This window comes from Candidatus Aquicultor sp. (assembly GCA_036504445.1).
GTDB lineage: Bacteria > Actinomycetota > Aquicultoria > Aquicultorales > Aquicultoraceae > DASXVE01.
Window position 1 is genome coordinate 1 of record DASXVE010000024.1, and the last position, 115,343, is coordinate 115,343.

Consider the following 115,343-nt stretch of genomic DNA (forward strand, 5'->3'; position numbering starts at 1 on the left):
GTGCCGACGCTTTTCATTATAGTACGAGAGCGCTTTGTTGATAAGCTTAATCACCTCACTTTCGCTCTGAGCGGCGGCAAACACGTCCGCCCACTCATCCTTTAACCTGCCAAAGAAGCTCTCCATATCGGGGTTGTCAGAAGAATACTTAAGCTTATATTTGCTTGCGAGCTAACAGAGAACATTGTGATGAGATAACGGGCAACAGATAAAGATCTACCTTCGAAAAGCCATAATCTAACATGTTGTTCCGCAGACCGAGTCACATATGATAGTTACAAACCACAAAATTATAAGACCAAAGGCCCTAGTCATGAATAAACGGCGCCCCAAGAATAGTTAGTCATCAATTCTGACCCATTTTTGACCCATCGAGACGCAAGTTCTTCCATATAATAACAAAATAGCGAACCTCTCTAGGCTCGCTACCTGCTGTTTTAATCTGTGGACCTAATAGGACGTAATTGGAACTACGAATTAATCAGAAAAGCAGCAAAATATATCTCTGAGCTGCGGTAATATTATATCATGCTTTTAGAAAGTTGACAGAATTTTAATTGTTCGAAGCATCGTTATGGCCGCTAAGGCAAAATACCATCCAAGGGAAGTCGCAAGTTTTAACCAAACGCCAGCTTCCAGCGCTTAGCGGGATCGTCAAATTCGACCTCTTCGATTGAGAAGTGTTCGGAGTCAAGCTCTCCATCAAGCCATTCGATAATGTCTTCGTATTCCTTATGATTCGGGTCCCGGATGATCTCCAGTAAATCTTCATATCCCCAAACACCGCCGCAATCTTCTGGCGGGCATGCTCGTTCACCAGTAAGGCATCTAGGATAGGTAAAGTCCTTTCCCCTTGACAAAATCTTTTCCAACCTAACATCGTGAACCCAGTCATCGCCAAAATCATAGGTATACTTGGCAGTAGTATTTGTTTTTGAGAACCAGTCGGCAATCTTCTGATTTCTCTCTGGTAACACTTTATGTTCATAAGGAAATAGGTCAAAATCGTCAACAGGTATGCCTATCTTACTCTTTATTCCGTGCAAGGGATCTTTCATTTCAAACTCATGAAGATGGCTATCTGACCACCCCATAGCATCCTGTATGGCAACATGTAGATCCCAGAAATTATAGGTCTCAGGAACCTGAATACTTCGCCAGATTAATGGCTTGATCCCTTTTAATGCAATCTTAAACTGGTAAACATTGTCGAACTTCTTTTTCATATCTACTATTTTTACACCACACATAATATCTGCGCCAGTTCATGGAAGCCCCGGTGGCCACGATAATGGCTTCGTATTCGGCCCGTCTTAGTATATTGCCATCCATACATTAATTGCCGCAATTTCTTATAAGGATAATGGGTTATGGGTCGGTTAATCACTTTCAGGTTCAACTAACCGACAGACTTCATGCCCGCAGATTTTGCACGTTCCTCTTAGTATTAAATCGCGTTTTTGCATTTTCGCAGTTTCCAGGACAATGGAGACTGTACTTCTACACATTACGCAATAAACATTATCCAGGATTTTAGCCTGGGCCCATTTGGGTATCTTATTCCACCTCATCCTAGCATCCTTTGTGAAAGGATCGATAGGGTGAACGGGCAAGTCAAACGGCTCATTATCTTGATCATCATATGTATCTAAATAAACTTGCAGCTTATCGCTGAGGTGATCGAGCTCTTTCTGGAGTTTGAGATCTTCCGCGTGATTAGCCGCTGAAGCGACGTAGCCTTGAATATCTTCTATCTCATCAAGCGACAGATCAATTTTAATACCTTTGCCATCAACCACTGCAAGCTTAACATAACTGGGATCGCAGAATGTCTCATCACAAATGATATCCCGTTCGCGTAGGGTTAGCTTGACCGGTAATTTTGTCCCGAATGGTATCTTCTTTCTTTTCATCGTTTATCCGACATCGGCATGTCTCTTAACTTCTCGCTCCAACCTCTCTCCCAGCGCTTCTGCTGTAACGTCAAGATCATACTGTGCCTGCAAGCCGAGCCAGAACTCAGCAGAGGTGCCAAAGAATCTTGCGAGCCTCAAAGCAGTGTCCGCGGTGATGCTTCGCTTGCCAAGGACGATCTCGTTTATCCTTCTTGCCGGCACCCCGATATTTATAGCAAGCCTGTTCTGGCTTATTCCCATAGGCCTGAGGAACTCTTCTAAGAGGACCTCACCGGGATGTACTGGATGTAATTTTTTCTCCATGGTGTTCCCTTCCTACTTTCTAATGGTAATCTGTTATTTCAATTTCGTAGGCATCCTCGCCCTGCCAAAGAAAACAGATACGCCATTGGTCATTAATTCTGATGCTTAACTGTCCTTCACGGCTTCTTTTAAGCTTCTCTAATCTGTTGGCTGGAGGAATTCGCAAATCGTTAAGACTCTTGGCGTTATTTATCATCCGTAGTTTTCGCAAGGCAACCTGCTGAATATCACGGGGTAACTTACTAGAACCTTCGCGGTTATAGACTTTTTCTGTTCCTTTGTCCCCGAATGATTTTATCATCGGTCTCATGCTATAACGTATCGCGTTAAACGTCAATCGTTAAGTTTGAAATGTTATGTCTTCGCTTCGTCGTCACAGCATAAGCGGCAATGCTGATATTGTCAGCAGTAAAAAGGGTTCAGAGGAAACGAGGGGTTCTTAGAGTACGGTTTCTCGGTGCCACAACCATACCCCATAACCATAGGCAGAAATTGAAAAATGGCTTGCTAAAGCCATTTTTGAGGAGCGTTGTGGACCTCATAGGACATAAATGGAACTACGAATTAATCAAAAAGGTTTCTAAATACGTCCCTGAGCTGCGGTAATATTATATCACGTTATTCATTTTAGTCGAGAGTTTTATGTAGGCCTGTCTTCTTGGGAAATGCTTAATGCATCCTGTTTGGCGGTAACAAGAAACTCAATTAGTCTATCAACATCATCCGGGTGAGCCACGATCATGTCGTCCCGCTCCGCTCCTCGAATAGTCATTTACCCCAACTTTCGTCTGAAATTGCCAGTTTGGTTATCTAAATATGGCAAGGTAAGAATATTTCAAGTTTCAAGATGCGAACCATAGGCCTTAGGCAATAGCTCATTTCGTAATCGCAATTAATGCAGCTCGTCTAGCAGAAAGCCTTGCTGCGATTTTGGCATGCTTTGCCTGCAAGAAGGCCCCTCTATTCCTTTTCATCGGGCAGAACGGCTTATGATTAATCTAACTAACGTCTCTGGCATCTTCCTTAAGACAACCCTGCCATTCTTGGCCCTCATCGCAGTACTTCCCTCATAATAGTTGGAGCCATTCTGATTAAAGACATAGGAAACAGATCTGCCTTCTCGCCATAGGACTAAGGTGAAGAACTTGATGTTATGAGAATCAAATTCATTAGCGTCATACTGTTGTGGCGCGATAGCTTTTAGCTTATCGAATTCGCGAACAATTTCAATTAACTGTGCCTTATCGCGGATTGTGTTCACGATTTGCGGTTGTTGATTTCTTTCTGAGCAAGCCAGTCTTGCATAAAGCAGCTCGTTTTTAAGCTGGGCATACGGTCTCTTGTAAGTCGAGGAGACATCTGGGTCATAGGCAGCAGTCATACTATCAGCATCCTCTGTGATGCCTAGCGGCACCCCTTTATTCTTATCAGTGTTTAGTTGTTGTTTCAGGGGTGCTGCTTTAGATCTATTCTCAGCCTCAGTGAGCTTGTCGTGATTACCTTTTACTATAATCGCTACCGCCATATACACCAGGCAAACAATCACCAACGTAATGAAAGCACCACTAAACGCTCTTTTTACGTTTATCTTTTGCATACGATCTCCTTCAGCCAATATCTAGATATTAGAACATGCATCGCGATCCGGCAAAACATTTCGCCAAGCATTATGGATTAGACCACGATAGGCATATTTTGGCTCCATCCAAAATATGCCTCCTCCTATTTACTTTCTAGTTACAAAACAAGATATATGGTACACATATTTTAGGCTTCCAGAAACCTGAATATACAGTTCTCAAAGAAGCCTAAAATATGCTGATGCCTAATGGAGACTATTGGCTCTGATCTGCGCAATTATCACTATCACTAAATTGACTTAGCATTTTTTCACACTTAGCGAGCATTTCTTCAAGTGTGTAGACATCCATGTTCTTTATCCCTAGCAGATCCGGCCTAGCGGTCACTGGAATTACGTACTCTTGGCCACTAGTTTTGACATAAATCCCATCAAAATATAGATTGGTTATCCTGCGTATTTTGCTGATTCCGGTATCGCCAAACTTGTTTTCTACAAGTTCCCTAACCGCTGTGTCGTCGGAATATACGGTCAATAATTCAGGACTGAATCGCAAACCTATATGAACGATCTGCCACTTGCTCTTTACTTTATCGACGATAATGGCATTCGTTATATTTCCATTATCATCCTTAAGCGGAATTTCCCAGAAGTAGGAAGGCATTTTTGTAAGATTATACACCTTATACGGTGTTCCTAGGTTCTTGGGCACATCGTCAGAGGACTTAAACCCGAAGGTTTCAGGTTCTTTTGTTAGTGAAGACGGTCCCGTTTTCTACACAGACTTCGATGTATCAAAAGCAATCGAGAACGATTCTTTTGCAAACGGGCTCGGTCCTGCTTCTCCCGATGACATTGAACTCTTCGAGGAAAAAGTAGGGTCAGGTCCCGGCACGATCGTCACTTTGAAGGGCCGCGATCGTCTTACCTATAAATCCATCGATACCTATGTCGATCGGCTGAAGCGTGAATTCGGGAGAATATATCGACACTTTCTCAAAAGCAACCTTCGCATTATGATAAACGGCGAAGCCGTCAAGCCCATTGATCCCCTGTATTGGGACCATCCCGATACCGAGCAGGTGATGGATAAGACGATAACCTATGCACCGTACAAAGGCGCTTCTGCAGAGCATATCAGAATTAAAATCGCCAAGTTGCCAGATTTTGGTGCAGGCATGAACAGGGAGCTAAAAATCAACCAGGCCAACCAAGGCATCTATATTTCGCGCAACATGCGAGAAATCGCCAAGGGTCTAACGCTCAACATGTGGACCAAGCACAACTCATATAACCGCATCAGAGCCGAGCTCGAAGTATCTGGAAGGCTCGATGAGCAACTAGGCGTCAACTTCATGAAAAGGGACATCAAGATTGAGCAAGGCCTCGAGCAGAAGCTGCAAAGCGTCATGGCCAGCGTCATCGAGACGGCCCACGATCAGCTGATAAGACGCGAGTCAAAAACTAAGGCTAAGGAACTTAAGCATGAAGGCAGCGAGAAGCTGATCGAGAGCAAATCAAGGGTACTGATCAAGCCTGAGCAGGTGACCAAATCGGAACCAAACGAGCCAAAAATCGCTTACCCGCATACGACTCTTAGGACCAAGTTTGACCACGAGGGCCTTAGAAGCGAGGGGCCGATTTACTCTGTTGAGGTTCTGGCGGACCATATGAAAGTAATCTACAATGCGGACCACCCGTTCTTCAAGAGATTCCTCCTCGACAACAGCGACAATCAGAGTCTCGTAGAAGCGGTAGATGCCCTGATGACCTGTTTAGCCGCGGTCGAGGTCTCATACCCTCAAGGTTCTTCACAGCGCCAAATGTTCGACACGTTTAAAGCCATGCTCAACAACAACGTGCGTGTACTGTTGGGCTAACGATAAAAACGGAGCGGGCTACGCTAGCCCGCTCCGTTCATCTTTGGGAGGACGATATGAAACATGAGCTGGTGTTACCGGATAGAAACGGTAACGGCTTAACTGAAACGATACAATGCGACGGTCCCGTCGTCGTTATCGGGGCGAACGGCTCCGGCAAGAGTCGACTCGGTGCTTGGATTGAGATGGGCATGCCGAGCCCTAAGGTTGCCCATCGCATAGCAGCACAACGCTCGCTCGTAGTGCCAAAGTATGCTTCGCCGAAAAATCTCGAGCAAGCACTCAACGAATTGATCTACGGTAACAGCGAAAACACGAATAATAAGGGTGCATATCGGTGGAACAACAACCAACTAACGACGAGTCTACTTAGCGACTATGACCAGGTCTTATCAACGCTTTTTGCAGAGGAGCATAAGCGAGACAACGACTTTGTAAAGGCTTGCAGAGATAGGGATGCCGCTGGCATGGATAGACAGATACCAATTCCTGATTCACCTATCGACATCCTCATCAGTATCTGGAACGATATCATGCCCCAGCGGAAGCTAGCTCTTAACGATGGAAAAGTGATGGTCGAGAATCCTGCTGGGGGCGAATACCATGGCCGTGAGATGAGCGACGGTGAACGGGTCGCTCTATACCTTATGGGGCAGTGTCTCTGCGCGCCCGGAGGCGCAGTATTGATAATCGATGAGCCCGAGATACACCTTCATAGATCACTTATGAGCCGCCTGTGGACGAAAATCGAGGAGGTGAAACAAGATTGCTTGTTTATATACATAACGCATGATATAGATTTCGCGGCATCACGCGTTGGCGCCTTCAAGATATGGGTTAGAAGCTTCGGCGGCGGCAATTGGGTATGGGATGAAGTGCCAGATGTCGATGACTTGCCGGAGCCGTTATTGCTCGAGATTGTCGGCAGCAGAAAACGCGTTCTCTTTACCGAGGGTGAGAGAGGATGTCTCGATTACTCGATATATCAGGCCTTATACCCAGATTGTCTCGTAATTCCGCGCGGTGGCTGCACCAAGGTGATCGAGTCGACAAAAGCTATGAGGGACAACCCCGCCCTGCATCATGTGGAAGCTTACGGAATAATCGATAGGGATTTCAGGACGCAGGCAGAGATGGATGCTCTGACAGCTAACGGTGTTCATACAATCGATGTCGCAGAAGTCGAAAACCTGCTATGCGTAGAAGGTGTCGTGAGAGAGGTTGCTTCCTCCTTAGGGCTTGACCCGGACGACATATGCCACAAGGTTACCGATTTCGTCATCGACTGCTTGAAGGGTGAACTCGACGTTCAGGTCTCAAGTAGGGCGGCGGCAGAAATCCAGTTCAAACTGAACATGTTCGACGCAAAAGCTGTTGGTAAGGTGAATCTTAACACAGCCTTAACGGGGCTAACCAATGCGATAGATGTGGACGGGGTTTATGACCAGAGCGAAGCCGTTTACCGGACAATAATCAGTAACAACGATCTAGATAGCGCTCTTCGCATATATAACAGAAAGAGCCTGCAAAGACGGATTGCCCCAATATTCGGCCTAAATGAGGGCGAGTTCGGAAAGCTGGTCATGAGATTACTGAAGTCCGACCATAAAGCGAACATCGTGTCTGCGTTAAGAATACATGCACCTACTATCTAGGTATGCTGCATTAATAACAATTCGTAAGGTATGCGATGTCTCACCAGCCCTCTACTCTTAAGGGAGCTATCCGTTATGTTCGCCTCACTACCACATAACAAAGCGCTGATATTTAAGCCGCTAACACATCGTTCTCATAGCGGTGCGGATGTATTATTTTCGCAATTCCCTCGTTCTCCATTATCTTTGCCGCATGGCGTCCGCTCAAGCGATCGCGAAAGCGAATCTCGATGAAGCAGACATATTCTGCTGGTAGCGGTCTAAGAGCTTCTTTGGCGTCTCGCATTCATGCCGCTAAGTCGAACGCCTTCGCTGTCGCATCTTTGACCTTAAACTGGCATGTCTTCCCGACGAATACACCGATCAGGCTTGTCTGTAACTATAATGGCGTCTTTTTCACCTTGACCTGTCCGTCCTGTGTCCGTACAATGTACATATAGAGACAAGGAGCGATGCATGCGAATCGATGACTTTGAGTGGGACGAAGGAAATATCGAGAAGAACCTTCTTAAGCACAACGTGACTCCCGAAGAGGCGGAAGAGGCGTTCTATAGTTACCCGCGCAAAGTCTTCAAAGCTAAGTATGGTCGCTACCATCTCTATGGCCAAACGGAGGCCGGGCGCTTGCTCTTCGTGGTTTTCGAACTCAAAGGGACGGTCGCTCGTGTCATCAGCACGCGCGATATGGATAAGAAAGAGCGCAAATTATTCAAAAGCTAGTGAGGAGTGAAAAGATGGAAGAACAGATGGGGCATATACCCGAGTTCAAGAGCGAAGAGGAGGAACAAGAATTTTGGGCGACGCACAGCGGCGCGGATTACGTCGACGAGCTGGAAGACGTCACGGAGTCGGTCGTCATCACACCTCCGAAAAGAAAAACCACCGTTCGCTTAGACGATGCGGCGATAGAGCGTATCAAAGCCTTAGCGGAACGCAAAGGTATGCCGTGGCAGACCCTAATGAGATCATGGGTGTATGAGCGCCTTGAGGATGAGGAAAAACGGGCAGGATAATCACCTAAAACGGTTATACCTATCATCCCCTCAGAGTTTTTCACCTAACCACCACATACCCAAGCGCCGATATATAAGCCGCTAACACATCGTTCTCATAACGGTGTGGGTGCGTTATCCTTGCAATCCTCTCGTCTTCCATGATCTTCGCCGCATGACGCCCGCTTAATCGATCCCTAAAGCGAACCTCAATAAAGCGGACATATTCCGGCGGCAGCGCCTCCAGTGCTTCTTTCGTGTCCTCTATGCGCGCCATCAAATCGAACACCTTTGCGGTAGTGCCCTCTACTTGCGAAGCGGAATGCCGATCTCCTGAATTTAGAACGATAATGATCCCGGTCGACTGCAACCCGACATCTTGAGCGAATTCGAAGTCCTCAAAATAGCGTTCGAGCTTTTTTCTCGCTTCTTTGTAATTCATCTGCTGTTTCAATTGCTGCCTCCTGTTACGGTTATAGATAGTCCTCTAGCTCAAAAAGCTGCGGTGCGCCGAATGTGTACTCGGCGGCGTTCTCCAGTGCCTGGCGCCGCTTTCTGATCTCGAGCTCGCGAGAGTAGAGCGATTTGATACCAGCATTGGCTTCCTCGCGGGTCTTGGGTATATATACACGCCGGCCGCCGCAGTAGTACAAATACACTTGAAATGATCCGTGACAAGAGCTGTTAATCGTGCCTGAATGGTTCGCACGTTAATCCCAAACTTTGAGGCGAGCTCCTGCTGGGTTTTACCGTGTTTCATCCCGTAAGCATCTATGCGCAGATAGTTATAGAGTGACTGAAGATCTGTAGGTATTTTTGTGGTTTCTGCTATTTGACTCATGATCGCTTCAGCCTCCGGTCAGCTTCCTTGTAGGAGATCACTCTACACATACTTGCAAGACGAGAAGAAATGCGCGCATCGAACTTATCCTTGAGCTCGGCGAAGTTTAAGTTGCTCGTCGCGAAGATCGGCAACTCCCGCCTATAGCGCCTATCAATTATGCGATATAGCGCATCGATGGCATAATCCGTCGTGCGCTCTACCCCAAAGTCGTCCAAGAACAATACGTCGATAGAGGCGAGCTCCTCGATGGCCTCCTCTTCGGTGATTGTGCTTGCATCCCGGAAACAGGAGCGAAGGTACCCCAGCATATCGGTGACCTTGTAGAAGGCGACGCTTTTGCCGTGGGCCTTTAAGACTTTGAGCGTCGAAGCGGCCAGGTGTGTCTTGCCGATGCCGGGAGTGCCGATTAAGAATACGCCCCTGCTACCCGCTCCAGCGCTGAGGTCTCTCGCGAAATCGAATGCGGCCGTATGCGCTTTGCTGTTAGCATCCGTTCTCTCGTAATTACCAAAACGGCACTTAAGCTCAAGCTTCTCTAGACCAGCAACCCTAAGCTCTTGTTCAAAGCGCCGGCATTTCTCTTCTCTTCTGGCCGCATGGTGCGCTCGTGCTTTCACTTTAAGTTCGGCTTCGCTTAGGTGCTCGACCATAATGGGTGCCGGCTCGTAGTGCTCTTCGCAGAAGCGGTGGTAGACCCCAAAGGCCGCACGGCCGGGGATGAAGGGGTGTGCTATTCTTGGTTTGCACGGGTTTTCGCAACCGTGTATGTTACAGATCGGCGGCTCACTCGTAGACGCCTGCGGCTGTGTATTCGTCAGGCTCTGGTCCATTAGCACATCGCTTAGCTTTTGCATGTGTTTCACCTACCTTGTGTTTTCTATAGTTGCTGAAGGGGTCATTGATGGTTAGGAATTTATCGAGATTGTCCGGCTTAAGGAAATCGTCGAGTCCCCATTTGTATGACCAGAAGTATTCCTCGCCGGTTAGGACTGCGTGGTAGTTATCCATCGCCTCGGTCAGCTCTTGCTCTATATAATCGCTAAGCCGTGCGGTGAGGGATGGTAAGAACTTATCCGCTTTGCGATGAACCATTATCTTTAGACTGTTCCAATGCTCAAATAAATGGTTAGCGGTTATATGTATTTCTTTTGTATTCTTATGATTTCTTTTATCTTCTTCTGACTTCTTAGCGGTTTGTTTACCCTGCTTAGGCCCTTGTGCCTCAGTACCCGGCTCGCTACTTACTACGGTACTTGGTGCTGTAGGTGCTTCGGTAGTTGGTGCTGTATTATTTACAGGGGCATATTTGATTATTTTTATATGTGAGTCGTGCCACTGATTCTTGGCCGGTTTGTAGGTGATGTATTTCATCGCAGCAAGTCGCAGGAGTGCTGAGTTAACCACCTTATTCGAGAGGTCGCACGTCTGGCAAATAGCTGCTATTGTGGTGCGCACCTCGCCCGTCTTAAAATCGGCACCCGTGAGCAGATCAATGTACACTTTAAGTTCTGTTGCGCTCATGATTTTAAGGTGCTCGCGGATGCCCCGACGCAGCTTTACATAGCTTTGGAATTTAGCCATTGGCTGCCCCCTGAAGGAAGTCCATTACTTCTTTGCCGCAGCGTGGCAAATCACGGTAGAGTTCGCTTCCTGTGAAATGAAATACGGTGTAGCCTTGAGCTTGAAGAAAGCGGTCGCGCTGCTTGTCGCGACGCGCTTGCTCTTTTGTGCGCTCGTGATAGTTGTGCCCGTCGCACTCTATGATGCAGGACCTGTGGTGATGGTCCTCTCGCCAAAACTCGATGAAGAAATCAACCCGGTACGTCCCTATGGCATGCTGCGGTATTATCTTTAGCCGCTCGTTGTAGCCCGCAACGCGAATAAGGAGTTTAACGTAGATTAGCGGCAAAAGCATTAAGCGCTCAATAGGAGAGTCTATGTTGTAGTCCGAGACTAGCTGCGCCAGCTCTTGTAGAAACTCCTTTTCAATGCGCCTATTTAAAGCCATCAAAGCGTGTGGCAGTTCGCGTTCGTACATTTCGATATTATTCACTACAACCCCTAATCTAAACTAAACGGCCACATCTGCATTCGCCAAGCAGCCACATCATTACAATCTCCCCGACAGAAACGCAGAAGCCGCCTCGACGGCGATAATTAACCCGGTGACGATAATGAACGGGATGAGGATGCGCTCCACGAATACGCCGAGCAGGCGCATAAAAGAATCTAGCATGCGATCCATACTCTCATAAGGATCGACCGGTAACGGCTCGTCATAGTGCTCTTCTGCGATGCGAACTGCCATGTCTGCTGCTTCTCCTTCTAAAAAACGACATCTTCGAGATCATCGGAAATTTCAAAATCCGGTTCCGGTTCCTGTTTTTGAGATCGACTTTGCTGAACGCTTCTTGCTGGAAGTACCGTCGAGATATTGGTCCAGACACCTTGCTCGTTCTCGCTGTTTTCAACAAGCACCCGGCATTTGCGTCCGATAAACCACTCGGCGTCGAAACCACCATCCATGGGCGGCTCTTTGCGAAATGCTGCTTTTACGATCCCGAAGAGTTTGGATTTTTTCGAGAGCACATTGTTAACGCGCATAAAGAGCTCGACATCATCAACGGCGAAGACGATTCTTAGCTTGTCGGTCACACCCCACGGTGTCTCCTGGTTTTTCAGGAGCTCGACCGCCGTGATCTTCGCGTCGTATATGCCATCTTCAAGCTTCGCTTCATTGCTGATTACTTTCGGTTTGATTGACATTTACTCACCTCCCTTGTAGCTGCCTTTTCACATTCCGCGGTCGCATGTACCTCCTGCCAACGAGCGCGGCTTCGCGCATTAAGTCGCTCGAGCTCGGATATAAGCTCGGCAAACCCTGCGATCGGCGGGCCCTCCCATTTGGCCATGAGCTCTTCGATATAAGCTTGGGCCTCGTCCGGCCAATCAAAGTCACGGGGCTTGGCGGCGCCGGCGTACTCGATTGCCACGCATGTCTTTCCGGAGAGGTGTACGTGTGTGGTAACCGAGAGTGTGAGCTCCTCTTTTCCAGCCGGTAAGCGTAAAAGAAATCGTCTCTTTAAGCATGAAATCCACGCCTCCCGTTGCCTGTTAGCATCAAGCCCCGAAGCTCCGCATCTGCCTTCGCTCGAGCATCGAGCCAGGTGTCGATGTCTGTCGGGCGAAAGCGCACCGAACGGCCGACTTTCACGCACGGGATACGCCCCTCGCTTGCAAGCCGATACACATAGCGCTCACTCACGTCGAGAAGCTCCGCGGCCTTGGCGGCTCGCAATAGTTGCTCCATAGAATGCCTCCTTCATTGCTATTGATAAACGTTAATCTTTGGTGATTAAAAAACAGCGCTCGAACGGCCAGCCGGTAAGCTCCATGACGCTTATCATCATCTTATTCGGCACTGGCAGATTCATGCCGCCATAGCGTCGAAGGTTCCAGTAAAGCGTCCAGCTGATGCCGATTGCTACTGCGAAGTCGCGCTCGTTCATGCCGGTTACATCCAAGTACTTGTCTATCTCATCCCAGTTCGGCACGATGCGTTTGCAGGCTTTGTTCCGCTCGATTGTTCTACTCATACTCGCCCTCCAATTTATCTTCGTAAATACCCTATCACACAAATTTATCTAAATAAACCCTTTATTTATCAATATTTATTTAGTATCATAAATTGGAGGTGAAATAAACGATGGCAATGGAAGTTAACGATTCCAACTTTAGAAAAACGCTTTTGCGGCTCATAGACGAGCGCAGCATCGGCAACAACCAGATCGAGGCCAAAACCGAGGAACTCGCAAAGGCCACGCCCGAGCGCTACCAGAAAGTATGGGCGTCCGAAATCTCACAACTTCGAAACGAGGCTCGATCGGGGATGAATCCAAGAAAAGTCCGCGCACTCGAGCGCGTGCTCAATGTGCGAGAAGGTACGCTAGGTGTGCTTCTCGGTTACGGGCCGCACGCCGCGGAAACCGAGAGGGCGTCCGAGGATATGGTCCTCGCCGAAGCGCTAAACGTTCCCCTTGAGGACTGGGAGTCGCTATCCGATGACGAGCGTGAATTTATCCTTAAAGACGCCAGGGACAAATTAGCATTCTTCCTGAAACACCGAGGAGGCAAATAGGTGTCGAAAAAGCACGATACGCAGTACGATCCCTACCAAGACGCTGAAGACCGAAACATCCTTATATTCGAAACGCCGATCAGCCAGATCAAAGGCTATTATCAGCGAACCGGTACCTACGCGGCGATTTTAGTGGACTCAGGCCTCTCGACCGCCGAGAAGCGTAGCGTTGTCGCGCACGAGCTCGCCCACGACCGCTCCCATAGAAAAGCCGAAAACCCTGCGTGAGCGCCTCTACTACCAACAACACGAGAAGTTCATCGACAAAAAGGCGGCGGAAAGCCTCATGCCGGTGCACACGATGCGCTCTTTCTTGGCGAAAAATCCCGAAGCTTGCATTTATGACCTTGCAGAATTCTTCAATGTGAGCGAACATCTAGCACACGTAAGAATCGAGGCATTGATTAACGAGGGATTGCTGTAAGGAGGAGAAATCGGTGGCAAGCGCATGGGTATGCCCACCCGTAACTAACCGGGACGGCTCGAAAAGCTACAAGGTGTGCTGGCGTGATCATTCAGGAAGGCGATGCTCAAAAAACTTCCATAAGTCCCGTGAGGCAAGCATCTTCTGCACAGAAATGAACAGCAAACTCAATCGCCATGAGTTTACCCCGGCCGAGACCATTGCCTTCGCTAAACTCTGCGAGGAGTGGCTCGAGATTAAAGAGCCGGGTCTTCGTCCCGAGACAATGCGCAACTATCGCGACCAGATTCGACTGCGTCTTATTCCCGAGTTCGGCCCTTATCTTGTGACGGGAATTGCCCCAAGAGATGTTGAGCGCTATGCCGCACGCCTTTCAAAAAGCGGTCTTGCGCCAGAGACGCAGCGCAAGACGCTGATGACATTAAAAGCAGTTTTGGATAAAGCGGTCCAGTGGGGATATCTCGGTAAGAATCCAGCTGTCTTTGCAAAAGCACCAAAACGCACGAAAAAAGACATTGAGGTACTCTCACCCGCTGAGATGGCGCTTCTCATAGAGCACGCCGACCTGCGCTACCGGGCGATTATTGCGACCGGCTGTCATACGGGACTTCGTATATCGGAGCTCTTCGGGCTTAAATGGTGTGACATCAACCTCGCTAAGGGAATTTTGCACGTGCGGCAGAACCTACAGAAAGGCACATTCTTTGAGCCAAAGAGCAGAAGCAGTCGGCGCAGCGTGCCGATGCCCTCGTTTCTCGTTGATATACTGCTAAAGCACCTCGCTTGGCAGCGGGAGTGGATCGAGCACAACGAGCACGATCTTGCGTTCACCAATTTGCACGGTAGACATCTAAACTACCAGAACTTCACCAAGCGATACTTTGAGCCGGCGCTCGAGAAAGCCGGGCTTCGTCGCATAACCCCACATGCGATGCGCCACTCCTATGCATCGGCCTTATTAACGGCCAGCGAGCCGATACAAAACGTCTCACGGCTCTTAGGCCACGCCGACGCAAGTATAACGCTTCGGGTCTACGCCCACGTACTGCCAGAATCAGCGTCGGATACTGCGAAACGCCTCGACGTGATCTTTACCCCCTGTGGGGCAAGCTCGTTACGGTAAACGCAGCTACCAAGCTCAACAAAGTAAGAAGGCTGAGGCCTTCCGGTAAAACATTAAGATACCATTCTCTTGCCCGCTTACAAAAAGCCGAGCCCATAATGCTTATGGAATTATAAGCAATTAGATGATCCTGACGATATGGCGGTGACCAAGGACAACATCGCTGCCCTCTTCGGAAACCTGAAAAGTGGGTAAAAAAAGCGGCAGAAACCTTAGCCTCAAGATTTACCAAAGAGAAAATTGGCCGTTAGCGCTATGCACACGAACATAACCTCTATGCTTTGTAAGGAATGGTGTTAACCGTGAAATGGGTAATACCTGCGGCAATTATTTTAATTGTTATCCGCCTAGTCGGAGTCGTACTCTTTATGCTCCTTACACCGGCATCCCAACAGCCGGCGACACAAAGCACACAGGTTAACCCCAGTAGTTCAACAACCAGCACGATGATGCCAAGAGGGCCGAACGACCGGGGACCGATGATGCCCAACCAAGGCACCGGCACCACCGGCAGCCCAATGATGCCGAGACGATGAACAGGATTTAACGAAACAAATAGCGGGCTCAAAAGAGCCCGCTATAGTTATGTCGCGATATAGGCAATTCTAGCTTGCCAGCGCGCGTTTTTTCTCTTCATACTCCGCTGCGTCGATCTCGCCCTTCGCATAGCGCTCCTGCAAAACCTCAAGAGCCCTGTTGTGATTGTCTTGACGAGGACCGCCGACGTTAAAACCGGCTCCGCCCGCGCCTCTTACGAGATAGACGACTCCGAATATGATCAAGGCCCAGAAGAAGACCATTCCGAACATCATGAGAATTCCTCCCATTCCAAAAATTCCTCCGCCCCACATCATCTTGGCTCACCTCTGTCTGTGATAGTCGGTGGGTATCCAACCGCTTAGATTATATATTCCATCTCATATTTAAGTTTAAACCCGTCCCGTACCGAGTTCAACGGCGTGCGACCCCTCTTACCACAAGTAACCCCTCGGGGCACGTTTAATTAAGTCGCTGATGGGTACAAACTCTTAAAAGTTGGGAGGTTAAAAATGAAGTGGCTTTTGCCCACCGCAATTATCTTGATCATTGTAGGAATTGTCGGCCTGGTCTTCTTTAACTACTACTCGTTCTCCTCGAGTCAGCCGGGAGTGGTGCGAGCGCCGCTTCGCGGCCCCGGCACCCCGTATAGCTCCGGGAGCTTTCGCAGTAATGGTGAGCAGATCTTTTTTACCGGCACGAGCGCCAAAGATACGGTTACGGTAACCGGTGGTCCCTTTTGGTTTCAGATGATGGGCGGCGGCTGTGCTAACTGTCACGGCCCGGACGGTCACGGCGGCAGAGTTACGATGATGGGAAGCAGCTTCGTCTCAGCCAACATTACGTACAACCGGCTCAAGAAAGAGGGCTTTACCGATGCCCTCATTAAGCGGGCGGTAACGCGCGGCATCGATGAGAAAGGCGGCCGTCTGAGTAGCAATATGCCAAATTGGCATATGTCCAACGATGATCTAAACGATGTAATTAACTATCTTAAAACTCTCGATTAATCACTAAAAGGAGGAAATTCTATGTGCCCATTCTGAGGCGGTGGATTCTATGGCGGAGGCGGCGCCCTCGGCATCATTATTAGCCTCATCTTCTCCCTTATTCTCCTTGTCGGACTAGGACTTTTAATCTGGTGGATCGTGCGCCAAGCAGGTGGGCCTCGAGCGGTGCCGCCTGGCCAAGGACCCTCAAGTCGCGCCCTCGACATCCTAAACGAGCGCTACGCTAAGGGTGAAATCAGCAAGGAAGAGTACGAGCAAAGAAAGCGCGAACTAACATCAGGATAAATTTGAGAAGGCAAGGGTGTAAATACAGTGCTCTCAATCGGAAAAATTAGGGGCTTTGAACAAATAGCAGATAGCGCTGGGATAATTCGAATCGCTGCGATGGACCAGCGCGGCTCCCTGCAAAAAATGCTCAATGTCGGCAAGCCGGAATCGGTTAGCTACGAAGAATTGAGGGATGCAAAGCTCATGCTTTGTAAGGTGTTGGCACCACACGCAAGCGCGGTGCTTATAGACCCCGAATACGGAGCGGCGCAGGCAATTGCGGCACATGTGTTGCTGGGTGATACCGGCCTCTTGGTGAGTTTGGAAAAAAGCGGCTATGCCGGCGATATCCATGCACGGCAGGCTGAAGTAATACCTGGCTGGACTATCGAGAAGATTAAGCGCATGGGAGCAAATGCCGTTAAAATTCTTGTGTATTACAATCCTGATGCTATGACCGCCAGGCAAATAAGGGATTTTGTAGCACGAGCGGCGGATGATTGCGCGCGCTATGATATCCCCTGCATCGTTGAAACCCTCGTGTACCCGTTGGAAGGCGATGAGCATTCACCGGAGTTTGCCGTTACAAAGCCGGGCCTCGTTTTACGAACCGCGCGGGATATAACCGCGTTGGGCATCGACCTCTACAAAGCGGAGTTTCCGGTGGTGCCAAGCCTCGATATGGACGAGAATGAGGCTTTGCAGTACTGCCTTGAGCTCACGAAGGTAAGTCGGGTACCCTGGGTGGTACTGAGCGCAGGAATGGACTTTCACTTGTTTACTCGAGTCGTTGCAATCGCCTGTAACGGCGGCGCATCCGGCTTTATAGCGGGCCGCGCCATCTGGAAAGACGCGTTTACATACACCTCCGAAGAAGAGCGGCTTAGTTATTTGGAAACCACCGGTGTCGCACACCTTCAGGAAATAAACGACAACGCGTCAAAACTCGCTACGCCCTGGTTTAAGCGGTACGATATCGACCTCGAACTTGAATCGGGCGTGGGGTCGGACTGGCACACACTGTATCAAGGCTTTACCGGACCCGGGCCCGGGCCCCAGGTTGTTGGTTTTTAATAACGCGAAGACCTATCCCAAATTCCTCGCCTGACGGCTTAAAAGCAGTGAGTTTAGAGTGACCGTGATAGTGCTCGCCGACATAGCGATAGCGGCAATCTGTGGGCTCAAAAGCAAGCCGGTAAACGGATAAAGTATCCCGGCGGCAATCGGCAGGGCAACTGCGTTGTAGCCGATTGCCCAAGCAATGTTTTGTCTGATTTTACCCAGCACCAAGTGCCCAAGATGTATGGCCTTTACGACGTCTCGCGGATCGTTGCGCATGAGCACTATCGCGCCGGACTCTATCGCCACATCGGTCCCCGCCCCGATTGCGATGCCGAGGTCCGCCTGAACTAACGCGGGCGCGTCATTGATGCCGTCGCCCACCATCGCCACAAGCCTACCCTGCTGTTGCAGCTCCTTAACCTTCCGAGCTTTATCTGCTGGCAGTACCTCGGCAAACACCTTATCGATCCCCAACTCTTGTGCGACCGCATCGGCTGTCGCTTTGTTATCTCCGGTAACCATAGCGACTTCAATGCCCATGTTGTGAAGTTCTCTTACAGCTTCTTTCGATTCGGGCTTTACGCGATCGGCAAGCCCCAATACACCTTCGATAGCTCCATTTACCGCCACAAAAATCATGGTTTTATGCTCATCCTCAAGTTTGCGAGACCGCGCTTCGATTTTAGAAAGATCGATGTTTTCCTCCTTCATAAAGGCGATGTTGCCGACCATGGCCTCATTCGCTTCAATTGTTCCGACAGCTCCGCGACCGGGAACCGCCCGGTAATCCGAAACCTGCGGAATATCAGTGATGCCACGCTCCTTGGCGGCGTTTACGACGGATCGGGCGATGGTGTGCTCAGAGCCTACTTCGAGCCCGGCAACCAGGCGCAGGAGCTCATCGTGGCCATACCTGCCGACGGAGATAATGTCCTTTACCTCGGGGCGACCTTCGGTAAGGGTTCCGGTCTTATCGAACAAAACGGTATTGATGCGGGCCGAGTGCTCCAATGCCAAAGCGTTTTTCTCCAAAATGCCGTTTCTTGCCCCAACACCTGTGCCTACCACGATGGCTATCGGGGTTGCGAGCGCCAAAGCGTCCGGGCAGGCGATAACGATTGTCGATATTCCCGCTGTTAAGGCAAACAACACGCCTTGCGTGCTAAAGCCAAGCCATAGCAAGAATGCGGCCAAGCCCCCGCCAAGGGCGACCGGCACCAAGTATGACGCCACCCGGTCGATAATGCGCTGAACCGGGGCGCGGGTCCGCTGTGCCGCTTCGACCAACGCGATGATTTGGCTAAGCGTGGTGTCTTCGCCGACTTTGGTCGCCCGCATCCGAAACGAGCCCTCTTGGTTGATCGTGGCGCCGATTACGTCGTCACCGGCTTTCTTTGAATCGGGGAGCGACTCGCCGGTTATGGCGGATTCGTCGATTGAGGTCTGCCCTTCGATTATCATCCCGTCGACCGGGACCTTCTCGCCTGGCCGAACCAAGAGCAAGTCACCCTGCCTTACTTCATCCACCGGCACTTGCTTAACCTGGCTATCAACAACAAGATTGGCCGTCGGTGGTATGAGATCCAAGAGCGATCTTATCGCTTCGTTGGTGCGGCCCCTGGCAGCCATCTCGAGCCAGTGCCCGAGAAGTACAAAGGTTAAAAGCATGGTCGCCGCTTCATAAAATGTCGGCCCGCCAAAGATGAAGGTAGCGGCAACACTGTAGAGATAAGCAGCTAAGACGGCGACGGAAACGAGGGTCGCCATGTTGGTCGTGCGAAGCTTTAAGGCCCGCCAGGCGCCGGTAAAGAAGAACCATCCGCCATAGAGAACCGCCGGTGTGGCGACGATAAAGTGGAATAGGTTGATATCAATCGGCAGCGTTATTGTGCGGCCGATAATAGTCTCACCAATCGGCGAGGTGGCGACGACAATGGCGGTTAGAACCGCCGTTACAATAAAAGCGTTTCGAAGCTGCTTGACCATTTCCGGGCCATGTCCGGCATGCTCGGTTTCGATGCCGTATTCGGACTGCCAGGCCGGTGCAACATGCTCATGCGCTTCATGGTTAACATGCTCGGGCTTTACTTGCGGCTCAATCTTGGTGCTGCCCAAGTGAATGTGACCGTGAACTTCATGACGTACTTCCTCATCGGCTGCATCGATTATCTGCTGCAGTTCTTCTTCAGTTATACCAGCCGGAGTATATGTGATGGTTGCAAGACTGTTTTCAAGGTCAACGCGCACACCGGTAACGCTCGGCTGGCTCAAAATCCGTTTTTCGAGAAAAGCGGCATACTCAGGATAATCAGGCAGCGGCTTGATTTTGAGTTGAACGGTTCGTTCTTCTTCATGTGGATGGGCTGCGTGCTGATGCATGTTGGTACTTTATCACCTCACATTTGTATACCCATCAGTTAAGGTGCCAAACCCTAAGCGCTGCGTTGTTCCCTCGTCGGCTCGGCCTTCGTTGGCTCTTCGGCTCCCTTAAAGCCTTCTTCCATGAACCGTTCCCGGGCTTCTATGAGCGCCTTGCCTATCTCGAAATGAATGATCTCTTCGGGCATTGTCTTGGGAAGGAAGCTTTTCGTAATACCGAGCGATAGATTTGTTTTCTCTATAGATTCCATTCCATTCTGCATGATACCGGTTAAGGCGCGAATGCAATCAACGCTCTCGGGTATGGTGATCGCTTCATTGTGAACCTGAAATGCCAAGTAAACTTCACGGTCATCTGCAGCTAAAGCATCTTCCCAAACAGCGACCTCCCACATATCGTTTCTCGAGCGTTCCAGATCTCGCATGAGTTCGATTACTGAATTAAGTGCCACTAAGCCGTTGCTTGAGTGCACAAACGCAATTCGAGGTTCTTCCCATAATGCATGGCGCAGCTCATCTAGTTTAACCGGGCGATTTGTCTCGACCATCGCAAAGTGCAAGTGGCTTAAGTTATACGGGCCGGCTCCGGCAATGGTTGTGATGTCTAGATCATGCATGACCGTCTGAGCATCAGGCCCCTGGTGGCTTGGTACTTTTGTCTCGGGTATCGCAGTATTGATCATGCCATCCTTATGACTTTCCCACGGGTCGGTACCCCGGCGCATCAAAACAGCGCGCGCCCGCTTTATCCAGCCATTCTTATTAAGCGCATTGAGTACACGACACAAACCCGTTGTATTGCACGAAACTACGCGTGCAAATTGTTTATTGAGCGCTTGATGGTAGTTGACTTGTGCGGTAAAAGACACACCGGTGAGTCCGTGTTCCTCCCCACCCTGGAAGATAGCCTTAACCCCCACATCCTCATAGATTGGTTTGTTTTTTAAGCCAATTCCTTTAGGCGTACAATCGACGACAATGTCGACTTGCCGCAATAGATCGTTGAGTGTACCGGCAACCGGGATATTGGCTTCCTCCATAGTTGATACTCTTTCGGGAACAGAAGCGTAAATCTGATATCCTCGCTCAGCCGCAACCCTAATTCGATAATCGTAGACGACATCCGAAACGCCGATGAGCTCCATATCGTCTTGCTTCGCTACAGCGTCGGCTACCCTTTTACCAATAACACCGTAGCCGTTTACGCCAACTCGCACCTTTTCGGCCATGAGAATTCTCTCCTTTGAGCAGATTTGATGTTAAATATTCCCTTTAGGCATACTTTTTAAAGATCGAAGAAAAGCGGGTAAGATAATCGCATCAACTCACCAAGAAAGGCTATCTATGACTTTCAACCAAATAATCAAGTTGCTTGCGCTTCGCCGAAAATTACATAGACGCGATACATGGGCAAGAGAGAAACTCGTTGAATATAAAGCAAACGCGTTGCTGGATTTACGCAGCTATGCCTATAAGTTCTCACCTTATTACCAGAAGTTGCACAATGGCCTTTTTAAAGCACCGTTGCAAGAGCTCCCAGTATTAACAAAACGAATGCTTATGGAGAATTGGGATGAGCTTATTACCGACAGATCAATCAAACTTGCGGATGTCCAGAGTTTCCTTACCGATTTAAAAGACGTAAAGTTATTCAGGAACAAGTATTATGTTGCCTCTACCGCCGGCACAACCGGCATGAGGGGTATCTTCATCTACAACCCTAAGGAGTGGCTATCAGTGTTAGCCTCTTATACAAGAGGCAATGATTGGGCGGGAGTAAAGGCAGGCCTGACAAGAAGAACAAAGATAGCTATTGTAAGCACGACGACTCCCTGGCACCAATCGGCTGCAGTGGGTGCAACGTTAAAAAGCTGGTTCGTCCCTACTCTAAGAATTGATTCCACCGATACGATGGAGCACATCGTTTCTGCCCTTAACGATTTTCAACCAAGATCACTTGTTGCGTATGCAAATATGGCAAGATTACTCGCAAATGAACAACTTGCTGGCAACCTCAATATCTCACCTGAGGCCGTTTTTTGCGCATCAGAAGTTTTAACGCAAGATTCCAGAGAGCTAATAAAGAACGCGTGGGGTAAAGAACCGTTTAATCAATATGCTGCAACTGAGACGGCCGGAATAGCCTCTGATTGCGAGTATCATGACCTTCACCTCTATGAGGACCTAGTCATAACTGAAATTGTTAACGAGAAAAACGCCCACGTACAGCCTGGAGAATACGGAACAAAGATATTGGTTACAGTTTTATTTAGCCGTACACTCCCTTTGATACGCTACGAAATGAGTGATAGCGTAAGGCCGTCTACTCGCCTTTCTCCATGCGGGCGCCCCTTTGCTTTAATAGAGGACATTCAAGGCAGAGCGGAGGATACGCTTTTTCTGTTTGATAATAAGGGAGACGAGGTTGCCATCCACCCAAATGTCTTTCATAACATAATGGAACAAGAGCCCGTTGCTGGCTGGCAGATTATCCAGGAGAACGACAATAACTTAAATGTGCGCATCCTCAGTCCTGGGGCTGGCTTTCGCGAACAGCAGTTAGTAAATGCAGTTTCTTCTCAACTTGAAATGCAAGGCATTCACGAACCCAAGATAAAAGTGGAGCGCGTTACATCGTTGCTCAGAGGTTCTTTAGGAAAAATATTTCTAATAAGAGCTAAGAAGAACACTTAAGCTTATATTTGCTTGCGAGCCAACAGAGAACATTGTTATGAGGTAACGAGCAACAGATAAATATCTACTTTCGAAAAGCCATAATCTAACATGTTGTTCCACAGACCGAGTCACATTATGATAGCTACACACCACAAAATTATAAGACCAAAGGCCCTAGTCACGAATAAACGGCGCCCCAAGAATAGCCAGTCATCAATTCTGACCCATTTTTGACCCATCGAGCCGCACTTTCTTCCATAAAATAACAAAATAGCGAACCTCTCTAGGCTCGCTACCTGCTTTTTTATTCTGTGGGCCCTGTAGGATTCGAACCTACGACCAAGGGATTATGAGTGGCAACATGGCCTCAGAATAGCCTGCATGCTGTGTCTTATAGTGCCCTGGCCTGCACATTTGCAATGCCCACTCTGCACTGGTTGTCGCCAAGTGAATGGCATGATGTGGGTTCTGACCCTTTTTTGACCCCTCGAGCCGATATCTTGTTAAGCAATGTAAGACTATCTTGGCAGAAAGCAACGCGCCTATCTCATTAAAGTTCCTGCTCGGCTTCATACCTTACTCTAAGCCCCGCCTCCTCAATTCTGAACATTTGCCGAAACCGTTTGTTGTAGGGGTTTGGTAAATGCTTCACCGTCGGACTTTCCGATAGGGCGTTCATGACATGAAAAATCGAAAATATTTCGTTTCGCTTGTCTGCCAATCTTACAGCAAGCTGGACTTCGGAGGAACCGAGTTCAAAGACCCCGTCTTCTCCTGTGCTAGCCTTCACTTCAATGAAATGAATCTTGCCGTCCACTAAAACTTTAAAATCGTAACCATAACCATCATCCGTTCTATTCTTTGGAAACTTATGTTTGCTATTTTCCGAAACCCAACAATCTGGGGTGATAATATCGGTACCGTAAGTCTGCTGCAATAGACGATATACATATATCTCGCCAGTTAACCCTACAAGGTTTTTCATCGCCTGAGTCATCCTTGGGGGCACTCCGCTTCTTTTACGGCCGTTTATCCCCGATCCATTACCAACACGTTTCTTTCTTTTAGACTTTAGCTGTTTTAGGTCGGTCCAATTTCTTATATCGAAACCCGAGACTTCTTCAATGTGCAAATTCTGTTCCAGGTGGTCCCAGAGATTTGTAAGATTATCAGAGGTGTTCTCAAAAGGCTGGCCGCAAACTTGCACCATTCGCTTCTCCTTCTCCAACTTGAGTCGCTGCCTCTGCAAGCTTTCATCTGCCTGGTGCAAATCTTCCTCGAGGACCTTTAGTGAACTTATAACTCCTGACACATCGTACTCAGTATCGATAACATCCCAAAGCTCTATATGGTCGTCTTCCCTTGGAAGGCTCCGAATAGCATTTAGGCATGAAGATTCGCCCCAAAAATTGAGAAAGGCATGCTCATCCAAATATTCTTCTAGCTGGTTCATTAGGCTGTTTACACCATCAGCCCACATTCCCGGAAGAGCTTTGTTTCTCTCACACCAAACGATGACTGCCTTCTGAAGCTTTACAAGCTCCTTTTTTACGTTTTCGTAATTCGCCGAATGAATCTCAATAGGATCAATTTTCGGCTCAAGTCCGCACTCGGAAAGCCTAACAAACAAATCATCTAGAGACTCCGCCTGTGTCACAGCATCAAGTTCTTCAGTCGATGCTCCGATCGCTTCGAGAGCTGGTGTTACTACCTCCATCACCATTCTAAACTTAATATTCCAAAAACGTCTCGGCCAATCGTCAGGGCAACCAAATTCATGGATGCAATCCTCTAATTCCAAGAAGCGACCTGCCGCGTCGTTATCGTTAAGAATACGCCGAATAATGGCACGAAGCGGTTTCCGTGCAGAATCAAGGTACAGTTTAAATTGTTCCTCTATACCAGATATCTCGATCGGACTCTCGCCAAATGGAGCAAGAACGGCATTCCACCGCTCAAGCTGAGCGCTCTCGCCTAGGATTTCAAAAAGGTATTCGCCGGTCTGCTGAAGTCCCCGCGAGGCTCGCGCAATCTCTAGGACCTTTTCCCACCCAAGAGATCTCAATTCAAGAGCTTTGAGATACGATTCCACTTGGTCATCAGTATTAAGCTCTACAAGAGCAGCTGTATCAACTCCAGGTTCTAGGAGGTGTATGATTGGACGCAATACTTTTATGGTCCAAGAAAGATTACCAAGCCAACGTTGCTGCACCTCGGCATAGCGGTCCTGAGAAATTCCAACTTCCTGAAGAGCCTCGCATATTTCTTTCTGGCTAGGTTCAGCATTGTCAACAAGATTTCCTAGCACTAATTTAAGAGGGATAGGAAGATCAGCCCTTTCCACTACGGTAGATAGGGCTTCGCTAAAGAGGCTAATCTTTTGCCGCCCTATCTCTTCTGCTATCAGGGTATTCTCCCGAACATGCCAAAATGCCCTCACTGGCATGTTGGCAACCAAATAATCATCACGCCAGAGGCCAATCTCAACAGTATCGACCCATTGTACTCGCGCACTCCGAAGGCTATCCATAGCCTTTTGAAATGCTTTAGTCCCAGTTCCCCGATTCTGCTGTCCGGCATAGGCAAACACCGAGAGAACAACCGGCGGCAGCCATTCCAAACCATTCGAGGCAAATGGTTGATCCGTGCCTTCGTTCCATGCTTTGCCATTAACTAGCGGTTGCATTTTGAGTTCAGATGCCAATTGCACTGCATTCCCGTAAGAATCTAAGAAAAAATCTTTCAAACGTTTTGCATCTCTGAATTCAATGGCGATAATCGGCTTCGAATGCAATTCAAGGCTATCATGCAGAGCTTCAGTCGCATCAGGCAAGAATACCGGATCATCATCTGACGGCGCCGTAGCCTCTAATGTGTTAGACCCCCTGCGGACCACCAAAGTTTCTGGTAAACTGTTACCTTCCTTCGGATAAAGCTGTGTCCATGCGTTTCGCACCATTCCCAAGAACACATCCAGATTCGCAATGTCGACTGCCGGGTCGGCTAATGCATGCGCAAGGTCATCCAAGAGCCGGGCGTCAGGGGTCTGTATTTCAAGGTCAAATAGAGGCATACCAAGCTCTCGCATTGTACTAACAAGGGCTGGGTTCTTTTCCATGATTGTTATAATGGCAGAGGGAAGGGGCTTCAGGCAGTCATAATGATGTGAGCGTCCTGCAAGAACCGTAGAGGGCACAAGCCATCTCTCTCTAGGACAAAAGAAATCGATGCTATCTTCCTGTGCGTCAGCTATCCATGCAGTTTCCTCGAAGAAAAACTTAAGGGGCGACTTTATCGTAAATCTATGCCTTTCGCCATCTAGTTTTTCGATTGCTAATTCCTCCCAGTCCTCATGGAGTTGTTGGAAAGGAATTGAATCTAGCAGAATCCTCATTAAGACCACTCGGAGACTGCCATCAAAGTCTCCGTAGCGATCAAGACCGGGCAGAGAATATAGATGCTTGACAACATAGCGGAAATTCCCCGAGTAAGGCGATGCTATCTCTTTGGAAACATATCTGCGATATCTTTTCCAGCAATCTTCCCAAAAGGTCTGAGGCCCCTTTTCAGGAATCATAACTTCTCGATACCCGCCGACCCAGAACACCGATGTCCAACCAGTGCTTTGTATTCTCTCGGGTCGAAGTCCTCTAAAAACACCTGCTTTCTTCAAAAGATCATAAGCCCTATCGGCTAATCCGCCCCAGTACTTGCTGTCTGGTGGCAATAAAAGCCTTTTCGATGCTTCTTGGCATTCAGAAGTATTAACCTTGCTCAGATATAGATCGAGATCTTTACCAAGGGTGCCATTGGATTGATCATCCCAACCGGTGCCAAAGGTAGTCTCATCCATTTGGTACCAACCACTCCGACATGGAGCTGGCAAACGAGCAAGTAATTTTGTAGCATTTTCTCCTCTATCTCTTGCGACAAGGCTAAAGATAAGCTTTAGGCCCCACTGCAAAATGTCGCGACAGAGTTTGCCATTCTCAGATCGGAGAGAAACAGGAAGATCTGGAATTATAGGAATCAGAACACTTCGGAAAATATGTTCAACACCGAATTGCTTCACTAAGTCCGAGGAGAGAAAGGTGTGAATCGGCGTTGAAGCGTAGCCGCCGCGCTCGCGCGCTGTATGAGTAGTTATAGATTCGTTCAAGAAAGAGATGAACGGCCTTAAACTCACCGGAATTTCCTCAATCGCCTCCTCAGACTGGATCTCGTCATCCAATCCAAGCTTCATCGGACGGAAGAAAACCGCGCTCCTTTCCCCAACAGAATGTAGCTGACCATCTGTCCCCAAGAGCACCTTTTTGCCCTTCAGTAAAGAAGCCCTACCCTCAAGAATACTTTCAACGTCATGCCAGAATCCATTCCAATCTACCCTTCCGTCTGAGGCATGAAGAATAGTAGCTGCCTTTTCGATGGTGTCTGCAAGCTGTTGATCTGTAGCATAAGAACCGATACTGATCTTTCTGTAGATTTGTTTCACCAAGCCCATACGAGAAGAGAGCGCCTCAATGAAAGCGGGATAACAGGCGGATTCACGGAGAAGGCTGGGGGATAGAACCTCCGCGTCCTCAACAACACTGAGAATACTGGCTGTTTTTAGGGCTGCCCACCCTTTATCCGTCAAGCAGATATTCTGGTCTGCGATGTTAATGCCTTCTTCCTTCCAGAGCGTCGAGATTGTGGACCACCATCTTTCCCCAGCCGCTCCGTCAGCGTATGAGACCAAATCAATAATTGCAGCTGCCTCGTCCTCGCCCCGACCAACCAAACTATTAAATATCACGCCCGTTACTTTCCTGGCGATAGACCTTAAAAGTAGCATGTTAAGTGGTTGGCTAAAGTCTACATCGGTTCTACTCATATCTCCATAAAACGGTGCACTGAAATGGGCTGAGCAACCACTAGACAAACCAGTAGGAAGGTAAATATTCAGGATTCCGTCTTCGGGGCTTTCCTCCAGGCGCACAGCAACTGAAATCCTTGCACTCGCAAGCTCTGGCCATTTCCCTGGAAGTTCTACGACAGCAGCAGCTAAAGCCTCAGCGTTCGCTGACTTGTCGTCATCCCCAATACGCTCCTCCCACAACCAGAATCTTCTCTCGGTTTTTACGGCTTCATTATCGTAAGCTGATTCCTCACGAATAGAGACTTCCGAGCCATTTTCAGGATCATTTTCTCTCGAGGCCTCCAATCGGAGAAACTTGCGGTTATATTGATTTGTAACCAGCTGAAAAGCTCTAACTCTATCAAGAAAAAGCACCGTATTCTCATTGAGGTTTTTTAATTCAGTAAGCGCAAGTTCTCTTGCTTTTTCATTGATAAAAGGCAGTCTGATAACCGATGCATATCCCTGCTTCTCATATTCCAATACTTTTTGTGGTACCGCTTTGTCCCTAATTGGCTCAGGAAGGAGATACGGAGATAGATGCTTAAGTTCTTTACGCAGCCACCCCTTGCCAGACTTCTTGCACCGTCCCCGAAAAGCTATGTATTTCTCATTGGACCACGACACTAATGGAATGTCGCGGTCAAGAGGGCAGCTAGGAGCGTTATTTCCTTCCAGCAAGGTGTCTATGGAGGTCTCAAATTCTTGCACTATGAAGGGGTTAAACCGGAAGCAAAATCCATCAAATAGAAGGCTTTCCTTCCTGCGCCTCGAATAGATTTCAGGTGATTTCGATATTTCAAGAACACTCCGGAAACCTATGCCCTTATTGCCTATTGATTTTTCAGGATCTTTGTCGCTTTGGCCGAGATTAGATAGACTCTCAAAATTTGAGGCTGAGAAAGGTTTGCCGTCATTAGCAACATAAAGAGCGCCAAAAGGCGCCTCATTTTCCATAATACTGAGTTCTATTCTGCGCTCATCTTCCCCCTCTCCTCTCTCAAGAAGAGCATCATGTGCATTTTGTATCAATTCGATAAGGAACCGCCCGTGATATTGGTGTTCGACCTGTTCAGTCAAGTTGTGAAGGCTTTTGTAGTTGGACGTTCCATTAGCGATCTCATCTAGGAAAGTGTGAATCTGACCAAGCGTCTTATGAAGAATTATCTCTTGAAATTCTTCATTCTTGGATGTCTTAATCTGATTCGTCACATTCTTCATTAAATACGCTCCTCAACCTGAAGGCGATACTCAGAGGCTGCCCAGACGATTTCGTAATCTTTCTTTTCTGTTGTGGCGGTCAAACAGCACTTCATAGGTAATAGCTCGTTCGGTGGAACTGCTGAGCATTGTGTCGTCAATGCTGGCACGAAAGACTCTGCTTGACTTCATGCTCCTAATATCCCCCGGTTAACCGGCTCTTCTTTGCTATCCCTCGACAGGCGTCTAACGAATTTGGCATCGTTCTTTCATAGTCTCCCACTCACTTGATAATTCCTCGTTAAGTGAATTGTAGATATCAGTATTGAGCAAAATGCCAGACCAGGATAAGGTTGCTTCATATTCGATAACATTGATGAGTATCTCCGGGGTTTTGCTGAACTCCTTGTCTGGGGTGTTTTTTAGGTCTTGAAACAGACGTCGGTAGTTTTCATAAATCCTTTTTACTCGGCCAACAAACAATGTTTGGTTTACCGCTTGTGTAAATAGGATGATTGGAAGCACTAATTTTAATAGCATAATGAATGCATTGTTTTGGCCAGTAAATGCAAAGAGGATAAAAAGTACACCTATTAAGGCATTTTGTATCCATAGAGGCTTTAGCATGCGCTTAGAAACATTGTAAGTGAACAAAGCGTTTTCAAACCCGTTGACCGCCATCTTATAAATTCCCTGTTCAACTTCATCATTTGAAAAATAGCCCTTAGAGCTTTCCTCCGAGTAAGTGGTTGCAAACGAGTTGTCTATAAAATCCATTCTTTTTTGAACGCTTGCTTCATAAATAATGTAGTTGGTGATAATTACCAACAGACCGTAAGCAACGATAAAGATGGAATTTATGGAGTCGATAAGGTCGCTTACGGGTCTCCGGGCCTCATTATCCAGCTGAAAAAAGAACGCGATGATTGCTAAAGCGGTAGCGATATACAGCACATACCTAGCAGCCTTATCAAAGGATCTCGCTTGCTCGAATGTGCGGCTAAATGGAACCACCATGTTATCATTATCCGTATTCTGGGAATTCATCGCCGAAAACTTCTCTCCATTTATTTATCGCTTTTTCCTGATCTGAATCTCGGGTTTCAAACTGATACGCTTCAAAACCTTTTTGGTTAGCCTCTGTGGCCTTAGCTGATATTTTCAGCTTATCCTCAACGGATAAATCATTTAGCTCTCCCTGAAAGCCTTTGGGATCGAGCACCGAACCGAAAATCGCCGTGCTCAAGTGGGCCCAAAACTCTATGAGGTTTGCATCAATCCAGTCACTAATGCTACTTCGAGTTGCGTAATAATTCAAAATTATGTTTTCGAATAGATACGAAGGTATCGTGGGCATGATTGGCCTTCTGTTCCAATACTTTAACGTGCGAATTATCTGTAGAATCGCCCCACTGTGCTGCTGGTTGATTTCGGTGACACGCGTTTGATCAACTCTTGGATCGGTAGCCTTCCAGCCGCCGCTGCCATCAGGGATGAGATAATAGCCTGTATCTGTGTAGAATGCCGGCACAATGTCAAAAACCCACTCGTAAGAAGTGAGCTGCAGCGTGGCGGCCTCTTGTCGTCTATGTAACTCCGCTTTCTTATAATGCTCTATTTGAGCCAGGGAGCTAACTAGCTTATTTACCAACCGTATGGAGTTAAGCCTTCCATTGTCATCGCACAGCTTTCTTAAGTTGGTTGCTGTTTCCGGCACATCAATCAAATAGCTCTTGCCGTAAGACTGCATATTGTAAGTCGACCCCTGGGCCGCAAACGTAAGGATCATATCGATGTCATCAAGCGGCCTAATTTTGGTATTTCGGGCAAACGAGCCGAACCTAATATGCATGCCATCGTATAACACCGGAAAATCCGATATCTTATTTGGGAGATTTTCTAATTGACCAAATAGCCAATCACGGCTTGCTCTCGCAACCTTCGTTTTGTCAGATACAAGGTTTACAACGTCTTTATTGAACTCAGAAAATGCAGCATTTACACTTGTCGCCATAGTCCACCTTCTTGGTCAAGGCTATGCTTATCTAACGCTTGGAGTGTAGAGCTAATTACTATTAAATACCAAGTACGACCACGGCGCAATTAGGGGTGATGTTTGCTTGGGGCTTAACCGTCGTTCTATGCCCGCGCACCAGTGTAAATACCCTTGAGAACGTAAGCGATTCAGCACACTAGGCGATCTCCAGGAACTTAAGTACTTTATTCAAATCCTGGATAGCTTGAGCGCTGATCGTGAGAAGTTGTTCTTTGTCGGCCAAGATGGGATTGCCCCGCGAGATCGATTTGCCAACATTAATACCTGGAAAATCGATCTCCTCGAGCGCTATTATAAGGTAGTCAATCACCGCATCGATCGCAACATCTAAAGAAAGTATGCTCTTTAAATGCCAGTATTCATCACCTTGCCGAGGATACTCTCCACTGGCAGATGTGCGCTCATAAATTCGCAGCTCATAGTCAGGCGCCAACATTTTTAGAAGGGATGTAAACTCACCTCGATTAGCTTTGATGCCACTATAAAACCTTCCGATCGCCTTGTTCTTATCGGTATGCCGTCCATTTCGAATTACCGCACTAAGTCGCAGACCATCCTTGCCAAGAACAGCATTGAAGTTACACTGTTTAAAAATATCCGTATTCTCCTGCGGTTTGCGAAGCGCTACCCAGGCGTCCCGGTCATCGCCCGGTATGAGGCGCCCTACGTGTTGATCAGGGTAAGCTTTTGTGATTTCTGCCGGCAGTCTCGCACACAACTCCTCGGCAAACGCGCTAAGCTTTCCTTTAATGATGCGCTTGTAATCCTCATCGCGCATGATAAAGAAATCAAAATCGTCGCTCGTAAAACCTGTAAACGGTGCCAAGCCAATCAACTCCAAATAATCGATAAAGTGCCTTAACAGAAACCAGTCGGTGTTGTTCTCGGGCTTTATGCTTGAGAAAAGCAAGTACAATTCGGCCCACATCATAACCCTTATATCTTGCTCAGTTGCGCCAATTGATGCCGCGTGCCTTTGTAGCTGTGCACAATTTAAGCGGGAGAACGTCTTGTTCTCAATAAGTACCACAAACGATGGCGAATAAAGCCACGCATCCGGTCTTCCCCTGCCGTTACTTGCATTACCTTCTTCGATGTCAGCCGTTGGCGCTAGAGCAAGAATAACCTTATGTTGCGCCCCTAAATCAGGCACATGGCTTCGCTGCAGCGCAAAATGCGTTCCGCCAGAGCTCAACCTTGTAATCCCAAGATAGTTAAGGAATTGCCGAAGGACCGCCTCGGATGCGCCCTCCAGTACGTTAATAAGAGCCTTTGTCGTATTGTCCTCTATTTGCACGCGGTCGGCCGCCGTATACTCTTCGCTGGACGACTTATGCCTCGGACCGCGATAATAGTAAAAGATATTCTTGTGTGGATCCATATTTCTATCTTAAGCCATTAATAAGCGCTAAGATACGGATAATTTGGACGCCATTCATATAGAGTTTGATGAAATCGGTAAGGATGCTGATGACTGTAAATTCTTATCTAACTAATTTAGCGAATAAGTTAATCCTGTCACCCACGGAAGTATCCAGCATTAATACTTCCATAGAGACGTTGGCCTCTCGTCTTGACCTCTACTTCGGCAATAACATCAACACCCACTATGAGTTTGGATCCAGCACCCGTGGCACCATCCTTCCCAGAAAGGCAGATGAGAATTCGGATATAGATTATATGATCATCTTTGGCACGGCAAGCGGATATATGAAGCCGCAAACGTATCTCGACCGCTTGCGGCGTTTTACTAATGATAGATACCCCATGTCAGAGATTTATCAGTCACACCCGACCCTAGTGTTGTCGCTTAACCATATAAAGTTTGAACTCGTTCCCGCGATCAATCATTTTTGGTATGGCCTACAGATTCCTTCGCCAGTGTCACAATGGTCTGATTGGATGGCTACAAATCCAAAAGGTTTAAACCAAAAGCTAACATCCGCCAACACCAATAACAAATCTCTTATTAAGCCGCTTATTCGCCTGATCAAATACTGGAATGCTTGCAACGATTACCCTCTTAACTCTTACGAGCTTGAGAACTTTGTTATCTCCGCGAACCTTTATGACGATATAGCGTTGTGGCTTAACTTTATACTCTGCAATTCGCTCGCAGACTATTTTTACGCTTTCTGGAATGCGTTTTCTTATCCCAGCAACAAGGCGCAGTATCTAAGGGATAAAGTTGCTAAAACCAAGCAGCGTGTTAAGTATATTAAATCATGTGAGCGGAGCGGGAACACTCCTCAAGCGATTATAGAGCTGCAAGGCCTTTTGCCAAACCTTTAGTAAGCCATGCGTAATCTATTCATATCAATTAACAACGCGAACGTTTTACTTAATTAGCGATAGTTAATAAGCACATGAGAAAAACCGAGTCTCCCCATGAGAATCTTGAGTCGAAAACAGCTACCCCGGCAAGCTGATTCTTAGACATCGGCAGATTTGCCTCGGGCACCTTTGTAAATCAACCGATATGAATACTATCGTTTAGTGTTTGTGGGAGATTGGAAACAAGTTTTGGCTCGACTTTTAAAGCAAGACCCTGTCCTACGCAGAGAATTCAAAGAGCGAATCAATAAAAAGGTTCAAAACAAGAAAGAGCAGATGAAGCGCGAGATGGATGAAGAATTGCCGGCTGTTGCTGCATGGGTTGCAAAACCACTCGCCGGCCTCTTTTTCGACCGAATTAACGCAAAGAACATGGAAAAAGGTGACGCTGGGGAGTTTAACGTCTTTCTCCAGGCCAAGATGCGCTTATCGGACGAGTGGTTTGTCTTTAACGACGTAGTTGTTGAGCCGGAACCGGGCAGACTCACCCAGATCGATCACATTATCATCGGCCCACCTGGTCTCTTTATAATTGAGACGAAAGCATGGAAAGGCTCATATTCCGCATACAAGGATAATTGGAAATATCGCAACGGCACAGAATGGATTAAGTGCAAGAGCAGCCCTACAAAGCAAAATACTTACCATGTAAAGGCCATCGCTGAGTGGCTTAAGGGAACAAAGATTTTGAGCATTGATGCTCCAGCAGAAAAATGGATAGTACCTATTGTGGTTTTCACTCGAGCACAGTGGCTTAAAACAACGGATTGCTCAATGCCGGTATTTAACGGAATTTCAGAATTCATTGCTTATCTTAAAGCAAAGGCAGAGCGATACTTAGGCCAAGACGATATTGAGAGATTAACAGCGCTAATCCAGTATCCAACACTCAGTAAAGCGTTAAGGCAGGATCAAATCAAATGGTTTGGCGCGAGCGAAGCGTTGCTGCTTTCTGATGCAACCGAAAACAACCAAGACACTAGTGCTTTAGAAGTCGAAGAACGCATACAGACCAAGGTTTCTAGTGTGCCGGAATACACCGAAGGTGTTACTAAAAACGGCAAGCGATATGTGAGGATTGTCGGTACGATGGAACAAGCAACTATGGTGTATGAGCACTTTAGGACACAGCATCCCGATCTTAAACCACCGCGAAAAGATCGATTCAAGGAAGGAATGTTCTTCTTTTACATATCTTAAGGTGCCTCTCCGCCTGCTCGGTTCGCAATCACTTTAATCGCATGCTGGAGGCGAGAATCTCAGAGGGTTTGTGATTTGTAGTCTTACTTTCGATGAGCTTTATCATGACAAACAGTACATAGCGAAACTAAGTTTTCCTTAGTATTCCCGCCGCCTTTTGCGTGGTGCTCAATATGATGTATTTCCAAGTGCCTTGCATCCGAAGGGTTCCACTCCTTATGAGACCAATCACACTCTTGACACGCATAACCGTCGCGACGAAGGACGTCTCTCCGGACATCGTCTGGAATATGCCGGTCATGCTCGGGGCTTTGCCGATCGGCCTGAAGCACGTATTCCCCGACACTAAGGTCCGGGCGCCCCGTCGATTGCGTCGCGACCGGCCAACCATACTCCGTCCGTAACTCTCGCACCCGCCGAGCCCACTCCGTTTTGTCGCCTGCGACGTAGCGCAACTCCTCATTCGTAATCGGTTTGCCGACATTTGCTCGCAGATATTTAAGAATTTTATCCCGCACCGAGTCTTCGCCTTTACGAATCGTATTTGCAACATTCCAGCGGTGTGCGGCATCGCGATCCTGCTGCGTATTAAGCAAGACATAATCGCTTGTCTTCATAGCCGTCAATTCGTGCGGAACTTCTACGTCTTGATCCTCACTCATCTCTTTGACGGTTACGCCGCTGGCAATAGACCAGCCGAATTGAACCCTCAACTCACGCACGCGTCGCGCGTATTCTTGAATCCCCGAGACGACAAGGAGTTCGTCGCCGTCTATGACGATCCCCGGATGCTTGCGAAAGTAGTAGAGAATCCGCTCCCTTGCGGACGATGCATATTCCGAAGGAATTAGCGCCGCACCCAGATCGCGCAAGGTATTAAAAACCGGTACGAGCGCGAGCACTTTAGGCCGAAGCTCTTCGGTTTGAAGCTCGGCTTTGAAGTTTGCTATCAGCTCCTCGACTCGGCGCCGCGCCGCTTCGGGATCAATATGTTTTGATTTTTCATTATTCGCCATGTAGGAACCTCTCCAACTTTCGCATGAGTTCTTCAGGATTCTTGGTCTCGCACTCCCAAACAACTAATACATTCCAGCCCAAGGCCTTTAATTCCTCTTCTACCTTTATATCACGTCTCATCGTTTTGTCGATTTTCTCGTTCCAGAATTGTGTGTTGGAAGAAGGTCGTTTTGAGCGTTTACATCCTTCGTGCCCGTGCCAAAAGCAACCATGCACAAAGACGATCTTCTTATGGCGAGTCAATACGAGGTCGGGATGACCGGGCAGGTTTTTGCCGTGCAGGCGATAGCGATACCCAAGACCGTGAACGGCTCTTCGCACGACCATCTCGGGCTTGGTATCTTTGCCGGTGACACGAGACATTATCCAACTGCGTTTTTCTTTATCGAAAACATCGGGCATGCCTAGAGTCTGGCACACAGGAGCGCATAAACGCAATCAGCGATGCGAGCGGCGAGCATCGGAGGGACCGCATTGCCGATTTGCTTCGCAATCTCCGTCTTTGATCCAGTAAATCTGAACTCATCAGGAAACGACTGCAAGCGCGCGGCCTCACGGTGCGTGATGGGCCGGTGCTGCTGTGGATGCAGGTAGCGACCTTTTTCCGGTTTGAAGAATTCGGTCCGTATTGTAAAGGAGGGCTTATCCCACCACAGGCGACCAAAAAGGTCCGTGCCGCCGGAAGTTTTGCGAATCCAGCAATCCGGTGTGATCTCCGGTGCTCGCTCCTGCAGATCGAAGCGATTCATGCCCTCTTCGGGTATCGCCATATAGCGGGCTATACTTTTCGGGGTCGGTTTGCGGCCGAAATGAAGATCTAGCGGACCTGGTTCGATACGAATCTCGGTTCCGACCGGTATCGGTAGATCGCTTATTGCGTCTCTAACGGTTCGCCACGGCTTGGCATCGCTGATGTATTCGTCGAAATCTTGCGCAAACATTTTGCGGTAGCCGTTGCCGCTTGGAACAACATGGGTCTTCTTCGGCGGAAATATCTCCTTTGGATCGGCAAACTTGCATCCGAGGATAAAGGCGCGCCAGCGAGTTTGCGGCACACCGTAGTCTGCAGCGCACAGGCGCTCCCATGCCAACTGAAAGCCCATCGATTCCGCTTTTTCAATGATTTGTTGGTGCTCGTCGGAGCCGATAAGCTGCGGCACGTTCTCCATGACGAATATGTCAGCATTTGAACGCTCTACGACCTCCATATAAGGAAGCCATAAGTGCTTTCTTGGATCGTTGTCTCGGTTCTTGTTTAGCAAGCTAAAGCCTTGACAGGGAGGACCGCCTACAACAACATCGGCTTTCGGAATTTTGTTATGAGGATTATCTAGAATATCAATTATATCGCCATAGACACAGTGATTACCGAAGTTCATGTTGTAGGTATTGGCAGCATATTTATTAATATCGTTAGCCCAGGCCGGCTCGAAGAAGTGCCCGAGAAGCTCCGTAAAGCCAAGCGTCATACCGCCCGCTCCCGCGAAGAGGTCGATGAGCTTCGGTCGCGGAGTAAACGGCGCGAGCTGATTATTTATCCTCGCGTTAAAAATCGTCTCGTTATCGATAATTGCTCGGTCCGCTGCTTTTGCCTGTGCCATGCTTTCATTTCTCCGGGTTGGTTACCATTTTAGTCGTTTTAGTGCGCCGAGCCAACGACTTAAGAGTCTATATGTCACCTTACTTCATTATTCCCATGGAGGCGTCCTATAGCAACACGAACATCCCCTCTTCTAAGTTTCTAGCATGTTTATATCGTTTTGTCCATAAGAGCATTTGCATATATTAAATCGTTTTTGACTGCAATTAGACTGGCGCTTAACTCGCATAAGAAAATAATGATTAGCAGCGAGACACTTTTCACCGTAGTTTGCCGCATATTTAATTGCAAACCGCTCAGGCAACCGATATGTCAATTACGCTTCAGATTAAGATGTACTTCGGGATATCACGTCTAGTGTTGGATTACTACGCTCGCTTGTGGACTAACTCCTGAGGATTATGCCGATCTATCTTCCGTTGCGTTGTGTTGTTATCGGAACGATTAAGCCGACCTGTTGAGCAACAGGAGTGTAAACATCTATTTCTTGTTCCGGAGTTCTTATTGTTACGACTAAGGCGTAACGCGTTCTGTTGTCAAACTTGCCGAGGTGTTTCCGCTCTCGCCACCAACCGATTCTCGGAGATACTGCGATAAAGTGAGATTCCGCAAGCTCTGCCGCCGACCCTCTCCAAATATCGGAATGAATTGAGCCTTTATCACGGGCCTGCCCAATAACCCAATGATCCGACGCACTGGCTGTTCCGGGATGCCCTTCATCCTCATCGCGTGCAGCGGCATTAATTCTCTGGACGAACTGGTCTTCCGTTTCATACGGTGAGTTGATGTCGAATCGTAAGGCGTGCGAAGCATACCGATACCTGTCTTTCCAACCGATTTCGCCGGGGCCCGGTTCTATAAAGTAGGAGAGTGTTATGCGCATTTCAACCTGCGTATCATGCAATCCCAACAGCACCTCACGCGGCCAAGGTAAATCGTAGAGATGCATATCGCACGTCTTCCCCCTGCCTCCTTGAACTTCAAACGGTTTGATTTCCGCCTGTGCTATCAGCGTCAGCGAGTTTGATGCGCTATACAGCGCGGCCTCTTCGTTCGGAACACCGTATCCGCAAATACGCAGCAAGTTCTTGAGTTCGGTTTTCGTATCGTTCTGCACGAATTGCCTTTTGAGTTCATCCGGCCATTCGGCGGAATGCACCATAAGCGCGCGAATCGTCTCCGGCCAATAATCGGGATAGCGGGCTTGAATCTTGGCGGCGAGGTGGGCGGCTTGCGCCGTCGCCGCACTCGTCATATTAAAGCAATCGAGTAGCCGAGATTGCGGCTGGTAATGTGTGGACAGCAAAGAAAGATCCGCACATTCCGTCGCGAAGTTGCCGTCATCGACCGCCATGTTGCCGCCCTCCATGACAATCTCCGGCTTGATAGGCCATCTATCATTCCATGTTAGAGACGTTGTTGTAAAAGGCGAAAGCTGGTTTCTTCGGGCTATTACAGTATAACCATTTAATGTAGGATCAGTAATCGTATCTAATTGCGTGTAGGCACCAACAGTAAGCACGTTCCATGATTGGGCCGGATCATGGATGGAATCGGTAATTTGGTTTTCGGGGTAATTCGCTACTTGATTAAAATCGGTGATGTTGCCGGCGCTTACTACCATTAGCCGTTTTACGCCATCGTCTACACCTGATGTGAGTTGATCCAACTCGCCCGACCACGAAGACGGCCTCCCCCGATCACGTGTATCTTCAGCAGTGATTGCCATACAATTGATGCGTTTGCGTTCTGGGGCCCTGATTTCAGCTAAATATACGCACTGAGCATTAATATCGCCCCAAAGCTTCGGCTCATTCTGTCCTTGCGGCGGGAGCATCTTCACGGACTCAAGCACATGGTTAACGATAATGGGTTCACTGCCGGAAAGAAGTTCCGCAATGTTGCCGTAACCGGAAATGCCTGCCATCAGAGTGCCGTGACCCTCGTGATCATGTGTACCCCATGCCGAATCATAGCAATGACAATCATTACCATCGAGCAGAGGCGATAGCATAGGATGGCCTGTATTAACGCCTGTATCGATCATGCAAACAGAAGTATTGGCTTCACCGTCTACATGCAGACGCTCGCTAAAATCTTCGACCCACTCTGCTTGCTCCAGATTCGGTAGCTCATCCCAGAAAGCCGCGGTGTCCTTTGCCTTGCGATACTCGGCTATCTCATCCGAGTATCGTGTCAAGTCCTCAAGCTGGCGGCGGTTCACATGCACGAGTTTAACCGCACGTTCCGGGAACTTTATAGAACCTGTTTTTGAATTTACCTGCTGTTGCACGAGCAATTCTTCGAACCGTCGAATGGCTTCATCGCTATCGCTGCTAAGCCAGACTTCACACCACTCCGGCTCTTCACCGGGCATTAAATCATTATCGTCTTGCCAGAACGATTCGACGAGCAAGGCCTTACGCAGATCTTCTATACTGTTAACGAGATCGGCATTCCGCGGTTTACCCGATTTGCTCTCCTCGTTTGCATATTGCTCGAGCTTTTTGAAGAAATCCTGTCGCTTATCGTTTGCTATAAAAACGGTTGCATAGATTACGCGCAAATACTCGTCTTCACCGGTCTCGTCATTTCTTACTAGTTCTTCCTCGATTCTGACGTTGCATAGCCTGGCTTTCTTCGACCGCATGTCCTCAAGGCTTTTGGTCACCAAATCATATCCGGGTGCACCCCGAAATTCAAGGTAAATCCCCTCTCGATCCGCATGAGTGACGACGAACTCGTTTTCCGCCTCTTCCCAAGCTTGACTAAGGCGCTCCCGTAAAAAGTCGGCGTGCCCTTGTCGATTGCCGCGCCCAGGTATGCGTTTTTTCGCACCCATTTGCGTTACACTCGTAAACCCCAACCGTGACGGCGGATCTTCAAGTTTGATATGCGAAAGATTTGTCTGCGGCATTAGGAGCTACCTCGCAATCCCCTTCGCGCGATTTGTCTATTTTGTAAAGCCTTGAGCAGTATCGCCGAGCTTACTTTATCGACATCTCCCAAAATTGCTTGCTTAATGGCATCGCGACAGGCCAGATCGATTTCTGCGTGACTTAAACCCTCGCTGCTTTCGATAACCGGCTTCCAAGCGAACCGGCTCTCCTTAAAGGTTCCGAGCACATTTTTGATCAACCGCTTTCGCGCATCCTTATCAGGAGCCTCATAATAGAGAACATCGTCGAAACGACGAAACAAAGCCTGATCCAACAATCCCGGATTATTCGTGGCTGCAATTATTATACTCTCGGACGTATCTTGCTCAATAAATTGCAGAAATGAGTTCAGCACTCGACGCATCTCGCCGACGTCGTTGTCCATCGAACGTTCGCCGCCGATGGCATCGAATTCATCAAATAGATAGATGCCGTGCGCTTGCTCTATAAGATGAAAGATTTGGCGCAGCTTTGCGCTGGTCTCACCCATGAATTTCGTCACAAGTCGGTCTACCTGGATGGTATTTAAGGTTAAGTGCAGTTCATTCGCCAAAACGCGCGCAGTCATGGTTTTCCCTGTTCCGGGAGGGCCGATCAACAATAACTTGCGCCGGTGTGAGAGCCCGTGGTGCTTGAGCTTTTCTTGTTGGCGATACTCATGAATCACTTGTTGAATCCGTTCCTGCAGCACAGCAGGAATTACAAGCTCGCTTTTAGAGACCTGCGGCCTGTCGATAAGCACTAAGCCTTTTAAGTCTTGCGGAAAAGGAACAACGCGAGAACTGCTTTTTTTCCGCTCACTGTCTACGATTTCTCGAATATCATTAGCAAGGGCTGAATGCCCCTGCTTAGCCTCATGAGCAGCAACTTGCAGAGCGACCGTATAAAACCTTTCAGGTTGATCGCTGAAATGCGATCTAATTAATGTCTTTAATTGTTCTGCGGTTGCCATACTGCTCCTTCTTTGGTCGATGAACGAGTTCGAATAATCACCACCATCGGTTTGGAAACAGACCTAAGGTGCAAGCTGAAACCTATCCTCGTCTGTATCAATAATATATGAAGATGCATGGTTAGGGAACGAGAAGAAAGCTCGCAATTTCTTTGCACACGATACTTTCTACGAAATATTACGAAGTCAGCCAATTCCTCGATGAGCTCCATCATATCAGCTCGACTTCAACAAATCCTTAATAGGCTTTACGATAGCATCCTGACTAAACTTGGCGCCAAATAGAGCAACTATCATATCTAAGACCGACTTAAAATCCATCGTAAGATAACCACTTGCCATAGCGACAGGTGTTAATACGATGGCGACACATAACGCCAAAAATGATGAGTCGGTTCTCTTAAGTACGCTATTCTTAAGAACTGCAGTAATTAAGAAAATTGTGAGTGCCATATACGTTACATTTGCAGATAGCGTTAACATGCGATCATTTCCTTTATTTGCGGTTTGATTAACAAGAATGATTCATCTAATGAGAAGCGTTGTTTCCATACTACGCGCCAGGCGTTTGCAAGCGCCCAGTAGGTGGCTTTGAGCATCGCCTCCGGCTTGTCCTCGGTGTGTGCCAGGATGAGCCTTTCGCCAAAGAGAGTGGTCCGAACAGTCTCGGTGCTCATGAGCGAGATCTCGTAGCCAGCCGCTTTGCGAGAAAACCCTCGAAGAGCCGGGGCTGGCACTTTTATTTCGAACATATGCCTATCTCCTAAACGCGCTTTTCTAGTTTGAGTAGGTTGTGAATCACAATAGCGAGGTCTTTGCGCTTGATGGGGTCATCCGGGTGAACATTACCCTTTGCGTCTCCGTGAAAGATACCTAAGTTCTTAAGCGTCTTGAATGCCTCGGCACTGTAATCGTTATCATCGAGGTCCTTGAAAATCGTTCCCAACTTCGTCACCACCTTTTGTATTGGAGTCTGTTTCGAGCGCTCTACCCGTAGACTCGACATCGTGCGCGAGACCGCCCCGACGAAGTTAGCCCATGTATGCCCGTACTTTACGAAGTAGCCGATGGGATCCGTATGGTTGGTTTCGTGCCACTTCTTGGAGACCGCATCGTGGCTTAAGATGTGGTCTGCTCCCCATCCGTAGCGCAGGCAGCAATCGGCTACAAACCAGACCGCTCGGCCCCACACCAGGGCGAACTTCACAGGGTCGTAACCCGACGGTTCGCACATCTCTATTGAGAGGAACTTGGCGTTAGCCGTGGGGCCGGCGTGCCAGGCGCGCTCGTTTTCAGGAATACAGCGCGTAATTGAGTCCCAGTCGGCGAAGTAGTGCGCCGAAGCACCGCGCTCCGCTTTGTCGAAATACAGTTGCTCTGCCTCATCGGTCGCTCCGGGTGTTACCGTCGAGTGGACGACCAATCCGACTGGCTTTAACGGCTTATGGCCGCGGTTGTGGTGGATGAGACGCTCCGTGACTGCGTATTTCACGTTATCACCTCCAAATAAAAAAACCGCTGGCTAAGCGGTTAATTAATGCCTATTTATGAAGCTATGAGAGCCTTTTTAAGCCACTTTTTAGCACGTGGTAATGGTTTCCTATGGCCTAATGCGTCACGATATAGACTATCAAAGCGCTGCACAGCGAGCAGAGCGCCGCCCATGTGATCGTCGTAATGGGTGAGTACCTCTTCAGCGTCACATTTGTGATCTCATCAAGCTTTGTCCATATCTTATCCAGGCTCCCATTGAGTTTTACGTGATAATTCTTATTTTGTTCCGATTCTGCTTCGAGCGTTGCGATCCGCTCTGCCATTTCTGCCATACCGCCTCCCTTAAAATAAAAACATCCGTTATAGCCGCGTAGGTTTATTTTTTCTCAATCCCTTGCGACGCTTTCACTTTTTCCACGTCGGCTTTAACCCCGCTGATTTTCTTGCGAAGCTCGCCTATAGCAAGCCTCTCTTGGCTCGTGTTGTGCGGCGCAGGGACAAGCTCATGGATGGGCTTTGCAAACCGTTTCACAGTAACCCCCTTTACCCGATGCGCGGCTGGCGCGTCACCGGAGGCTTGAGTAGATGAATAATGTTTTGTTCCTTCTTTTCGAATATCGCGTAGATATCGTTTGCAAGCGTGCGGTAGTCCGGTGGTTTAACCGCCATGTCGTCGGCAACCTCAGGGAAACCGGAATCGGCGATTCTTTTGTACCTGGCGCCGCTTGCGCAGGAGTACGCCGCAGAAAGCGCGAGCACTTCGATAGCCGCTGGTTCCGTCGGGAAAGCGGTGCTAAGTGTGCTCGATGCCGTGGTAAGCCCGGACGTTGAGAAAGCTACCGTGTGTTTGATGCGAAGCGGTATAGCGCTTGCAAATTTGTACTTAAAGAAGAGCGTTCGCGGGTTGTGCGCCGTATCTGGTTTCCACCACCTAGCGGGTTTCCATACCGGTTCCGTTGCTGTTCCGACGTTAAACTCGACGAACGTAATCCTAAGCGCCCCGAGGGTAGATACGCCCACGCTGTCGGCGCCGGACGTAGCCGACAGAGTTTTATCGATAGTTTCATAATAGTAGGGAGATAGGGCGTTTTTGATGCCGCGAAGCATCGCCGCGTGAGAAAAACGAAGCGTTGAGCAATCGCACGTTATGGCTTGTCCGTTGGTCGGGACATTACCCGTCGTAAAAGTTATCTCTCCGGTCGTGTCGTCAATCGTATATTGCGTGCCCCTGGTTTTCGTAACCGTCGCTACTTTGACCACATCGGATGATGGCACGATAGGCGTTAAGAGCCCGTAGACCGTTTTAACGCCGTCTGCCGTCCAGCTTCCTTGCCCGTAGCGCGGGTAGTTGTCGAGCTGGTCTGCCATAATGTCGAATATATCTTGCGCGGTAATCGTCATGTTCGCATCTCCTTAATTAAGCTTGCGAGGGTTCGCACGTCTGAGCCCCGTACTTTTTGGCTGGCTCTGCTTCGGTGCGGAATCATCCAGGGCGGCTCTACTGGTATCCATGCTGCCGGGTATGGCGCGAATCATGCCGCCCGGTGCCCCTATTACGCCCGGCAATGCTGCGCGATTTAGCGAAATACCGATAGGTATCTCTGCGGCCTCCGCTCTTTTCATCGCTGTTTCTGCGGCATCTATTTCCTGTCCTGCTGCTGCGACAGAGGGTTTGATAGAATAAAGCCCGCCCTGGTAGAGCGCCTCAGGGATTTCAAAAGCGGTTGAGTATGCCGATAGCCGCGCACTCGCACCCACGCTCACCGTCCCGCTGAATGGCAACGAGTGAGCGGACGCATAGCCGGTTTCGCCATGCGTGATATTTGAGGAAAACGTTAGTGCGTGTACGTTCGCTTCGCCTGCACCGCCAAAAGTGATGTTCGGGGCAAGCCCTACTATGCTCGGAACAATTACATTACCGACCGTTCCAACCGGATACACGGCTACTTTAGACTCATACGAAGTAGCCCCACGTGTTGCCCGCGCCTTAAAGCTCACATCATCGACCGCCACTGCGTAGGGCACACTTGATCGGTATGTTCTGCCGCTTACGAGTTGCGCTGTCGCCATCGGCAGCCATGCCCCCGCACCCACCTTATACTGAAATACCATAGTGTCGGTGAGGCTGATGAAATTTGCGATATCACAGTCGAATTGCAGGGTTTCGCCGACTTTGGTGACGGTTGGTGCGGTGAACCCAAGCGCTAACGGTTGGTTGAACCATTCCTCGTAATCGGCAAAGCCTAAATAGTGACCTGCCTGATTACGGTGCAAACTATCATACATAATGCCGCTTGCGGTAAGCGTTGACGTGTAGGTATCAAGAAGCCCTATCCCTTGTACCGCAAATTCATCCGCAACCACGTCGTATTCCGCGATATAGTCGGCGTAGGACTTCCCATCAGCGGTTCCCATAGTTACGTTGCCCTCTTTAACGAGAACCGGAACCATGCCATTATCTAAGCATTGCTGTACCATGGTTCGCGTATTAGCACAATACATAGTCCAATTGATGTGCCCCGCTCCAAGACCGATGCGATGGTTTAGGTCGTTGATGTTGAGAGCGATAAAAACAATATCGGGTTTGGGGTTCATGGCGGCAAGCGCCGTTATAGTGGGGATGCCTTCTATGACTCCATGCGTACCCCTGCCTAAATGGTCCTCAGTACACCACCCATCACCAGAGAGGTTGTAGAGGTCGCTTTGGGCGTTTTTCGCTTTAAGCATTGCCCTCAGCTGTATCGCCATGCTCTGCACTCGCGTATCAATCCTGCTTGCCGTTGTAAGCTGCATATTGAGCTTTTCAACAAGATAGTCCCAATTATTTGCATAGTATCCACAGCCTACCGAATTACCAACAAAACCGGCAATAACCCGCTCATTATTCTGGTATTTCTCTAGTATGCCAAGATAGGTAGACATGGTGTTATCCCTTGTTGTACATATGCTATAATCGTTCTATGAACAAGCTATTGTGTATCGTCACCTCTGGCCTTACCGCCTTACTGAACACTTTTTTTGGTGATTACGAGGTTGACGTGTGCTCGCACTATATCGAACACGACTATGGCCCCGAATCTCCGGGCGTTCCTGCTTGCACGTATCCACAAGATAGCCCTCACTTCTCAGCAGTGGTCAATCACGGCCTTTGCGACGCCTCTTGCCCTGGCCACAATCCAACAATTAAGATGTATTACCGCGAAGTGCTCAAGCGATAGTATTGCTTCATGCTAACCCGTAACATAGGTTTTAAAGAGCAAGGGGTCTTGTGCCGCATCCTCTGCCCACGATCCATTGGTTGTTGTGCGGGTATAGTTCACCCCCACTGCGGTGCCAATGTTGTTCACCCACCCATAAAACGTGTCACCGCTTGGCACCCGCAGCGACACCCAATACACTTGTCCGTTGGTAACGCTGGCCCCCGAGATAACGGCGGTTCGCGGTGAAGATATCCCGCCAGCTTCGTCTATGGGGCTGGTAAATGAGGGTATAGTCGTTCCGCTACCGATAACCGGTCCGGGAGTGCCGGAGCTATCAGCGCGTATCTCTGCTACCAAATTAGCGGCGGTTCCCTGGTAGTAGTAAACAGGAATGTCAACCTTGCTTAGTTTCCCGGTCTTACCACAGGTGAATTTTACCGCACGCTCTCTGTAGCCGCTGCCGCTAGTCGGGCCTATTACTCCGTTGGCCCCACGCGTTCCCGCCGCCCAATAGTTAGCATCCAGCGTTTCAACGCCGGGGGTCGCAACAACTGCGGTGCTCTTAGCACTTATAGCACTATAATTATCAACCGCCTCACAGCACAGGTCATAACTCGCTCCATTGGTAAGGCCGCTAAACGTATGCGGAGCAGATCCAGTTCCATCTGATACCCAGATACTTTGCCCGGTTTCGCGCTTATACCAGTTATATGCCGAGAGCGTCGCACTATCTGAGAGCGTCGTAGCCGTTGTTACGGCGACTTGTAGCGTTGTTGAGCCTACTGTCGGCGTACCTAAAACCGGGGCGGTCGGTGCGGTGTGGGCAAAGGTGATCGGCGTTGGTGTCCACGCTCCATAACCTGCAATAGTATCGAGCCCATCCACCCACGCCTTATACTGGTTGACTCCTGATATCGTCAACCCGGTCGCCTGGATGGTAAAACTTCCACCGTTAGCGATATTAAGGCCGGTAAATTCCTGTTGGATGCAGCCTATGTTAGTCGGGTCGTTATCTGCTATCGTAGCAGCACCAATAGATGACTTTAACTTGGTTACGTTCGGGCCGTCCGGGTTGCTGATTGTGCCCTGGATAGTTACTGCGGTCGGCGAGTTAACCATGACACTTGCCAACGTCTCTGTCGGAGATATGTAAGCGATAGTTGCAGCAGCCGGTACCCAATTTCCCCACTGTGTTCCTCCTTCGGATTTCGTTTCCTCAATCTTGGCGCTTGGCGTATAGGTCGTATCGTGGATGAGCCCAAGAGCGGTCTTAGTGTAGCCGGAGCCACCTTGAATCGCAGTAATTGCCGCATCGCCAACGCCGACAACAAGCTCAAATGCTCTGCCCTCGGATAGCGCAGTCGCGTAAGCCGCGTCTTTGTCTAACAGTTCAGTATTCTTAAAGAACCCGATACGGATTGTCTTTAGAATATCGGCGTTCGATATCGCTCCTATTTTGATATTGACGCTATCGACCGTGCCCGGCGTCGTAGCGGATGCCGATGCAATCAAGATATTTGCCGGGACAACACTAGGGGGCATATTGGTTGGGAAATTAATAACTAAAACAGCTGACTTTACGCTCTCATTGTCAGTATCATCAACTGCAGTAACCCAGAAATATACAGTGGAGCCTGGCGTTTGAGCAGATACGTTAAATACGGTCGACGGCGGCGAGCCTAGCGTCCCCCCGGTGTTTGCAAGGTATTGCGTAGCCGTGCTCGCGTCATTAACCGAATTGCTGTAAAGCCGATACGTTCTGACATAGCCGTCGATATCGCTTGAGCCGGTAAAACCAATCGCGCAGCTGTTGATAGTCTTATTGTAATCATACAGACCGGTGGGAACGGTCGGCGGCTGGTTGGCGGGGATGGTGATGGTTTTCGTTATATACGCACCCGCGCCGGATTCAGCGGATATGGCGCGTAAAGATACCGTTACCTGCCCCGCGCTGTTCGCTTTGACGATGAATACACCGCTACCGGTCGAATTAATTTCAGTACCGGTAAAGAGCGTGGTTCCTGCTCCGTCGCCGACAATATTAGCCGGGTTGGAGGTACTACCCTGGCACATCTCAAAATAGATGCTGGCCCCGGCATTGTCGGGATCGGTTACGCTTGCCGCGCCGACGTATTTAGCAAGGTAGCCACCCTGGGTAATACCGGTGATTGAGAAATTAGCAAGAGAAAGCGTGGGCTTTCTGTCTGTTGAGGCGCTCACGCCTAAATTGTAGTAACCGTCGCTGCTAAAGACAACGCCCCAGGCAAGCCCGCTATCAGCTTTTTTCTCCTGGTAGTCGAGTATACCATGAACAATCGACAAACCAGGGTCGTAAGGAAATCCGCCCGTTGCGACGCCTCGCGCCTCGACGACTACGATATAGCGCATGTTGCTAAACGTGGCGTTATTAAACGCAAAAGCGGGCAGCACGGCTCGGACTCGATTGTTGTATTTGTCAACGGTCATGTTTGAGAGCAGCATCCCGCCCTTGGTGTACCAGTTGCCCACGACTGCCGGGTCAAGCTCATTGCCCGATATGCTGGAGACGGTGCCGTTTGCCGTTGTGCTCTTGCCGTAAGCGGAGCTAAGCATCATAGCGTAGAAGTGTCTGCTTGCACCCTCGTAGTAGGCTTTGACCATCTCGTATTGGCCTTCAAGATGATGCTCAATTGTAAAGTCTGCCATGTGCCCCTCCAAATAAAAACGCACCCAATAGGTGCTGGTTAATCATCAAGATATGTATGCTGCTATATCTCTTTGAGTTCAAGATAGATAAACTTCTGCTTGCCTTTGTCGGATACGATTTCGCGGTAGAGCTTCTTGGTCAGGCGAACCGTACTTGCAGTATTGGAATAATTACTATCCCTATACGTAAAGGTAGGGTAGACTAATACCGCCTCTAGCGCCGCTATTATCTGCCCCCCGGTTCGGGTGTCCTTCTGCCCTTTAATAAGCGTATCCGCGTAATCATGCGAGGCAAGCGCCACTTTAAATGTGTGCTTAAGCGGCAGTTTCGGCGCGAAGAAATACCCCAAAGAGGTCACTATCGGGGAAACGGTAGTGTCTGTGGCTCGGTACAGTTCCACCTTAAATTCAATGCCTTTGCCTATTAAATAATCCCCGCTTCCGCCAACGAGGTTGTAGGTTTTCGAAGTCGCATTGGTATCGTCGTGCCGATCAACGGCGGAAAGCTCGGTAAAAGACAAATCAGAATCAAGCCGGTAGTAAACGCGGACAGAAGAACCGACGGGCAGCGGCTCGGTCAAAAGCTTTGCGGTGGTGTACACCTTGTCTTGCGTCGGCATGTCGTAGTAGTCCATACCGGATGTGAGATAGCCCGAGGCTACCTTATTAGTGCTCTCACCGTAAATGCCGCTATCAACTATAACGACATGCTTTACTCCGTTCTTTACCAGCACTGCGCTGACATAACCGGCGGACTGTCCTGATACTGTAGTTTCTTTACTTATGCCGCCGTAGCCCTGTATCGCAAAATATACGTTATCTAAATAGCCGTCGCATCTGCGAACAAAACCGCTTATATCGTCATCATAGAACAGCTGCGTAGGCCCGATAGCGGCGACAAACGCCAGTACGCACGGGTGCCCCCCGATGCTGCCGCACACATACAACACACCCATATAGCCGGTGATGCTCCGCCCGACAAAACCTTTTGGGAGCCGTGCGAACAGTGACGTAGTGGAGCCGTCATATGCGTACAATAAACATTCGTCGTCAGAATACGTGCTTGCCAGCACAATAGGTTGGTTCTGGTGCAGGGTGATATCGATAAAATAGTAGCCGGTCATATTTGTTTTTAGGCTGGTAGCGGTGCCGCTGGTCGTAACTTTAGTAAACTCTGGGGAACTACTTACAAGGTATAAGTCGCCCTCCCACGCGACCATGCGATACCCCCCTGTCGTGTTATTTACAATCGTGTAGCTTGAAATATTAAAGTTGATCGCACCTTTATATACTCCTGCGTCTGTGGTTATATACGGCACCGACCCGATAAAGCAAATATCTGTCGCGTTGTAACCCCCGTTCTCCGGTGCGAGCGCTTCGGAATACGTCCCGGCGCTTGTATCGTATTTTCCGATATACCACTTACTATCACTTGATTTCTTATAACAAATCCAGATAGTGTCCCTGTGGATACGGGCTACGCTTATATGCGACCAGAAAGGATTATCGGACGTGGTAACTCCAGTTATCGCTTGCTTTAGCGTATTGTCGGCGATTAAGCTGATTTTCCCCGCATCACTGATATTGATACCGCTTGAGGTGTTGAACCTGTTCGGGCTAAATGGGGCATCGGTTCTATATATATCCTGACCCATGCCCTCTTGCCATGCGGAATAAACCCGCGCGGTAAGTTCGTTAAAGTCCTGGATGCCCCGGTTGGCCGCTGTCGTGATTTTCGGCGCGACTGTTTCCTCGGCGATGATGTCTTTGGGCAAGTTTGGGCTGGTCGCGCTACGAAACAGCACTCCCCCTATTTCGATATCAAAGTCTACGCCAAACGTGGGCATACTCGCTCCTTACTGCTGGCTCTTGCCGAATGACTTCAGCGCTTCGATGATTGTTTCCGTTTTCATGCCGAAGGGGTTAATGCCCCTCGCTTTAGCTGCATCTTGCAGATCTTTGTAACTCATATTGATGTAGCCGGACGCGTCGATTTCTTTGACCACCGGCTCTTTAGCTTCGTCGGCGCGCTCCTCGTTGGGATCGGCGACGTTTGGAGTAGGCGCTACCTTTACGTACATCTCCTTGGGTGCGCCTTCGGCCTCGCAGCCCTTCATGAGGTGCCGGGCGAGCTTTTCCGGGGTTGCGCAGTCGAGCCCGCACAGCGGGCATATAAATTCAGGTTGTGGCGCCACAGGGCGTTTGTCGTAACCAAGGCTTGTAAGAATTGCAATCGTTCGTTCATCTTCGCTGCGGTATATACCGTTCTCGAATTTGCACAGCATTGCACCCTTCTCTTTGTCCCACACGCACTGAGACGGGTTTTTTGAATAAAATCTCATATAAATTCCTCGCTTTTCTAAAAAGTAAAAGGTAGATAGAGGAGCCGGTTAAGGCTCCTCTATATTGGTTATGCCGCGTCCGCCTCGGTATAGGTGATTTCTATAATTACACCGGGCAGGTTAGCCGTAGCGCCATTAGTTACGGTCAGATATAGCTTTTCTCCTGCCGATAGTACTTTGTAAGTGCTATCAAGCGTCCCGAGCGACGTAACTGCATTTGCTGCTGGGAACCCCGGTGCGGTGTCATAGGTGTCGGTTACGATGGTGTTGGTTCCATCGGTCAACGCCCACACGCTCGTATTGGCGTCATCAACGCCTGCCGCAGCCCCTTGTGGGATAATCTTTGCACTCGTAAGGGTAATATCAATACCAGTCGGCGCCGACAGAATACAGCGAGCCGCGATGTCCGCTCCTGCGGCTAAATCCTCAACCTGGTAGCGATACGTTTTTGCCTTCGCGCTTGCGGCGAGTTTTGCAAGGGTCACGTTTGCATCAGTTATCTTGACAGTGGTTACTGCACCGGCTGCAAGTTTGGCTTCCGTTACCGCAAGCGCGTTAATCTTGGCGGTCGTAATAGCGTCATCCGCTACAGTGCCGACCGTTACGGCCTTCGAGTTGGTGCCGTCGTGGTTGTGTCCGCTCGTCACATCGAAAATCGTTTTAAATAACGTCCTGACGACGACCCGCTTTATGCGGGTGAAATCATATCCTGAATATGTTGCCATGTGATTATCCTTTCAAGTACGGAGGGGTTGTTACACCCCTCCGCCATTTTGTACTTGAGTATTACTTACGATGTTGCAAGAGACGTCAGGCTCCCGTGCAGGTATGCCGGGCCGTGGGCCAGTCCGAATTGGCCGAATATCTGGCCTTCCTCAGCCGCGCCGCTCTTTGAAAGTTCCTCATAGAAGAAATTGCCTTTATCCGGTACCGGCTGGAACACCGGGGTGCAGACGCTCATCTCGGCGACCAAAACGGTGCCTGCAGGCATGAAGCGGTTAAGCTTAATACCGAGCGGGCCGAAGTCGGTTTCGATGGTCTGGATGTTCACGCCGCCGATGGTGCGATGGTCCGGCGCGTAGCCGTAAACGTCCGAGATTTTCTGCTTCTGGAAGCCGTTGCACCAAATGACGCAATTCTTGAATATAGCGCCGTTGGTGTACATCACAAGGAGCAATGAATCCATGAGCGCCTTGGTAAGCGTCGCACTTGAAGCATTGACCGTGTTCACCGTACAAAGCTCGATTAGGCCGCGGGTCTTATTCGCCACAGCCGCACTCGTTGCGATCTGGTACGCACCGTTAAGGCAGGTGTACTCGGCGTCGCGAGCGATATGCTCAAGCGCACGGGCAATTTGGAAATCTTTTTCGTTGGGTACGTTGTTTTCTTGCTCGACGGTGTTGATGCCGCTCATGCGGGACTGGTTCGAGAGGCGCGCATAGCTTATTGAGACTTTCTCATGGAAAATCTGCGTGACGTTTTTGCTCTGGTTGCGCAAAAAACTAATCGCGGTCGGCGCGGTCAGGCTCGCCGTTTCCGTAATCGCCGGTTGCGCCGCCGTCGGGAAGTCGTACTGGCTGTCTGTCGGGAACTCGAAGTTGTGCGTTTCAAGCCCGCCACCGGTCAGCCCGCCGATCATACTCAGAAACGGCGTGTTTGTCTCATCGGCGGTGAAAAGCTCCCCGGCGTAGTTAACGTTATTCCACACTGTTGAAGGTGCGGAAATATTAATAGGCATGTAATCTCACTCCTTATGTTCGCTGCTTTTGCTGCAGCTCGTGAATCTGTCTCTTGATTGCAACGGCCTGCACGGTCGTGCCCTTGGTCCTGGCGTCTGCTAGTTCGGCCTCAAGCTGGGCGAGTTTGCTGTTGCCGGTAACGACATCGATATGCGGCTGGCCGTTTTGTGCGTATATTTCTTCGGTCGCCTTTTTAACGGCGGCTTCTATGACCGGCTTAGCGGATCCGGCGAATCGCTGCGCCGCCCGGTTAAACGCTGTCTGGTCGCGCCTGGCCTCAACAAAGAGGCGCTCTTTATTGGCCCCGTCTTTGGCAAGTGCCACTAGGCGTTCATGGTCGGCGTCCGGGTATTCTTTCTTAATGCTCTTAAGCGCTTGTCCGGTCATATGCTTCTTGGCGGTACGCTCGTTTTTAAGTAAACGCGCCAGCTCCGCCTTGCTGATTTCAACTTTCTCGTCATCTTCGTCCGGCTCCGACGTGTAATCATCCTCATCGTCATCGTCGTCGCTCTCGCTTGTTAATCCTTCCGGCTTGGTGACGCTTAAGAGAATTTCATCAGCCAGCGCCGAAGTATCGATGGTTTGTGTTTCTTCACCGGTTGGGGTGGTTGTGGTTTCTTCCTCGCCCGTCTGGACGGTGGTTGTGGTTTCTTCTGCCACGGTTAATCTCTCCTTTTAAAATTAAGGGAATTAAAAAAGCACCCTCATGGGTGCTTTCATATGCGCTTACAGTTTATCGTCATGCAAGGTGGACGCTTAAATGTAGGACTTGGAAAAGCCCGGTGTTCTTAGCCCGGACTCGTCAAATATGGTTTGCGGACGCGCTTTTTCTTCACGGGTGGCCCCCTCTCGCATTTTGACTAAATCATCCCATTGCTTCTGCAACGATTCAGCGCCGGTCTTGCCTTGGAACATGTTCATGAGCGTCTCGTCGTTTACGCTTATCCCGCCCCAGTTGAATAAGTCTTTAATCTCAACGCCGTGGGCCGCTAGCTTGTCGCGTGCGTTAAAGAAGTTCTGCACTCCCTGCGGGTTGGAATAGGTATTTTCATACTGCTTGGCCGTCTCAAGCGTAAATGGGGTATCCGGGTTGTAGAACTTGTGAACGTCGGCGAACCCTTGCAGCCGCTCCATGTCGTTGATTTGCCGCCACAAACTTTCTGTCCCTTCGGCGTTTCGGTAGAGCTTATCCGCTATATCGCCGGTGTACCCCATATTAAAATCGGCAAAGAGCTTGTGGTACTTTTGCGGGTCCTGGCGAATGTTTGCCGCTACTTCCCAGTTTTTAATGATGTTGTCGTCGCTGGTCGGCTGCGGGCTCATCTCAAGTTTGCCCGGTGAGTTCTCGGTAATCGATTTGCCAAAAGCCGCCGGGTCGACGACGGTAACATAGCCGCCCGCGTTATACTTTAAGAACGGGTACTTGCCCGTAGCGATGTCTTTTACCGCATACTCGGACCCATCAATGATGATGGTGTTGCGGGCCTCATCATAACTAAACGCTCGCCCTGCGGCCGCCACCCAATCTCTAAGCCTTGTTTCCGCCACTGGATCCACCTCCGGTTAGCGCTCGCAGGTCATCTGCATTGTTCCAGGGGTCGAAGGAGACGCCCCGATACTCATGCGAAGCCGCGTTTAACTTTGCAACTCTGGCATCCCACCCATCGATAGATTCGTCGTCGCGGATGCCGGGATAACGGTTCTTAAAGTCGTCAAGCGAGCGGAAATACTCGGTCATTTGCCGCTGCTGCCATCCTTGCTGCATCTTGTTTACGGCAAACGCTCTATTCGCCTCGCTCACCGTCGCCAACCCCAACTGTTCTTTCGCTAAATTATCAAATTGCTGGCCGAGCTGTGACTTGGCGTAGTTGGTAGCCTGCGGGGATTGCATGATGAAGTTTTGCGCCTGCTTGGTATCCCACTCGCCGTGCGCGATTTTACCCATAACATAGGTAAACCCCGGTGTTTTAGAGGCATCGGCAAGTCCGGTGTACTCCTGGTAAAACTGTAAGATTTGCGGCGTGCTCTCTTGCGTTACCTTTTGCTGATATTCTTTGGAGTTTGTGACTAAGAGTTTTACATCGTCGAGGTTGATGTCCGTTCCCATCGTGGTATCGAACTTCGTCAAGTATGAATTGAGTTGCTTGGCATCCGGTTCGCGCCCGAGCATATCCTTATACGTCGCCTTGATGTTGGTTTCAAAGTCATGGCGCTGGTTTGCCAGGGTTAATCGCTCTGATGCTGTAAGCCCCTGTCCGCTGGTTTGCGCAAGGGTATTGGCTGAGATACCGTTAAGTAGCGCATACGCGATAAACTCATTGTCACTCGGCCCTTTATAGCCGAGCTGGTTGAGTTTTATATTATACGCCGCTACATCCGCTGTGGCCTCTTTGCCGCGCTCGCGCTCAAGCGTCGCATAGTTTCCGATGTAACCTTTGGGAGTGCCGACATCCTGTAGTTTTACCGCAGCAACCTGCTTGTACCAGGTAAACGGGTTATAGCGCTTCTTTTTGTTGTCCGGCGTGCCATCGTAGACCTCGAAATGAACGTGCGCCGGGGTCGTTTTCGCGTTGCCGGTTTTGCCGACACGGGCAAGCATCTCCCCCTCGTTCACCCTCGCGCCCGAGTTAACCACAATGGAATTTTCTTGCAGGTGCCCGTACAAATACGATTTGCCGTCGTCACCGATAAGCCAGACCCGCCAGCCGATGGTTCCCTTGGAATCGCCGTACCATCTTGCATAAATCCGACCTGAGGTAACCGCAACGACCGGGGTGCCCTCTGCCGAGAACACGTCATTGCCTTGGTGGGTGTGCCCGACACGGGCATTGCCGTAGTCGTCTGAATACTTGGCGTTTCCCGTCACGGGGAAGTAATACGATTTCTGTTGTTTTTGCGCTGTGGCCCCGACTTGCGGCGCGTTACTGACCGGTCGTGTCATTTTTAGTATAATCTCCTTAAAATAGTGATAAGCTGTTCAAAAAGAGGTCTAACGTGAAGCTTATCGGAGAAATAGTCTTAGGTATCGTTTTTTTAGTGTTTGGCGGCTTTATCGTTGAGCTGGTGTATGACGCTATCTGGCTTGGCGTACTGCAAATACTAAAAGCCCTGTTTTAATACTTAGCCCATGCCGCCGCCGGATAGCGCTCAAACTCTTTTGCAAACTCCGGGTTGTCCGCTTTAGTGACGCGTACCTCGTCGTTGTACCATGCCCGTACTTTTGCCATCTTCTCGGAGTCCCAGGCAGCATCATTTTCAACCATAATCTGCTGTAATTGCGACCATACCTCGTAGAAGCGCTCCCATCCCGCCTTTGATTTTCCCTTAGCGGATGGTATAACCTCTTGCTTAAGCGTCGCATCGATTTCGCCTAAATACCATTCACGAAGCGCCGTAGAATCATCTCGCGTCAACTTATAGTCGCGCTTCTTTGCCTCTGCTTTGAGCTCGCGCACCTGCGTGTTCATAGTTATAATCGAGTTGCCGCCAGGTAGTTTAGGTAAAAGTGCGGCATATCCGACTTCTTGGCGCGCCTTAGTAATGGTCTGTTGAATCATGCTCTCTTTTTCAATGACGGAGGCCGCTCTGTAGTCGTCTGCTGCGACTAATTTATCAAGCCTTTGCTTTGCGAGCTTGCCGCTTAACACCTGGTAGCCATAGTATTGTCCCTTGTCCAGACTAACGCCCGCTATGGTTTTTCCCGGTTGGTGAACGACTAGCCCAAGTTCTGCGATTTCATTTTCAACCGCATCGTCTACAACACGCGTCGCTTTTGATGGCGAGAGCGCCCGAAACACGGCGCTTCCTTGCGTCTTAATCTGCCTACCCCAAACGTCAACCTTCGGCAGTACTGAGCTTGACATGCCGGGGATGTGCGCTTTAATCGCCTCTGCCGCCCCTTGGGGGTTTCTAAGCGTCGGGTCTTTGAGCTTTGCCGCCCAACTAACGATGCTTGCCACAGTTGTTCCAACGAGAGATTCCGTCCAATTCTCAGCATACTGCACCGGGTCGGCGATAGCGTTTAAGAGATCATAGAGTCCCTTCATAAAGGTTTTACTGATTAAGTTTCTACTAATTGAAAGCGACACCTTACCGGCTATTGAGGCAATATCGTTTTCGTCCATCGTCTCGGAAAGCTCAGCGTAATCGGCGGCAAGCCCTATTACGCTCCCAAGCGGCTCAAGGCGCTGGTATGAATAATAGGTATCGCCGATTTTAACGCTGTACGGCTGCCACCCACGACGGTACATCTGGTCGCGCTGTGCCTTATCCGTCGGGCCGCTTCCGGTAATTAACCCCTGCTTTGCGTATAGATAGACCCCGGCCCCGATAAGCGAACCCATAGTGGCGCGGGCGAGCTTGTCAATCGCCTCATCGGGGAGGTTCTTAAAATCGTTTCGGCGCACCATATTTAAAAACTCTAAGGGTGTGCGCTCGATTGCGAATTTGGCGATATTAACCGGCGTGCGCATAAACGGTACATTCTATGAACCTAAGAGCACGAAATCGCGACGCACTATCCCCATACCATCAGATACGGTTGTCCTGCTCTTAAAACACCTATCCTGGCAGCGGCAACACATCAAGGAGAATAAGGACAATTTAGTCTTTACAAACACGAAGGGCAACCACTTAAACTATCAGAATTTCACACGGCGCTATTTCTTCCCCGCATTAGATCGAGCGGGGATACACCGCATTACACCCCACGATATGCGCCACTCCTATGCTTCAGCACTACTCAATGCTGGCGTTCCTATTCAAGAAGTGAGTAAGCTTTTAGGCCATGCCGACCCCTCCATTACGCTCCGCATCTACGCCCACGTCCTCCCGGAGAGTGAAAAGGGTACCGCTAAAAAGCTTGACGAGATTTTTGCTACCATAGCGCTACCACGAAGCCCCGTAAAAGAAGAAAGGTAGCAAGCATATAAGCTTACTACCAGGTGTTATAGTTGTGGGCCCTGTAGGATTCGAACCTACGACCAAGGGATTATGAGTCCCCTGCTCTGACCAGCTGAGCTAAGGGCCCAGTTTTATGAAATTATCTCAAAACCAGATATTCACTCTATCAAAACTCGCACTTAGAATCAAGTGTGGTGCGCTTCCTAGCTTACGCATCAAGAGCGTATTCATGGCAACCTTTAGAATAACTATTCCCAAGCATCGACAATATCAATAATCACGAATAAGAAAGCGGGGTGATTACGCATACGTGATAATTGGGAGAGTACGGGGCTCATAATCCTTTGGTCGTGCTTACGCCAAGAACGCTGAGAGATCGGGTTCTTTGCTGGATTCTTTGAATTTTACCAGGCGCACGACCGTGCCTTCCTGGTGCTCGGTGATGCTGACCTGGTCCATGAGCGCGGTCATGAGGAAGATGCCCCTGCCGCGGTGGCTTGGGCGTCCGTCGGTTACCGGCAAGCGGGCTTTGAATACGCCTTCATCGGCAATTTCGATGACGATTTTCTCCGCATCGCAATCAACGGTGACATGGATTTTGCTCTTATTGCCAAGCGGCGACCCGTGCTCGATAGCATTTGCAGCAGCCTCGCTGACAGCGACTTTCATTTGATAGATGTCGTTATCGGTAAAACCGCAGCCACGCGCAATGTCTTCGACTTCTTCTCGAATAACGGCAAGGTTTTTGCGATGGCTTTGCATATCGAGTTTCCTATGGATTTTTTCGGTTGTCCCCTCGTTGCCTCTTATGTCATTCTCCAAGGCTACGCTCTCCCGTCATATCTGCTAAGGCTTCGTCCACGCTGGAGTACAAAGAAAAAGCTTCGGCCAACTTGGTTATGCCGACTATCTCTAGAATCCGTAGCACGTTTTTATTTGTAACAACCAGCCCAACTTTTCCACCCATGGGACTGCTTTTCTGAATACTCAAAATTATTAGGGCGACGCCCGCGCTATCGATGTAGCTTACATCTGAAAAGTCCAGGATTATCGACCGGTTTCCCTCATCTATAAAGGCCATTATCTTGCTCTCTAATTCAGGAACAACATAATGATCGATCTCTCCATTAACATCAATAATAGGAATGCGGCCGGGCAACACTTGTACCTCCAAATTGCCATCCCCTTTCTCGAGCATCAGCGCGCAAATATCAGAATACTCCATGGTTCAACATGTAGGCAACTAACGAGCATTGCATAAGAGACGCGCTTTGTATATATTCCCAGATTTACCACAAAATAAGCAGGCGAACCTTAAATTACTGCACGAACGCATATTTAAAGACCTGGTACGCTACTTAGCACAAGAACGGCGCTTATGCGAGTACTAAGCTTATAATTATAAAGGAAACCCAGTGCTTGCGAAACACTCACTCGTGCTATGCGGCTCGACAGTATTCACATACCGCTTCCTGTACTCCCGCCATGCTGAAGTATTTGCTGTCCGGAAGTTGCCTGAGCGCTCCTAATACGTCCTGCGGTGCGCCCTGATCTTGTGCATAACTAAGAATATCCTGCTTATTTGCAGGAAATGCAATACCTTCCAAAAACTGTGAAATTTTCGATGTAGAAACCATAAAAATACCTCCCGTTTAGGTGCTACTTTCGGGATACCCTGGGATATGCATCTTAAACGTAGCAAATCTGGGAGGCGTATCTGGGGAAGAGGCTACCTTTTCTCGTACACGACAATGCCGTTTTCTTTGATCTCACTGGAAAAACTAAGCGGGCTTTCCGCCGCGTACTCGGCTTGCGTGTAGCCGAGCGCATCTATCTCTGTAACCTGCTGTTCCCAGGCGATCTTATTGAGAAGCATGAGGCGCTGGCGCAAATCGATACCTTCGAAATCGTCCGATATTACGGCGATATCGATATCGCTCCACTCGTCGACATCGCCGGTTATCTGTGATCCGTAAAGGACAACCTTCTCAATATCGAACCGGTTCTTGGCTTCCAAAATGAAGCGGTTTATCGTTTTTATAATATCAGTTCTTGTTCTAGCCATCGGTATGCCTTTGTCGCTTTGTAGAGGTAGTCGCGCGCTTCCTCTTGGCTTAACGCACACATCGTGTTCTTGTAGCCTGGATACCTTGTCGACGTGTAGCACTGGTCGAGCTCAAGGATATCATCAATGAATTCTTCGGGCGGATCAAGCTTCATGATCGCTACCAGGCGTTCAAGCTTGTGGACATGCGGTGGAATTTTGTGACGCGATCTTACGTATCCGGCTTTTAAGAGCTTCTCCAGAGCTTGCTGGCAGGCAAACGCCGCCCAACTGTAGTGCCCGGCTATAAAGAGCGTGTCCGCAACCTCGAGATCGTGGGATGCGTTATCGAGCCACTGGCCGGCGACAAGCTCGGGGTTGGGATACCTGAAGTTGTGATCGTTGTTTTGCTCGTGTGTATGCGCATGTGTATGCGCATGGTTATGACGTTTCCCCACGTGTGCTCCTTAATTAAAAGCCTACCTACATAATCGGCATTTTAAGGAGCGCACTTAACTACTTACCCGCCTCTTCGAGTTGCGGTTGAACCTGGGCGTCATCGGCGGCTTCGGCCGCCTGCAGATACGCGGTCGAAGCGCGAATCCGCGAAATGAGCTGCTTGTATTCACCGTACGCATTGGTGATCATGGTGTTGGCGCGGGCCAGCTTATTCTCAAGGATTTGCTCCATTTCATCGAGCTGGCGCCCGATGGTGATAAGGTGCGCCTGTAAATTCTCCATATCGACCGAGCGTGAATACTGCAGGTGAAGGCTATAGAACGTCAGGATGTAGGGGACGGTCATGCTGTATGACATCAGAATTACCTGCCGCTTATATGCATCCAGATAGGCCCGCTTGCAGATCGAAAACACCGAATCGGGAACCGCGGCAATCGCCCACGGCGAGGTGACGTCGGGGTCGATGTACTGGCATACCTCCCGAATACGCCTGGCGACTTCCCTTTCGACCTGGTCGGCCAGCCCGAGCTTTACTTTTTCGTCCGTTTCTTCTTCCATCGCAATGAGCAAACTTGTGGCGGGCCACTTCGAGTCGATCGGCAGCACCTTGCGATCGGACAGCACCAGCCCGAATTCAACCACTTTACCGTTTACCGGGAAGTTGTAGGCGATCATCTCACGGGGGAAGAGCTTAAATATCTCGTTAAGGATATTTTCGCCTGCGTGCCCTTTGGAATAACTGCCCACGATAACGTTTTCAAGCCGCTTAACCACTTGGCGGCTTTCTTCTTCGAGGTGCTTGCGCGCGTCGTATTCCGCTTTTAAACCATGCACCGCAATTTGGGTTTTTTGGATTTCTTCTCGAAGGATATCCTGGTTGTGCCCACCGAACTCCAAGCGCGATTTTACATCTTGCATCAGCAAATTCTGCCGCTCGAGGGTGTCTCGAAGCACGGAGGCGTCGGTTGGAACGTGCTTTTTAAACGCAAGCAGCACGACCGCTACGATTAATATGATAACGAGTGCAAGTAAAACTGCTGCAAATAAATCCATAGCTACTCCATTGGTCAGCCGGTTGCTTAGCACTAGAATATACGAAAATATGTTCGGGGTCTAGAACCTTGGCCAAAGTTCTCCGGGCCTTCGGGTGCTTCGACTGGAAGCCATTCGCCGCGCTTAACAACATTGCGACTCGGCGCGGCTTAAGCACTCGACCGAAATTCTGAGGTGCTCATCGACTATGAGCAGGCTGTCTTCGGGAAGCTCAACCCAGTTGTCATCGGTCAGCGTCTCCGAGGCGACCACTACGACGCGAACCGGTTTGCTATCCGGGCGGGTACCGCCCTCGTCTATACTGAGAACATCTACGCCCTCACACGGTAGCACTTCGCGAACCGTATAGTGCAGGTCGCGCCCGCATCGATAGGCGTAAAGCGACCGTCCGTCGGACATAAGAAAATTTCGCCCGCCTTCAAGACCGTGAGCTTTGATCCAATCGATCGCGGAGATAATACCTTCCCTGACGCCGCCTTTTTCTCGTATATGTTTCAAGGCGAAGTGAAAGTAGCGCTCGGAATCGGTCTGCCCCTTAAACGTAACACCGGGCAGCTCTTTTTCCATCTCCTGATATCGCTCTATGGTGCCGTTATGCGCGAAAACCCAGCCGTCCGCTGCAAACGGATGCGTGTTTTCAATCGTTTTTTCACCGAGCTTGGCCTCGCGCAGGTGGACGATGATAAGGCGGGTAATCAAACCTTTAATGAGGTTGAAGAACACTTCATCGCCGATAGCCGGACCGGGCGCTTTCACGGTTATCGGGCGCTCTTCACCGGGCATGTCTTCGTCAACATAACTGACTCCCCAACCATCCTGGTGTTTGAGGGAAAGTCATATAAACGGCTTCGGGCCTTCAAGAATCGGGTATTCGATATTGACCGGGCAATCCGCGCTTACCGCGAACAATCTACACATTCCACACCTCTTACGCGTATCTACCCGTGAAATTCTAGCAAGTAACGGTTTCACTTGGGCTTACTTTACCGGCCATACTTCCAATCTATGGGTTATTTAACGATACAACAGGACGGTGGTTGAATGTAAGTGAGGGTGCTTGTGCTAATATATTGCGCAGGTTCTAAGTGCTTATCTCTTCGGTATAATATGCCGCTTGACCGGGTGATTCCTCGACGCCGACGCGAATCAGCGTTACGTTTTCGACATCGGTGTCTTCGAGGTCGGCTTTAATCTTCTGGCACAGGTAACAGGCCAGAAGCTCTGCGGTACAATTCATGATCGGCAGGATTAAGACGTCAGCTTCCGGCAACGAGAATTTTTTATCCCTGAACATAACTTCGATAAAAGTATCCTTCTCGTTTATGGTTACGTTTTTATTCTTCGCCGGAATGATTGTCTTATGATCGAGCGCGTTGCAGTGGTGCTCGGCAAATTCTTTGAGCGCGATGAAATCGAAGATATAGCCGATATCCTCGTCGAGCTCCCCTTCCAGGTACACTGAGACAGCATAGTTGTGCCCGTGAAGGCGCTCGCACTTCTCACCAAAGATAAGAAAATGCGCGGCACTGAAGCGTAAGTAGTCTTTTTCAACATGCATAGAGTATTTACCCATGCTCAAAAGAGTATTGCGTTGCGGCGGTTTTGTCAATTAAGAAACGGCATCCTTCGAGAGACCGAAATAGGGGAATACTTTTTCATGCACTTTCTGCACGACACCGGAAACCCTGCGCTCTAGCGAATCGGGATGCCCGAGCGTCAGCAGCGTCTTATCGCGAAGTTTGACGGGGCACGCAGCCATGGCGCTCTTGGAACATACCGACTGCCACGACACCGGCGTGTAATCATCCAGATGAATATCGGCCAAACCGGCCGAGAGCAATGCCCACGCCCGGGGCACTACCTGAAACGCCTGATAACCGCCGCCGCCGAGAGCGACGAGCCTACCATCGCATACCTCATGGGCAAGATGATGAATCATGGCGTATAGATACTCATACGCATCCGTAGTAAGGCTTAAGCCGGCAAGCGGATCGGTGTAATGGGTATCGCAGCCGTTTTCCGAAATGATAAGGTCGGGTTTAAATGCCCGGATAATCTGCGGGACGATTTGCTTAAAAGCTGCGATGTAGAGCCTATCGTACGTGCCGGGTTCGAGCGGACAGTTAACCGAGTAACCCTCTCCCTCGCCGGTGCCGACCTCATTAACAAACCCGGTACCGGGGAATAGAAACTTGCCGTCTTCATGGAGCGAAATCGTAAGGACATCGGAGCGGTCGTAAAACGCAACCTGCACGCCATCGCCGTGGTGGGCGTCGATATCCAGGTAGGCTACGCGCGCGCCGTAAGCCTTAGCCGCATGCTCGGCCGCCATGGCGCAATCGTTGTAGATGCAAAAACCCGACGCCCTGTCGCGCATAGCGTGGTGCAGACCCCCCGCGATATTGATCGCATGGTCGGCCTCACCGCTCATCACCAGGTCGACCGCGACGATGGAGCTGCCGGCAATCAAACTCGATGACTCGTGTATCCCTTTAAACGCGGGATTGTCGCCGTAGCCGATGCCGTATTCATAGGTATCCATACTCTCTTCGCCGGTTTCGCTTATACGTCTGATCGCATCGACATACTCGGGCGAGTGAATAAGCATGAGCTCGTCATCGCTCGCTTCCCGGCCTTCCACCACTTGCAGCTTAGGGCCATCGAACACGCCGTAATCTTTAAGTAGATCGTAGGTAAGCTTGAGGCGAATCGGCTGCATGGGATGCGTGGGTGAGAAATCGTACCCCGCAAACCTATCGCTGTATACGAATTTAACGCGCGCGCCCATGATGCCTCCAAACTATAGTGCCCGATGATCGTGTGTAGCACAATTCCGGTTCCAGCATAGCTCATATTATAAAGGTTAAAAGAGCGTGTTGGTAGGGTAATGCTTACCGGCAAACAATAGTTCCCCGAAATGCGGAAAGGTAACCGGAATTAGCCTTTTTTGAATACGAGGTATGTGCCCCCGACAAGCGCCAATGCGCTTAAGAGAAGCGGTATGTAGATTGGAACGATTACCGGCATGGGGAATAGCACGATGACGTCTTTTGCAAGCAATGACGTAGGCCAGTGAAGCAGCATGAATTGGAATACTACCGATGATAAGGCGGCAAGACCTCCGACAAAGAGAAAGAGCGATGCGCGCTCTTTGTTGTTCTTTCCCGCGAAATAGACGATAGCGATAACTAGTGCAATGATCGCCAGCTGCCGTGCCTGTTCGGCCTGCAGGATATTCGAATCGATGATAATACGCGCCGCCGTCGGCTTATTTAAAACGAGGAGATCGCTTTTACTGAACAAAATATCTGCTTTGCCGAGCGGTGACGTCGGCATAAGCGTCTTTAAACTATAGATTTCACGCAGGTAAAATGTAGAGGCCGCCTGCAAAAACCCAATAGTGAGCGCGATAATTGCAAGCGAAGAAGCCTTTATTCGGTCGGCTATGCTTTTTTTCTTGTGTTTCTTTTCGCTGTGACCGTCGTCGTGGCTGTGACCGCTCATGTTGCTCCGATTCGTACTGCAAATATTGTTTTAAGCTGCGCTTTCTTGACGTTACGTGGTAGCCATCTAAACCATGACGCATTGCGAGCAAGTTGGCTACTCTGTGCTCTTCGTGGTGAGGCTTGCTCGCCTCTTAGTTAAAAAAATACCTGACATGCCGGCGAAATACAAGACCGCACCCAAAAGCAAAACGGATATATACAGTACACGCATGTGGGCCATAAGAGGTACAAGAGCGCTATCTAAAAGCCCGGATGCCGTATCCCCGGCCCCCAAACCCGCTACGAGGCGCGACTGCACAAACCAGAGGATTGTGCTGGGTAGACCGGCAATTATGAAAGCGGTGCCAAAACCGGTAAACTTTCTAAAGCCCGGGCTCATGAGGAAAAACGGTACGGCAAAAACGAGTCCTAAAATCACCGAGATAATAAACATAAGACGCATGTTGCTGTTAAATTGCTTGTTCACAAATGAATCGACGATACCGGCAAGGCTTTGAATGCTGTTCTGCTCGGCACCGCTCAACGATGATAGATTGTATACGTTGGAAAATCCTTCATTATAGATACGCCTGATGATTGCGCCCGCTACAAAATCGCCGGCTTTATCTCTGGAAACATTGTTGATTTCTTTTGCTTTTACGCCGAGGCTCAAGCCGAGTCCGGGCAGCACAAGCTCGGCTTCGGGATCGCTGCCGGCAAGCTTAACAAACTCAGGATAGTAGAGATCGGCCAGCGATTGAATGTCGGCGGTTCCGCGTGATACCGCCACGCCGATGCGCTCAACCGTATCAAGCGATGTTGAAAGATACGCGCTATAAGAGAAAAGCGTGATGATACAAGATGCGGTAAACAGAAACCCGAAGAATGTGCGAAGGCCCTTGCGCTGAACTGTGTTCCTTGCTGAAGATGACATTGCTACTCCAATTGCTGTAAATCCTATTGCTTAAGCCTGCGTCAAAGAGAATTAAAAGCTCAGCAAATCATTGGTGTTTGTGTCTGCATACATAATATACCGGTTTTTTTGGGAGAGATGGAGCGTTATACGGCGTGTTTTACGCTTGGCGCAGAATGATCTGCGCCGGCCGCTTCCGGTGTAGGCAGTGCAAAGTAAAACGTGCTTCCCCGACCGAACTCGCTTTTAGCCCAGACTTGCCCACCATGTGCCTCGACAAGGTGTTTTACAATTGCCAAACCGATTCCAGAACCGCCGCTTACCCGTGCCCGCGACTGATCGACACGGTAAAAATGATCGAATACATAGGGCAAATCGCTCTCAGCGATACCGGCCCCGGTGTCTTCTACGACAACCAGAATTGTCGGGTTATCGACTCCACCGGCAAGCGTCGTATCGAGTGTGGCCCGTATCTTGATCGTATCGCCCTCGGTCGTGTACTGGAACGCATTCCCGATCAAGTTATAAAGCACCTGGCTGATCCGGTCGCGGTCGATCATAACTACAGGCAGATCTTCATGTAAATCGAGCTCGAGATGTTTATGCTCTTCTGTGGAGCGGGGCTTAAACATCTCGACTACTTGGCTGATCACGTAGCCGATGTTCTCTCGCTTCATCTCGAGCTTGAGCTGCCCGGCCTCGGCAAGCGACATGTCGCGAAGGTCGTCGAGCAGCCGTGAGAGCAGCAGTGTTTCGGTATGCAACGCCGCAATCTTCTTCGGTGTCGGCTCGATTACCCCGTCAAGCATGGCTTCGAGGTTGCCGCGCACCACGGTGAGCGGGGTTTTTATCTCGTGCACGATATCGGCGAGCAAACGCTGTCTGAGTTCATTATTTTTCTCAATGCTCTTGGCCATAGAATTAAACGACTTTGCGACATCACCGATCTCATCGTCGGTTTTTATGGTAACGCGGTGTGCGAGATCGCCGTGCGATATTTTCTTTGCGGCATTTGCCAGGTCCGCAAGCGGAGCGGTAATCCTCTTTGCAAATAAAAGCCCGATAACCGCCGCAATTATCGCGGCAAGTAAGCCGGCAAACCAGATCCATTTATTCACTGATTGCAAAAATGATTGCTCAAGTGGGCCGAGCACATGATGAAGTAGCATACGACCGGGGCTTGGGGGTACTAGCATTTCGCCGGGACCTTCCATCTGACCGTATCCGAGATACGCGCTAAACTGCCGCCCGATCGCCCAATTAATAATGAGCGAAACGGCTGTTATGGACGCCAGCGCTATCGCCGTAAAGATAATCGTAAGTTTGGCGGACAGACTACGCATGGCCGCCTTCCTCCATCCGGTAACCAACGCCAAACACAGTCACGATATAAAGCGGCTGTTTCGGGTTATCTTCGATTTTTTGACGCAGGTTTTTTATATGCGCATCGATTGTGCGCTCGTAGCCTTCAAACGAATAACCTTGCACGTAGTCCATAAGCTGCAGCCGTGTGAATACGCGGCCCGGGCTCTTGGCCATCGCTTCAAGTATTTTGAACTCTGTTGGTGTAAGTTGAAGCGTCTCGTCTTCTTTTGTGACTTCGTGTTTGGCCAAATCAATCTCGAGCTTCCCTATTTGCAGGTGATCGGCACTTGACGGCTCGGGAACGCTTCGTCTCAGAACGGCCCTCACTCTGGCAAGCACCTCGCGCGGGCTAAACGGTTTGGTGATATAATCATCGGCTCCGACTTCGAGGCAGAGCACTTTATCTGTTTCCTCATCCCGGGCGGTCAACATGATAATCGGCACATGAGAACCGTTGCGAATAAGCCTGCATACCTCAAATCCATTGACCTCGGGCAGCATTAAGTCGAGCAAAATCAAATCCGGTTTTTCTCGCTCGGCCAGCTCCAAAGCAGCGCGTCCATCATATGCGCTTATTACCTGGTAACCCTCACGCTCAAGATACGCCGAGATAAGCTCGACAATCTGTTTTTCGTCGTCGACCACCAAAATGGTCTGTTTTTTCATCTATCGCTACACCTTCTGTCCGCCAATATGTTTCGAAATCCATAAATATACGGTCTCAAGACTACTATAGTACATTTCGGCAAACACTATAATACACTGAAGAAGGAAATGGCCCCGGGTCTAGGGCTTGCTGGAATAACCAACGTAACTCGGGGCCATTTCGATCACAATGCGCTTTGGGCTACGGACAAACCCACAACTACTAGTCTACATAGTACTTGTGAAGAAGGTATGAAGATATCGTTGAAAACTTACGAATTTCCTATGAAATGCAGGCTAAACCCTTTCTGCTAAATGCCGATACAACCTAGTACGAGCAATCATACTAAGGACAGCACTTAGGTTGAAAACTATATCTATAAGAGCAAGAACAACGATAATAGGCGTCATAATAGCCGTTCTCATCATCACGACTGGCTTATTCGGTGCTGTCGCACGTTACCAATACGAGCTAAACGCGGAAAAAGTCGTAACCGGGTTGGCGAAAGTAGCGAAAATCCAACACGAAACAGCCGCATTCCAGGCACTCGATGGCAAGATAGACCGCTTCTTTGATGCCCCGGGTATAGGCATATTTTACGGTCTCCTCACCGACCTCACCGTCGTTCGACAAGACGTAATCGACCTCACCGCAAGCAGCGACTGTCCAGAATGCAGAAGATCCTTTACCCTTGTTCAAAAGGACTTTCAACGACTTCGCACCTCGCTATTAGAGCTTAAAGATGCCTCTGATGAAAACGATGAAAAAGCTAGGCGTCTCTTGAAAAGCAAAATCGATGTGTTACTCTATAATACTTCGCTGCATCTCTCAAAAACCGCACAGATGGCTTCAGGTGAAGCAAGGAAGCACGAAGGAGAGGCCAAGGACCAATTCCAAACATATGGGTTTATCCTCGGAATCTCGACCATGCTCTTAGTGCTTATAGGAATCGGCTCAAACTACGGATTAATGCGCCATGTGCGAGGAGTAGCCCGTGAGCTAAGCAATGCCACCCGGGAATTCGCCGAAGGCAACAGGAATAAACGCATTGAAGCAGCTCTTCCGCGTGAATTCGCACAGCTTGTCGAAGCATTTAACTCGCTGGCAAGTACAATTCAGTCTTCCGAGCAAAGCATGACACAGATCAACGGCTTACTGAAAAACAAGGTCGGCGTACAGGAAGGCATGCTGGCGAGAGCAAACGAGCAAACCGAGCAGAAAATTGAAGAAATCAAAGCATACATCGAGATAGCCGAGATACTCAGCTCAAGCACCGGTATGGATGAGATGCTCGACCGCGCAACGCAAACGTTATCATCTGCCTGCGATGCGCGCTACGTAACGATTGCCCTTATTGACGACGCCTCACTTTCACACTGCTGGGAGCTTGAATCCTGTGACAAAACCAGTTGCCCGGCATATAAATCAGTAAACCTCGAGTGCTGGACGCTCAACCGCACCCATTGCCGGAACTCTACCAGTGACAGCTTTGAGGATAAAATCGCTGAATGCATCGAGTGCGACGTATTCCATAATATCAAGCTGCGGATTAACGCGACTTCGGGTATCGATAAAACACTGATTTCAGAACAATCGGTTGCGTCCTATGAGCCGCTCTTCGGCAAAGCGCTGCTTACGTTAAAACCGGTTATAGAGACCGATTTTAATGCACACGCAGAGCTTGCCGACTTTAGGGCTGTGGCTCCGGACTGCGTAGCACATGTAAGCGTCCCGCTCATCACGAAAAACCGGGTTATCGGTACGATCAATCTCGGCTACACGAAGAATGATAAATTGAACGGTGACGATATCGGGTTTATCGAACGCTTGTGCAACCAAATTGCTATCGGTATCGAAAACGTACTGCTGTTCGAATCCACCAAGCACTCGGCTATGGATTTCAGCACGTTATATCGCTCGGGCGAGGCGCTGAGTTCTCTTTTGCAACCCAATAAAATATCACATTTTGCGCTTGACTTCGCCATGCAAATATCAGGTGCGAACGCCGGTATCGTGCTGCTCTATAACGATAAGACGCACAAGCTCTCCGTCGGCGCCGCGGAAAACATAGATAAAGATTTAAGGCATTGTATCGGCTCAAGCAACAGCGGTATCGCAAAGCAGATTATCACGACAAAAGAGCCGGTGCTCTTCGATGAACGATACAAGAAACGGCATTTCGACCTCGGGCCGATTCGGTCGGGAATCTTCACCCCGCTACAGTATAACGGCCGTCTCTTCGGTCTCATTGGCGTACTGTCGCTCTCTCATAAGAACTTCAGCTATAACGACCTGCAATTGCTCTCGACTATCAGCGGCCAGGCTTCGACGGCGATGTATAACAATTACCTCTTTAACGAGCTTGAGTGTTTATACATCGATACGGTCAAGGCCTTTGTGCAAGCAATTGAGGCAAAAGATAGCTATACGAGGGGACACTCGGAAAACGTGGCGAACTACGCCACCGCAATCGCGCGCAAAATGAGGCTTTCGGCAAGCAGAATTAAAGATCTCGAGACGGCGGCGCTCTTGCACGATATCGGCAAGATCGGGGTTAATGAAGAAATCTTGAACAAACCCGAGCGCCTGACAAGTGACGAGTATGAACGCATTAAACAGCATCCGTTTATTGCGTTTCAGATCCTTGAGCACGTACCCGCGCTCAAGGATATCGCCCGCATAATTTTACACCACCACGAGCGCTACGATGGTAGCGGGTATGCTGATGGTCTGCAAGCCGATGAGATACCGCTTGAATCACGAATTCTTGCCGTTGCCGATACGTTTGATGCGATAACTTCATGCCGCCCATATCGTAGAGCCCGGACAACGCTGTCTGCCCGCAATGAACTTATGGATAACGCGGGCACGCAATTCGACCCGGAGGTTATTAAGCACTTTATTGAGCTTATAGATAGCGGTGAAATCATGTCTATTAACGAGAAGAACCAGCTCGAGGATTCTGAGTATACGAGGGCAATGAGCGCACGTAAAAGGATTTCGTCGTGATAGAGATTATTGTAGCAATCAGTATTTTCATATTGCTATATGCGGCATACAGATGTAAGCGATGCACCGATCTGATTCCAGAGAGGTTCTTTGGACGCTACTGGAGAGTAATGAGCCTGCTCATCGGCTTTTTCATCTTCGGATATGCTTTCTTTGAGTACACGCTATTCGCGAATCTCGACCTGATTAACCAGCGAGTTATCGTCAGTATGGTATTGCTGTTTGGCGCAATTTACGTCGTTCTGGTTACCAGCCTGAGCTACCGGGCTTTCTCGGAGATCATATCGTTGCAACAGAAAACGCAGGATTATGCCGAGCACCTCGAGGCAGAGGTTAAGAAACGCACGTGCGAGCTCGAAGAACTCTCAATAACCGATAGCTTGACCGGTCTGTATAACCAGCGTCACCTCTTCTGTAAGCTTGAGGAAGCGATTGTCAGGGCATGCCGCCAGGATTCGCCGTTCTTTGTCTTGCTTTTTGATATCGATAAATTCAAGATGATTAACGACCGTGACGGTCACCTCGTCGGGGACAAGATACTGCAAATGGTCGGCCGGGTTGTTCAGTCATGCGTCCGGGATAAAGTCGATTTGGCCTTCAGGTATGGTGGCGACGAGTTTGCGATTATCCTGCCCGACGCCACCAAACATCAGGCACTTAAAGTCGGCCACCGCATCTTGCGAGAGCTCAACGATAGACATGTTGAAGCCAGTATCGGCATCGTGCCGCACACAAACCATCACGTCCTCGACGCGCGAAACCTACTCACCCTCGTAGATACAGCGATGTATGAAGCGAAGGCCGAGGGCGGTAACCGCATCCGTTTCATACGCCCCACCGCTACCAGGCAAAAACCGTTTAAAGTCGTATAAAAAAGACCGGGCGCCAGCTTCTACTCCGGCGCCCGTTGCTATCGATTCTATTAGTTCTTTTACCCTCTATATTACCGGACTGTTAAACGTATTTTTAACCGAACCGATCAACTCAAGGTGGGTCTTCTCTACCTCAACAAGTGCGGCAAAGACTTCTTTTACCCGGGGCTCAACGGCAACCTCGGCGGCGCGTTCGTAGAACCCAATGGCCCGAGTTTCCCTATCGTGTGCTTCATTTACGTTTGCCGGATCGATCGCCTGGCAACGTCCCCGCGTATCCTCTTCTTCAGTCGGCTTCACCAAATCGAGGATCTTGCGGATAACCGAGGCATGCTCCGCTTCGACTTTCGCCAGCGCTCTAAACATCTCGCTCAACTCGACACCCATGGATATCTCAAACGCGCAGCGATAGAACAGAGCGTTGTTCGTCTCGAGCATCAACGCATGCTCGAGATTCGCACGCGAAACCTCGGATATCGTAAAGCGGGCATCGCTGTCGCCCCAGTCTTTGGCAAAGATTATATAATTCTCCGGCGCGCCACAAAAAGGACAGTGGCTTGGTTTAGTAGCGCCTACGTATGGATCGCCGCAAATACGACATCTGTATACGTGCATGGTTATTCTCCTTTACAGCCGATCAATCAGCACACAAGTTACTAGTAATAAACATATATTAAACTGTACCTTGTGCTCTTGCAAGAAACGTGCTCGAACGGTTCGCAAATAAGCCTGGGTCTGTTTTATTGTTGAAAGATTTAGATTAACAGTTTGTAACACCCGTGTTACTATAGAGATATCGTCCTTCAGGAATGTATTGATAAACAGCGCGGTGACTGTTAAATACTTGTTAAGAGTACCCAAAAGGTTGACTATTTGCTGGTAAATCAATACACTTTAACCATTATTATGTTTGGAGAGGAGAACAACGTGGAGAGAGAACCAAAGACAAGAAAGCGTTCCAAGAAGCTCGGCATTAACGGCCTGAGCACCCTTGAAGCAGATGTGATGAACATCGTCTGGGAGCACAAAAAGATTACCGTGCGCGAAGTACACGAAACCATGCTTGAGGAGGGTTACATTCCATATACAACCGTCATGGCTGCCATGAACAATATGGCCCAGAAAGGTTTGCTCAAGCAAAACCGTGACGGCAAGGCGTATGTCTACTCGGCCGCAGTCACCAGAGATGCAATGGCTAAGAACATCGTCGATACGGTCGTCAGTAGAATCCTCGGCGGTACTTCCACCCCGCTTATCTCGCATCTGTTAAAACTCAAGAAAGAGGATGATGTTGAGAAGCTCTTAGAGCTTAAGAAACAGCTAAGCGAATAGAACGAGCAAAGGAGCGCGCCGTGTCACACTTCCAGTCGTTGTTGTTTAATCAAGGTATCCAATCGATCCTCGATGCGGGCGCTATGCTCCTTCTCGTATTTTTTCTCCTTACAATCTTTCGGGTAAAAAACCCGGCGACGCGATTCTTTTTTCTCTTTGTGCCCCTGTTGAAGCCGTTCATCGTCATGTTAGATCCGTTCACGATGTCGACCACACACCTGAACCACGGTTTCTATCAGCGAAGCATTAGGTTTCCTGACCCCTTAAATCTTATCGTATTACCGGTAAAAGAAACTAAAGCGTTAGCTTATGACACGTCATTGTTTGCATTATTGACCGGTATTGCTTTGCTTATCGTGTTGCTGTTCTTGGTCGTTCGATGGATGCAGTTGTTCTTGTTCTTCGACAAGTTCAAACAGAGTCCGGAGCTTAGCAAAACTAAGTATCCGCGCGTGTATGAGATGCTTGGTGAACTTGCAAATACAATAGGTGTAGCGCAGCCCAAGCTGGTTGTTGTTGATATGTGCGAGTTTGCCCCCTTTAGCGTGGGGCATAAACGCCCGACGATTGTGTTATCACAAGAAATGCTTAATACATTCCCCGATGAGCAACTGAAAATTATGCTTGCCCACGAACTCGGCCACGTTAAGAGAAACGATAACTTAACGGGTTGGATAGGGCTTATCCTACGCGATTGCTTATACTTTAATCCGATTGCCCACTTCGTCTACAAGCTGCTTGAGCGTGAGAAGGAAAAGGCGTGCGATGCTATCGCTCTTGCTGCGACCGGCTCCACACCTCAGGCGGTTGCCAATACGCTTATTGATGTCGGCTTGTTCTATCAAAAAGCCGGTATGGCTACAACTTCGCTTAACCCTGCTTTAACACGCGGTTTCCTGTATAAGAAATCATTACTTGAGCAAAGAGTAAAATATATTACCGGTCGCGTAGTTGCAAAACAATCAAAACTCCTTGCAAAAATACTTAAGGGATTCGCGTTCTTCTTGCTTGTGTACCTCCAGCTCACAATAGGGTTTTTTGCTTTCAATTGGTTTGTAGTGATTCGTTAGCAACACCATTGCAACACGCTCAGCAATACTATTTGCAGTTAAACGATTTAATACAGTTCGTGCTCGGCCATACGTGAGGGGAGGTGGCTTATGAAATCGCTTAACGACGATACCGTCCTCTGGGATTCAATGGAGATAGTCGCAAATGACGATCCCGGACCGCTTTGCTGTTTCTATCTGTGTTTGTAATACGAGAATTACTTCTGGTGGTAGATAAGAACGAGCAGCAGATGAGGTAAGTATGAAAACAAGCAACCGAATTCTGTATTACAAAATCAACGGCGGTTCGTTTCTCCTTATCAATTCCATTACGGGCGCAATCGACATCGTCAATTCAGATGTATACGACTATTTAACAAAATATGGCACGAGCGATACTCACTATGTCGATGTGCAAATCGTCGCAAAGTTACAACAACGCGGGTATTTAGTTGACGGCGACCATGTTGAGCAGGCCCTGTTCGAACGTATTGCTAACCTCTATGAACAACGAGGGAGGCAGCTTTCGTTTGTGATTTGTCCTACGTACAGCTGCAATTTACGGTGTACGTATTGCTTTGAAGGCGAGCTTCCCTCCACCAACCGGCTTTTTATGAGTGATAAAGATTTGGCGTGCGCTTTTGCCGCGATCGATGAACTACGTGAGCGCTACGCAAATCACGAACATTTCGTCCAGCTCTTTGGCGGGGAACCTTTACTTCCAAAAACCAGCAATATTGTTCGCGATGTCCTCGAAGGGGCACGGTACCGGTCCCTAGAAGTATCAATTACGACCAACGGAACGCATATGGACCAGTTTATCGATCTACTACGCGAGTATGCGGATATACTACGTGCGGTACAAGTCACACTGGATGGGCCGAAAAGCATGCACGATGTGCGGCGAAAAAACGCCAACGATGTCGGGTCATTTGACGCCGTGTGCTCGGCGATCGAACTACTGCTGAGCGCGGGTATTAAAGTGGTAGCCCGTGTAAATATCGATTTTCAAAACATAGATGTTCTACCTGAGCTTTTCGACTTTATGGTGGAACGTAAATGGCCTGAGAATGATCTCTTTACGTGCAACCTCTCTCCCGTCCAGGACCATGCGTGCACCGGCGCGTACCCACACACAATGCCCGAAGACAAGCTTGTTGAACAGATCTTTTCTATAGTTAAAGGCCAACAAGGCCTTGAAGAAACATACAAGCTCAATATGTTCAGAGCATTGAGACATATCAGAGCAGTGATCGAGGAGGGCCGTCCCAAATTACCGTTGCCGTATTACTGCGAAGCTAACAATCTCGAAAACATGGTATTCGGACCCGATGGCTATATATACGCCTGCACTGAATGTATAGGTCGAGAGGCCTTTGCGATCGGAAAATTTATACCTGTATTGGAAATGAACGCCAAAACATCCGCCATGTGGGGCAACAGAACGATCTTAACCATAGATGAGTGCAGGGCATGTGATATTGCCCTTCTCTGCGGTGGTGGATGTGCTTATTCGGCGCTTATGGTAAACGGTGATATCAACAAACCCGTGTGTAACCGAATACGAGAAACAATCTTCGCTTACCTTGACTACGTGCGCGATGATCTTGTCAAACTAGCGAAGTCTTAAGGCTTCCGGCATGGCATCGGGTGAGGGGGTTATTTTAACCCCCTCACCCGTAAGTTTTACTTGCGCTTGTACTTTACAGTACTATAATAAAGAAATCACCACTTTTCTGTATTAATCTCTAGTAGAGCTAGGGCTCTCACCAACTAGCACCTACGGAATATCATGCAAAGACCATAAAAACACTGGGTTACTAAAAGGGGAGTTCCGCAGTGAAAAAAACAAAGAAAGCAAAACGACCGGAGATCAATGGGCTCAGCTTGGTTGAAGCCGACGTCATGCAAATTGTATGGCGCGAGAAAAACGTTACTGTGCGCGAAGTACATGAGGAATTGCTGCAACGAGGGTACGTTCCGTACACAACAATCATGGCGGCCATGAATACGCTTGCCCAAAAAGGCTTGCTCGTCCAAAGCAGGAAGTATAAGGCATATTCATATACGCCTGCCCTGAGCCAAACCGCTGTTGCCAATGAGATTATCGACAACGTAGTATCACGAGTGCTTCAAGGCTCTCCAACTTCCATACTTTGCTATTTACTTAAGATACGCAACAAAGACGAAGTCGAAGAGCTTATGAAGCTACGAGAAAAACTCTACTCGTAAAACGTTCTCTATAAACTAATTAGGGCTTTAGGCCTCGCGCTGTGTTGACGTCGAGCTTCTGAATGGTCTTGATTAGCAACTCAACAGTATGTTCTAAATCATTGTAATCGATAACGCTAACGTGACTGTGTATATACCTGGTCGGGACACCTATTACGAGCGTGGGGACACCTGTGCCGTGCAGATGTATCCGGCCGCCGTCCGTTCCCCCTCGCGTCCCGGCCTGGAACTGGTATGGAATATTATTTTCCTCAGCGACTTCAACCACTAAATCGCGCAGTTTTAAATTCGGAATTAGACTGCCGTCAAGTACAACAATAGCCGGCCCTTTACCGAGCTTCGCCTGGGCCTCGTTTTCATTCACACCGGGAACGTCTCCGGCAATCGATACCTCGGTAATAAACGCGACATCCGGGTTAACCAGATCTGCGGCGGTTTTAGCACCGCGCAAGCCGACTTCTTCTTGAACCGTACCGGCTCCAAAAACGGTATTGGGGTGATCTATACCGTTTAAGCGCTTAATAATCTCGATGAAGACCGCACAACCGACCCTATCATCCATTGCTTTACCCATGAGCATATTGGCTTTTTTCATCCTAGTAAACGGGCTCACCGGGACTATGGGGTCGCCGGGCTTTATTCCCATCTCTTTGACGTCTTCATCGCTTGATGCACCGATATCGATGAACATATCTTTCATCTCGACGACCTTTTCCCGCTCTTTAAGCGTGAGCAAATGTGGGGGCTTAGACCCAATGACACCCGGTGCGTCCCCTTTGCTGCCTTTGACAACCACACGCTGTGAGAGCATGACCTGGCCCCACCAGCCGCCGAGCGGCTGGAACTTGATATAGCCATCTTTCGTGATAAGCGAGACGAGCAAGCCAACCTCGTCCATATGGCCGGCGAGCATTATCTTCGGGTTATCGCTTGCTCCCTGCTTGCGCGCAATGATGCTGCCGAGGTTATCTACTCCTATGTGTGCCACCGGCTCAAGCTCGCGTCTAATTACCTCTCGCACGTCGCCCTCAAAACCCGATGGGCCGGCCGCATTTACCAACTCTTCAAGAACTTGAACAGAATCCGTCATGTGATCTCCCCCGCTAATTTATATCGTAGCAATAGCTATAAGAAAAACCGATTACTATGCGGGCTACCGCATATCAAGTATACCACGCAGTTTGAGTATGCTGGGACAGCCGCCCGCATGTCACTTTACGCCGTGGTTGATTGCTCGCTTAATACCTGGATCATTAATTCGAACGCGGTTTCACTCTGCCGGACAGCATCTTCGGGGGCTCCGCCGCATGTGCCGGTCGTCTCGAGCGTGATACCCTGTTCGGCGATGCTCTCGAGCGCACCTCTGCTAAAGAACGCATCCGGATGAGCGCCCCAGAATATAATCGCCTTGAGCGTTCCGGCGGCGTCAATTACGCGCTCAGTCACCGTTTCACTGCCGCCATGGATATAGCCGTCCGCATCACATATCGCTTCCCTAAGCTCGTTCTCAGTGAGCGATTCGGGCCTTCGATCGATTACGACGTCATGCTCGTTAAACTCATGAACAACATCTTCAGTAAGGACATCACCGGTTACCACAACGCGCATATTTAATCCTCCCACACGGTTCTTATAGGTGATTGTTCCCCGCAACCGGTCAAACATAGCAGCAATGCGGTGTGATTCTTGCAGCCGATGCAGCGGTGGTATGCGGGCGGTTCTGTGTGTATAATGTCAACATGGCGTTAGAAGAGTACAAGGAAAAGCGTTCTTTTGACAAAACGCCCGAACCACCTGCCGAGCAAGGGGCGGAATGGCGGCGGCGTTTTGTCGTACAGGAACATAACGCAAGCCACCATCACTTCGATTTTCGGCTTGAACTTCCGGCCGATTATCTTACATCGGATGAGCCGACCGGGCCCATAGTGCTTAAGAGCTGGGCCGTACCAAAAGGGGTCTCAAGTGAGAAAGGCGTTAAACGCCTGGCGGTTGCGGTCGAGGATCATCCGATAAGCTATATCGATTTTGCGGGCACCATTCCTGAGGGCCAATACGGCGCCGGCACAGTTGCAATCTGGGATAGCGGTACCTTTGAAGTCGTGCAGAAGAAGTCGTCAAGCCTCAAAATTGCGCTCCATGGCACAAAACTATCGGGCGAGTACCACCTCGTTTATACTACCCGCGGTAAGGGCAATGAGTGGTTGATATTCAAGTAGCTTCAAAGGCGCTTGCCATGCTACCGCACGGGGCATTGAACAAAGCGGTAAGGGCCTAGAATCAACCGTATGGCGGAAAAAATATTTTCGCTCAATACCCCCAGGTACTAAGCCATAGCAAATAATTACAGACGCTTAGTTGGTTGACTAAACGACCTTAGCATGGTTAAATTTTGAACCTGCATGGTACCTTTTTTAACACCTTACAGAACAAGAGTTTTCATAATTGCCGTACTAGCGCTGAGTCTCCTGTCCTCGACGGCTTTCGCGTCGCAGCTTGACAGCAAGCGGAGCGAACTTAAGAACGTTAAAGCTAAGATCGAGGCCACTAAAAAGGCGCAGCAAACTGCCGACCGCAAAAAGGCTGATGTTCTCAAAGAGATTCAAGCCAACGATCGCATAATTAACAAACTTCAAAAAGAGATAGCCGACCTTAAGAAAGATATCAAGAGCATATCTACTAATCGCCATCGCACGGAAGCCGAACTGGCCGCAATGCAGGCTAGGCTTCAGAAGACTCAGCAAGAGCTTTCGATTGCCGAGCGCCAGCTTGCATATAAGCGAGAGATTTACAATAAGCGGCTGAAAGGTATTTATAAAGGCGGTAAGAAAAGCATCATCGAGCTCGTTCTTAACGCACGCAATTTTGGCGATCTTCTTGAACGCTCAGCCCTCATTGCAAAAATCGCTGAAAATGACGCCAGGCTTGTCGCCGATATGAAGCAAACCCGCCAAGGCATCCTTAAAAATCTCGACCAGATTGCCGATCAGAAAAGAGTAATCGGTAAGAAACGGCTCGTTCTTGTGGACGAAGAGAACCACCTGCATGCGGTAAAGAACCGGGTAGCGGGGCGTCAGGATCTCTTCAATCGCGAGCGCAAACGGCAACAACAGATTCTAGCGCGCGTGCAACGAAACAAAACGCAATTGGCAAAAGCTGAAGATCTGTTGATGTCGACGTCGAATGATATCGCCAGCCAGATTCGCGCCCTCGAGCGCGGTGGAAGAATTGCGGTTTCACGGGGCTATAGGGCATCTGGAGGCGGCCTTATGTGGCCGGTTAGCGCACCGATCACATCGGGCTTTGGCTGGCGCATGCATCCGGTGCTGGGTTATGCCCGCTTCCATTCAGGTGTCGACTTGGGGGCCCCATACGGTACCACTGTGGGCGCAGCGCAAGGCGGAACGGTAATTATGGCCGGCTGGTATGGCGGATACGGAAACGCGGTCATTATCGACCATGGCGGCGGCATCTCGACCCTCTACGGCCATAATTCTAGCCTTCTCGTTGGCGTAGGACAAGTTGTAGCCAAAGGCCAGGGAATCGCGATATCGGGCTCTACAGGCCTCTCAACGGGCCCACACGTTCACTTCGAGGTCAGACAAAACGGAAATCCGGTAGATCCGTTGGGCTATTTGAATTAGCAGGCGTTGGTTGTGAGGATGTCCAGATCGTACGCCTTGGCTACGGCTTGCGCCCTATCGGCGGCATTAAGTTTCTTCAAGATAACACGCACATGCGTTTTTACAGTATCCTGGCTGATCCCGAGTTCGGCGGAAATCCGTTTATTGGTAAAACCATCGGCGATCATCTTTAAGACTTGTATTTGCCGTGCGGACAACACATTATCTTTCCTGATGACCATCTTGTCAAATAGCAGCTGCGCTACCCGCGAGTCGACGTAGGTGCCGCCCTTGAAGACATTTCTCACCGCAAGCTTTATCTCTTCGGGACCCGAATCAATCTGTAACAAACCGGCTATCTTAAGGTCAAAGAAGGCACGGCGTGCCTCCAGGGAATCGCCATCGACAAATGCGATGAAACGCGTACCGGTACTGCTCTTCCTGGCTTTTCTGATGATATTAGATGCTTCAATACTTGGCTTTAGCAGATTTAGAAACGCTACATCTGGCATTCGTTCTCTAATAATACTGCATGCTTCATCACCTACAAACGTTTCGCCGACAACTGAAATATCTTCTTCAGAACCAAGTACCATCCTCAGAGCCGCCCTTAGCAGCGCGTAGTCATCTATTATTAGAACCTTAATTGAAGGCATAATTCCTCCTAAATTAAAGAAGGGTGGCTTATTAAGCCCCCCTCTTCTGTATGCTTAAAACTGGATTGCCGTATTATTACGTTTGTACGGCTACACAATGAATTATAGTATATTTCTAATGAAAATGCATATATGCCGGGGTCTATAATTACCGCTTTGCTAAAAGTTTACAACTCTGCGGATCGTCTTTTCTTTTGGTATTTTGGATGGGTTCCAGCGAGCGATAGAGCCTGGGTTTACATTCCCAGGCTCTATCGCTTGAGGTTATTGGATTTGGTAAGGTTAATTGCCCTTTATACCACAGCCGGTTCGGCAACACCTGCAAGGTACAGAACAGCTGATTCAGCGGATTTCGTACCGGAAGCAACACAATCGGGCACACCAACGCCACGGTACGAGCCGCCCGCCAGGTATAAGCCGGGATGTTCGGCCATCCGTTCATCGATTTTATTCACCCTATCCATGTGGCCTGTGGTGTATTGCGGCATTCCATTGGGCCAGCGGAATATCCAGGTATGAATCGGCTCGGCGTCGATACCAAGGATATCTTTTAGCTCGGCGCGTACGGCCGCTTTCATCTCATCATCCGACATAAAAGCTTTTTCTTGTGCTTTGGCGCCACCGACAAACGCGCGTATAATCGCATGCTCACCATCGGGCGCTCTATAGCTCCACTTGCTTGAACTCCAGGTTGTGGCCATAATATTTCGCCCCTCGACCGAAGGTACGACAAAGCCGAAGCCTTTCAAGTCGTGCTTGAGATCTTTTGTGCGGAACGCCATAGTAACGGTTGCCGATGATACCTGCGGGATCTCGGTAAGTACATCGGCCATCTGTGAATCGACACTGCGAACAAGATTGCCGGAGCTGTTCGCCGGTGAGGCGAGAATTACCGCATCCGCTTCGATGGTCGCGCCATCCGCCATGATAAGCTTATAGCTGGTCTGCCCGTTTGCGCCCTTCACCTCGTCGATCGACTTTACCTCGGCGCCTTTTACGATTTTATCTTTATCGAGTGCTTTTACTAACACATCGATCAGGTCAAGCATCCCGCCTTTAAACGTCATGAAAAACGTGCGTTTGGGACGGGGTTTGTCGGACGGTGCATCAGCTTGCGCTTTCTTGCTGGCGCTCATCTGCGCTTTACGGCTGGCAAGCATACCGCGAATCATGCTTCCGTAGTTTTGCTCCATCTCGAGAAAATTCGGGAAGGTAGCCTCGAGGCTCATCGTGTCCGGGTCACCGGCATGAATGCCTGCAACAAGCGGCTCCGCAATCCTATCGAGCGCTTCTCGCCCGAGACGACGGGTTACGAAACTCGCCAGTGTCTCGTCGCCGGGCTCTTTCTTCTTCGGGATAACAAGGTCCATGGCCATACGTATCTTGCCGGGCCAGGTAAACAGATCGGTTGTTATAAACGGCAGAATTTTGGTCGGAACCATCATCATCAAACCGTCGGGCATTTCGCGAAGCTTCTTGTCGGCGAGAATGTAGGTTTTTTTAAGCTCATCGTTGCTGCAAATGAAACGCTCCTCGAAACCGAGCTGCTTGGCGAGCTCAAATATTTGTGGTTTTGTTGAGACGAAGCAATCCGGGCCGCCTTCGATGACATACCCGTCATCGGTGCGCACGGTCATGATCTTGCCGCCAAACCTCTGGTCTTTTTCGAGGACGATGTAATCGAGATCGGCCCCGGCATCGATGGCCTTACTTATGGAGTAGGCTGCTGCTAAACCAGTTACCCCTCCACCGACAATTGCCACCTTTTTCATGATAATTCCTCCTAAAACCGTATAGGCTGTATGTTTCCCTCTCAGGGGTGCACTAAATATCTCTTAAACTAACACGCTCAACCAAACAAAATGCGCTAATTACGAAGTGCTGTGCATACCATCTGTGCGAGCGCCTCCATAAACCGGGGTGAATCGTTGAGCGCACCGGAGCGCTCATATAGTAATCCGAGGTCCTCAGCTTGGCCTTTGTGCAGGATATCGAGGTCCCACAGTGTCTCAACATGGTCCGCTGCAAAACCGATCGGTACGACGAGCACGCGTTTATGCCCTTCAGCGGCAATTTCCGCAAGCACATCCTCCATCATCGGCCCCAGCCACTCACCGGGAATGCTTCCTTTACTCTGATACGCAATTCGCCAGTTGGGCGACCCTGTTTTCCTCAGGACTTCCCGGATGGTCTCGTTAATTTCATCGACGTACGGGTCACCGCCATCGATATAGGCAACCGGCAAGCTGTGGGCGCTAAAGATTACCTGCACATCGTCGCGCGCATCCTCGGGAATTCTATTCAGCGCTTCGGTAATCTTTTCCACAACCGCGTCGACAAAGATCGGGTTGTTATACATTCCCCGAATCATCTCAATTGAGATATTAAGATTCTTTTCAGCGAGAACGCGCTCGATCTCCTCACGATACGCACCGGTGCTCACGCGAGAATCGTGCGGCGACATACTGATTGCAAACGCACGGGTAATCCCATCTGTCGCCATCTGCTCGATTGCCTCTTCGATAAAGGGGTGCCAGTAGCGCATACCGACATAAGCGGCAAACTGCCCATGCTCAACACATGTGCGGTTTAGTTCTTCCTCGAGCGCTATCGCTTGCTTCTTTGTAATCCCGGGAAGCGGCGACTTGCCACCGATAATCTGGTATTTATCTTTTACACGCTCGATAAGCTCGGGGCCGGGCTTTCTGCCCTTCATGAGCCGTTCCATGAACGGGCCGACCGCACTCAGTGAATCCGGGCCGCCAAACGCCATAACCATAACGCCTATTTTGTTACCGCTCATCTATCGCCACCTGCCTCGCTGTTCTTGCAGCTTGTGCTGACACAATACTTCTCCTAAAGACTTATTTCTGGCTGAGACGATGCACCGCATCTACCATTGCTTTTGCATGCTCAACCGGGGTTTCCTTGTGGATTCCGTGACCCAGGTTAAAAATGTGGCCCGGGCGACCCGCCGCGCGGTCGAGTACGTCTTTCACGCGTTTCTCGATGTAGTCGACAGGGCCAAAGAGAACCATCGGGTCGATGTTGCCTTGCACGGCTTTGTCATAGCCGACTTCAGCCCAGGCATCGTCGAGACCCATTCTCCAATCGAGACCGATAACGTCGCCACCGGCTTCTCTAACCAACTCGAGAAGGGTGGAGGCGTTGTATGCAAAGTGGATTCTCGGCACGCCCTCGCCTGCCAGATTATCCATAACTTTTTTACTGTACGGCATAACGAATTCTTTGTAATCAGCCGGTCCGAGTGCGCCGACCCAGGAATCGAACATCTGGACCGCCTGTGCGCCGGCCGCTATCTGCATGCGCAGATAGCGGGTTACTACCTCGCAGAGTTTATCCATAAGCTCGTGCCACGCCGCCGGGTTGCTGTACATCAGGGCTTTGGTGTAGCGGTAATCACGCGAACCCCCACCCTCGACAATGTAGCTTGCCAGGGTAAACGGTGCGCCCGAGAAACCGATAAGGGGAACGCGCCCCTCAAGCTCGCGCCGCACTATCTTTATCGCTTCGGCAACATAACCGGTCGCCTCTTCGGCGTCGATAACCTGAATCTTGTCGACATCGGCCTTCGTGCGAATCGGGTTATGAATAACCGGGCCCTCGCCTTTAGCGAATTCAAAGCCGATGCCCATGCCTTCGAGCGGCAGCAGGATATCGGCAAAGAGAATCGCCGCATCAACACCGAGCGCGTTGACCGGCTGCAGCGTAATTTCCGCAGCGATATCAGGCGTTTTACACATCGTTAAGAAGCCGTACTTCTCGCGAATTGCCCGGTACTCCGGCATGTACCTACCAGCTTGACGCATAAGCCACACGGGTGTAGCATCGACCGGCTCGCGCCTGCATGCCTTTAAGAAACGATCGTTGAATGCCATCTTTGTCTCCTCTCAAACTTCCCATTATGAAAAAAGTGCTTAAACTTAGGTTCTCTCTGTGCTACAAAGCGGTTTTTCTTGTATTCATTCGCTCGGTTTACTTAGATTTTCTATAGCTTAGTAATTCTATAATATATAGGTTCTATATATATTTTCAAGCTTTTCTGCAAATTGTCGATAATAATAGTGCCACTACAAGCTATATATTGTTACTTATGGACAATTTTCAGAACCATGATATACTTAGCTTATCTAAGTAATGTTATACTTAGTTTATCTAAGTATTAGGGGAAATGCAAGATGCAAATTATTGACCGACATACCGATGAAATACTGGATGGGCTCTTAAGCGTCCTTCGTAAATCTCGCCCGCAGCACGTAAGCAAGATTTTGGGGATTAGCCGTGCCGAGCACCAGGCGCTTCGTATCCTCTCCGCAAACGAAGGCTGCGATATATCGACCTTTGCGGCTAATGTGGGCATCAGCCAGCCGACCGCAACGGTAACCGTTGATAAAATGGTCGATTCAGGTTTCGTCACCCGCACACCCTGCACAAACGACCGCAGGGCGACCAGGTTGCATTTAACCGATAAGGGCCGGGATATTGTAGAGCGCTCTAAAGAGGCGCATCGGGCTATTATGGCGCCGTACGTGTCACGCCTTACCCCAGATGAGCAGGAAGAGCTCATCCGCATCCTCAATAAAATGAACGAATTTTAATTACTTACTGCATTCAGCAATGATTTCGAGCATCTGGTCGTGGATGCGACCGTTTGTGGCAAGTATTTGAGGTGATCTGATATCGAACGGCTCACCGTTAAGTTGCGTAATCCTGGCGCCGGCTTCAAGAGCAATAAGGCCGCCGGCCGCCATATCCCACGGCTTTAAGCCATACTCCCAATAGCCGTCAAAGCGACCGCTGGCTACCCCAACCAGGTCGATTGTGGCCGCGCCCGCTCTGCGAATCCCCTGCGCCCTGAGCGAGAACTTGCGAAAACAATCAAGAATAGTCTCCGGGTCATTTCTGAAACTATAGGGGAAACCGGTGGCTAGGAGTGTTTTGTTGAGGTCATCGATATCGGATACATGAAGCGGTTTGCCGTTAAGATACGCGCCTTTGCCTTGCTGCGCGGTGAAGAGCTCATCCAAGTTGGGGTCATAAATAACGCCGACCATGAGGTCGCCTTTAAACTCGAGAGCAATGGAAACCGCGTAAACGGGGAAGCCATGCGCGTAATTGGTTGTTCCATCGATTGGATCGATAATCCAGAGATAGTCTGAGCCGGGCTCTATCGCGCCCTCTTCCTCGGCAAGTATACTGTGGTCGGGATAACGCTTTCGTATACCGTCGACAATGAGGGCTTCAGACTGAAGATCGGCCTCGGTTACCAGATCGACAGTGCCCTTGTATGTAATAGTATGGCGTTCTCTCGATAGTCTTTTTATAAGCCGACCTGCGTTAAGCGCCAGGTCGACAGCAAAACTAAGATAATTATCCATGTTTTAGTGGTGTTGTATTTTTATAAAGTTTACCCATGTAGAGAAACGCGCAAAACTTGCACACCAGGCTATACTGCCGGAATCTCCAGCTGTTCGTTTTGATACCATTCATCTATCACACCATTCGCTAGAAAAAACGTTTTATTGATAATGTTTTTGACTTCTTCCGGCAATGAATGAAATTTCTTATTGAGCTTTAGATATGCGAAATCCAGACATTCGTGCATGATATCTAAAAACACGATAAGCGTCTTCCTTGCCGCGCGACCGTGCCGTTTCCACTGGTAGCTATACATGTTATAGAAACTCAGCATGAAATCGCTCATGCGTTCGGCGGACGCTTCGGGGCGCCAGTCCATAACGGTCGTGGTATCGAGAACATCGTTTAAGCCGTCGATGTATGATACGAACCCGCCGTTAATGCCGAGAACGGCATCATCTTGCATGGCTTCGGTAAACGCCTGCCTGGTAAGCTTCTCAAAGACATAAAGGCCTTTGCTGTCGATCTCGGTGTTCTCTATAGACTCATGCGTTTCCTTAAAGTACGCTCTTGCAACTGATGCAATCCCAGACACCCTGACATACCCCTTTTCCTTCTCTATATGTGCGGCTTGTGCGGTGTTTATTTTTTCTGCTCGTGCCATGTTGCCTCCCAAGTTATAAATATCATCGCACTTGTAAGCATATAAGCTTGGCTCTTATGAAGATGTATCGGTCTATGTTGGAGCGACTCAAGAGAAAAAAATAAAAAAGTTGTGCTGTTTATGCTGGGACTGAAATGTTAATAAAGGTGCGATGAGCGAAAACGTAGTCTTCGAGAATTCATGCGGGTACCGGTTAGTGGGTGTACTGAACATTCCGGCATCGAAGTCACTGGTGCCGGTTGTCGTTTTTGCGCATGGGGCTAGCGGTAGCCTGGAGGGTTATAGCAACGATAGGTTAGTTAAACTGCTGGCAGAGGCGGGCATCGCAAGCCTTCGATTTACCTTTACCGGCTATGGAGCGAGGGCACGCAAGATGAATCGACTATCACGCAGCAAATTGATGACCTAAAACATGCGATTTCGTTTATCCGTCGCCATGATGGAACGACCGGCGATCATTTTGCCCTCTATGGCGTTGACTCAGGCTGTTTGAGCTGTCTTTATATAAACCTCGAAGAGCACCCGGCAACAAACGCCCTGGTTGCGGCAAATATCGACAGTGAGTTTCCCGATGCCCCCGGGCTCGCGCGGCAGATTACCACGCGACCCTCTTCATCGAAGGCTCGGCAGACCACTATTTCACCGACCCGGCAGATCTCGACCTCGCCGTCCACGTGGCTGCCGAGTGGCTTACCGGAGAATTTCTACTCCTCGGTGCTCTTCCCTAGCGCCTCCATGACGTTCTTCCACCGCTCTTCACCAAGACATGATTTCGCGGATTTACACCACTGTATGCACGAAGGCGTCTCTTTCTTTTCAACATACTCTTTGCAGTTAGGGCAGCGGCGCCTCATCTCATCCGAGAATATTTCGACCTCTACACCACAGTTTTGACACATATATATACCTGCGGTTATATTGCGCATATCCGAACCGGGGCATTTTGCTGACGGCATAACGCTCTCCTTTATCCCTGCGCGCAGCACGTGCGTTAGAATTACATAGAATTTCAATGTATATAAGCATGATCGTATTGATCACGCTTATATTATACGGCGAGGGTAGCGCGATATACATGACTTATGTCAATTCTAACGCTATTAATCGCTAGCGTTGCGCGGTGCTCGAGTGCTGCATGCTTTCGGCACGCTCTTTAATGCCGAAGAGCATCTTGCGCTCCATGATAAAGTGCAGTGGCTCGGTAATAACCCGCCACATAATAGTATTACCTATACCCGGGCTGTAGGAATACAGGCTGCGAGCGATAAGCCGTGTGTGGGTGTCATCGATTTTCTTGAGGTAAAATACCCAGGTGCTGCCGTAGTATTGCTCCGGCTTCGGCTCACCCGGTTTAAGGTCGCGGCCCGTTTTGGCATCAGTAATGCCGCCGAGAATAAGTACCTTGTTCGGCTCGACTGCGTAGACGGGAACCTTCGGATAATTCGAGTCCGGCTTGCCGAACCTGACAAAGTCGCCCGGTTTAGTATCCTGCCATTCGGGGTGAATACGATCTGCGCTGCGCATATCGCAGCCCGCAATGTTTTCCAGCCAATCGTAGCTATAGAGACCGCCACGGCCTTGCCCTATTTGCACAAGCCACGGCCACACGTCTTCTACGGGCGCATTGATCGTAATCGCACGGGTAGATCTAATATTTGGGTCTGGCGATAAATCATCACCGGGTAAATCCATCTTTTGCTCTTCTTTGATCGCCCCCCAGCTAAGATGCCAGGGTTCGATAAGAATAGGGTAGAGCAGCGCAAGTACTACTATAATTTCGATTCCTGAAACGATGATTGTTTTAATATTTATTGCCACGACTATCCCTCAACTTTCAATAATCTTCGCAAACAGGGGAGTACGGATGCGGATTGCCTGCTATCGGCGCTTTAAGACCAAGATAGCGGTATCGTCGATGAGCTTTCCGTTTGCAAAGCGCAGAGCTTCGTCGCGTAAATGACCGGCGATTGCGCGGGCAGGCGCATCTCGAACCTCTTCAATAGCGGCGACCAATCTTTCTTCACCGAAAAACGATCCGTCTTCGCTGCGCGCCTCAGTCAAACCGTCGGTGTAGGCTACAAGTAAAGCCCCTTTCGGTAAGGTAATCTCGTGCACCGAATATGTCGATTCCGGACCGACAGCTAGAACGATACCACCCGGTTCAAGAAGCGTGCACGCACCTTTACAAAATACAACCGGTGGGTGTCCCGCATTGACCAGAGTAACTTCATCGAGTGCGCTGACCAAACCCGCAATTGCGGTGGCAAACCGGCCGTCATCAAACTCATGAGCAAGCACACGGTTAAGCCGGCCAAAGACGTCGGCAAGGGCGGCGTTTTCGCGGATAAACCCCCTGAACAACGAACGAATTAGGACCGCATCCGTTGCGGCCTCAAGACCGTGCCCTGAGATATCGCCGAGGATGAACGCTGCGCGTTGGTCGTCAATGGTGAAGAGATCGATGAGATCGCCGCCGATTCGAGCCCGCTCTCCAGAGGGCAAGTAAATCGAGGCGACGTCGATATCGAAGACCGTCTTAGGGATGTCCGGCAGCAAACCCTCCTGGACGATGCGCCCCACCTCGGCCTCTTCTAAGAGTTCCTTGCGTTGCGCTTCAAAGTATGAAGTCGCAATTGCAGCCAGCGCTGCGTGAAGAAACTCATCCATAGCAATCATCCAGCGAAGCGTGTTCTCTGAAGGCGGATTGAACAGGAACGAGTTATAGCTCTCTTCGAGAAAATGAAAGCTGATAATAAGCGCCTGGTACGGGAAATTGCGGCGTGCCATATCCGCACCTAGCTGCTCGAGGTAATTGATACATGTCTCAAGCTCTAACGCTTTCATGCAAACGAGCATACCGTGAAGCAAATCGCCAAAGAGGCCTTGCAACTGCTCGCGTGTAAACCCCGGCGGTTGCCAGGTACTAAACTGCAGCTGAATCCACTCGGTAACGATCTCGTTCTCATTAGGCATCAAGCGGTCGGCAACTTCTTGGAGGGATCGCCGAATCGGCTGCCCGAATTCTACAAGTTGATATCCTACAAAATCGCTCGTGTCCTTTGGCTGATGGCCCATACTACTTTACCACCCGAGAATATAGGCGAACATGAGCGGGGCGACAATCGTAGCATCCGATTCAACGATAAACTTCGGGGTATCGACGCCGAGTTTACCCCAGGTAATCTTCTCGTTCGGCACCGCCCCTGAGTACGATCCATAGCTTGTAGTGGAGTCACTGATCTGGCAGAAATAGCCCCATACCGGTGTGTCGGGTCTCTTCAGATCTTGATGCAACATCGGCACGACGCAAATCGGAAAATCGCCGGCAATGCCGCCGCCGATTTGATAAAAGCCGATTGAAGCATCTTTCGATGTTTCGCTATACCATTTCGCAAGCTCGATCATATATTCGATACCGGTTCGCACAAGATGGACATTATCGAGTTCACCTTCGATAATGTGCGCGGCAAACATGTTGCCGAGCGTCGAATCTTCCCAGCCCGGGACCACGATTGGCAGGTTTTTCTCCATCGCGGCGTAGAGCCAGCTATCTTTGGTGTCAATTTGATAATATTCTTTAAGCGTACCCCTGCGTAAAAGTTCATAAAAAAACTCATGAGGAAACATCCGCTTGCCGGCGGCAGCGGTTTCGTGCCATAGGTCGACCATGGCGCTCTCGATGCGGCGCATTGCTTCTTCTTCAGGGATGCAGGTATCGGTCACGCGGTTGAGATGCCGGTTTAAGAGCGACAGCTCGTCTTTCGGGGTAAGATCGCGATACTGCGGCACACGCTCATAGAAATTGTGCGCGACCAGGTTGTAGACATCCTCTTCGAGATTCGCACCGGTGCACGTAATAATATGCACCTTGTCCTGCCGTATCATTTCTGCAAGCGATAACCCGAGTTCGGCTGTGCTCATCGCACCTGCCAAAGTTACCATCATTTTTCCACCATTATTCAGGTGGTCAACATATGCTCTCGAAGCATCGAGTAGGGTTGCCGCATTAAAATGACGGTAGTGATGCTCGATAAACTGGCTAATCGGACCTTTCAATATTCTGCCTCCTCACATGCATATACGCTCTAAGCAAAGAAATGTACTACGAATGCGCTTAAAAAGCAAGTTTAACACGTGAAAGTTGTTGGTGTGAGCGGTAGGGGAACGACCGGCGAGAGTTGTGATATATAGGTTGTCCCGTGACATTGCCGTCGTCTGCACCATCACGGCTCGCGGGATTGGCCTCTTCAAGACCAATCCCGCGAGCATTCACATCGTTCATATTGGTTATCGAACTCGCATTAACCATTCGCGCTTATATTCGCTATGCTTGTTAGCGATTATGTTGCCCTTCTTGCTCTCGTTATCGATAAACCACCGATAACGAGAGCAATCGCGGATAGGAGCAGCATGTTTGTGTTCATGCCAAACGCTACACCACTGCTGACTGCCGCTGGTTGCGGATATCCTATTGCAAATGGTGAAAGCGATGGCGTCCTACCGATTACGACATGGTTTACTTTATCAATGGACACGGTTACATCCTGCCAACTGAGACCATCCCAATGGAATAGATGTAACTCATCTTCATGTCCCTGTACGAGTTCCGGCTGATACGGTACTGTAACCGTAATATCGCCCAGGTATGAAGCGGTGGTTGCAATATCGATGTAGCGACCGGCAAACAGAAAGCCGAACGGTGGCCCCGACGGAGCATTGGATAGCACCCCTACCGATGTCATACCCGCCATCGTGATGTCTGCAAACGTAATAGATGCGTTGTTGCCAAAGTCAAGGTTAATGTTATGACCAACCGGTGTCGTGACTGAGCCTTGGTATGTATGCGCCGCAACTATGTCGCTCTTTTCCGAGAGATTGCCGACCGCATCATAGGCTCTGATGTAATAGGTATGCGGTGAGTCGGGTGCAAGACTCAAGTGTGCATACGAAGCAGTAGTTACATCGGCTATCTTCTCGTCGGTTGCCGCGTTGTAGACGCTATATCCCGTTACCCCGACGTTATCGGTTGATGCGCTCCACGACAGGTCGATTTCCGAGCTACCAATCGGCAGCGCATGAACATTAGCCGGCTTGCTCGGTGCTTGGATGTCACCGCTAGGAGGTGGTGATTGTGACGCTAGGAACGCAATGGCGTTATCCATAATACGCCAACCGGGCAGTGTGAGGTCATTCAGATTATTGAGGCTCATATGCACAATCCAGGCCTCAGTGGGTCTGCCGTAAAATGTGCTTGAACCACCATCCGGGATGGTCGGCGGGCTCGTCACAATGCCATCATCAGGCCTTGACCCTGGCGGATATGAAAGGATCGAGGTATATTGTGAACCTTTATCATTCAGGTAAGCTAGCTGCTTTGCATCCGCGATCTGGCACAACACATTCGAGCCGCTAGACCAATCGACTTGCGCACCGAGATTGCCCGATGTGTTGACTATCTTAACCACCTGACCTGTGGAGAACCCCGACATTATTGGGCTTGAAGAATCTTGAACGTAAATGTCGGTCCCGGGGTTATAGGCGGCAAGGTTTACATCCGGCCAGGTTAAACCCCCAACCCCTGGATCGAGCAACGTCATTCCCAAGCCCCAATAGTAAAGAAGCCAGTACCCGGCCTTCCACTCAAGGAGCGGTTTCTTGCGCGCATACAATCCGTCGATAAGGTTTGTTATCTTTTGGTCATTGCCCCCCGACATATCTAAATTAAGGGCGTTCATGCCCTCCCGGGATAGCGCGACCATATCGCCGGCCGTACAATCCCACGGTGTACCTTGGCTGGCGCTAACATCACTAATATCTTTTAATGCGACGTCGTAATAACCGCCATAATTCTTTGAGTACCTTTGCATAAAAGCCTGCTCGCTCGGTGCAAGGGAAGCCTTATTGCCGGCAAAGAACAATATCTTATACGTGCCCCCGCCTGCCTGCTGCTCGATTGTAACCGCCACAGATGAGGATGCCGGGCTCAAGTTGCCTGCCTCATCCTGAGCTTTTGCTGAAAGATTATGGGAGCCGGAGGCTAAGGTTACGGTTACGGCAAAATTGCCATCGCCTAACGCTTGTGTTGCGCCTACCTCGGTTGACCCGTCGTAGATACGAACGGTTGTATTAGCCTCGGCATTTCCTGTTACATGCACGCTTCGTGTGTTGAGCGTTGCGCCGTTGGCAGGCGCTGTGATACTTGGCGCACCGGGCACTTGGGAATCGACTTTAAATTGCTGCTGCACGGTGGGACCAAGATTTCCATGGGTATCCGCCGACCAGCAATAGAGTGTGTGTATACCCTCCGATGCAGTGAAGCCGGCACTATATGCTATTGCACTGGCGGGTGACGTTGAATCCCACTCATAATACATCACGCCCGGTTGATTGCTGCTGAGCGTAATAGCCGGTAGCGTTTTAAACCATCCGTTATTACCGTTCGGGGCTGCAGGACTGGTTGCAATTGTAGCCGTTGGCAGAGCAGCCGGCGTAAGGCCAACATTAAGGTCGGTTACCGCAACGTCGGTGATGACTACTTCCCGACTCCAGACACTGCTATACCCGGCCCTCTCAACTAAAACCTTATATTTGCCGGGCGCCACAAGCCAACCATAGCTCCCCTGAGAATCGGTTGTTTGAGGATTGGTATCCGGATCCATATAATCCGCTTTGGCAACCGGATCCATCACTTCATAGACGCCGGCGGCAAAATTGAATTGATGCAGGGTGACTTGCGCTCCTTCCACCCTATGTCCATCCGTCGTATCGTATACGTAACCGCTCGGGTCGATCAACGTTATTGTCATGACCTGCTGCGAGAAGCTGCCGGCTATACTATCGGTGAGAGAAACGGTAACTCTATAGCTGCCGGGCCCAAGAGGTAGAGCCCCCGCCGGAACCGTGCAGCTATAAACACCGTCGCCATCGGGGTCTTGAAGCAGGTAAGACAGATTCGTTGAGACGCCGTTTATCAGAACGGTTGCCAAAGATATATTGTTTGTATTTGATATCGGCACGTCTATGGTGATAGTTCTTGCGCTGTAGCTTGTAATCGAGCCAACGCCCGTATTTGCATTCGTACCTGAATTATTAAACCCATCGCTTGCGGTAGGGGGACTTACTTGTGGCACGAACGTACCAACGGTTACCGAAATCGGGGTTGAAAATCCGCTTGCCGAGCCGTTTAGTATAGCACGTGCAGACAAGGTATAAACCGTTTGTTGGAGTTGAACGGTCAACAATGCAGAACTATGCCATGAGCCTAAAGGGTCACTTGTTACCGTGCACATGAGGTTATTAGCCTGGTCATAGACCTCGACAGTCGTACTTGGGGTCGTGGTTCCATACAGTAACACTGAGCCATTAGTGCTCGTCGCCGGTCCGTTGAGCGTGGGGACCGTGGGGGCGGGGGGTTGCGATGGGTCAAACCAGAACAAGTATCCGCTTGGATATGTTCCGCCGTAGATGTAGCCATTCGACCCGGTGGTTAATGCCGGAACTTGCGTTTCCCCGGGCACGGGTTGACCCCACATATACGGGTTGGCAGGATCTGAATCATTTACCTGGATAACCCCGCCTAGCAAATTGACCCCAGACGTGAAGCCTAGTCCAGCGAACAAACGATCCGTGCTATCGACCGCTAAAGCCGGCAAACTGTAAAACTGCATTGTTGGCAGATTCGTAGGAACCGGTGTGGGAAATTGCCCGGAGACCGGGTTGTAGGTCCAATACGTTCCGTAGAACTGGCCGGAAGTTGAGCTGGGGGTAGGTGCGCCTCCGGCAACTATACCGCTTGGTCTGAGAATTCCCCCTATACCAAAGGCGCCGGTGATGGGAGCACGTCCCGCATCTTGTACGCCGCCCAGCAGGTTATTGGTGTCGAAATATATAACATGGCCGTTATTGCCGTTTGGGGTTTCAATCGGTGTGATTGAAGTTGTCGCATAAATCTTTCCCCCGTGCTCAAACATATAGCAGATATAATCATCGGGTATAGACGCCCGGCCTAAATCCTGAAACCCTGATTGGCTAAGCCGGAAGAGGTGGGCTGCATGCGTTGAGTTCTGCGCAGCGGCGGTTCCTCCGTAAATGTACCCGTCGGATGCGGCCAGCAATCTGCTCACAGAGTAATCGACTGTTCCCTGCAGCGGATTACCGTAATCATGAAATTGGGTGGTATTCGGGTCATAGGAGAAGACACGCCCCATCGTGTTGCCACCGTATACCTTGCCATCGCTCGACATAATCAATGTCGATATCCACGCAGGCCAATACGGATACGGCGAACCAAGGTCCTGTTGCACCCCGGAAGCAGGATTATAGCTAAACAGGTGCCCGTTTGCAGTAGCACCATAAATCATGCCGCTCGGAGCAGTAGCCAACGAGACGATACCGCCGGACGGCATAACCGGTTGGCCGATCACATTGAAGTTACCAACCCCTAATGCAATCGTCGGAACTAAGCCTGTGCATGCAAGCGCACAAACTAATAACAGAAGAATAACTGCTGCCCTACTAAATTTTTTCATGGCCCCCCCATCGCCTTTCGGTGAATCAAGTGTTTGCTGTAATGACCATATTCCCTGGCAACAATACGTGATTATGGTTGCCGTTAACGCCTTTATCGTTCTGCCATCTATAAGCCATAGAGTAGACAATTATTTCATCTCGGATGATTTGAAGGGTGGGGAAAGCTAGGGTGGACCGGCTCTTTGTCGACAGTCTAAAGGTAGGCCCGGTTTTTCGCAGATGCCGTATAGCAATCCTTAGGCCGTGCTCGCATGCCTTTGTCATAATGCCAAGCCCTTTTCCTTATAAGCCGGACGAATCCATACGTATATGGATTTTATTCTCTGGTACTGAGTGAACGGTGCGGTGTAAAGATGCGCTGCTGGATTTTATTGCTATGTCTAATGCTGTCTCGTGCGATAAAGATACCAGAAATTACTACTATTACCATATTTTACCATTATACTATCGTTTACGTACTTACCAATATCTACTATACTGCTAAATCCATTCGCTTGGCAAGTACCCTGGGTGGTATTTAGATAATTATTTAGCTAATGGTTATATCTGGCTTTTGGTTACGCGTGATGAACAAGGATGATCAATTCCTAACGTCCCTTTATATGGGTGATCGGTAGGTTATGGAAAAGGCGTTAAAAGTTACTAAATAGTTATATCTTACGTTTGCTCGGTATTTAAAATGCCTGGAAGGCGCCGCGCCAGCGCAAGGATAAACTTCAAGCTGTCCTGTATTTGCGGGTCCCTCAACTCGCCTAGGAGGCCGAAGATGGTTATCCGGCGCGTATCTCGGCGTGCTTCGCTGGCAGCCTCCTGCGCGGCATCAAGAAATTGGCCGCCGGTAAGCGCAAGCGAGACCCCGGCGGATAAAGGTCGCGATACCAGAGGGGATGTTATAGACTGGCGCACAGCGTTGGCCAGGCTGCCAAGCTCGGCAAGTGTTTCCAGCGTACCGCTTTCTTCCAACTGCTTAATAATGTCCAGAGAACGCTCGAGACTTTCGGCAGTCTGCGCCACCCCGGCTACCAAGCTTCTCGTCTCGTCGGTATTAACAGTATCGACCAGCTCGCCGAGCTGCGCTGTTGTTGCAGCCAGACGCTGGACAATAGCCGGTGTCAGTGAATCAAGGGCGGCTACCAACAATGCGTTTGCGTCCTCGAGTTGTTTAGGTGTATGGGCTCTTGTTTCCTCTATGTAGTTACGTGCTTGAGCCTTTGCTTCATCCTGCGGCCCAGATGCCGTTTTGTCGTCAGACATGCATGCCCCCTATAGAAGGCCCCGCTGAGAGAGCCAGTATATTTCGTTAAATGAAAGCTTAAACCAATGTATCATCTCGCTGACCGGCAATGGAACCGGCGGATTGTTATAGTCGAACGAGATGAACGTTGCCTTATCGAGGCCCATCTCAACAAAGCAAGCTACCTTGCCATCATAAAACCGGGATGGCGGCAGCCCGTTGATCTGCGATATTATGTTCGCCGTCACCACATCGGCCTGGTAATGCGCGGTCGAGCCCGCTTTAGAGATCGGCAGCGCGGTGGCATCGCCGATAACGTAAATATCATCGTATCCGTCGGCTTTAAGGGTGTAACGATTCGTCGGGATGAACCCGTCCTCATCCCCCAACCCTGAATCGTGCACAACGTGTGCTCCCCGGTGCGCCGGAATGGAAATGAGAACATCAAACGGTACTTCGCTGCCCTCTAAGCTGGTAACGACTTTCTTTTGCGGGTCAACCGACTCAACGTTAAAGAACGTTTCCGAATTAATGCCGCGCTTCTCGAACTCGGGCGCCGCAAAATTTGCGACCGGCTCAAGAGAATGCAATCTGCCGATCGGATAGGTGTAGATCAGGTTGACCTTATCGCGAATACCCATATGCCTATAGAAATCATCGAGTATAAAGATGAGTTCGAGCGGCGCCGCCGGACATTTATGCGGCACGTCTACAGTCATTAGAATGGTACCGCCGGCGAAATTCACGATCTTATCGCGCAACTTCTCGGCGCCCTCCGCCGTATAGAAAACATCTGCGGCTTCGGCGAGCCCCGGTATTGTTGTTGGGTCCAGGTACGAGCCGGTGGCTATTACCAGGATATCGTAGGGCAAGGTTTTCCCGCCCGCCGTAGCAACGGTATGCCCCGCTGTATCGATCTTGACAGCCGGATCGATGAGTAGCTCTACCCCTGGTTTTAATAAACTCTTTTCCGACCTTGTGTAGTCCTCAAGCCGGACTTGATTGATGGTTATGTAGAGGAACGAAGGCTGATACACATGGTTAGGGGTATCGGTTACCAGCGTCACCTTAGTATCACCGCGGCTGATCTGTTGCTTTAGTTCACCGGCAAGATGGTTGGCGACAATCGTTCCGCCCGAACCACCGCCAACAATTACTATATTTTTAGCCAACCGGCTTCCCTCCTACTTTACCTTTTTAACGGCGATCTTCCAGTACTCGCCGTCCTGGGCTTTCTCGTTGTATACGAGCTCCTGACCGGTCTTCTTCGCCCATTCAGGAATATCCCGAGCCGATCCTGAATCGGATGACAAAACCTCTATGGTTGTACCCATATCCGCTTTCCTGATGGTTTTAATAAGTTCCATAAGCGGTCCGGGGCAGTACGAACCACGTGCGTCTACCACTTTATCTGCCATATCGCATCCTCCTCTCACTAAATCGTTAAGATCATGCCGCCTTCAGATATACCGAAGAATTCGCTAACCCCGACTATATCATCAATGACGTCGAGCATTTCGTCTTTAGCCCAACCCATAAGGTCAACGGCGAGCGCACATGCATAAACTTTAGCATCTCCGATTTCTTTTGCATCTTCTAGAAGCTTGTAATACAGATCAGAGCTTTTCTCCATTAAGGCTTTTCCCACATCCGATTCAATGGGGAAGTTCTTGCCCTCAACCGTCTTCTTAAGAAGCATTTCCATTGCACCCATAGTAACAAAGAAATTGACCTGCATGCCAGAGGTAGCGGCGATCGCGCCCATCATTGTCCCTGCCTGCATTCGTTCCAACTGCGGGGATATCAACACAATAGATAGTTTCGGCTGCATTTCCATAGTTTTTCCTCCTTTTACCGTCTAAACTCGTCGGTTTACTGAGTGCATCGATGTGGCGCACGTAAACAAACATATGGATTAGATTGCATTAATACATATATGCCCAAAATAAGCTGCGGTTATTTAAACATGTATTTGCCGGGACCTCGCGAATGGTACCTGAATGGTACCTATAGCAAAATACGTGCGTAGGCGCTGCAAAAGTATAGTGTAAGATATGACCCGCTATGCGACCGTTCAAAGGCAGAATTCTAGCAGTTCGGTTGAGAGTCGTTGGTTGGTTTAACTTAGCTGACCGTGTCCGTTAGTAGGTCTTGCGATTGTTGTGCAGCCAGCAGTTGCGAGCGCATTTTGAGGTCGTTCGCTACGGTTTCACTAAAACCGCCCCATAAACTATCGTCCGAATTGATGAGGCCGGCAAGATGTTGATGAAGAAGTGACGGTTGCGCCGAGCCTGCATTGACATCGAAAAGCTCGAGAGAGCACACGCCGTTTGTAATTTCTTCGTTATACATGCGAAGCAGCACGGTATCAAGGTTTTCATCCAGCAAAGCAACTGCTCCACCGATAACCGGACGGAGAACGGGCTGCTCGAATACCCAACCGCCGGTATTGCACAGGTGTATGTTGTTCGCGAACCCGGGAATAGGCATATCCTCGTGGTAAGCCTTATGCGTATGCCCAAAGACAAATGTGATATCGGAGGGGAGCGTACCGCCGCATTCGCTTAAGAGCTGGTTCTTTACCGGACCGCCCACATACCTCTTGAGCCCGTTTTCCGCATCTGCGCTCAGATAACCGATATCCTTGTTGCGTTCAAGCGCAAACGCAACGTCGGCCAGTATGCAGAGAAGCTGGTGCAAGAGCTCTGTCTCGACTAGGTCAAATACACCCGGGAAGCCGATTTTCTTCGCTACGCTCGAAGCAAGGGTTTTAAGCAACCGCTTAAACGCATCCGGGTCTTGCATGCGATGGTAAATGACCTCGATATCAGTTCCCGCTTCGCCCGAGCGCCCCATCGTCGACCAGAAGAAATCGATCCAAGCGTAATTCTCAGCCTCAAGATCGCGGACGTTGTCCGGGATGACATGCTCTGGAAACAGTATTGTTTTTAGCGTGCTCATCAGCATATACATGGACTCGATAAAATGCCCGTGGTGGAAAACAATACATTTGCGCTTATCTTCGGTAATAAGCCCTAGATTCGGATAGGCTGCCGCAACAACGTAATCTTTAAAGTGCTCGTGCCGTTGCACGAGACCCGTGAGAAACCGCACGGGAACATAGGGTTCGTTCTCAATAAAGAGCTTGGTCGAATGCCATGGGACCGGTAGATATTCACCAGGTGCTTTGCGCTGAATAAAGTTGAGATATTGCGTTTCGCGAGCCAATTCCCATAAATGATGATCGTGGTTGCCGGGGATATAGATGATGCTTTCAAACAGCGGCTCGCCGGTATGCATGGTAAGCTCGATAAAGCGCTCAAACGCCATGGCCGCCTGGTTATCCAGTGCGAGGGCAAATTCAAGCGTATCGCCGCATAAAATAAGCGTTGGTTTTTTGGGGCCCCGGTTGCCTTCAATCAGGTGCCGCAAACAGCCCGTAAGCCGCTCGAGTACCGTGCTGGCTTGACTGAGATCGGGCTCGAGACTTCCCGGCTGCAAGTTGGTAAGCAGGCTTGATTCCTCACCTAAGTGCATATCTGATAAGCATACATAGCGAATATCCGGCATATCGAGCCTCCTGGTATGTAAGACAACTAAAATAGGGCTTACATACTATTCTACTCAAAACACAGAAGCATAAAAGAGCGTAGTACGAATTATTAATAAATAATTCTGCCTAAAAGGTGGAATTACCGCAGAATAGATATGCGGCGAGCATATCGGTTAGCTCATCAACCAGACGGTCCTCACTTATGCCCTGGTTCGGGTGACGTGCAGCATGCATAACCGTTTCGACCGACCGGTATACCAAAAACGCCGCCGCTTCAGTATCTTTTACGCGAACCGTATCACCGAAGAGAGCGATATACGAGGCGATCTCACCGATGAGCGCCGCTTCGTGCTCATCGTGAACCTGCCGTATATCGGGGTCGCAGAGAATGAGCGCGGCGGCCTCTTGGTTAAACTCGGTTGAAAACTGATGAGCGCTGAACAGGTTCTTAATAAAACCTCGCAGCAGTGTGCGCGTGCCATCCATGCTAAAATTATCTTGCATTGCCCGCACGTGCTCCTGAAGATGCTCGCGACCTAAAAGGAAATTCTTATCTAAAATCTCAAGAAAGAGCATCTTTTTATCTTCGAAATAGCAATAGAAGCTGCCGATGGATACACCGGCCGCAGCTGCGATTTCTTTAGAATTCGTGCCGTGATACCCCTTTGCGCAAAAGAGATGCAGCGCAGCATCGATAATCCGCTCCCGCGTCTCGATTCCTCTTTGTTGCCGGGGCTTTCTGGCCCGCCCGATCTGTGCCTGCATTAAGCATTCACCTAATCATCTTTCATTGACAATATGAACTTTAGTTCATATTATTGTATAACATGCATTAAAAAACAATGGTCGGCAAGCAATAACAAGCCTGCCGACCATTGTTTTTTAAGTCTTTAATGGTTGCATACCATTGTTATTGTACCGTCAGTTGAAAGGATACTCGATGAAGTTAATCACTGATAGCAACCGGAAGTGGTGGGCGCTTGGCACGGTCAGTTTTGCCTTGTTTATGATCGTCCTCGATGGAAACGTTGTAAACCTTGCGATCCCGAAAATTATTAAGGATTTTAACGCAACGCTGCCCCAGGTAGAGTGGGTCAGTAACGCTTACCTGCTCGCGTTCGCCATATTCCTCATCACATTCGGCCGGTTAGGCGATATGATCGGGCGAAAAAAGATGTTCGGCCTAGGAATTATCACTTTTACAATCGGCTCGATGCTATGCGGTATCGCAGCCGATGTGACACAGCTCACCATCTTTCGTATTATCCAGGGCCTGGGCGCGGCCAGCATGATGCCCGCAACGCTCTCGTTGATTTCGGCCAACTTTGCAAGAAAAGAGCGCGGCATGGCGATGGGTATCTGGGGTTCTATCTCTGGTCTTGCCATTGTTGCCGGCCCGATTCTCGGGGGCTTTATGACCGACCGCGGGCTTGGCGCCACGATCAACGGCTTGTTCGGTATTTCGCAGTATTGGCGCTATGTTTTCTTTATAAATATACCGTTCGGCATGTTAGCCTTGCTTGCCACATTTGTTGCGATAAAGGAATCGCGCGATGCCGAGCGCACGCACCGGATCGACTTCGGTGGGATCATCCTCTCAGCGATCTCGGTATTCCTGCTCACATTTGCATTCATCGAGGGGCAAAAATACGGCTGGTGGCATACAAATCAGATTCCCAAGTTGCTCGGGATGAAGCTTCATTTTGGTTCGGTTAGCATTATTCCGGCACTGTTCGCCCTGTCCGTTATATCGGCGATCACCTTTGTGCTTTACGAGCGTACGGTAAAAGTCGACCCAATGATGGATGTAAAACTCTTTAAGAACTGGAACTTCTCGGCCGGTAATTTCTCTACCGCAGTCGTCAACTTTGCCACAATGGGTGCGTTTTTCCTGTTGCCGCTGTTCTTGCAAAGCGTGCTGGGATACTCGGCGCTCAAAACCGGTATGATGCTTCTACCGTTTGCGGCTACCGTAATATTTGCGGCACCGCTTTCGGGCAAGTTAACCGATATGATCGGTGGTAAATGGGTTGTTGTCAGCGGTATGGCCGTTATGGCAATCGGCCTATACTATATCGGCCGTTTTGCGCTTTCAACATCGTTTACCGACCTTATCGGACCGTCAATCGTTCTGGGCTTAGGTATGGGTATGACCAATGGGCCGCTTTCAACAATCACGCTGCTCGATATTCCGCCGGACGAGTTTGGCGGCGCATCGGGCATCACCGGTACCATGCGGCAAATCGGTGCGGTCATGGGTATTGCCATCCTGGGAGCGTTCCTGCAAAGCACTATGTCTGCAAATATCGAAGCCAATATCAATAAGATTGACGGGCTGCCCCGCGCGGCGAAAACAGAGATCGTGACGATGGCAAAAGCCAATGATACGCAGCTGGGATCAGATACATCAAAAGAGCAGCAATTTCGTAAACTCATGCAAGATCAAATGAAGAACATCAAGCCACCAGCGATGCCGGCGAATGCCGCAAATCTCCCGCCACAAAAACGAGTTATGATTCAGCAGCAAATGAAAGCTAAACAAGCGGAAATACAAAAAGCTATGGCTGCTAAGTTTAAAAAGTTAGGCCACGATATCGAAACGGCTTCAAAGCAAGGCTTCACCGATAGCATCAACGCAACGCTTCAGTATGCTGCACTAATCGCATTGTTTGCTACCGGCACATCGCTACTCTTCAGAAATAAACGGGCCGTGCTGCCAGTACGGGCAATGCAAGAGACCGATGAGCTTCAAAACCCTGTATTTAAACGGAAAGACGACGTAGAAGGCGTTGAGGAAATCTAGCCTGAGCTTTTTACGGGTGCGATAATTTTTACAATTTAACGTATCAATCGGCGCGTAATGAGAAAGGGGCGACCGGTAACCGGTCGCCCCTTTCTCTGCCCTCTATCAAGCTCGGTTCACTGGTCCTTTGAGCTTAATCAGCATGACTGTGTGTTTACATAAAAGCCCTGCTTTTACTGCAGCTCTTGACCCTCTTGACCTTGAAGCACTTGTGACCTTTGTGGATTTTGTGCTTCTTGACTATCTTGTGGCTCTTGAATATCTTGTGATGCTTGATTATTTTGTGGCTAGCAAAGCTTTTGAACATGTTGTTAACATCAATGAAGTGAGCCTCGTTAGCAAAGCAGCATCCGTTCTCTTCGAAGCACCTGTTCTCTTTAAAAACAACTCGCTTCTCATTTTCTTTGAAACAGCACTTGTTGTCTTTGTGCTTGAAGCATCTGTTGCTTTCTTTCTCGACGAACCTTTTCTCGTTCTCTTTGAAGCAGCACCTGTTTTCTTTGTGCTTGAAGATTATTCTCTTTTTGTTTTCTTTGAAGCATCTGTTATCTCTGCCGTTACAGCGTTTGTTGTCTCTGTCTTTGAAGCCTTTGCTTATGTCGCCAGGCTTATGGTTGTTGCCGTCGCGATTATCTTTGCCTTCGTGGTGGCCATTCTTGTTGTCCTTGTTGCCGTCGCGATTATCTTTGCCTTCGTGGCCATTCTTGTTATCCTTGTTGCCGTTATCCTTGTTGTTGTCGTTGTTATCCTTGTTGTTGTCCTTGTTGCCGTTATCCTTGTTGTTGTCCTTGTTGTTGTCGTTGTTGTTATCCTTGTTGCCGTTGTTGCCGTTATCCTTGTTGCCGTTATCCTTGTTGTTGTCGTTGTTGCCGTTGTCCTTGTTGTTGTCTTTCTGATCCTGTGATGTATTCGTCCTCGTGTATATCCTTACGTCATCGGAAGCACCATTATTGTCCTTCTTAGGTGCTACTTCATCAGCGCTACCGCCACCCTTTACGCCGTCTTTCGTACCACCTTGGCCGTTATCTTTCACGCTACCAGGACCATCTTTTGTGACAGGAGCCTGGTCTTTCACAGAATCTTTTGCCGAAGAGTCATTCGAGACAATATTTTGAGCCCGATCTTCTGATTTCACGGTATCCATACCGCTTACTGGGGCTCTTCCGCCTGCAGCTAAAGTTGCCAGCGGAGCACTTAGAACTAAGGCAAGCGCGACTACTATCGTCAGCAACATTGTTAGTTTTTTACTCAAATTCATCATCTCCTTCTATTGGTTTGCTCAACTAGGTCTAGCTTACTTGTCAAGGTTAGAAGCGAACTCTCACCTCCTTTAGCTCGCAAATATTCACAGAAGTTCTGGACCCGGTTGAAAAAGTTACCCGTATACTAATTGCGTAAACAAGAATCTTAGAACGTCTCATGTATCCAAATGAAAGCGGTGTAACGTGGGTTAAAGCAGCATTTGAATGTAGGGCTATCTCTTAGCCTCGAGGAAACCTATCGTTATCCAACGATAAACAAAAACGCAGTATGAGCTGAGCTTAATAATGGTTTAGGGGAACGAGATAGTCTCGTAGATGAGAAAGTATTCAATTTTATGCTGGAATTCGGTTCGAGTAGTCGTTCAATTTTCACAAATTAAGCATCAAAAAGAAAAAGCCCGTGAAACTATGCGGGCCTTTTGCTTTCTTGATGCGTATGCGGAAGGCTTGAGGTTACAGGTGTTTAGTTTTATCCCCCAGGTAAATTACCACCTGGTATCTGGGATGTAGCAAACGTTATAGACTACCGGTTTCGGCCTTAATTTTGTCAACCTCACGAGTGCCGTCAGCGAGGAACTTGTCTTCATCGGGCGCGAGATAGCTTAGCAACCGTTGAAACTCACCTACATGCACGCGCTCTTCGTTGGCGATATCTACGAGCACGGCCTTCGCCAGAGCATCGTCGGTGGCATCCGCGTGAGCCATGTACAGGTGAATGGCCTCTTCTTCGGCGCTAATATTAAGGCGAATAGCTCTTATGAGCTCTTCTTTTGTCATTTTCCTGGGAACCATACCCGAGAACGGGTTCACGAACTCAGCCACGTGCATTACTCCTTTAATTATTAAGACTGCTTACAGACGGTTTGCACAAACGCGTTGCGGAACACTCAATCGACCCCGTCCACGCATAAGCGCTTTTTGACGGCCTTAGCACTAAATCTACCCTTACGAGCATTTTAAAACATTGGGTGGCGCATGCTTACGTGACTAGCAACTGCGATTCCTATTCTACGACGGTAAAAAAGCGGGTGGCAATGGCCACCCGCTTCAAGAACTAAGATACAAGACGTTATGACTATGCTGCTCTTCTCATGCGCTCGCGATCCTCAGCCGGCATTACACGCGACTGTAGACCTGCGACCTTTGTGAGCGAGTAGATTGAATAGAGACCGCCTAAACCAACGATTGCAAAGATTACGCGCGATATCGTGCTTATCGCAGCTGTTCCGGTAATACCGCTTCCGAAGATCGCCCTAACCAGGTCAAAATTGAAAAATCCAACAAGACCCCAGTTAATGGCGCCGATAAGCGCGAGAGTGAGCGCCGTCCAATCAAGCCAATTCAGTCTGTTCGGCATTATTCTCACCTCCTACCAACCAATTGATCCGCTGCCCGTAATCTGATCTGGCTGTCATTGTGCGGACCATGCAGACCACCGTTCTAATTAATGTAATTCCCCGATTCCGCAACTTTTAACGAATACGTAACTGATTTTCTCTAAATACAAGCAGAAGGGTTCACGCTGGCATCACGCGGTATTAACGGGCTACTGCCCGGTAACATCGTAGCAGCAAAACCGCTCATATGGTTATTAATACGGCTACCATGCGGTTACAGCCCGACGACACTCCTACCGCTTCCGAATGTTCCCGTGTCGCGCTCGATGGACGCAACGGCGCTTTTTACTTCGCTGAAAAACGAGAGTGACACGCCGACCGCGTCAAACCCCTTGTTGACCAGGTACGGCAATATCGCCGGATCGCGAGCGCTTTCGCCGGCCACGCATGTAAATACGCCGTATCTTTGAGCTACGGCTGCAATCTCGTCTAAAAGGCGGAGTACCGCGGGGTGGCTAGGCTGAAAAAGGTCTGCAACCTTCTGACTTTCACGATCGATTGCAAGCGCGCACATAACCAGATCGCTTAACCCGACACTTATGAAATCTATGCCTTCGTTTATGAATTCGGCCAGCATAAATACGGCAGCCGGATTTTCCACCGATATGCCGACCTTAATATCCTCATGCGGACGAAGTCCGACATCTAAAAGCACCTCTTTTGCTCTGACCAGCTCGTCTACAACCCGCACAAAGGAAAGTTTGACACCGAGATCGCCATCGGCTTGCGCGAGCGCCCGCTTAAGCGCACGAAACTCGAGTTTTAGCATTTCAGGCTCTTCGAGCTCACGCCCGATACCCCGCCAGCCGAAGAGCGGGTTTCGCTCCTCGGGATCTTCTGAACCTTGCAGCCTTCTAAACTCATCGGTTGGTGCATCCATTGTCTTGTACCACACCGGCTTCCCATCGAACATTGTCAGGGTTTGCACGATTCCATTTGTAATACTGTCCTCCAGGTAGATACCGAGACCTTCGCGTATCATCTTGATGGGATGAACGCCGCTCTCGAACAAAAAGTAATCATCGCGAAGCGATGACACGCCATCTGCGAAAGAAGCGAGGTTCCGCACCTTCTCGGGGATGAGTACCGAGAGAAATATTTGCGTCCGGGTTTCCGGTACGGCAGCAACCTCGCGCACCCGTATGCTGAGGTCGCCGGCATACACAACCCCTCTAAGACCATCGACTGTGACCACTTGGCCTTCTTTAAGCTTTTCGGTCGCATTGCCCGTTCCAAGCACGCACGGAACGCCGAACTCGCGCAAGATATTTGCGCCGTGGCTGGTTGCGCCGCCCTCATCGGTAACAACAGCTGCAGCACGCCGTAAATATACCGCCAGCTCGTTGGTAATACGCTGCGCCACCACAACCGTGTCGCAATCAACATCCGGCATAGTGTCGGGGCTGATAAGCATTACCCTGCCCGAACCAACCGCCGGACTTACCCCGGTTCCGCGCAGCAGTACCGTGTGCTCGCCGATCTGCGGGAAAAGCTTTTCATATCGCTCGCCGATAACGATCGGGCGCGACTGTAAAATATAGAATGCGCCATCCGCAAAAGCCCACTCGATATCCTGGGGCTTCCCAAATAACTCATCCAGATTGATACCGATCTGCGCAAGTTCATATACCTCGCGGTCGCTGAGTTTCGGTCGTGACTTGATTTCATCCAACACTGGTTTGCGCTCGCCCGATGGGGTTATAAACTCGGCTTGCCTGCCCATTTTGCGGCTAACAATCATATCGCGCTTGCGTGAATATACGTAACGCTCCGGCGTCACTTCGCCGGATACGATCTCCTCGCCAAAACCGAATATAGCGTCAATGATTACTTTGTCTGTGTCGCCGGTTACCGGGTCCATGGAAAAGATGATGCCGGATCGCTCCGCCGGCACCATTGTTTGGACAAGCACAGCGACCGCGATACCCGGTGCCAACAGCCCCTGCTCTTTTAGGTAAATATGCGCTTCCGTAGTAAAAATGGACGCCCAGCAGCGCCGCACCGCAAGCACCAGATCCTCAAATTCGCGTATATCGGGGAATGAAGATAGCAACCCGGCCAAACTCGCGTTCGGCGTATCTTCGACATTTGCAGAGCTTCGCACAATAAGTCCGACCGGTGTGGTTTCTATGAGCCGATCGTATACATACTGGAGCGCTTGCATGGTGTCATCATCAAGTGCCGCGGAGACTACGGCAGTGCGCAACCGCTCCGTCAGCACACCAAGCTCGTGTTGATTTATATCGCGTGACAGAAACGCATTTAAGTCAACGCCCACGTCTGCGCGTACAAGCATGTTTCGAAATGCTTCCGAAGTAAGAATATAGCCCCGGGGCACACGATAACCGGCTTTGTAGAGTATGGCAGTATTTTCACCCTTGCCCCCGACCAGCGGGAGCGACTCCGGTTGTACTTCGTCATATGAAAGCAATAGCTTCATGATGTTACTCCGTTAGCTGTATCGTCCACTCGTAAAGCCCGTGTAGCAGGCTTCTTATCTGAGCGATGGTTGTCTCATCCAAAAGATTGCCGTTAGCGTCGAATTTTTCGTGGGCGCGAGACACGTACACCTCCGGGTCTACCAGGCATAACGATTTCGTAAATATAAAGCACTGACGCAGTTGAAGCTGCCCGCGCACGGTTCCGAAGCCACCCGTTGAAGCCCCTAGGAGCGCAACAGGCTTGCCGTGCAGCGGCGAGTCCGTCGGCGGACGTGACGCCCAGTCGATTGAATTCTTGAGTACACCGGGAATCGAGTAGTTGTACTCCGGCATGGCGATCAACAACGCGTCGGCGGCCCTGATTTTGTTCTTAAACTCCAGAACCGGTTCTGGAAAGCTTTGTGCTTCGACATCGCCGTTGTAGAGCGGGATATTATCGAGCTCGAATATTTCGATGGTCATGTTGGGTGGTACTAGTTCCTTCGCATTGTGCAGCAGCGCCCTGTTATAAGAACCTTTTCGCAGACTGCCGGCAAAACCAAGCACACTTATGGTACGCGTCATATAATCCTCTCCTCGCGTCACGAAATACCGTTTTACCTGCCGTAACCAGGTGCGATTAGATTGCTCGCCGGGCTACGGCTTTACCTTACTCGCCATGAATATACCTATTTCGATGTGATATAATGCCGTTATGCAAAAATTTAGGACGGCTTTATTCGATGTCGACGGGACCATCCTCGACACGTCGGAGTTCATTTTCCAAGCATACGAATATACGCTCAACAAGTTCGGGTTGGCGCCGAAAGGTCGCCGGGAGATAGCACAGTATATCGGTATCCCGCTTGAAACCATCTATGAGACGCTCTCCCCCGGAGAGGACACCAAAGCGCTCTCACAAACCCATCGGGATTTCCAATTAGAGCACCTCTACTTATCAAAACCCTTTCCGGGAACGCTATCCACCCTAGCTCAACTCAAAGAGGCGGAAATAAAAATCGGTGTTGTTACAACCCGTTCGCACGTGACCGCTATCGAAACGCTCGATCTCGCGCTCATTAGCGACTATATCGATTACGTGGTGGGACTCGAAGATGTAGCGCACCTCAAACCCGATCCCGAGCCCGTGTTAAAGGCCCTTCATTATCTAAATACCGAACCGCACGATGCGGTTATGGTCGGCGACAGCGACGTCGATGTTATCGCGGGAAGAACGGCGGGGACCACGACCATCGGCGCAACCTACGGGTTTCACGGTTTGCGGCTTGCCAAAAGTAATCCGGATTACCTCATCGACAGCATAGAAGAGGTAATCCCCATTATCGCGCCCCAGCTCAAAGATGTTGGCGAATTGCCAATTATTAAATAGGTAGAGATAGCATGCTCGAAGTATAACGAAAGGGGTCCGGCCAAAATACGATTGGTGGACGGCTACGACATGACACGTATTGCGTACCTGCTAAGAAAAACCGGCGGCGGCATTCAAACGCACATAACAGGCCTGCTCTCAGAGCTTGACCGGTCGGAATACGATGCGGTTGTTATTTCACCATCCGCACCGAAGCTGTTTGCGGCGCTCGACTCAATCGGAGTCAAGCACATCGAAGTTGATATCGCCGACTCCATCTCCCCACGAGCCGACCTTGCATCAGCCCGCGAAGTCGCCGAACATCTGCGCGGCATCAAACCCGATATTCTGCACATGCACGGCAACAAAGCTGCTGTGGTGGGCTGGGTTTCATCGGTTTTTTACCCCGTGAAGCACCGCATCTTGACCGTTCACAATTTTCCCAGCAACCTTAACCCTGCGTCCAGACACTATCAGATAAACCGCCGTATAAACCGGATGGTATTCGGTGCGGTCGACCACATAATCGCGGTATCTACCGAGCTTAAACGCTGCCTGGAAATGGAGATTGGGTTGCCGGACAACGCCATCAGCATTATCCCAAATGGGATCGATCTTGCCCAGTGGGACCGGTATAAAACAGGCAATAAAGCTGCTGCCAAACGTGAGCTTGGTCTCTCCGAGAATACGCTTTTGCTCGGCGCCATCGGGCGGTTTGTGCCTTTTAAAGGTCATGGCGTACTGCTGCAAAGCATGAAGCGCATTGTCGAGATGCAACCGGATGTTCACCTCATCCTTATGGGTGATGGCCCGCTTCATGATGAGCTTGTCAAGCAGGCTAACGAGCTGGGTATTGCAGATAATGTGTCGTTTCTGGGATTTGTCGATGAGCCGGGGCGCTACATGGCGGGCCTTGATATTTTTGTTTTGCCGTCGGTCAATGAACCGTTCGGTATTGTTGTCCTCGAAGCGATGGCGCTCGGGCTACCCGTGGTAGCGACAAACGCCGGCGGCGTACCCGATATCATCGATGACGGTATTAACGGGCTATTGGCAGCGTCAAATGATGCTGCTTCACTTGCCGGTGCCGTCCTGCGCCTTATCGGCGACGCAGACTTTCGCAACGCTTTTGCAGAGCGCGGCCCCGTACTCGTTCGAGAAAAATTCACCACTAAATCTATGTCCGATGCGACGAGCATGGTGTATCTGCAGGCGCTCGGCGACACGCAGTAAAGCAATTTATATCATGCCCGGTACGAAGGTTAACAACGCCAATTATTCCCGCTAATGCGCCAAAATTTCTTGGCTTCCGCAACTACCTCTATAGAAATTATGATATAATTGCAACAATTCTCTTTATTAATGGCGGATCAAACCGATAGAGTAGTTATGGCAACTGTTAAATCCACCATAGAAGCAACTAATAATCGCGTTAAAGAGTTCCTAACCCAGGGTGCATCGTTTTGTCTTCGCCCTGAAGAGTTAGACCACGTGATATATTTTTCCATTGAAATGGCTATTGATGATGACCTGTTCATCTGCAGGTCAAAGCGAAAAGCTACCCTCGATATCGATCTAACGGATAGAGCCGTTGAGGTCATATTCGCTGAAGATATGAATGCTTCTTCAATGAAGCTCATCGTGTACAAGCAGTCATCCGATGGAACCCTGATTGCCGTCTGCCCGGTAGGTACTCCTAAACCGCTTCCACAGCGCAAGCACCGCCGTTTGAAACCAAGTGAAAGTATTAATTTCCGCATCCAGGCTAATACAACCGGTAATATTTACAAGGGCGCTTTTGTCGACGACATAAGCGAAGGCGGTATCGGAGTAATTGCGTATGCCAACAGCGAGATTACAGTGGGCACATCCGTCCACCTCATCATCGAACTGCAGGCCGACGAACATATTATTATTGCGGGCACGATCGTGAACTGCTCCAAATACGAACAGCTAAGTAAAGCATACCGCATTGGGATTCGTTTCGTGGGTGCATCAGAAGGAGACTTAAAGAAGCTCGCCGCTTTTATCCACCAGCAACTCAAACAACCTAAACCGGCTGGTAGGCAATAGGTAGAGGTTCTGACCCTAACTAGTATTGCTTGCATCTTATAGCATGCTTCTTGTAATAATCCTGATGATACTCTTCGGCCCTATAAAACTCACGAGCGGGAAGTATTGATGTTGCGATCGGCTTATTAAATTTGCCCGACTCCTCAAGCGACTTTTTAGACTTCTCCGCAAGCATCTTTTGCGTTTCGTTATGATAAAAGATCGCAGTCCTGTATTGAGGACCCCTATCATTTGATTGCCCTGCCGCGTCAGTGGGATCTATATTGTTCCAGAAATTATCGAGTAATTGTTCGAAGGTTATTTTTAGCGGGTCATAGGTTACCTGGATGGCTTCATAATGCCCGGTATTACCCGACGAGACTTCTTCATAGGTTGGATTTTCCTTTTGTCCTCCCGTATAGCCTGATGCTACATCAACTGCACCATCTAACGCTTCAAAAGCAGCCTCCATGTGCCAGAAACATCCGCCTGCAAATATTGCTTTTTCCAAGCTTGTGTCCTCCATGGTTTCATCTCCACTTTTCACATCACCACATCCGATTCAGATAATCTACGTTCTTATGAATGCTATATGGCCTTAATTTCATAAACTTACGCATATCGGTGATCGGCTTTAAGGGGGCTTCGCTTTCCTTCCAACTTATGAACTTAACCATGTTCTAAGCTCTAATAAAAGCTCTGCTGCCAATTGTTCAATTGTTCCATTGCCCTGAAAATACTCTTGAGGGTGAAGCTCAATACCATCTTGTTTAGGTGATTAGAACTAACAACAACGGGAAGAGAAGACACATGAGACGCGATTCATGATAAGGGGGTGCTTAGTTATGAGATCTCAAATACTAGAAGCGATGGCCACATTTATTACGGCAGCCTTTGCCTTTGTTGCTGCGCTTGCTTGGAATAACGCAATTCTTGCTATCTTTAAAGCCGTATTTGGAACCGCCACGGGCGTAACTTCATTACTGACCTATGCCGTAATTGTCACCATCGTTGCGGTGCTTGCAACATTATGGGTAGGAAGAGCACTGCAGCGAGCAAAAGAGGCAGAGCAATCGCCTGAAGAGAGGACGCGCAAAGCCGGCTAGCGGGTCACTTTAAGAGTTATTTCTCAAAGCACAAGAGCCCTGGCATATCTACCAGGGCTTCCCTTTTAGGTGTGGACTTACGGAGACGATCTTGTTAGATAGGTTCCTTCCAAATCGTAGTAATAACCATCATTAAAGGGCGCTCAATCTTCCACTTAATAGATGGTATCTTTTCCAAATACCCCTCAATTTCCTCAATTGTAAAGCAGGCATCGATAACTCTGCCCATGCCATCCAAGGGAATTTGTTTCCAGAGTGTGTATCTGGTATGGAGATACGCCAAACTCCTCACCCACGAGGGAACATCTCTTGTGAAGTCAAAGATAATGCCTGTGCCGCCAGGTTTAAGAACTCGCACCATCTCGTAGAGAAATTGCGATGGATCATCGATCTGGTGAAGAAAATTAGAATTAGTTACAAGGTCAAGGGAGTTATCCTCGAAAGGAAGGTCAAAAGCCGATCCTAGGTGAAGCTGCACCTTCGCATCGAGGTTGCGCTTCTGGAGCGTGTCCTTAGCTAAGCTAAGCATATTGGGAGAGATATCGAGACCATGAATCTCTTTATGCGGGGCAAGCTTGGCCAGCTGAGCAAGAAAATAGCCAGGACCACAAGCAACATCTAGCACATTGCCCTCGTCGCTGCTTAATCGCAGCGCTTTCCTAGCGGCGATACTAAAGGGTGCCCTGCCCGTAAGCTTAGCATAGGCTTCTGCGATAGGCTTAGGGTCCATATCCTGGATTAACAAGGGAACGCGAGGCCGAGTCATTAACACCGCTCCTTCCTCGAAAGCTATACCATTACAGTTACAATTAGAGTATAAACGATTGCGACGAAAATATGGTATCCAGGCAACAAAAAGCCGCCATTACTACCAGGGCTTCCCTTTTAGGTGCGGAGGTGTGGGGATGGTCTTAGAACATACATCTCAACAGCGATTTCTGAGATATATAGTTAAGGATTCGCCTTTTTTGGTCTATAAACCATGTTCATATACCGATCGTCTTCTTTAAGCTCATCAAGCATCTGGGAAAGTCGTTTGCGTTGCGTTTCCTCGCGCTTGGCACGTATGATCCATCCAATGTAATCGTTCTGTTGATAAGGTGGACGAGACTTGTAAGCCTCCATTAAACCACGCTCAGTAAGCGCCTGGTTTACGAAATCAGGCGCCGAATAAACTGGTCTTTTAAGCCGTGAATACTCCCGGTTACTCATGCTTCTCATCTTACTGAGTTTTCATTAATAACTCTAGAGACCCAACCCATAACCAAAAATATTGAAAGGATAAGAAAGTGGCAGCTCATCGCAGCCATTAATTAGTAATATTCCCCGGACAGGATTCGAGCCTAGAATTCATTGAAGTATTTAAAAGATAAATCCCTGGTAGAAATACCAGAGTTAACTTCATTTGTGGAGATAGGGGGCTCGAACTCTTGCCCTTAAATTATTCGTGCTTGTCTGCCTAAATATAGCGAGTTCAAGGTTACTGTTATTGTGCTGGCTGACATTGCTAGGGCTGCGACTTGTGGGCTGAGAAGTAATCCCGTCGAGGGATAAAACATACCTGCGGCAACAGGTAAAGCAATGGCGTTGTAACCGATAGCCCAGGCGATATTCTGCCTGATCTTGCCCATGACGAGCCTGCCGAGGCGAATAGCCCGCACAACATCGCGCGGGTCGTTTTTGACGAGTACGATTGAGCCTGTTTCGATTGCAACATCGGTGCCCGCCCCAATAGCAATCCCGAGGTCGGCTTGTGCGAGCGCTGGCGCATCGTTGATACCGTCGCCGACCATGGCAACGAGTTTGCCGCGTCCTTGCAGTTCCCGTACCTTTTCGGCTTTCTGAGCCGGCAGAACTTCAGCGAACACGGTAGTAATACCGAGCTCGCCGGCGACCTCGTCGGCGGTAGCACGGTTATCCCCGGTGATCATGGCGACATCAATACTCATATCGCGAAGCTGCCGGACCGCTTGCTTTGATTCGGGCCGTATGCGGTCGGCAAGCCCGATGACGCCCTGTATGACATCATCTATCGCGACGTAGATAAGTGTCTGGCGGTTGCCTTTTTGCTTATCCGCCAGCTGTGATATCTCACGCACGTCGACCGATTCAGAGTTCATGAGGCTGGCGTTTCCCACCATGACCTTGCGACCTTCGATGGTGCCGACGGCACCGCGACCGGGCACAGCCCTATAGTTGGAAACCTGCGGCAAATCAATAATTCCCCTTGCGCGCGCCGCCTCGATTATCGACTTTGCGATGGCGTGCTCGGAGCCAAGTTCGAGCCCGGCGACCAGGCGAAGTAATTCGTCTCGCGAGAGCGGACCGGCAGTTACGATATCCAGCACTTCAGGGTGTCCAACCGTGAGCGTACCTGTTTTATCAAATAGCACGGTGTTGATACGGGCGGCCCGCTCGAAGGCAAGCGCGTTCTTTGTGAGAATACCCTTTCGCGCGCCGGCACCGGTGCCGACCACAATCGCTATCGGCGTGGCAAGCGCCAGCGCATCCGGGCACGCAATAACAACCGTCGAGATACCGGCGGTCAGCGCAAACAAAAACCCCTGGTTAGTAAATGCGAGCCACACAAGAAACGCGAGTAAGCCGCCGCCGAGCGCTACCGGTACGAGGTAGGCCGCCACCCGGTCGATGACGCGCTGCACCGGGGCGCGCGTCCGCTGCGCCGCCGTTACCATGTTAACGATTTGGCTGAGCGTCGTGTCCTCGCCGACTTTCATGGCGAGCATCCGAAACGCGCCTTCCTGGTTAATTGTGCCGCCGATTGCTTCATCCCCTACACCTTTGGGAACAGGTATCGACTCACCGGTGATCGCGGATTGGTCGATCGACGATTCACCGTCGACGATCACACCGTCGACCGGCACCTTTTCGCCGGGTCGAACAAGGAGAACATCGCCTTGCTTAACGTCTGCGACCGGCACCTCTTTGATTTCGCCGTCGCTGACGAGGTTTGCAGTGGCGGGAACGAGACTTAGAAGCGATTGGATAGCTTCGCTGGTGCGCCCGCGAGCCGCCATCTCAAGCCAGTGCCCGAGCAACACGAAGGTGAGCAGCATCGTTGCCGCTTCGTAAAAGGTGGGAGCTCTGAAAATAAAAGTTGCCGCGACGCTGTAGAGATAGGCAGCCAGAACGGCAACCGAGACCAGAACTGCCATATTGGTTGTGCGGTGTTTCAAAGCATGCCAGGCACCGGTGAAGAAAAACCAACCCCCGTAAAAAACGGCGGGTGTGGCGAGAATGAAGTGAAACAGGTTGAGGTCGATGGGCACCGGCACGCTGCGCCTGAGAATCGTTGTGCCGATCGGCGACGTAATAACGATAATCGCCGTTAGAATGGCGGTTACGATGAAAGCATTGCGGAGCTGTTTTACCATTTCAGGGCCGTGAGCAACATGCTCGGTTTCAAAACCGTACTCCGATTGCCATGCGGGTGCAACTATTTCATGCCCAGCGTGCCCGGCACCTTCACCGGCTGCT

The 115,343-nt window shown here is 49.5% G+C and carries 119 protein-coding genes, 1 tRNA gene and 1 pseudogene (1 of these 121 running past the window's edge); 32 read left to right on the top strand and 89 right to left on the bottom strand.

What is annotated here, in order from left to right; translation table 11 throughout:
• Positions 1-617: 617 nt before the first annotated feature.
• The 7 genes from VGK02_06045 to VGK02_06075 form a co-directional block, all read right to left on the bottom strand.
• Entirely contained in the window at positions 618-1,250 is a 633-nt protein-coding gene (locus VGK02_06045) for a plasmid pRiA4b ORF-3 family protein (GenBank protein ID HEY3374605.1), read from the bottom strand.
• 129 nt (positions 1,251-1,379) lie between these two features.
• The gene (locus VGK02_06050) at positions 1,380-1,913 is read right to left on the bottom strand and encodes a hypothetical protein (GenBank protein HEY3374606.1); all 534 of its coding nucleotides are present in this window, start codon (positions 1,911-1,913) and stop codon (positions 1,380-1,382) included.
• A 3-nt stretch (positions 1,914-1,916) separates the two neighbouring features.
• Complete coding sequence (locus tag VGK02_06055) at positions 1,917-2,219, bottom strand: HigA family addiction module antitoxin (protein HEY3374607.1); 303 nt, start codon at positions 2,217-2,219, stop codon at positions 1,917-1,919.
• 19 nt (positions 2,220-2,238) lie between these two features.
• Complete coding sequence (locus VGK02_06060) at positions 2,239-2,520, bottom strand: type II toxin-antitoxin system RelE/ParE family toxin (protein ID HEY3374608.1); 282 nt, start codon at positions 2,518-2,520, stop codon at positions 2,239-2,241.
• Between the two features lie 339 nt (positions 2,521-2,859).
• The gene (locus tag VGK02_06065) at positions 2,860-2,991 is read right to left on the bottom strand and encodes a hypothetical protein (GenBank protein ID HEY3374609.1); all 132 of its coding nucleotides are present in this window, start codon (positions 2,989-2,991) and stop codon (positions 2,860-2,862) included.
• Between the two features lie 198 nt (positions 2,992-3,189).
• Positions 3,190-3,816 carry a hypothetical protein gene (locus VGK02_06070; protein HEY3374610.1) on the bottom strand — a complete coding sequence of 209 codons (627 nt, stop codon included), beginning with the start codon at positions 3,814-3,816 and terminating at the stop codon, positions 3,190-3,192.
• A gap of 238 nt (positions 3,817-4,054) precedes the next feature.
• Positions 4,055-4,480, bottom strand: a complete 426-nt coding sequence (locus VGK02_06075; GenBank protein ID HEY3374611.1) for a hypothetical protein — start codon at positions 4,478-4,480, stop codon at positions 4,055-4,057.
• 22 nt (positions 4,481-4,502) lie between these two features.
• Between VGK02_06075 and VGK02_06080 the strand changes: the two genes are divergently transcribed.
• Together VGK02_06080 and VGK02_06085 are read left to right on the top strand one after the other, a co-directional pair.
• On the top strand, positions 4,503-5,678 hold the full coding sequence (locus tag VGK02_06080) for a hypothetical protein (GenBank protein HEY3374612.1): 1,176 nt from the start codon (positions 4,503-4,505) through the stop codon (positions 5,676-5,678).
• A gap of 56 nt (positions 5,679-5,734) precedes the next feature.
• A complete protein-coding gene (locus VGK02_06085; protein ID HEY3374613.1) occupies positions 5,735-7,333 on the top strand; it encodes a DUF4435 domain-containing protein in 1,599 nt (532 codons plus the stop codon).
• A 112-nt stretch (positions 7,334-7,445) separates the two neighbouring features.
• Here the strand turns inward: VGK02_06085 and VGK02_06090 are convergent, their stop codons facing one another.
• The gene (locus VGK02_06090; GenBank protein ID HEY3374614.1) at positions 7,446-7,619 is read right to left on the bottom strand and encodes a hypothetical protein; all 174 of its coding nucleotides are present in this window, start codon (positions 7,617-7,619) and stop codon (positions 7,446-7,448) included.
• 170 nt (positions 7,620-7,789) lie between these two features.
• On the opposite strand from VGK02_06090, the gene VGK02_06095 reads away from it, so the two are divergent.
• Complete coding sequence (locus tag VGK02_06095) at positions 7,790-8,053, top strand: BrnT family toxin (protein ID HEY3374615.1); 264 nt, start codon at positions 7,790-7,792, stop codon at positions 8,051-8,053.
• Positions 8,054-8,067: 14 nt separating this feature from the next.
• Positions 8,068-8,346 (top strand): CopG family antitoxin, encoded by a 279-nt coding sequence (locus VGK02_06100; protein HEY3374616.1) that lies wholly within the window; start codon positions 8,068-8,070, stop codon positions 8,344-8,346.
• Positions 8,347-8,386: 40 nt separating this feature from the next.
• Here the strand turns inward: VGK02_06100 and VGK02_06105 are convergent, their stop codons facing one another.
• The 10 genes from VGK02_06105 to VGK02_06150 form a co-directional block, all read right to left on the bottom strand.
• Positions 8,387-8,779 carry a hypothetical protein gene (locus VGK02_06105; GenBank protein ID HEY3374617.1) on the bottom strand — a complete coding sequence of 131 codons (393 nt, stop codon included), beginning with the start codon at positions 8,777-8,779 and terminating at the stop codon, positions 8,387-8,389.
• 19 nt (positions 8,780-8,798) lie between these two features.
• A complete protein-coding gene (locus VGK02_06110; GenBank protein ID HEY3374618.1) occupies positions 8,799-8,984 on the bottom strand; it encodes a hypothetical protein in 186 nt (61 codons plus the stop codon).
• A 178-nt stretch (positions 8,985-9,162) separates the two neighbouring features.
• The gene (locus VGK02_06115) at positions 9,163-10,023 is read right to left on the bottom strand and encodes an ATP-binding protein (protein ID HEY3374619.1); all 861 of its coding nucleotides are present in this window, start codon (positions 10,021-10,023) and stop codon (positions 9,163-9,165) included.
• Complete coding sequence (locus VGK02_06120; protein HEY3374620.1) at positions 9,953-10,750, bottom strand: hypothetical protein; 798 nt, start codon at positions 10,748-10,750, stop codon at positions 9,953-9,955. The genes VGK02_06115 and VGK02_06120 overlap by 71 nt, the downstream gene beginning before the upstream one ends.
• Positions 10,743-11,222, bottom strand: a complete 480-nt coding sequence (locus VGK02_06125) for a DUF559 domain-containing protein (GenBank protein HEY3374621.1) — start codon at positions 11,220-11,222, stop codon at positions 10,743-10,745. Before VGK02_06125 ends, VGK02_06120 begins: the two co-directional genes overlap by 8 nt.
• 57 nt (positions 11,223-11,279) lie before the next feature.
• The gene (locus VGK02_06130) at positions 11,280-11,477 is read right to left on the bottom strand and encodes a hypothetical protein (protein HEY3374622.1); all 198 of its coding nucleotides are present in this window, start codon (positions 11,475-11,477) and stop codon (positions 11,280-11,282) included.
• Between the two features lie 17 nt (positions 11,478-11,494).
• On the bottom strand, positions 11,495-11,935 hold the full coding sequence (locus VGK02_06135; GenBank protein ID HEY3374623.1) for a hypothetical protein: 441 nt from the start codon (positions 11,933-11,935) through the stop codon (positions 11,495-11,497).
• Complete coding sequence (locus VGK02_06140) at positions 11,914-12,162, bottom strand: hypothetical protein (protein HEY3374624.1); 249 nt, start codon at positions 12,160-12,162, stop codon at positions 11,914-11,916. Before VGK02_06140 ends, VGK02_06135 begins: the two co-directional genes overlap by 22 nt.
• Positions 12,163-12,251: 89 nt before the next feature.
• Positions 12,252-12,479, bottom strand: a complete 228-nt coding sequence (locus tag VGK02_06145) for a helix-turn-helix domain-containing protein (protein HEY3374625.1) — start codon at positions 12,477-12,479, stop codon at positions 12,252-12,254.
• A 31-nt stretch (positions 12,480-12,510) separates the two neighbouring features.
• Complete coding sequence (locus tag VGK02_06150; GenBank protein ID HEY3374626.1) at positions 12,511-12,765, bottom strand: hypothetical protein; 255 nt, start codon at positions 12,763-12,765, stop codon at positions 12,511-12,513.
• A gap of 110 nt (positions 12,766-12,875) precedes the next feature.
• Between VGK02_06150 and VGK02_06155 the strand changes: the two genes are divergently transcribed.
• From VGK02_06155 to VGK02_06170, 4 genes are read left to right on the top strand one after another with little or no spacing between them, the layout of a single operon-like run.
• Positions 12,876-13,307 (top strand): hypothetical protein, encoded by a 432-nt coding sequence (locus VGK02_06155; GenBank protein HEY3374627.1) that lies wholly within the window; start codon positions 12,876-12,878, stop codon positions 13,305-13,307.
• On the top strand, positions 13,308-13,535 hold the full coding sequence (locus tag VGK02_06160) for an ImmA/IrrE family metallo-endopeptidase (protein ID HEY3374628.1): 228 nt from the start codon (positions 13,308-13,310) through the stop codon (positions 13,533-13,535).
• Positions 13,477-13,731, top strand: coding sequence for a hypothetical protein (locus tag VGK02_06165; protein ID HEY3374629.1), 255 nt, complete (start codon positions 13,477-13,479; stop codon positions 13,729-13,731). The genes VGK02_06160 and VGK02_06165 overlap by 59 nt, the downstream gene beginning before the upstream one ends.
• Positions 13,732-13,744: 13 nt before the next feature.
• Complete coding sequence (locus tag VGK02_06170) at positions 13,745-14,854, top strand: site-specific integrase (protein HEY3374630.1); 1,110 nt, start codon at positions 13,745-13,747, stop codon at positions 14,852-14,854.
• A gap of 274 nt (positions 14,855-15,128) precedes the next feature.
• Here the strand turns inward: VGK02_06170 and VGK02_06175 are convergent, their stop codons facing one another.
• Both VGK02_06175 and VGK02_06180 read right to left on the bottom strand, forming a co-directional pair.
• On the bottom strand, positions 15,129-15,422 hold the full coding sequence (locus VGK02_06175) for a hypothetical protein (GenBank protein HEY3374631.1): 294 nt from the start codon (positions 15,420-15,422) through the stop codon (positions 15,129-15,131).
• A gap of 37 nt (positions 15,423-15,459) precedes the next feature.
• On the bottom strand, positions 15,460-15,708 hold the full coding sequence (locus VGK02_06180) for an SHOCT domain-containing protein (GenBank protein ID HEY3374632.1): 249 nt from the start codon (positions 15,706-15,708) through the stop codon (positions 15,460-15,462).
• Between the two features lie 195 nt (positions 15,709-15,903).
• On the opposite strand from VGK02_06180, the gene VGK02_06185 reads away from it, so the two are divergent.
• The 3 genes from VGK02_06185 (at position 15,904) to VGK02_06195 (ending at position 17,742) form a co-directional block, all read left to right on the top strand.
• Positions 15,904-16,401 carry a cytochrome c gene (locus VGK02_06185; protein ID HEY3374633.1) on the top strand — a complete coding sequence of 166 codons (498 nt, stop codon included), beginning with the start codon at positions 15,904-15,906 and terminating at the stop codon, positions 16,399-16,401.
• Positions 16,402-16,566: 165 nt separating this feature from the next.
• The gene (locus VGK02_06190) at positions 16,567-16,686 is read left to right on the top strand and encodes an SHOCT domain-containing protein (protein ID HEY3374634.1); all 120 of its coding nucleotides are present in this window, start codon (positions 16,567-16,569) and stop codon (positions 16,684-16,686) included.
• Between the two features lie 27 nt (positions 16,687-16,713).
• The gene (locus tag VGK02_06195; protein ID HEY3374635.1) at positions 16,714-17,742 is read left to right on the top strand and encodes a tagatose 1,6-diphosphate aldolase; all 1,029 of its coding nucleotides are present in this window, start codon (positions 16,714-16,716) and stop codon (positions 17,740-17,742) included.
• A 12-nt stretch (positions 17,743-17,754) separates the two neighbouring features.
• Here the strand turns inward: VGK02_06195 and VGK02_06200 are convergent, their stop codons facing one another.
• Entirely contained in the window at positions 17,755-20,109 is a 2,355-nt protein-coding gene (locus VGK02_06200) for a heavy metal translocating P-type ATPase (GenBank protein ID HEY3374636.1), read from the bottom strand.
• A gap of 53 nt (positions 20,110-20,162) precedes the next feature.
• Positions 20,163-21,338, bottom strand: a complete 1,176-nt coding sequence (locus VGK02_06205; GenBank protein ID HEY3374637.1) for a type II glyceraldehyde-3-phosphate dehydrogenase — start codon at positions 21,336-21,338, stop codon at positions 20,163-20,165.
• Positions 21,339-21,453: 115 nt separating this feature from the next.
• Here VGK02_06205 and VGK02_06210 point away from each other — a divergent pair, with 115 nt between their 5' ends.
• The gene (locus tag VGK02_06210) at positions 21,454-22,803 is read left to right on the top strand and encodes a hypothetical protein (GenBank protein HEY3374638.1); all 1,350 of its coding nucleotides are present in this window, start codon (positions 21,454-21,456) and stop codon (positions 22,801-22,803) included.
• A 532-nt stretch (positions 22,804-23,335) separates the two neighbouring features.
• Here VGK02_06210 and VGK02_06215 read toward each other — a convergent pair.
• The 4 genes from VGK02_06215 to VGK02_06230 all read right to left on the bottom strand — a co-directional run bounded on the left by VGK02_06215 (position 23,336) and on the right by VGK02_06230 (position 32,319).
• Complete coding sequence (locus VGK02_06215) at positions 23,336-28,903, bottom strand: DUF3883 domain-containing protein (GenBank protein ID HEY3374639.1); 5,568 nt, start codon at positions 28,901-28,903, stop codon at positions 23,336-23,338.
• A 225-nt stretch (positions 28,904-29,128) separates the two neighbouring features.
• Entirely contained in the window at positions 29,129-29,899 is a 771-nt protein-coding gene (locus VGK02_06220) for a hypothetical protein (GenBank protein ID HEY3374640.1), read from the bottom strand.
• Between the two features lie 7 nt (positions 29,900-29,906).
• The gene (locus VGK02_06225) at positions 29,907-30,896 is read right to left on the bottom strand and encodes a hypothetical protein (GenBank protein ID HEY3374641.1); all 990 of its coding nucleotides are present in this window, start codon (positions 30,894-30,896) and stop codon (positions 29,907-29,909) included.
• A gap of 178 nt (positions 30,897-31,074) precedes the next feature.
• Positions 31,075-32,319 (bottom strand): PD-(D/E)XK nuclease family protein, encoded by a 1,245-nt coding sequence (locus VGK02_06230; protein HEY3374642.1) that lies wholly within the window; start codon positions 32,317-32,319, stop codon positions 31,075-31,077.
• A gap of 68 nt (positions 32,320-32,387) precedes the next feature.
• Between VGK02_06230 and VGK02_06235 the strand changes: the two genes are divergently transcribed.
• Positions 32,388-33,230: a hypothetical protein gene (locus VGK02_06235; protein ID HEY3374643.1), complete on the top strand. Its 843-nt coding sequence runs from the start codon at positions 32,388-32,390 to the stop codon at positions 33,228-33,230.
• A gap of 231 nt (positions 33,231-33,461) precedes the next feature.
• Entirely contained in the window at positions 33,462-34,472 is a 1,011-nt protein-coding gene (locus VGK02_06240; protein HEY3374644.1) for a nuclease-related domain-containing protein, read from the top strand.
• Between the two features lie 83 nt (positions 34,473-34,555).
• Here VGK02_06240 and VGK02_06245 read toward each other — a convergent pair whose 3' ends face one another.
• The 19 genes from VGK02_06245 to VGK02_06335 all read right to left on the bottom strand — a co-directional run bounded on the left by VGK02_06245 (position 34,556) and on the right by VGK02_06335 (position 55,381).
• Complete coding sequence (locus VGK02_06245) at positions 34,556-35,488, bottom strand: HNH endonuclease (GenBank protein ID HEY3374645.1); 933 nt, start codon at positions 35,486-35,488, stop codon at positions 34,556-34,558.
• The gene (locus VGK02_06250) at positions 35,478-35,891 is read right to left on the bottom strand and encodes a very short patch repair endonuclease (protein ID HEY3374646.1); all 414 of its coding nucleotides are present in this window, start codon (positions 35,889-35,891) and stop codon (positions 35,478-35,480) included. The genes VGK02_06245 and VGK02_06250 overlap by 11 nt, the downstream gene beginning before the upstream one ends.
• 2 nt (positions 35,892-35,893) lie before the next feature.
• Positions 35,894-37,090: a DNA cytosine methyltransferase gene (locus VGK02_06255; GenBank protein HEY3374647.1), complete on the bottom strand. Its 1,197-nt coding sequence runs from the start codon at positions 37,088-37,090 to the stop codon at positions 35,894-35,896.
• A 408-nt stretch (positions 37,091-37,498) separates the two neighbouring features.
• A complete protein-coding gene (locus VGK02_06260) occupies positions 37,499-40,006 on the bottom strand; it encodes a S8 family peptidase (protein HEY3374648.1) in 2,508 nt (835 codons plus the stop codon).
• The gene (locus VGK02_06265) at positions 40,006-40,980 is read right to left on the bottom strand and encodes an ATP-binding protein (protein HEY3374649.1); all 975 of its coding nucleotides are present in this window, start codon (positions 40,978-40,980) and stop codon (positions 40,006-40,008) included. The genes VGK02_06260 and VGK02_06265 overlap by 1 nt, the downstream gene beginning before the upstream one ends.
• A 476-nt stretch (positions 40,981-41,456) precedes the next feature.
• Positions 41,457-41,732: a hypothetical protein gene (locus tag VGK02_06270; GenBank protein HEY3374650.1), complete on the bottom strand. Its 276-nt coding sequence runs from the start codon at positions 41,730-41,732 to the stop codon at positions 41,457-41,459.
• Positions 41,733-41,743: 11 nt separating this feature from the next.
• On the bottom strand, positions 41,744-42,472 hold the full coding sequence (locus tag VGK02_06275; GenBank protein ID HEY3374651.1) for an N-acetylmuramoyl-L-alanine amidase: 729 nt from the start codon (positions 42,470-42,472) through the stop codon (positions 41,744-41,746).
• A 115-nt stretch (positions 42,473-42,587) separates the two neighbouring features.
• A complete protein-coding gene (locus VGK02_06280; protein HEY3374652.1) occupies positions 42,588-42,806 on the bottom strand; it encodes a hypothetical protein in 219 nt (72 codons plus the stop codon).
• Positions 42,807-42,850: 44 nt separating this feature from the next.
• On the bottom strand, positions 42,851-43,006 hold the full coding sequence (locus VGK02_06285) for a hypothetical protein (protein HEY3374653.1): 156 nt from the start codon (positions 43,004-43,006) through the stop codon (positions 42,851-42,853).
• An 11-nt stretch (positions 43,007-43,017) separates the two neighbouring features.
• Complete coding sequence (locus tag VGK02_06290; GenBank protein ID HEY3374654.1) at positions 43,018-43,875, bottom strand: hypothetical protein; 858 nt, start codon at positions 43,873-43,875, stop codon at positions 43,018-43,020.
• A 12-nt stretch (positions 43,876-43,887) separates the two neighbouring features.
• Positions 43,888-45,396 carry an SGNH/GDSL hydrolase family protein gene (locus VGK02_06295; protein ID HEY3374655.1) on the bottom strand — a complete coding sequence of 503 codons (1,509 nt, stop codon included), beginning with the start codon at positions 45,394-45,396 and terminating at the stop codon, positions 43,888-43,890.
• A gap of 308 nt (positions 45,397-45,704) precedes the next feature.
• Complete coding sequence (locus VGK02_06300; GenBank protein HEY3374656.1) at positions 45,705-48,359, bottom strand: hypothetical protein; 2,655 nt, start codon at positions 48,357-48,359, stop codon at positions 45,705-45,707.
• Positions 48,360-48,421: 62 nt separating this feature from the next.
• The gene (locus VGK02_06305; protein ID HEY3374657.1) at positions 48,422-50,206 is read right to left on the bottom strand and encodes a hypothetical protein; all 1,785 of its coding nucleotides are present in this window, start codon (positions 50,204-50,206) and stop codon (positions 48,422-48,424) included.
• Positions 50,207-50,215: 9 nt separating this feature from the next.
• Positions 50,216-50,701, bottom strand: coding sequence for a hypothetical protein (locus VGK02_06310; GenBank protein ID HEY3374658.1), 486 nt, complete (start codon positions 50,699-50,701; stop codon positions 50,216-50,218).
• Positions 50,702-50,769: 68 nt separating this feature from the next.
• A complete protein-coding gene (locus VGK02_06315) occupies positions 50,770-51,426 on the bottom strand; it encodes a hypothetical protein (protein ID HEY3374659.1) in 657 nt (218 codons plus the stop codon).
• Positions 51,427-51,491: 65 nt separating this feature from the next.
• Positions 51,492-52,439 (bottom strand): DUF5309 family protein, encoded by a 948-nt coding sequence (locus tag VGK02_06320; GenBank protein ID HEY3374660.1) that lies wholly within the window; start codon positions 52,437-52,439, stop codon positions 51,492-51,494.
• Between the two features lie 13 nt (positions 52,440-52,452).
• Positions 52,453-53,100 carry a hypothetical protein gene (locus VGK02_06325; protein ID HEY3374661.1) on the bottom strand — a complete coding sequence of 216 codons (648 nt, stop codon included), beginning with the start codon at positions 53,098-53,100 and terminating at the stop codon, positions 52,453-52,455.
• A 96-nt stretch (positions 53,101-53,196) separates the two neighbouring features.
• Entirely contained in the window at positions 53,197-53,988 is a 792-nt protein-coding gene (locus tag VGK02_06330) for a hypothetical protein (GenBank protein ID HEY3374662.1), read from the bottom strand.
• Positions 53,969-55,381, bottom strand: a complete 1,413-nt coding sequence (locus VGK02_06335; protein HEY3374663.1) for a M23 family metallopeptidase — start codon at positions 55,379-55,381, stop codon at positions 53,969-53,971. The genes VGK02_06330 and VGK02_06335 overlap by 20 nt, the downstream gene beginning before the upstream one ends.
• 53 nt (positions 55,382-55,434) lie before the next feature.
• On the opposite strand from VGK02_06335, the gene VGK02_06340 reads away from it, so the two are divergent.
• Positions 55,435-55,557, top strand: a complete 123-nt coding sequence (locus VGK02_06340) for a hypothetical protein (protein HEY3374664.1) — start codon at positions 55,435-55,437, stop codon at positions 55,555-55,557.
• Here the strand turns inward: VGK02_06340 and VGK02_06345 are convergent.
• Entirely contained in the window at positions 55,554-56,912 is a 1,359-nt protein-coding gene (locus VGK02_06345; protein HEY3374665.1) for a hypothetical protein, read from the bottom strand. The genes VGK02_06340 and VGK02_06345 overlap by 4 nt on opposite strands.
• Between VGK02_06345 and VGK02_06350 the strand changes: the two genes are divergently transcribed.
• A complete protein-coding gene (locus VGK02_06350; protein HEY3374666.1) occupies positions 56,905-57,360 on the top strand; it encodes a site-specific integrase in 456 nt (151 codons plus the stop codon). The genes VGK02_06345 and VGK02_06350 overlap by 8 nt on opposite strands.
• Positions 57,361-57,395: 35 nt before the next feature.
• Here VGK02_06350 and VGK02_06355 read toward each other — a convergent pair.
• From VGK02_06355 to VGK02_06420, 14 genes and pseudogenes are all read right to left on the bottom strand, one after another.
• A tRNA-Ile gene (locus VGK02_06355) sits at positions 57,396-57,469 on the bottom strand.
• A 227-nt stretch (positions 57,470-57,696) separates the two neighbouring features.
• Positions 57,697-58,164 carry an ATP-binding protein gene (locus tag VGK02_06360; protein ID HEY3374667.1) on the bottom strand — a complete coding sequence of 156 codons (468 nt, stop codon included), beginning with the start codon at positions 58,162-58,164 and terminating at the stop codon, positions 57,697-57,699.
• Positions 58,154-58,516 (bottom strand): STAS domain-containing protein, encoded by a 363-nt coding sequence (locus tag VGK02_06365; GenBank protein ID HEY3374668.1) that lies wholly within the window; start codon positions 58,514-58,516, stop codon positions 58,154-58,156. The genes VGK02_06360 and VGK02_06365 overlap by 11 nt, the downstream gene beginning before the upstream one ends.
• A 265-nt stretch (positions 58,517-58,781) precedes the next feature.
• Positions 58,782-58,979, bottom strand: a complete 198-nt coding sequence (locus tag VGK02_06370; protein ID HEY3374669.1) for a DUF2795 domain-containing protein — start codon at positions 58,977-58,979, stop codon at positions 58,782-58,784.
• A gap of 92 nt (positions 58,980-59,071) precedes the next feature.
• Positions 59,072-59,407, bottom strand: a complete 336-nt coding sequence (locus VGK02_06375) for a nucleotidyltransferase domain-containing protein (protein HEY3374670.1) — start codon at positions 59,405-59,407, stop codon at positions 59,072-59,074.
• Positions 59,380-59,844, bottom strand: coding sequence for a HEPN domain-containing protein (locus tag VGK02_06380; GenBank protein ID HEY3374671.1), 465 nt, complete (start codon positions 59,842-59,844; stop codon positions 59,380-59,382). Before VGK02_06380 ends, VGK02_06375 begins: the two co-directional genes overlap by 28 nt.
• A gap of 58 nt (positions 59,845-59,902) precedes the next feature.
• Positions 59,903-60,898, bottom strand: a complete 996-nt coding sequence (rmuC, locus tag VGK02_06385) for a DNA recombination protein RmuC (protein ID HEY3374672.1) — start codon at positions 60,896-60,898, stop codon at positions 59,903-59,905.
• Positions 60,899-61,021: 123 nt separating this feature from the next.
• Positions 61,022-61,711: pseudogene (locus VGK02_06390) on the bottom strand (class II glutamine amidotransferase).
• A 268-nt stretch (positions 61,712-61,979) separates the two neighbouring features.
• Complete coding sequence (locus VGK02_06395; protein ID HEY3374673.1) at positions 61,980-62,507, bottom strand: 6-carboxytetrahydropterin synthase; 528 nt, start codon at positions 62,505-62,507, stop codon at positions 61,980-61,982.
• On the bottom strand, positions 62,508-63,686 hold the full coding sequence (locus VGK02_06400; protein ID HEY3374674.1) for an acetoin utilization protein AcuC: 1,179 nt from the start codon (positions 63,684-63,686) through the stop codon (positions 62,508-62,510).
• Between the two features lie 149 nt (positions 63,687-63,835).
• On the bottom strand, positions 63,836-64,402 hold the full coding sequence (locus VGK02_06405) for a hypothetical protein (GenBank protein HEY3374675.1): 567 nt from the start codon (positions 64,400-64,402) through the stop codon (positions 63,836-63,838).
• A gap of 96 nt (positions 64,403-64,498) precedes the next feature.
• On the bottom strand, positions 64,499-65,317 hold the full coding sequence (locus tag VGK02_06410; GenBank protein ID HEY3374676.1) for a hypothetical protein: 819 nt from the start codon (positions 65,315-65,317) through the stop codon (positions 64,499-64,501).
• Positions 65,318-65,442: 125 nt separating this feature from the next.
• On the bottom strand, positions 65,443-66,639 hold the full coding sequence (locus tag VGK02_06415) for an ATP-binding protein (GenBank protein HEY3374677.1): 1,197 nt from the start codon (positions 66,637-66,639) through the stop codon (positions 65,443-65,445).
• Positions 66,632-67,327: a response regulator transcription factor gene (locus VGK02_06420; protein ID HEY3374678.1), complete on the bottom strand. Its 696-nt coding sequence runs from the start codon at positions 67,325-67,327 to the stop codon at positions 66,632-66,634. The genes VGK02_06415 and VGK02_06420 overlap by 8 nt, the downstream gene beginning before the upstream one ends.
• Before the next feature lie 343 nt (positions 67,328-67,670).
• Between VGK02_06420 and VGK02_06425 the strand changes: the two genes are divergently transcribed.
• Together VGK02_06425 and VGK02_06430 are read left to right on the top strand one after the other, a co-directional pair.
• On the top strand, positions 67,671-70,316 hold the full coding sequence (locus tag VGK02_06425; GenBank protein HEY3374679.1) for an HD domain-containing phosphohydrolase: 2,646 nt from the start codon (positions 67,671-67,673) through the stop codon (positions 70,314-70,316).
• The gene (locus tag VGK02_06430) at positions 70,313-71,188 is read left to right on the top strand and encodes a diguanylate cyclase (GenBank protein ID HEY3374680.1); all 876 of its coding nucleotides are present in this window, start codon (positions 70,313-70,315) and stop codon (positions 71,186-71,188) included. Before VGK02_06425 ends, VGK02_06430 begins: the two co-directional genes overlap by 4 nt.
• A 66-nt stretch (positions 71,189-71,254) precedes the next feature.
• Here the strand turns inward: VGK02_06430 and VGK02_06435 are convergent, their stop codons facing one another.
• Positions 71,255-71,803, bottom strand: coding sequence for a ferritin family protein (locus VGK02_06435; protein ID HEY3374681.1), 549 nt, complete (start codon positions 71,801-71,803; stop codon positions 71,255-71,257).
• A gap of 312 nt (positions 71,804-72,115) precedes the next feature.
• Here VGK02_06435 and VGK02_06440 point away from each other — a divergent pair, with 312 nt between their 5' ends.
• From VGK02_06440 to VGK02_06455, 4 genes are all read left to right on the top strand, one after another.
• Positions 72,116-72,520, top strand: a complete 405-nt coding sequence (locus VGK02_06440; protein ID HEY3374682.1) for a BlaI/MecI/CopY family transcriptional regulator — start codon at positions 72,116-72,118, stop codon at positions 72,518-72,520.
• 20 nt (positions 72,521-72,540) lie between these two features.
• Positions 72,541-73,590, top strand: a complete 1,050-nt coding sequence (locus VGK02_06445; protein ID HEY3374683.1) for a M56 family metallopeptidase — start codon at positions 72,541-72,543, stop codon at positions 73,588-73,590.
• A gap of 241 nt (positions 73,591-73,831) precedes the next feature.
• A complete protein-coding gene (locus tag VGK02_06450) occupies positions 73,832-75,199 on the top strand; it encodes a radical SAM protein (GenBank protein HEY3374684.1) in 1,368 nt (455 codons plus the stop codon).
• A 209-nt stretch (positions 75,200-75,408) separates the two neighbouring features.
• A complete protein-coding gene (locus VGK02_06455; protein ID HEY3374685.1) occupies positions 75,409-75,801 on the top strand; it encodes a BlaI/MecI/CopY family transcriptional regulator in 393 nt (130 codons plus the stop codon).
• Positions 75,802-75,820: 19 nt separating this feature from the next.
• Here VGK02_06455 and VGK02_06460 read toward each other — a convergent pair whose 3' ends face one another.
• Together VGK02_06460 and VGK02_06465 are read right to left on the bottom strand one after the other, a co-directional pair.
• Positions 75,821-76,891 (bottom strand): M42 family metallopeptidase, encoded by a 1,071-nt coding sequence (locus VGK02_06460; protein ID HEY3374686.1) that lies wholly within the window; start codon positions 76,889-76,891, stop codon positions 75,821-75,823.
• A 125-nt stretch (positions 76,892-77,016) separates the two neighbouring features.
• A complete protein-coding gene (locus VGK02_06465) occupies positions 77,017-77,409 on the bottom strand; it encodes a hypothetical protein (GenBank protein HEY3374687.1) in 393 nt (130 codons plus the stop codon).
• 71 nt (positions 77,410-77,480) lie between these two features.
• On the opposite strand from VGK02_06465, the gene VGK02_06470 reads away from it, so the two are divergent.
• Positions 77,481-78,017: a DNA polymerase ligase N-terminal domain-containing protein gene (locus VGK02_06470; protein ID HEY3374688.1), complete on the top strand. Its 537-nt coding sequence runs from the start codon at positions 77,481-77,483 to the stop codon at positions 78,015-78,017.
• A gap of 183 nt (positions 78,018-78,200) precedes the next feature.
• Positions 78,201-79,442 (top strand): peptidoglycan DD-metalloendopeptidase family protein, encoded by a 1,242-nt coding sequence (locus tag VGK02_06475; protein HEY3374689.1) that lies wholly within the window; start codon positions 78,201-78,203, stop codon positions 79,440-79,442.
• Here VGK02_06475 and VGK02_06480 read toward each other — a convergent pair.
• The 4 genes from VGK02_06480 to hemE all read right to left on the bottom strand — a co-directional run bounded on the left by VGK02_06480 (position 79,439) and on the right by hemE (position 83,976).
• A complete protein-coding gene (locus tag VGK02_06480; protein ID HEY3374690.1) occupies positions 79,439-80,077 on the bottom strand; it encodes a response regulator transcription factor in 639 nt (212 codons plus the stop codon). The two genes, VGK02_06475 and VGK02_06480, sit on opposite strands and share 4 nt — an antisense overlap.
• Positions 80,078-80,370: 293 nt before the next feature.
• On the bottom strand, positions 80,371-81,849 hold the full coding sequence (gene hemG / locus VGK02_06485; protein HEY3374691.1) for a protoporphyrinogen oxidase: 1,479 nt from the start codon (positions 81,847-81,849) through the stop codon (positions 80,371-80,373).
• A 95-nt stretch (positions 81,850-81,944) separates the two neighbouring features.
• Positions 81,945-82,880, bottom strand: coding sequence for a ferrochelatase (gene hemH / locus VGK02_06490; GenBank protein HEY3374692.1), 936 nt, complete (start codon positions 82,878-82,880; stop codon positions 81,945-81,947).
• 61 nt (positions 82,881-82,941) lie between these two features.
• Complete coding sequence (gene hemE, locus VGK02_06495; protein HEY3374693.1) at positions 82,942-83,976, bottom strand: uroporphyrinogen decarboxylase; 1,035 nt, start codon at positions 83,974-83,976, stop codon at positions 82,942-82,944.
• Between the two features lie 300 nt (positions 83,977-84,276).
• Here hemE and VGK02_06500 point away from each other — a divergent pair, with 300 nt between their 5' ends.
• The gene (locus VGK02_06500) at positions 84,277-84,696 is read left to right on the top strand and encodes a MarR family transcriptional regulator (GenBank protein ID HEY3374694.1); all 420 of its coding nucleotides are present in this window, start codon (positions 84,277-84,279) and stop codon (positions 84,694-84,696) included.
• Here VGK02_06500 and VGK02_06505 read toward each other — a convergent pair whose 3' ends face one another.
• The gene (locus VGK02_06505; GenBank protein HEY3374695.1) at positions 84,697-85,476 is read right to left on the bottom strand and encodes an inositol monophosphatase family protein; all 780 of its coding nucleotides are present in this window, start codon (positions 85,474-85,476) and stop codon (positions 84,697-84,699) included.
• Positions 85,477-85,544: 68 nt separating this feature from the next.
• Positions 85,545-86,120: a hypothetical protein gene (locus tag VGK02_06510; GenBank protein ID HEY3374696.1), complete on the bottom strand. Its 576-nt coding sequence runs from the start codon at positions 86,118-86,120 to the stop codon at positions 85,545-85,547.
• A 151-nt stretch (positions 86,121-86,271) separates the two neighbouring features.
• Here VGK02_06510 and VGK02_06515 point away from each other — a divergent pair, with 151 nt between their 5' ends.
• Entirely contained in the window at positions 86,272-86,529 is a 258-nt protein-coding gene (locus VGK02_06515; protein HEY3374697.1) for a hypothetical protein, read from the top strand.
• Positions 86,530-86,620: 91 nt separating this feature from the next.
• Here VGK02_06515 and VGK02_06520 read toward each other — a convergent pair whose 3' ends face one another.
• The 12 genes from VGK02_06520 to VGK02_06575 all read right to left on the bottom strand — a co-directional run bounded on the left by VGK02_06520 (position 86,621) and on the right by VGK02_06575 (position 100,201).
• Complete coding sequence (locus tag VGK02_06520) at positions 86,621-86,794, bottom strand: hypothetical protein (protein ID HEY3374698.1); 174 nt, start codon at positions 86,792-86,794, stop codon at positions 86,621-86,623.
• Positions 86,795-86,824: 30 nt separating this feature from the next.
• Positions 86,825-87,076 (bottom strand): hypothetical protein, encoded by a 252-nt coding sequence (locus VGK02_06525; protein HEY3374699.1) that lies wholly within the window; start codon positions 87,074-87,076, stop codon positions 86,825-86,827.
• A 151-nt stretch (positions 87,077-87,227) separates the two neighbouring features.
• On the bottom strand, positions 87,228-87,938 hold the full coding sequence (locus tag VGK02_06530) for a hypothetical protein (protein HEY3374700.1): 711 nt from the start codon (positions 87,936-87,938) through the stop codon (positions 87,228-87,230).
• A 60-nt stretch (positions 87,939-87,998) separates the two neighbouring features.
• Positions 87,999-89,195 carry a PP2C family protein-serine/threonine phosphatase gene (locus tag VGK02_06535; GenBank protein HEY3374701.1) on the bottom strand — a complete coding sequence of 399 codons (1,197 nt, stop codon included), beginning with the start codon at positions 89,193-89,195 and terminating at the stop codon, positions 87,999-88,001.
• Positions 89,196-89,201: 6 nt separating this feature from the next.
• Positions 89,202-90,176: a deoxyhypusine synthase family protein gene (locus VGK02_06540; GenBank protein HEY3374702.1), complete on the bottom strand. Its 975-nt coding sequence runs from the start codon at positions 90,174-90,176 to the stop codon at positions 89,202-89,204.
• Between the two features lie 284 nt (positions 90,177-90,460).
• Positions 90,461-94,648, bottom strand: coding sequence for an Ig-like domain-containing protein (locus VGK02_06545; protein ID HEY3374703.1), 4,188 nt, complete (start codon positions 94,646-94,648; stop codon positions 90,461-90,463).
• A gap of 658 nt (positions 94,649-95,306) precedes the next feature.
• Complete coding sequence (locus VGK02_06550) at positions 95,307-95,903, bottom strand: DUF1641 domain-containing protein (protein HEY3374704.1); 597 nt, start codon at positions 95,901-95,903, stop codon at positions 95,307-95,309.
• A gap of 9 nt (positions 95,904-95,912) precedes the next feature.
• Positions 95,913-97,055, bottom strand: coding sequence for an FAD/NAD(P)-binding oxidoreductase (locus VGK02_06555; protein ID HEY3374705.1), 1,143 nt, complete (start codon positions 97,053-97,055; stop codon positions 95,913-95,915).
• A 12-nt stretch (positions 97,056-97,067) separates the two neighbouring features.
• Entirely contained in the window at positions 97,068-97,301 is a 234-nt protein-coding gene (locus tag VGK02_06560; protein ID HEY3374706.1) for a sulfurtransferase TusA family protein, read from the bottom strand.
• Positions 97,302-97,318: 17 nt separating this feature from the next.
• Positions 97,319-97,720, bottom strand: coding sequence for a DsrE/DsrF/DrsH-like family protein (locus VGK02_06565; protein HEY3374707.1), 402 nt, complete (start codon positions 97,718-97,720; stop codon positions 97,319-97,321).
• A 287-nt stretch (positions 97,721-98,007) separates the two neighbouring features.
• Complete coding sequence (locus tag VGK02_06570) at positions 98,008-99,453, bottom strand: metallophosphoesterase (GenBank protein HEY3374708.1); 1,446 nt, start codon at positions 99,451-99,453, stop codon at positions 98,008-98,010.
• 109 nt (positions 99,454-99,562) lie between these two features.
• Positions 99,563-100,201, bottom strand: a complete 639-nt coding sequence (locus VGK02_06575; GenBank protein HEY3374709.1) for a TetR/AcrR family transcriptional regulator — start codon at positions 100,199-100,201, stop codon at positions 99,563-99,565.
• 175 nt (positions 100,202-100,376) lie between these two features.
• Here VGK02_06575 and VGK02_06580 point away from each other — a divergent pair, with 175 nt between their 5' ends.
• Both VGK02_06580 and VGK02_06585 read left to right on the top strand, forming a co-directional pair.
• Complete coding sequence (locus VGK02_06580; GenBank protein HEY3374710.1) at positions 100,377-102,239, top strand: MFS transporter; 1,863 nt, start codon at positions 100,377-100,379, stop codon at positions 102,237-102,239.
• Between the two features lie 142 nt (positions 102,240-102,381).
• Complete coding sequence (locus VGK02_06585; GenBank protein HEY3374711.1) at positions 102,382-103,143, top strand: hypothetical protein; 762 nt, start codon at positions 102,382-102,384, stop codon at positions 103,141-103,143.
• 874 nt (positions 103,144-104,017) lie between these two features.
• Here the strand turns inward: VGK02_06585 and VGK02_06590 are convergent.
• The 4 genes from VGK02_06590 to VGK02_06605 form a co-directional block, all read right to left on the bottom strand.
• Positions 104,018-104,323: a ferritin family protein gene (locus tag VGK02_06590; protein HEY3374712.1), complete on the bottom strand. Its 306-nt coding sequence runs from the start codon at positions 104,321-104,323 to the stop codon at positions 104,018-104,020.
• A 253-nt stretch (positions 104,324-104,576) separates the two neighbouring features.
• Positions 104,577-104,858 (bottom strand): DUF378 domain-containing protein, encoded by a 282-nt coding sequence (locus VGK02_06595; protein ID HEY3374713.1) that lies wholly within the window; start codon positions 104,856-104,858, stop codon positions 104,577-104,579.
• A 254-nt stretch (positions 104,859-105,112) separates the two neighbouring features.
• Positions 105,113-107,338 (bottom strand): PEP/pyruvate-binding domain-containing protein, encoded by a 2,226-nt coding sequence (locus tag VGK02_06600; protein HEY3374714.1) that lies wholly within the window; start codon positions 107,336-107,338, stop codon positions 105,113-105,115.
• A 4-nt stretch (positions 107,339-107,342) separates the two neighbouring features.
• On the bottom strand, positions 107,343-107,903 hold the full coding sequence (locus tag VGK02_06605; protein HEY3374715.1) for an NADPH-dependent FMN reductase: 561 nt from the start codon (positions 107,901-107,903) through the stop codon (positions 107,343-107,345).
• 130 nt (positions 107,904-108,033) lie between these two features.
• Here VGK02_06605 and VGK02_06610 point away from each other — a divergent pair, with 130 nt between their 5' ends.
• The 3 genes from VGK02_06610 (at position 108,034) to VGK02_06620 (ending at position 110,760) form a co-directional block, all read left to right on the top strand.
• Positions 108,034-108,708, top strand: coding sequence for an HAD-IA family hydrolase (locus VGK02_06610; protein ID HEY3374716.1), 675 nt, complete (start codon positions 108,034-108,036; stop codon positions 108,706-108,708).
• 69 nt (positions 108,709-108,777) lie between these two features.
• Complete coding sequence (locus tag VGK02_06615) at positions 108,778-109,920, top strand: glycosyltransferase family 4 protein (GenBank protein ID HEY3374717.1); 1,143 nt, start codon at positions 108,778-108,780, stop codon at positions 109,918-109,920.
• A gap of 156 nt (positions 109,921-110,076) precedes the next feature.
• Positions 110,077-110,760, top strand: a complete 684-nt coding sequence (locus VGK02_06620; protein ID HEY3374718.1) for a PilZ domain-containing protein — start codon at positions 110,077-110,079, stop codon at positions 110,758-110,760.
• A gap of 19 nt (positions 110,761-110,779) precedes the next feature.
• On the opposite strand, the gene msrA is transcribed toward VGK02_06620, so the two are convergent.
• Positions 110,780-111,286 (bottom strand): peptide-methionine (S)-S-oxide reductase MsrA, encoded by a 507-nt coding sequence (msrA, locus tag VGK02_06625; protein ID HEY3374719.1) that lies wholly within the window; start codon positions 111,284-111,286, stop codon positions 110,780-110,782.
• A gap of 298 nt (positions 111,287-111,584) precedes the next feature.
• Here msrA and VGK02_06630 point away from each other — a divergent pair, with 298 nt between their 5' ends.
• Entirely contained in the window at positions 111,585-111,845 is a 261-nt protein-coding gene (locus VGK02_06630; protein HEY3374720.1) for a DUF5654 family protein, read from the top strand.
• A gap of 94 nt (positions 111,846-111,939) precedes the next feature.
• Here the strand turns inward: VGK02_06630 and VGK02_06635 are convergent, their stop codons facing one another.
• The 3 genes from VGK02_06635 to VGK02_06645 form a co-directional block, all read right to left on the bottom strand.
• Positions 111,940-112,611, bottom strand: a complete 672-nt coding sequence (locus tag VGK02_06635; GenBank protein HEY3374721.1) for a class I SAM-dependent methyltransferase — start codon at positions 112,609-112,611, stop codon at positions 111,940-111,942.
• A 185-nt stretch (positions 112,612-112,796) separates the two neighbouring features.
• Positions 112,797-113,057, bottom strand: a complete 261-nt coding sequence (locus VGK02_06640; GenBank protein ID HEY3374722.1) for a YdeI/OmpD-associated family protein — start codon at positions 113,055-113,057, stop codon at positions 112,797-112,799.
• A 224-nt stretch (positions 113,058-113,281) separates the two neighbouring features.
• Positions 113,282-115,343 carry the 3' portion of a copper-translocating P-type ATPase gene (locus VGK02_06645; GenBank protein ID HEY3374723.1) on the bottom strand. 131 nt of this gene lie beyond the right edge of the window, so the window shows 2,062 of its 2,193 coding nt (coding positions 132-2,193); its start codon lies beyond the right edge, outside the window; it ends in the stop codon at positions 113,282-113,284.

What these genes read in the sequence shown, in the direction of transcription:
- VGK02_06045 (HEY3374605.1), bottom strand. Translation starts at nt 1,250, where the DNA reads ATGTGTGGTGTAAAAATAGTAGATATGAAAAAGAAGTTCGACAATGTT.
- VGK02_06050 (HEY3374606.1), bottom strand. Translation starts at nt 1,913, where the DNA reads ATGAAAAGAAAGAAGATACCATTCGGGACAAAATTACCGGTCAAGCTA.
- VGK02_06055 (HEY3374607.1), bottom strand. Translation starts at nt 2,219, where the DNA reads ATGGAGAAAAAATTACATCCAGTACATCCCGGTGAGGTCCTCTTAGAA.
- VGK02_06060 (HEY3374608.1), bottom strand. Translation starts at nt 2,520, where the DNA reads ATGATAAAATCATTCGGGGACAAAGGAACAGAAAAAGTCTATAACCGC.
- VGK02_06065 (HEY3374609.1), bottom strand. Translation starts at nt 2,991, where the DNA reads ATGACTATTCGAGGAGCGGAGCGGGACGACATGATCGTGGCTCACCCG.
- VGK02_06070 (HEY3374610.1), bottom strand. Translation starts at nt 3,816, where the DNA reads ATGCAAAAGATAAACGTAAAAAGAGCGTTTAGTGGTGCTTTCATTACG.
- VGK02_06085 (HEY3374613.1), top strand. Translation starts at nt 5,735, where the DNA reads ATGAAACATGAGCTGGTGTTACCGGATAGAAACGGTAACGGCTTAACT.
- VGK02_06090 (HEY3374614.1), bottom strand. Translation starts at nt 7,619, where the DNA reads ATGCGAGACGCCAAAGAAGCTCTTAGACCGCTACCAGCAGAATATGTC.
- VGK02_06095 (HEY3374615.1), top strand. Translation starts at nt 7,790, where the DNA reads ATGCGAATCGATGACTTTGAGTGGGACGAAGGAAATATCGAGAAGAAC.
- VGK02_06100 (HEY3374616.1), top strand. Translation starts at nt 8,068, where the DNA reads ATGGAAGAACAGATGGGGCATATACCCGAGTTCAAGAGCGAAGAGGAG.
- VGK02_06115 (HEY3374619.1), bottom strand. Translation starts at nt 10,023, where the DNA reads ATGCAAAAGCTAAGCGATGTGCTAATGGACCAGAGCCTGACGAATACA.
- VGK02_06120 (HEY3374620.1), bottom strand. Translation starts at nt 10,750, where the DNA reads ATGGCTAAATTCCAAAGCTATGTAAAGCTGCGTCGGGGCATCCGCGAG.
- VGK02_06130 (HEY3374622.1), bottom strand. Translation starts at nt 11,477, where the DNA reads ATGGCAGTTCGCATCGCAGAAGAGCACTATGACGAGCCGTTACCGGTC.
- VGK02_06135 (HEY3374623.1), bottom strand. Translation starts at nt 11,935, where the DNA reads ATGTCAATCAAACCGAAAGTAATCAGCAATGAAGCGAAGCTTGAAGAT.
- VGK02_06145 (HEY3374625.1), bottom strand. Translation starts at nt 12,479, where the DNA reads ATGGAGCAACTATTGCGAGCCGCCAAGGCCGCGGAGCTTCTCGACGTG.
- VGK02_06150 (HEY3374626.1), bottom strand. Translation starts at nt 12,765, where the DNA reads ATGAGTAGAACAATCGAGCGGAACAAAGCCTGCAAACGCATCGTGCCG.
- VGK02_06155 (HEY3374627.1), top strand. Translation starts at nt 12,876, where the DNA reads ATGGCAATGGAAGTTAACGATTCCAACTTTAGAAAAACGCTTTTGCGG.
- VGK02_06180 (HEY3374632.1), bottom strand. Translation starts at nt 15,708, where the DNA reads ATGATGTGGGGCGGAGGAATTTTTGGAATGGGAGGAATTCTCATGATG.
- VGK02_06185 (HEY3374633.1), top strand. Translation starts at nt 15,904, where the DNA reads ATGAAGTGGCTTTTGCCCACCGCAATTATCTTGATCATTGTAGGAATT.
- VGK02_06200 (HEY3374636.1), bottom strand. Translation starts at nt 20,109, where the DNA reads ATGCATCAGCACGCAGCCCATCCACATGAAGAAGAACGAACCGTTCAA.
- VGK02_06205 (HEY3374637.1), bottom strand. Translation starts at nt 21,338, where the DNA reads ATGGCCGAAAAGGTGCGAGTTGGCGTAAACGGCTACGGTGTTATTGGT.
- VGK02_06210 (HEY3374638.1), top strand. Translation starts at nt 21,454, where the DNA reads ATGACTTTCAACCAAATAATCAAGTTGCTTGCGCTTCGCCGAAAATTA.
- VGK02_06215 (HEY3374639.1), bottom strand. Translation starts at nt 28,903, where the DNA reads ATGAAGAATGTGACGAATCAGATTAAGACATCCAAGAATGAAGAATTT.
- VGK02_06220 (HEY3374640.1), bottom strand. Translation starts at nt 29,899, where the DNA reads ATGGTGGTTCCATTTAGCCGCACATTCGAGCAAGCGAGATCCTTTGAT.
- VGK02_06225 (HEY3374641.1), bottom strand. Translation starts at nt 30,896, where the DNA reads ATGGCGACAAGTGTAAATGCTGCATTTTCTGAGTTCAATAAAGACGTT.
- VGK02_06230 (HEY3374642.1), bottom strand. Translation starts at nt 32,319, where the DNA reads ATGGATCCACACAAGAATATCTTTTACTATTATCGCGGTCCGAGGCAT.
- VGK02_06235 (HEY3374643.1), top strand. Translation starts at nt 32,388, where the DNA reads ATGAAATCGGTAAGGATGCTGATGACTGTAAATTCTTATCTAACTAAT.
- VGK02_06245 (HEY3374645.1), bottom strand. Translation starts at nt 35,488, where the DNA reads ATGGCGAATAATGAAAAATCAAAACATATTGATCCCGAAGCGGCGCGG.
- VGK02_06250 (HEY3374646.1), bottom strand. Translation starts at nt 35,891, where the DNA reads ATGCCCGATGTTTTCGATAAAGAAAAACGCAGTTGGATAATGTCTCGT.
- VGK02_06255 (HEY3374647.1), bottom strand. Translation starts at nt 37,090, where the DNA reads ATGGCACAGGCAAAAGCAGCGGACCGAGCAATTATCGATAACGAGACG.
- VGK02_06260 (HEY3374648.1), bottom strand. Translation starts at nt 40,006, where the DNA reads ATGCCGCAGACAAATCTTTCGCATATCAAACTTGAAGATCCGCCGTCA.
- VGK02_06265 (HEY3374649.1), bottom strand. Translation starts at nt 40,980, where the DNA reads ATGGCAACCGCAGAACAATTAAAGACATTAATTAGATCGCATTTCAGC.
- VGK02_06270 (HEY3374650.1), bottom strand. Translation starts at nt 41,732, where the DNA reads ATGTTCGAAATAAAAGTGCCAGCCCCGGCTCTTCGAGGGTTTTCTCGC.
- VGK02_06280 (HEY3374652.1), bottom strand. Translation starts at nt 42,806, where the DNA reads ATGGCAGAAATGGCAGAGCGGATCGCAACGCTCGAAGCAGAATCGGAA.
- VGK02_06290 (HEY3374654.1), bottom strand. Translation starts at nt 43,875, where the DNA reads ATGACGATTACCGCGCAAGATATATTCGACATTATGGCAGACCAGCTC.
- VGK02_06295 (HEY3374655.1), bottom strand. Translation starts at nt 45,396, where the DNA reads ATGTCTACCTATCTTGGCATACTAGAGAAATACCAGAATAATGAGCGG.
- VGK02_06300 (HEY3374656.1), bottom strand. Translation starts at nt 48,359, where the DNA reads ATGGCAGACTTTACAATTGAGCATCATCTTGAAGGCCAATACGAGATG.
- VGK02_06305 (HEY3374657.1), bottom strand. Translation starts at nt 50,206, where the DNA reads ATGCCCACGTTTGGCGTAGACTTTGATATCGAAATAGGGGGAGTGCTG.
- VGK02_06310 (HEY3374658.1), bottom strand. Translation starts at nt 50,701, where the DNA reads ATGAGATTTTATTCAAAAAACCCGTCTCAGTGCGTGTGGGACAAAGAG.
- VGK02_06315 (HEY3374659.1), bottom strand. Translation starts at nt 51,426, where the DNA reads ATGGCAACATATTCAGGATATGATTTCACCCGCATAAAGCGGGTCGTC.
- VGK02_06320 (HEY3374660.1), bottom strand. Translation starts at nt 52,439, where the DNA reads ATGCCTATTAATATTTCCGCACCTTCAACAGTGTGGAATAACGTTAAC.
- VGK02_06335 (HEY3374663.1), bottom strand. Translation starts at nt 55,381, where the DNA reads ATGACACGACCGGTCAGTAACGCGCCGCAAGTCGGGGCCACAGCGCAA.
- VGK02_06345 (HEY3374665.1), bottom strand. Translation starts at nt 56,912, where the DNA reads ATGCGCACGCCGGTTAATATCGCCAAATTCGCAATCGAGCGCACACCC.
- VGK02_06370 (HEY3374669.1), bottom strand. Translation starts at nt 58,979, where the DNA reads ATGGTTTCTACATCGAAAATTTCACAGTTTTTGGAAGGTATTGCATTT.
- VGK02_06375 (HEY3374670.1), bottom strand. Translation starts at nt 59,407, where the DNA reads ATGGCTAGAACAAGAACTGATATTATAAAAACGATAAACCGCTTCATT.
- rmuC (HEY3374672.1), bottom strand. Translation starts at nt 60,898, where the DNA reads ATGGATTTATTTGCAGCAGTTTTACTTGCACTCGTTATCATATTAATC.
- VGK02_06400 (HEY3374674.1), bottom strand. Translation starts at nt 63,686, where the DNA reads ATGGGCGCGCGCGTTAAATTCGTATACAGCGATAGGTTTGCGGGGTAC.
- VGK02_06405 (HEY3374675.1), bottom strand. Translation starts at nt 64,402, where the DNA reads ATGAGCGGTCACAGCCACGACGACGGTCACAGCGAAAAGAAACACAAG.
- VGK02_06410 (HEY3374676.1), bottom strand. Translation starts at nt 65,317, where the DNA reads ATGTCATCTTCAGCAAGGAACACAGTTCAGCGCAAGGGCCTTCGCACA.
- VGK02_06415 (HEY3374677.1), bottom strand. Translation starts at nt 66,639, where the DNA reads ATGCGTAGTCTGTCCGCCAAACTTACGATTATCTTTACGGCGATAGCG.
- VGK02_06420 (HEY3374678.1), bottom strand. Translation starts at nt 67,327, where the DNA reads ATGAAAAAACAGACCATTTTGGTGGTCGACGACGAAAAACAGATTGTC.
- VGK02_06435 (HEY3374681.1), bottom strand. Translation starts at nt 71,803, where the DNA reads ATGCACGTATACAGATGTCGTATTTGCGGCGATCCATACGTAGGCGCT.
- VGK02_06450 (HEY3374684.1), top strand. Translation starts at nt 73,832, where the DNA reads ATGAAAACAAGCAACCGAATTCTGTATTACAAAATCAACGGCGGTTCG.
- VGK02_06460 (HEY3374686.1), bottom strand. Translation starts at nt 76,891, where the DNA reads ATGACGGATTCTGTTCAAGTTCTTGAAGAGTTGGTAAATGCGGCCGGC.
- VGK02_06465 (HEY3374687.1), bottom strand. Translation starts at nt 77,409, where the DNA reads ATGCGCGTTGTGGTAACCGGTGATGTCCTTACTGAAGATGTTGTTCAT.
- VGK02_06475 (HEY3374689.1), top strand. Translation starts at nt 78,201, where the DNA reads ATGGTACCTTTTTTAACACCTTACAGAACAAGAGTTTTCATAATTGCC.
- VGK02_06480 (HEY3374690.1), bottom strand. Translation starts at nt 80,077, where the DNA reads ATGCCTTCAATTAAGGTTCTAATAATAGATGACTACGCGCTGCTAAGG.
- hemG (HEY3374691.1), bottom strand. Translation starts at nt 81,849, where the DNA reads ATGAAAAAGGTGGCAATTGTCGGTGGAGGGGTAACTGGTTTAGCAGCA.
- hemH (HEY3374692.1), bottom strand. Translation starts at nt 82,880, where the DNA reads ATGAGCGGTAACAAAATAGGCGTTATGGTTATGGCGTTTGGCGGCCCG.
- hemE (HEY3374693.1), bottom strand. Translation starts at nt 83,976, where the DNA reads ATGGCATTCAACGATCGTTTCTTAAAGGCATGCAGGCGCGAGCCGGTC.
- VGK02_06500 (HEY3374694.1), top strand. Translation starts at nt 84,277, where the DNA reads ATGCAAATTATTGACCGACATACCGATGAAATACTGGATGGGCTCTTA.
- VGK02_06505 (HEY3374695.1), bottom strand. Translation starts at nt 85,476, where the DNA reads ATGGATAATTATCTTAGTTTTGCTGTCGACCTGGCGCTTAACGCAGGT.
- VGK02_06510 (HEY3374696.1), bottom strand. Translation starts at nt 86,120, where the DNA reads ATGGCACGAGCAGAAAAAATAAACACCGCACAAGCCGCACATATAGAG.
- VGK02_06515 (HEY3374697.1), top strand. Translation starts at nt 86,272, where the DNA reads ATGAGCGAAAACGTAGTCTTCGAGAATTCATGCGGGTACCGGTTAGTG.
- VGK02_06525 (HEY3374699.1), bottom strand. Translation starts at nt 87,076, where the DNA reads ATGCCGTCAGCAAAATGCCCCGGTTCGGATATGCGCAATATAACCGCA.
- VGK02_06535 (HEY3374701.1), bottom strand. Translation starts at nt 89,195, where the DNA reads ATGGGCCATCAGCCAAAGGACACGAGCGATTTTGTAGGATATCAACTT.
- VGK02_06545 (HEY3374703.1), bottom strand. Translation starts at nt 94,648, where the DNA reads ATGAAAAAATTTAGTAGGGCAGCAGTTATTCTTCTGTTATTAGTTTGT.
- VGK02_06550 (HEY3374704.1), bottom strand. Translation starts at nt 95,903, where the DNA reads ATGTCTGACGACAAAACGGCATCTGGGCCGCAGGATGAAGCAAAGGCT.
- VGK02_06560 (HEY3374706.1), bottom strand. Translation starts at nt 97,301, where the DNA reads ATGGCAGATAAAGTGGTAGACGCACGTGGTTCGTACTGCCCCGGACCG.
- VGK02_06565 (HEY3374707.1), bottom strand. Translation starts at nt 97,720, where the DNA reads ATGGAAATGCAGCCGAAACTATCTATTGTGTTGATATCCCCGCAGTTG.
- VGK02_06570 (HEY3374708.1), bottom strand. Translation starts at nt 99,453, where the DNA reads ATGCCGGATATTCGCTATGTATGCTTATCAGATATGCACTTAGGTGAG.
- VGK02_06575 (HEY3374709.1), bottom strand. Translation starts at nt 100,201, where the DNA reads ATGCAGGCACAGATCGGGCGGGCCAGAAAGCCCCGGCAACAAAGAGGA.
- VGK02_06580 (HEY3374710.1), top strand. Translation starts at nt 100,377, where the DNA reads ATGAAGTTAATCACTGATAGCAACCGGAAGTGGTGGGCGCTTGGCACG.
- VGK02_06585 (HEY3374711.1), top strand. Translation starts at nt 102,382, where the DNA reads ATGACTGTGTGTTTACATAAAAGCCCTGCTTTTACTGCAGCTCTTGAC.
- VGK02_06595 (HEY3374713.1), bottom strand. Translation starts at nt 104,858, where the DNA reads ATGCCGAACAGACTGAATTGGCTTGATTGGACGGCGCTCACTCTCGCG.
- VGK02_06600 (HEY3374714.1), bottom strand. Translation starts at nt 107,338, where the DNA reads ATGAAGCTATTGCTTTCATATGACGAAGTACAACCGGAGTCGCTCCCG.
- VGK02_06605 (HEY3374715.1), bottom strand. Translation starts at nt 107,903, where the DNA reads ATGACGCGTACCATAAGTGTGCTTGGTTTTGCCGGCAGTCTGCGAAAA.
- VGK02_06610 (HEY3374716.1), top strand. Translation starts at nt 108,034, where the DNA reads ATGCAAAAATTTAGGACGGCTTTATTCGATGTCGACGGGACCATCCTC.
- VGK02_06615 (HEY3374717.1), top strand. Translation starts at nt 108,778, where the DNA reads ATGACACGTATTGCGTACCTGCTAAGAAAAACCGGCGGCGGCATTCAA.
- VGK02_06620 (HEY3374718.1), top strand. Translation starts at nt 110,077, where the DNA reads ATGGCAACTGTTAAATCCACCATAGAAGCAACTAATAATCGCGTTAAA.
- VGK02_06630 (HEY3374720.1), top strand. Translation starts at nt 111,585, where the DNA reads ATGAGATCTCAAATACTAGAAGCGATGGCCACATTTATTACGGCAGCC.
- VGK02_06635 (HEY3374721.1), bottom strand. Translation starts at nt 112,611, where the DNA reads ATGACTCGGCCTCGCGTTCCCTTGTTAATCCAGGATATGGACCCTAAG.
- VGK02_06640 (HEY3374722.1), bottom strand. Translation starts at nt 113,057, where the DNA reads ATGAGTAACCGGGAGTATTCACGGCTTAAAAGACCAGTTTATTCGGCG.